The sequence below is a fragment of the Micromonospora sp. NPDC018662 genome (assembly GCF_044391475.1).
Lineage (GTDB): Bacteria > Actinomycetota > Actinomycetes > Mycobacteriales > Micromonosporaceae > Micromonospora.
On record NZ_JBISAC010000015.1, the window covers coordinates 1 to 115,343 of the forward strand.

General features: G+C 72.2%; 90 protein-coding genes, 1 tRNA gene and 2 pseudogenes (1 of these 93 running past the window's edge). 49 read left to right on the top strand and 44 right to left on the bottom strand.

Going from position 1 to position 115,343, the window contains the following annotated elements; genetic code table 11:
* Window positions 1–173 precede the first annotated feature (173 nt).
* Together ACH495_RS29175 and ACH495_RS29180 are read left to right on the top strand one after the other, a co-directional pair.
* Entirely contained in the window at window positions 174–1,850 is a 1,677-nt protein-coding gene (locus ACH495_RS29175; RefSeq protein WP_396860919.1) for a bifunctional 3'-5' exonuclease/DNA polymerase, read from the top strand.
* A 143-nt stretch (window positions 1,851–1,993) separates the two neighbouring features.
* On the top strand, window positions 1,994–2,587 hold the full coding sequence (locus ACH495_RS29180; RefSeq protein WP_396860920.1) for an NTP transferase domain-containing protein: 594 nt from the start codon (window positions 1,994–1,996) through the stop codon (window positions 2,585–2,587).
* On the opposite strand, the gene drmC is transcribed toward ACH495_RS29180, so the two are convergent.
* The 3 genes from drmC to drmA are packed head-to-tail and all read right to left on the bottom strand — an operon-like array spanning window position 2,548 to window position 8,743.
* Window positions 2,548–3,387, bottom strand: coding sequence for a DISARM system phospholipase D-like protein DrmC (gene drmC, locus ACH495_RS29185; protein ID WP_396860921.1), 840 nt, complete (start codon window positions 3,385–3,387; stop codon window positions 2,548–2,550). The genes ACH495_RS29180 and drmC overlap by 40 nt on opposite strands.
* Complete coding sequence (gene drmB, locus ACH495_RS29190; protein ID WP_396860922.1) at window positions 3,384–5,225, bottom strand: DrmB family protein; 1,842 nt, start codon at window positions 5,223–5,225, stop codon at window positions 3,384–3,386. The genes drmC and drmB overlap by 4 nt, the downstream gene beginning before the upstream one ends.
* Window positions 5,222–8,743 carry a DISARM system helicase DrmA gene (drmA, locus tag ACH495_RS29195; protein ID WP_396860923.1) on the bottom strand — a complete coding sequence of 1,174 codons (3,522 nt, stop codon included), beginning with the start codon at window positions 8,741–8,743 and terminating at the stop codon, window positions 5,222–5,224. The genes drmB and drmA overlap by 4 nt, the downstream gene beginning before the upstream one ends.
* Window positions 8,744–8,900: 157 nt before the next feature.
* Between drmA and ACH495_RS29200 the strand changes: the two genes are divergently transcribed.
* The 3 genes from ACH495_RS29200 (at window position 8,901) to ACH495_RS29210 (ending at window position 12,152) form a co-directional block, all read left to right on the top strand.
* The gene (locus ACH495_RS29200; protein WP_396860924.1) at window positions 8,901–10,073 is read left to right on the top strand and encodes a DUF262 domain-containing protein; all 1,173 of its coding nucleotides are present in this window, start codon (window positions 8,901–8,903) and stop codon (window positions 10,071–10,073) included.
* Window positions 10,070–11,218 carry a DUF3696 domain-containing protein gene (locus tag ACH495_RS29205; protein ID WP_396860925.1) on the top strand — a complete coding sequence of 383 codons (1,149 nt, stop codon included), beginning with the start codon at window positions 10,070–10,072 and terminating at the stop codon, window positions 11,216–11,218. The genes ACH495_RS29200 and ACH495_RS29205 overlap by 4 nt, the downstream gene beginning before the upstream one ends.
* 100 nt (window positions 11,219–11,318) lie before the next feature.
* The gene (locus tag ACH495_RS29210; RefSeq protein ID WP_396860926.1) at window positions 11,319–12,152 is read left to right on the top strand and encodes a hypothetical protein; all 834 of its coding nucleotides are present in this window, start codon (window positions 11,319–11,321) and stop codon (window positions 12,150–12,152) included.
* Here the strand turns inward: ACH495_RS29210 and ACH495_RS29215 are convergent.
* The gene (locus tag ACH495_RS29215; protein ID WP_396860927.1) at window positions 12,149–12,481 is read right to left on the bottom strand and encodes a hypothetical protein; all 333 of its coding nucleotides are present in this window, start codon (window positions 12,479–12,481) and stop codon (window positions 12,149–12,151) included. The genes ACH495_RS29210 and ACH495_RS29215 overlap by 4 nt on opposite strands.
* A 120-nt stretch (window positions 12,482–12,601) precedes the next feature.
* Between ACH495_RS29215 and ACH495_RS29220 the strand changes: the two genes are divergently transcribed.
* Window positions 12,602–13,510, top strand: coding sequence for a helix-turn-helix domain-containing protein (locus tag ACH495_RS29220; protein WP_396860928.1), 909 nt, complete (start codon window positions 12,602–12,604; stop codon window positions 13,508–13,510).
* Window positions 13,507–13,710: a DUF397 domain-containing protein gene (locus tag ACH495_RS29225; RefSeq protein ID WP_396860929.1), complete on the top strand. Its 204-nt coding sequence runs from the start codon at window positions 13,507–13,509 to the stop codon at window positions 13,708–13,710. Before ACH495_RS29220 ends, ACH495_RS29225 begins: the two co-directional genes overlap by 4 nt.
* A 91-nt stretch (window positions 13,711–13,801) precedes the next feature.
* Here ACH495_RS29225 and ACH495_RS29230 read toward each other — a convergent pair whose 3' ends face one another.
* Window positions 13,802–14,176 (bottom strand): hypothetical protein, encoded by a 375-nt coding sequence (locus ACH495_RS29230; RefSeq protein ID WP_396860930.1) that lies wholly within the window; start codon window positions 14,174–14,176, stop codon window positions 13,802–13,804.
* A gap of 253 nt (window positions 14,177–14,429) precedes the next feature.
* On the opposite strand from ACH495_RS29230, the gene ACH495_RS29235 reads away from it, so the two are divergent.
* The 3 genes from ACH495_RS29235 to ACH495_RS29245 are packed head-to-tail and all read left to right on the top strand — an operon-like array spanning window position 14,430 to window position 17,391.
* Window positions 14,430–14,651 (top strand): hypothetical protein, encoded by a 222-nt coding sequence (locus tag ACH495_RS29235; protein WP_396860931.1) that lies wholly within the window; start codon window positions 14,430–14,432, stop codon window positions 14,649–14,651.
* Between the two features lie 6 nt (window positions 14,652–14,657).
* Window positions 14,658–15,215, top strand: a complete 558-nt coding sequence (locus tag ACH495_RS29240; protein WP_396860932.1) for a DUF6879 family protein — start codon at window positions 14,658–14,660, stop codon at window positions 15,213–15,215.
* A 28-nt stretch (window positions 15,216–15,243) separates the two neighbouring features.
* Window positions 15,244–17,391: an ATP-binding protein gene (locus tag ACH495_RS29245; protein WP_396860933.1), complete on the top strand. Its 2,148-nt coding sequence runs from the start codon at window positions 15,244–15,246 to the stop codon at window positions 17,389–17,391.
* Between the two features lie 38 nt (window positions 17,392–17,429).
* On the opposite strand, the gene ACH495_RS29250 is transcribed toward ACH495_RS29245, so the two are convergent.
* Genes ACH495_RS29250 through drmD form a run of 3 tightly spaced genes read right to left on the bottom strand, consistent with a single transcriptional unit; the run spans window position 17,430 to window position 25,510 of the window.
* Window positions 17,430–18,158 (bottom strand): EcsC family protein, encoded by a 729-nt coding sequence (locus ACH495_RS29250; RefSeq protein WP_396860934.1) that lies wholly within the window; start codon window positions 18,156–18,158, stop codon window positions 17,430–17,432.
* Between the two features lie 51 nt (window positions 18,159–18,209).
* A complete protein-coding gene (locus tag ACH495_RS29255) occupies window positions 18,210–22,328 on the bottom strand; it encodes an Eco57I restriction-modification methylase domain-containing protein (protein ID WP_396860935.1) in 4,119 nt (1,372 codons plus the stop codon).
* Window positions 22,328–25,510, bottom strand: coding sequence for a DISARM system SNF2-like helicase DrmD (drmD, locus tag ACH495_RS29260; RefSeq protein WP_396860936.1), 3,183 nt, complete (start codon window positions 25,508–25,510; stop codon window positions 22,328–22,330). Before drmD ends, ACH495_RS29255 begins: the two co-directional genes overlap by 1 nt.
* A gap of 288 nt (window positions 25,511–25,798) precedes the next feature.
* Here drmD and ACH495_RS29265 point away from each other — a divergent pair, with 288 nt between their 5' ends.
* Window positions 25,799–26,731, top strand: coding sequence for a hypothetical protein (locus ACH495_RS29265; protein WP_396860937.1), 933 nt, complete (start codon window positions 25,799–25,801; stop codon window positions 26,729–26,731).
* A gap of 80 nt (window positions 26,732–26,811) precedes the next feature.
* On the opposite strand, the gene ACH495_RS29270 is transcribed toward ACH495_RS29265, so the two are convergent.
* The gene (locus ACH495_RS29270) at window positions 26,812–27,255 is read right to left on the bottom strand and encodes a hypothetical protein (RefSeq protein WP_396860938.1); all 444 of its coding nucleotides are present in this window, start codon (window positions 27,253–27,255) and stop codon (window positions 26,812–26,814) included.
* Between the two features lie 293 nt (window positions 27,256–27,548).
* On the opposite strand from ACH495_RS29270, the gene ACH495_RS29275 reads away from it, so the two are divergent.
* A complete protein-coding gene (locus ACH495_RS29275; RefSeq protein WP_396861027.1) occupies window positions 27,549–28,271 on the top strand; it encodes a VOC family protein in 723 nt (240 codons plus the stop codon).
* A 171-nt stretch (window positions 28,272–28,442) separates the two neighbouring features.
* On the opposite strand, the gene ACH495_RS29280 is transcribed toward ACH495_RS29275, so the two are convergent.
* From ACH495_RS29280 to ACH495_RS29295, 4 genes are all read right to left on the bottom strand, one after another.
* Window positions 28,443–29,252: a metal-dependent hydrolase gene (locus ACH495_RS29280; RefSeq protein ID WP_281938795.1), complete on the bottom strand. Its 810-nt coding sequence runs from the start codon at window positions 29,250–29,252 to the stop codon at window positions 28,443–28,445.
* 82 nt (window positions 29,253–29,334) lie between these two features.
* Window positions 29,335–31,911: a protein kinase gene (locus ACH495_RS29285; protein ID WP_396860939.1), complete on the bottom strand. Its 2,577-nt coding sequence runs from the start codon at window positions 31,909–31,911 to the stop codon at window positions 29,335–29,337.
* 76 nt (window positions 31,912–31,987) lie between these two features.
* The gene (locus ACH495_RS29290) at window positions 31,988–33,313 is read right to left on the bottom strand and encodes a glycosyltransferase family 4 protein (protein WP_396860940.1); all 1,326 of its coding nucleotides are present in this window, start codon (window positions 33,311–33,313) and stop codon (window positions 31,988–31,990) included.
* 129 nt (window positions 33,314–33,442) lie between these two features.
* Window positions 33,443–35,386 carry an amylo-alpha-1,6-glucosidase gene (locus ACH495_RS29295; protein WP_396860941.1) on the bottom strand — a complete coding sequence of 648 codons (1,944 nt, stop codon included), beginning with the start codon at window positions 35,384–35,386 and terminating at the stop codon, window positions 33,443–33,445.
* A 42-nt stretch (window positions 35,387–35,428) separates the two neighbouring features.
* Here ACH495_RS29295 and ACH495_RS29300 point away from each other — a divergent pair, with 42 nt between their 5' ends.
* Window positions 35,429–38,131, top strand: a complete 2,703-nt coding sequence (locus tag ACH495_RS29300; RefSeq protein WP_396860942.1) for an MGH1-like glycoside hydrolase domain-containing protein — start codon at window positions 35,429–35,431, stop codon at window positions 38,129–38,131.
* 37 nt (window positions 38,132–38,168) lie between these two features.
* On the opposite strand, the gene ACH495_RS29305 is transcribed toward ACH495_RS29300, so the two are convergent.
* Window positions 38,169–39,434 (bottom strand): hypothetical protein, encoded by a 1,266-nt coding sequence (locus ACH495_RS29305; RefSeq protein ID WP_396860943.1) that lies wholly within the window; start codon window positions 39,432–39,434, stop codon window positions 38,169–38,171.
* A gap of 252 nt (window positions 39,435–39,686) precedes the next feature.
* Here ACH495_RS29305 and ACH495_RS29310 point away from each other — a divergent pair, with 252 nt between their 5' ends.
* From ACH495_RS29310 to ACH495_RS29325, 4 genes are all read left to right on the top strand, one after another.
* On the top strand, window positions 39,687–40,397 hold the full coding sequence (locus tag ACH495_RS29310; RefSeq protein WP_396860944.1) for an HAD family hydrolase: 711 nt from the start codon (window positions 39,687–39,689) through the stop codon (window positions 40,395–40,397).
* A 22-nt stretch (window positions 40,398–40,419) separates the two neighbouring features.
* The gene (locus ACH495_RS29315) at window positions 40,420–41,205 is read left to right on the top strand and encodes a DUF4184 family protein (protein WP_396860945.1); all 786 of its coding nucleotides are present in this window, start codon (window positions 40,420–40,422) and stop codon (window positions 41,203–41,205) included.
* 371 nt (window positions 41,206–41,576) lie between these two features.
* Complete coding sequence (locus ACH495_RS29320) at window positions 41,577–41,801, top strand: hypothetical protein (RefSeq protein WP_396860946.1); 225 nt, start codon at window positions 41,577–41,579, stop codon at window positions 41,799–41,801.
* A 3-nt stretch (window positions 41,802–41,804) separates the two neighbouring features.
* Window positions 41,805–42,284, top strand: a complete 480-nt coding sequence (locus ACH495_RS29325; RefSeq protein WP_396860947.1) for a hypothetical protein — start codon at window positions 41,805–41,807, stop codon at window positions 42,282–42,284.
* A 24-nt stretch (window positions 42,285–42,308) separates the two neighbouring features.
* Here the strand turns inward: ACH495_RS29325 and ACH495_RS29330 are convergent, their stop codons facing one another.
* From ACH495_RS29330 to ACH495_RS29345, 4 genes are all read right to left on the bottom strand, one after another.
* Entirely contained in the window at window positions 42,309–42,584 is a 276-nt protein-coding gene (locus ACH495_RS29330) for a hypothetical protein (protein WP_396860948.1), read from the bottom strand.
* 47 nt (window positions 42,585–42,631) lie between these two features.
* Window positions 42,632–43,063 carry a hypothetical protein gene (locus ACH495_RS29335; protein ID WP_396860949.1) on the bottom strand — a complete coding sequence of 144 codons (432 nt, stop codon included), beginning with the start codon at window positions 43,061–43,063 and terminating at the stop codon, window positions 42,632–42,634.
* Between the two features lie 205 nt (window positions 43,064–43,268).
* Entirely contained in the window at window positions 43,269–43,715 is a 447-nt protein-coding gene (locus tag ACH495_RS29340; RefSeq protein ID WP_396861028.1) for a ribbon-helix-helix domain-containing protein, read from the bottom strand.
* A gap of 32 nt (window positions 43,716–43,747) precedes the next feature.
* On the bottom strand, window positions 43,748–44,326 hold the full coding sequence (locus tag ACH495_RS29345; protein ID WP_396860950.1) for a DsbA family protein: 579 nt from the start codon (window positions 44,324–44,326) through the stop codon (window positions 43,748–43,750).
* A gap of 206 nt (window positions 44,327–44,532) precedes the next feature.
* On the opposite strand from ACH495_RS29345, the gene ACH495_RS29350 reads away from it, so the two are divergent.
* Genes ACH495_RS29350 through ACH495_RS29365 form a run of 4 tightly spaced genes read left to right on the top strand, consistent with a single transcriptional unit; the run spans window position 44,533 to window position 48,864 of the window.
* Complete coding sequence (locus ACH495_RS29350) at window positions 44,533–45,816, top strand: ABC transporter substrate-binding protein (protein ID WP_396860951.1); 1,284 nt, start codon at window positions 44,533–44,535, stop codon at window positions 45,814–45,816.
* Window positions 45,813–46,808 (top strand): carbohydrate ABC transporter permease, encoded by a 996-nt coding sequence (locus ACH495_RS29355; RefSeq protein ID WP_396860952.1) that lies wholly within the window; start codon window positions 45,813–45,815, stop codon window positions 46,806–46,808. Before ACH495_RS29350 ends, ACH495_RS29355 begins: the two co-directional genes overlap by 4 nt.
* Window position 46,809: 1 nt before the next feature.
* Window positions 46,810–47,646 (top strand): carbohydrate ABC transporter permease, encoded by an 837-nt coding sequence (locus tag ACH495_RS29360; protein ID WP_396860953.1) that lies wholly within the window; start codon window positions 46,810–46,812, stop codon window positions 47,644–47,646.
* Window positions 47,647–47,655: 9 nt separating this feature from the next.
* Window positions 47,656–48,864, top strand: coding sequence for an ABC transporter ATP-binding protein (locus tag ACH495_RS29365; RefSeq protein WP_396860954.1), 1,209 nt, complete (start codon window positions 47,656–47,658; stop codon window positions 48,862–48,864).
* Between the two features lie 107 nt (window positions 48,865–48,971).
* Here ACH495_RS29365 and ACH495_RS29370 read toward each other — a convergent pair whose 3' ends face one another.
* Window positions 48,972–50,075, bottom strand: a complete 1,104-nt coding sequence (locus ACH495_RS29370) for a winged helix DNA-binding domain-containing protein (RefSeq protein WP_396860955.1) — start codon at window positions 50,073–50,075, stop codon at window positions 48,972–48,974.
* Window positions 50,076–50,197: 122 nt separating this feature from the next.
* On the opposite strand from ACH495_RS29370, the gene ACH495_RS29375 reads away from it, so the two are divergent.
* Window positions 50,198–50,752, top strand: a complete 555-nt coding sequence (locus ACH495_RS29375; protein WP_396860956.1) for a hypothetical protein — start codon at window positions 50,198–50,200, stop codon at window positions 50,750–50,752.
* A gap of 192 nt (window positions 50,753–50,944) precedes the next feature.
* Here ACH495_RS29375 and ACH495_RS29380 read toward each other — a convergent pair whose 3' ends face one another.
* Window positions 50,945–51,436, bottom strand: a complete 492-nt coding sequence (locus ACH495_RS29380; protein ID WP_396860957.1) for a GNAT family N-acetyltransferase — start codon at window positions 51,434–51,436, stop codon at window positions 50,945–50,947.
* An 89-nt stretch (window positions 51,437–51,525) separates the two neighbouring features.
* Here ACH495_RS29380 and wrbA point away from each other — a divergent pair, with 89 nt between their 5' ends.
* A complete protein-coding gene (gene wrbA, locus ACH495_RS29385) occupies window positions 51,526–52,143 on the top strand; it encodes an NAD(P)H:quinone oxidoreductase (RefSeq protein WP_396860958.1) in 618 nt (205 codons plus the stop codon).
* Between the two features lie 73 nt (window positions 52,144–52,216).
* Here wrbA and ACH495_RS29390 read toward each other — a convergent pair whose 3' ends face one another.
* Window positions 52,217–54,136 carry a chorismate-binding protein gene (locus tag ACH495_RS29390; RefSeq protein WP_396860959.1) on the bottom strand — a complete coding sequence of 640 codons (1,920 nt, stop codon included), beginning with the start codon at window positions 54,134–54,136 and terminating at the stop codon, window positions 52,217–52,219.
* A gap of 232 nt (window positions 54,137–54,368) precedes the next feature.
* Between ACH495_RS29390 and ACH495_RS29395 the strand changes: the two genes are divergently transcribed.
* From ACH495_RS29395 to ACH495_RS29405, 3 genes are all read left to right on the top strand, one after another.
* Entirely contained in the window at window positions 54,369–55,769 is a 1,401-nt protein-coding gene (locus ACH495_RS29395; RefSeq protein WP_396860960.1) for an FGGY family carbohydrate kinase, read from the top strand.
* Window positions 55,770–55,870: 101 nt separating this feature from the next.
* Complete coding sequence (locus ACH495_RS29400; RefSeq protein ID WP_396860961.1) at window positions 55,871–58,465, top strand: nitrate- and nitrite sensing domain-containing protein; 2,595 nt, start codon at window positions 55,871–55,873, stop codon at window positions 58,463–58,465.
* Between the two features lie 5 nt (window positions 58,466–58,470).
* Window positions 58,471–58,884, top strand: coding sequence for a roadblock/LC7 domain-containing protein (locus ACH495_RS29405; RefSeq protein WP_199199713.1), 414 nt, complete (start codon window positions 58,471–58,473; stop codon window positions 58,882–58,884).
* A 66-nt stretch (window positions 58,885–58,950) separates the two neighbouring features.
* Here the strand turns inward: ACH495_RS29405 and ACH495_RS29410 are convergent, their stop codons facing one another.
* Window positions 58,951–60,444, bottom strand: a complete 1,494-nt coding sequence (locus ACH495_RS29410; RefSeq protein ID WP_396860962.1) for a GH1 family beta-glucosidase — start codon at window positions 60,442–60,444, stop codon at window positions 58,951–58,953.
* Window positions 60,445–61,283: 839 nt separating this feature from the next.
* On the opposite strand from ACH495_RS29410, the gene ACH495_RS29415 reads away from it, so the two are divergent.
* From ACH495_RS29415 to ACH495_RS29425, 3 genes are all read left to right on the top strand, one after another.
* The gene (locus ACH495_RS29415; RefSeq protein WP_396860963.1) at window positions 61,284–64,181 is read left to right on the top strand and encodes a glycoside hydrolase family 48 protein; all 2,898 of its coding nucleotides are present in this window, start codon (window positions 61,284–61,286) and stop codon (window positions 64,179–64,181) included.
* Between the two features lie 366 nt (window positions 64,182–64,547).
* Window positions 64,548–65,429 (top strand): phosphatase PAP2 family protein, encoded by an 882-nt coding sequence (locus ACH495_RS29420; RefSeq protein ID WP_396860964.1) that lies wholly within the window; start codon window positions 64,548–64,550, stop codon window positions 65,427–65,429.
* A 9-nt stretch (window positions 65,430–65,438) separates the two neighbouring features.
* A complete protein-coding gene (locus ACH495_RS29425; RefSeq protein WP_396860965.1) occupies window positions 65,439–66,110 on the top strand; it encodes a maleylpyruvate isomerase N-terminal domain-containing protein in 672 nt (223 codons plus the stop codon).
* Window positions 66,111–66,171: 61 nt separating this feature from the next.
* Here ACH495_RS29425 and ACH495_RS29430 read toward each other — a convergent pair whose 3' ends face one another.
* Together ACH495_RS29430 and ACH495_RS29435 are read right to left on the bottom strand one after the other, a co-directional pair.
* Window positions 66,172–67,056, bottom strand: coding sequence for a DUF1028 domain-containing protein (locus tag ACH495_RS29430; protein ID WP_396860966.1), 885 nt, complete (start codon window positions 67,054–67,056; stop codon window positions 66,172–66,174).
* A gap of 130 nt (window positions 67,057–67,186) precedes the next feature.
* The gene (locus ACH495_RS29435) at window positions 67,187–68,398 is read right to left on the bottom strand and encodes a low temperature requirement protein A (protein ID WP_396860967.1); all 1,212 of its coding nucleotides are present in this window, start codon (window positions 68,396–68,398) and stop codon (window positions 67,187–67,189) included.
* Window positions 68,399–68,543: 145 nt separating this feature from the next.
* Here ACH495_RS29435 and ACH495_RS29440 point away from each other — a divergent pair, with 145 nt between their 5' ends.
* Both ACH495_RS29440 and ACH495_RS29445 read left to right on the top strand, forming a co-directional pair.
* Entirely contained in the window at window positions 68,544–69,524 is a 981-nt protein-coding gene (locus ACH495_RS29440; RefSeq protein ID WP_396861029.1) for an LLM class F420-dependent oxidoreductase, read from the top strand.
* 1 nt (window position 69,525) lies between these two features.
* Window positions 69,526–70,326 (top strand): SDR family oxidoreductase, encoded by an 801-nt coding sequence (locus ACH495_RS29445; protein ID WP_396860968.1) that lies wholly within the window; start codon window positions 69,526–69,528, stop codon window positions 70,324–70,326.
* Between the two features lie 399 nt (window positions 70,327–70,725).
* Here ACH495_RS29445 and ACH495_RS29450 read toward each other — a convergent pair whose 3' ends face one another.
* The 6 genes and pseudogenes from ACH495_RS29450 to ACH495_RS29475 all read right to left on the bottom strand — a co-directional run.
* The gene (locus ACH495_RS29450; RefSeq protein ID WP_396861030.1) at window positions 70,726–73,014 is read right to left on the bottom strand and encodes a DUF3488 and transglutaminase-like domain-containing protein; all 2,289 of its coding nucleotides are present in this window, start codon (window positions 73,012–73,014) and stop codon (window positions 70,726–70,728) included.
* Window positions 73,011–74,165 carry a DUF58 domain-containing protein gene (locus ACH495_RS29455; RefSeq protein WP_396860969.1) on the bottom strand — a complete coding sequence of 385 codons (1,155 nt, stop codon included), beginning with the start codon at window positions 74,163–74,165 and terminating at the stop codon, window positions 73,011–73,013. Before ACH495_RS29455 ends, ACH495_RS29450 begins: the two co-directional genes overlap by 4 nt.
* A 2-nt stretch (window positions 74,166–74,167) precedes the next feature.
* Window positions 74,168–75,163 (bottom strand): AAA family ATPase, encoded by a 996-nt coding sequence (locus ACH495_RS29460; protein WP_396860970.1) that lies wholly within the window; start codon window positions 75,161–75,163, stop codon window positions 74,168–74,170.
* Window positions 75,164–75,190: 27 nt separating this feature from the next.
* On the bottom strand, window positions 75,191–77,818 hold the full coding sequence (locus ACH495_RS29465; protein ID WP_396860971.1) for a fibronectin type III domain-containing protein: 2,628 nt from the start codon (window positions 77,816–77,818) through the stop codon (window positions 75,191–75,193).
* A 145-nt stretch (window positions 77,819–77,963) separates the two neighbouring features.
* The gene (locus ACH495_RS29470) at window positions 77,964–78,854 is read right to left on the bottom strand and encodes a hypothetical protein (protein ID WP_396861031.1); all 891 of its coding nucleotides are present in this window, start codon (window positions 78,852–78,854) and stop codon (window positions 77,964–77,966) included.
* Window positions 78,855–80,561: 1,707 nt separating this feature from the next.
* Window positions 80,562–80,735, bottom strand: a pseudogene (locus tag ACH495_RS29475) (hypothetical protein); the annotation flags it as partial.
* Between the two features lie 199 nt (window positions 80,736–80,934).
* On the opposite strand from ACH495_RS29475, the gene ACH495_RS29480 reads away from it, so the two are divergent.
* The 3 genes from ACH495_RS29480 to ACH495_RS29490 all read left to right on the top strand — a co-directional run bounded on the left by ACH495_RS29480 (window position 80,935) and on the right by ACH495_RS29490 (window position 82,633).
* Window positions 80,935–81,021 (top strand) — tRNA-Leu (locus ACH495_RS29480).
* A gap of 278 nt (window positions 81,022–81,299) precedes the next feature.
* Window positions 81,300–81,635, top strand: coding sequence for a hypothetical protein (locus ACH495_RS29485; protein WP_396860972.1), 336 nt, complete (start codon window positions 81,300–81,302; stop codon window positions 81,633–81,635).
* Entirely contained in the window at window positions 81,632–82,633 is a 1,002-nt protein-coding gene (locus tag ACH495_RS29490; protein WP_396860973.1) for a tyrosine-type recombinase/integrase, read from the top strand. The genes ACH495_RS29485 and ACH495_RS29490 overlap by 4 nt, the downstream gene beginning before the upstream one ends.
* A gap of 41 nt (window positions 82,634–82,674) precedes the next feature.
* Here ACH495_RS29490 and ACH495_RS29495 read toward each other — a convergent pair whose 3' ends face one another.
* Both ACH495_RS29495 and ACH495_RS29500 read right to left on the bottom strand, forming a co-directional pair.
* The gene (locus ACH495_RS29495) at window positions 82,675–83,376 is read right to left on the bottom strand and encodes a cation transporter (RefSeq protein ID WP_396860974.1); all 702 of its coding nucleotides are present in this window, start codon (window positions 83,374–83,376) and stop codon (window positions 82,675–82,677) included.
* On the bottom strand, window positions 83,367–83,711 hold the full coding sequence (locus tag ACH495_RS29500) for an ArsR/SmtB family transcription factor (protein WP_396860975.1): 345 nt from the start codon (window positions 83,709–83,711) through the stop codon (window positions 83,367–83,369). Before ACH495_RS29500 ends, ACH495_RS29495 begins: the two co-directional genes overlap by 10 nt.
* A gap of 99 nt (window positions 83,712–83,810) precedes the next feature.
* On the opposite strand from ACH495_RS29500, the gene ACH495_RS29505 reads away from it, so the two are divergent.
* The gene (locus ACH495_RS29505; protein ID WP_396860976.1) at window positions 83,811–84,251 is read left to right on the top strand and encodes a hypothetical protein; all 441 of its coding nucleotides are present in this window, start codon (window positions 83,811–83,813) and stop codon (window positions 84,249–84,251) included.
* Between the two features lie 277 nt (window positions 84,252–84,528).
* On the opposite strand, the gene ACH495_RS29510 is transcribed toward ACH495_RS29505, so the two are convergent.
* A complete protein-coding gene (locus tag ACH495_RS29510) occupies window positions 84,529–84,864 on the bottom strand; it encodes a hypothetical protein (RefSeq protein WP_396860977.1) in 336 nt (111 codons plus the stop codon).
* Window positions 84,865–85,071: 207 nt separating this feature from the next.
* Between ACH495_RS29510 and ACH495_RS29515 the strand changes: the two genes are divergently transcribed.
* The 3 genes and pseudogenes from ACH495_RS29515 to ACH495_RS29525 all read left to right on the top strand — a co-directional run.
* On the top strand, window positions 85,072–85,374 hold the full coding sequence (locus ACH495_RS29515; protein ID WP_396860978.1) for a hypothetical protein: 303 nt from the start codon (window positions 85,072–85,074) through the stop codon (window positions 85,372–85,374).
* A complete protein-coding gene (locus ACH495_RS29520; protein ID WP_396860979.1) occupies window positions 85,364–86,434 on the top strand; it encodes a tyrosine-type recombinase/integrase in 1,071 nt (356 codons plus the stop codon). Before ACH495_RS29515 ends, ACH495_RS29520 begins: the two co-directional genes overlap by 11 nt.
* Window positions 86,435–86,757: 323 nt before the next feature.
* Window positions 86,758–86,902, top strand: a pseudogene (locus ACH495_RS29525) (IS5/IS1182 family transposase); the annotation flags it as partial.
* A 106-nt stretch (window positions 86,903–87,008) separates the two neighbouring features.
* Here the strand turns inward: ACH495_RS29525 and ACH495_RS29530 are convergent.
* On the bottom strand, window positions 87,009–91,415 hold the full coding sequence (locus ACH495_RS29530) for an FG-GAP-like repeat-containing protein (protein ID WP_396860980.1): 4,407 nt from the start codon (window positions 91,413–91,415) through the stop codon (window positions 87,009–87,011).
* A gap of 289 nt (window positions 91,416–91,704) precedes the next feature.
* Between ACH495_RS29530 and ACH495_RS29535 the strand changes: the two genes are divergently transcribed.
* Window positions 91,705–98,685: an RHS repeat-associated core domain-containing protein gene (locus ACH495_RS29535; protein ID WP_396860981.1), complete on the top strand. Its 6,981-nt coding sequence runs from the start codon at window positions 91,705–91,707 to the stop codon at window positions 98,683–98,685.
* Window positions 98,686–98,739: 54 nt separating this feature from the next.
* A complete protein-coding gene (locus tag ACH495_RS29540; protein WP_396861032.1) occupies window positions 98,740–99,207 on the top strand; it encodes a hypothetical protein in 468 nt (155 codons plus the stop codon).
* Here the strand turns inward: ACH495_RS29540 and ACH495_RS29545 are convergent.
* Entirely contained in the window at window positions 99,143–99,589 is a 447-nt protein-coding gene (locus tag ACH495_RS29545) for a nuclear transport factor 2 family protein (protein ID WP_396860982.1), read from the bottom strand. The genes ACH495_RS29540 and ACH495_RS29545 overlap by 65 nt on opposite strands.
* Before the next feature lie 442 nt (window positions 99,590–100,031).
* On the opposite strand from ACH495_RS29545, the gene ACH495_RS29550 reads away from it, so the two are divergent.
* Window positions 100,032–100,283 carry a hypothetical protein gene (locus tag ACH495_RS29550; protein WP_396860983.1) on the top strand — a complete coding sequence of 84 codons (252 nt, stop codon included), beginning with the start codon at window positions 100,032–100,034 and terminating at the stop codon, window positions 100,281–100,283.
* Window positions 100,284–100,350: 67 nt separating this feature from the next.
* On the opposite strand, the gene ACH495_RS29555 is transcribed toward ACH495_RS29550, so the two are convergent.
* On the bottom strand, window positions 100,351–100,779 hold the full coding sequence (locus ACH495_RS29555) for a hypothetical protein (RefSeq protein WP_396860984.1): 429 nt from the start codon (window positions 100,777–100,779) through the stop codon (window positions 100,351–100,353).
* 599 nt (window positions 100,780–101,378) lie between these two features.
* On the opposite strand from ACH495_RS29555, the gene ACH495_RS29560 reads away from it, so the two are divergent.
* The 5 genes from ACH495_RS29560 (at window position 101,379) to add (ending at window position 105,624) form a co-directional block, all read left to right on the top strand.
* Complete coding sequence (locus ACH495_RS29560; protein ID WP_396860985.1) at window positions 101,379–101,837, top strand: hypothetical protein; 459 nt, start codon at window positions 101,379–101,381, stop codon at window positions 101,835–101,837.
* A 27-nt stretch (window positions 101,838–101,864) separates the two neighbouring features.
* Window positions 101,865–102,773: a hypothetical protein gene (locus tag ACH495_RS29565; protein ID WP_396860986.1), complete on the top strand. Its 909-nt coding sequence runs from the start codon at window positions 101,865–101,867 to the stop codon at window positions 102,771–102,773.
* 306 nt (window positions 102,774–103,079) lie between these two features.
* Window positions 103,080–103,466, top strand: a complete 387-nt coding sequence (locus tag ACH495_RS29570) for a hypothetical protein (protein WP_396860987.1) — start codon at window positions 103,080–103,082, stop codon at window positions 103,464–103,466.
* A complete protein-coding gene (locus tag ACH495_RS29575; protein ID WP_396860988.1) occupies window positions 103,463–103,990 on the top strand; it encodes a DUF6036 family nucleotidyltransferase in 528 nt (175 codons plus the stop codon). Before ACH495_RS29570 ends, ACH495_RS29575 begins: the two co-directional genes overlap by 4 nt.
* Window positions 103,991–104,676: 686 nt before the next feature.
* Entirely contained in the window at window positions 104,677–105,624 is a 948-nt protein-coding gene (add, locus tag ACH495_RS29580; RefSeq protein WP_396860989.1) for an adenosine deaminase, read from the top strand.
* Window positions 105,625–105,907: 283 nt separating this feature from the next.
* Here add and ACH495_RS29585 read toward each other — a convergent pair whose 3' ends face one another.
* A complete protein-coding gene (locus tag ACH495_RS29585) occupies window positions 105,908–106,123 on the bottom strand; it encodes an MFS transporter (RefSeq protein WP_396860990.1) in 216 nt (71 codons plus the stop codon).
* On the opposite strand from ACH495_RS29585, the gene ACH495_RS29590 reads away from it, so the two are divergent.
* Complete coding sequence (locus ACH495_RS29590) at window positions 106,122–106,259, top strand: hypothetical protein (RefSeq protein ID WP_396860991.1); 138 nt, start codon at window positions 106,122–106,124, stop codon at window positions 106,257–106,259. The genes ACH495_RS29585 and ACH495_RS29590 overlap by 2 nt on opposite strands.
* Before the next feature lie 255 nt (window positions 106,260–106,514).
* Here ACH495_RS29590 and ACH495_RS29595 read toward each other — a convergent pair whose 3' ends face one another.
* From ACH495_RS29595 to ACH495_RS29610, 4 genes are all read right to left on the bottom strand, one after another.
* Complete coding sequence (locus ACH495_RS29595) at window positions 106,515–107,240, bottom strand: dienelactone hydrolase family protein (RefSeq protein WP_396860992.1); 726 nt, start codon at window positions 107,238–107,240, stop codon at window positions 106,515–106,517.
* Between the two features lie 279 nt (window positions 107,241–107,519).
* Entirely contained in the window at window positions 107,520–107,759 is a 240-nt protein-coding gene (locus ACH495_RS29600) for a GNAT family N-acetyltransferase (RefSeq protein WP_396861033.1), read from the bottom strand.
* 3 nt (window positions 107,760–107,762) lie between these two features.
* Complete coding sequence (locus ACH495_RS29605; protein ID WP_396860993.1) at window positions 107,763–108,005, bottom strand: hypothetical protein; 243 nt, start codon at window positions 108,003–108,005, stop codon at window positions 107,763–107,765.
* A gap of 188 nt (window positions 108,006–108,193) precedes the next feature.
* Window positions 108,194–109,579, bottom strand: a complete 1,386-nt coding sequence (locus tag ACH495_RS29610; RefSeq protein ID WP_396860994.1) for a glycoside hydrolase family 10 protein — start codon at window positions 109,577–109,579, stop codon at window positions 108,194–108,196.
* 138 nt (window positions 109,580–109,717) lie between these two features.
* On the opposite strand from ACH495_RS29610, the gene ACH495_RS29615 reads away from it, so the two are divergent.
* Entirely contained in the window at window positions 109,718–110,299 is a 582-nt protein-coding gene (locus ACH495_RS29615; protein ID WP_396860995.1) for a hypothetical protein, read from the top strand.
* 18 nt (window positions 110,300–110,317) lie between these two features.
* Here the strand turns inward: ACH495_RS29615 and ACH495_RS29620 are convergent, their stop codons facing one another.
* Complete coding sequence (locus tag ACH495_RS29620) at window positions 110,318–111,736, bottom strand: PepSY-associated TM helix domain-containing protein (protein WP_396860996.1); 1,419 nt, start codon at window positions 111,734–111,736, stop codon at window positions 110,318–110,320.
* A 221-nt stretch (window positions 111,737–111,957) separates the two neighbouring features.
* Between ACH495_RS29620 and ACH495_RS29625 the strand changes: the two genes are divergently transcribed.
* Window positions 111,958–112,635, top strand: a complete 678-nt coding sequence (locus ACH495_RS29625; protein ID WP_396860997.1) for a YcnI family protein — start codon at window positions 111,958–111,960, stop codon at window positions 112,633–112,635.
* A 71-nt stretch (window positions 112,636–112,706) separates the two neighbouring features.
* On the opposite strand, the gene ACH495_RS29630 is transcribed toward ACH495_RS29625, so the two are convergent.
* Both ACH495_RS29630 and ACH495_RS29635 read right to left on the bottom strand, forming a co-directional pair.
* Window positions 112,707–114,683 (bottom strand): cytochrome c oxidase assembly protein, encoded by a 1,977-nt coding sequence (locus tag ACH495_RS29630; RefSeq protein ID WP_396860998.1) that lies wholly within the window; start codon window positions 114,681–114,683, stop codon window positions 112,707–112,709.
* 306 nt (window positions 114,684–114,989) lie between these two features.
* A protein-coding gene (locus ACH495_RS29635) for a copper resistance protein CopC (RefSeq protein WP_396861034.1) crosses the window boundary here: on the bottom strand, window positions 114,990–115,343 show its 3' portion. Its footprint extends 201 nt past the window's final position; only the last 354 of its 555 coding nucleotides appear in the window; the start codon falls outside the window, past its right edge; the stop codon is at window positions 114,990–114,992.

Here is a 115,343-nt window from a genome sequence, read left to right on the forward strand (position 1 = left end):
CACCCCACCGACCAGCCAGAAAACACCTCACACCACCACGTCAAGACCCCCCGACCAGCACAAACAGGATGAGACAAGCTCACGGAAAGAGTGGCCATTCCGCGTCGGATGGCCACTCTTTCCGTGAAAGAGCGCCGTCGTGGGTGTCGGTGGGGCGAGGGAGAATCGCGTCCATGGGGGTCGTGGCGGTGGTGGCAGGGGAGCGGGGCGGCGGCGTGCTGCAACCGCTGGACGGTGACGGGCGCTCCGCCGGGCCGGTGGAGGAGGTTGCCGACCTGGCTGCCGCCGTCGCCGCCCGGGAGGCGGCCGAGCGACCCCGCTGGGTGTGGGCGGCCGGGGCGGCGGTCTACCCGGCGCTGCTGCGCGCCGGCGTCCGGTTGGAGCGCTGCCACGACGTCGAGCTGACCGAGACGTTGCTGCTCGGGCACGCCGGCCGCTGGGGCGAGCCGCGCGCGCTGCCCGCCGCCTGGGCCCGGCTGACCGGGGCGCCGGTCCCGCCGGACCCGACGCCCCGCCCGCCCGAGCCGCCCGGCCACGGCCAGGCCGCGCTCTTCGACCCGCCGTCCGGCCCGTCCGGTCCGGGCATCACGGCGTTGACCCGGGTGTACGCCGACCAGCTCGCCCGGATCGCCGCGACGGCCCACCCCGGCCGGTTCCGGCTCCTGGTGGCCGCCGAGTCGGCCGGCGCGCTGGTCGCCGCCGAGATGGGCGCGGCCGGCCTGCCCTGGCGTGCCGACGTGCACGACGCGATCCTGGCCGAGCTGCTCGGCGAGGCGTCAGCGGTCGGCGGGCCGCCCCGTCGGCTGGCCGACCTCCAGGCCCGGATCGCCGCCGCGTTCGGCGTACGCCATCTGCACGCCGACTCGCCCGCGGAGCTGTTGCGGGCGTTCGCCCGCGCGGGGGTGGAGCTGCCGAACACCCGGGCCTGGGTGCTGCGCGGGGTGGAGCATCCGGCGGTGCCGCTGGTGCTGGAATACAAGGAGCTCTACCGCATCTGGACGGCGCACGGCTGGGCCTGGCGCGACGCCTGGGTCTCCGGCGGCCGGTTCCACCCGGAGTACGTGCCGGGTGGCGTGGTCTCCGGCCGGTGGGCGACCCGGGGCGGCGGCGCGTTGCAGATCCCGAAGGTGATCCGTCGGGCGGTGGTGGCGGACCCGGGCTGGACGTTCGTGGTGGCCGACGCCGGCCAGCTCGAACCGCGGGTGCTCGCCGCGGTCTCCGGCGACGGGCGGCTGGCCGCCGCGGGTGGCGCCGGTGACCTGTACGCGGCGCTGGCCCGGGACGCGTTCGCCGGTGACCGGGCCCGGGCCAAGGTGGCGCTGCTGGGTGCCATGTACGGGCAGACCGGCGGCGCGGCGGTGCCGGCGCTGGCGGTGCTGCGGAAGAACTACCCGACCGCGTTCGGGTACGTCGAGGCCGCCGCCCGCACCGGTGAGGCGGGTGGGCTGGTCCGGTCGTGGCTGGGGCGCACCTGCCCGCCGGGCGCGGTCGGGTTCGCCGACGGGGACGAGGCGGCGCCGGACGGCGAGGTGGATCCGCACGGCCCGTCCGCCCGCGCGGCCCGCTCGCGGGGGCGGTTCACCCGTAACTTCGTCATCCAGGCCACCGCCGCCGAGTGGGCGTCGACGCTGCTGGCCACGCTCCGCACCGAGCTGGCCGGCACGGCGGCCGAGCTGGTCTTCTTCCAGCACGACGAGGTGGTGGTGCACTGCCCGGTCGACGAGGCGGACGCGGTCACCGAGGCGGTCTTCGCCGCCGGGGCGCGGGCCACCCGGCTGTTGTTCGGCGACACCCCGGTCCGGTTCCCGCTCGACCTGTCCACGGTGGACTGCTACGCCGATGCGGCATAGTCACACAATTTTCCGTTTTGCCCCGCTACCCGCTCCAGGCCGCGCTCGTTGGGCCCCATGTGCGTACGACGGGACGGACCGGGCGCTGCTGTGCCCGGTCCGTCCCCCTGGTCGAGGGGGCACCGCTGAACCGGATCGCTGCAATGATCATCGCCGCAGGCGGGGGACGCCGCATCGGCGGCCCCGAGGCGCTGCTGCACCAGGGCGAGAAGCCGCTGGTCAGCCGGATGATCGACACGATGACCGACGCGGGCTGCGGGCAGGTCGTGGTCGTGCTGGGCGCGGCGGCCGAGCAGGTCCGGCGGACCACCGACCTGACCGGCGCCACCGTCGTGGTCAACCGCGCCTGGGGCACCGGCGTGGGTTCCTCGATCCGGGCCGGGCTCGCCGCGCTGACCGACGACGGCATCGAGGCGGTCGTCGTGGTGCCGGTGGACATGCCCGGGCTCACCGAGGTGGCGGTCCGCCGGGTGACCGCGCTGCCGTACCCGGACGTGCTGGTCTGCGCGACCTACGACGGCCTGCGCGGCTACCCGATGCTCTTCGGCCGCCGGCACTGGCCCGGCATCGCCACGCTGGCCAGCGCCGACGTCGGCGCCCGGCCCTACCTGCTGGCGCACAAGGACCAGATCGTCGACATCGCCTGCGACGCGGTGGCCGACGGCAGCCGGATCGACAGCCCGGAGTTGATGGCGCTCTACGGCCTGTCCATCCCCGAGCAGCGCATCGGCGCCTGACTCGGAAGCTGCGCCAACGGCCCGACCCGAGGATCGCAGAGGGCTCGGAAATGCGCGACGAGCCGTCGCACCACGTCCGGGTCGCGGAGCACCACGCCCACCTCCACGTTGTGGGTCAGCGCCCGGTCGGTGAGGTTGGCACTGCTGATCAGTGCGACTGTGCTGTCGGCGGCGATGAACTTGGCGTGCAGAGCGGCACGGGAGCGTCCCGTGGCAGGCCGTCGCGCGGCTGGCCAGTGCCAGAAAGCCGCCTGGTGGCGGAGAGCGGCGAAGGTGGCCGCCGCCCCGGGTGACCCACGCAACGCGCCACCGTCCTCGGCCGAGCTCTCCAGAATCAGATCGATTCGGACGCCCCGTTCGGCTGCCGAGCGCAGTTCCGCGATCACCTCCGCCACCCCGTAGGCGGCGAAGCTCGCCACCAGCAGGCTGGCCCGGGCGGCACGGATGACTTCCACGACCACCGAGCTCGTGAGCCGTACGGGCACTGATGCGCTGGTCGGGCCGCTGACGGCCAGTTCGGTCCGCTGCGCGTCGGCGCGCTGGTGCAGGATCGCGGCGCTGCGGAGGGCGAGCGCGACGGCGGAACCAGGAAGGTCGGGTGCCTCGTGCCGCCAGGCACTGGCCAGCCGCTCCGCGGTTGCGGCGATCGAGAACCCCACACGCGCGTCGATGAGAGCGGCCACCACTGTGCTGTCGCCGGCCGCCGCCCGCCTCAACACGCCTGCCCAGGCGGTGATGTGGTCGGCGGGAAGGCCGGCGGCGATGTCCGCGATCACCTCGGCGAACCGCTCGTGACTCATCGGGCGAAGAACCCGGAGCCGGGGTCGGTGAGGGTGTCGACAAGCAACGTGCGGTCGAGGTAGTGGTTGCCGCGCTCGCAGGAGGTCTCGGCCGCGAAGAGGCAGGCGTGGCAGGCCGCGCCGGACAGGCGCGCGTGCACTGTCGGGTCGTGTTCCGCGCAGAGCGGGTCCGAGCTGCACAGCCGAGCGGCTTCCAGAGCCCGCTCGATGAGCGATCCCAGCCGGTCCTGTCGCCCGAGGGAGACCAGACCGCCGAGGGTGCCCTCGCTGTCCGGCGCGGAGGTGTAGAGCAGCACACCGGCGGCCGGTTCCTTGCCGGAGCCGGGGTAGATGCGCTCACCGATGCCGGCGGCGTTGTATCCGCATTCCAGGGCGAGTTCACGGATCAGCACATGGGCGAAGGTGTGCAGCAGGACGTAGCGGGAGCCGGGGTGCGGCAACGGGTCCAACCCGCGCCGCCGTCGCCAGTCGTCGTGGGCGCGGGCCAGGAGCTGTTCGCGTTGCTTGACCTGCGGACGGTGCTCCCACTCGGCGACCCGTTCCTCCGTCAGCCGCAGGAAGATCCCCTCTCCGCGCATCTCGGCGCAGGGCAGCCAGGTCGGCCGACCGACGGTCAGCGGGGCCCGTCGCCGGTCGGGGGTGTCCAGCACCTCCCACTCGGGGGCGTCGATCCGGGTGAAGCCGTACAACGCGGCGACTTCCCGGAGCCGGGGTGCGAGAACCACTTCCTGGAGCCAGTCCTGGTGCGGCAACGGCACCGGCTCCGGCCGGATGGTGAAGTCGGGCAGCTCGACGGGAGTGCCCGAGGTGAAGGCCCGCCACTCGGGCCTGCGCAGGTCGGTGTCGTCGTCGCCGGTGTCGTCGGCGGGCCCGGCAGTGGCAAGGCGTTGGATCGCTTCCCAGACCCGGTCGACGCCGTAGGGCTTTAGCTTCGGCCAGCAACTCTGCGTCGGCATGATCGCTTTTGCGGTGGCGGCATCCAGCCCGGCGAGCAGGTGCAGCGTCGACCATTCGTCGGCGACCACCTGATCGACCGGATGTGCCGCCCGGGGGACGCTGATCACCGGCAGGTACATGGCGAACCAACTGTTGGTGGCACCGAGCGCGAGCGTTCGCGCGGCTGCGGCGCAGGGTTCGTAGGTGCCGAGGTGGGGATGGCGTCCCCGGCAGGCGGGGAGGGTCCGCTCGGCCGGCAGGCCGATCGCCGCGGACATGGGTCGGGACGCGCCGCACTCGCAGGTGATGAAGATGTTCGACGCTTCACCGGTGCTGCCGCGTTCGGCGAGGGTGAGTGAGTGACCGGGCCCCGGGTCGGCGCCCCCGTGCGCGACGTATGACCATGGGAAGTCGTCCAGGTGGCCGTTGTCGCAGGCGAGCACGAAGCGGGCCGGCACGGCGGTGGGACGGGAGGCGCCGTTGCCCCGGCAGCCGTGCACGTAGCGGTTCTTGTCCGGTTGGACGGGCGACTGCTGAAGGTCGAACAGCCCGGAGTCCACCGAGGCCAGCCGGTTGCAACGGGTGTCGGAGCAGCGTAGCCAGGTGGGGAAGAGCGTCACCGGCACGCCCACGCGCGCCCAGTCGGCGAACGGGTCGGCGGTCTCCGGCAGATGTGGCGGCAGGCGGAGACTCTCCACCTGCTCGCCGAGCCGGCGCCGGATCTGGGTCAGCAGCCGGTCCTCGACCACAGGTGCCGAGTGGGTGAGGTCCCAGTGCGCCAACCCGAGGGTCAGCACCGACAGGCTGGGCAGGTCGGCGACCGCGCCGACACCGTAGGTGTGCAGGAGCTGGTTGGGGCGGAGCGCACCCACCCGCAGGTTGCTCGGCCGGGCTCGGCTCACGACGGCACCCCCGGCCCGGTCCCGACGGGCGGCACGAACGGTGGCGGTTCGTCGCCGACGGCGCCGAGTTGCAGTTGGAGCTGGATCGCCGGTTCCACGTCCCGCAGCGAGGTGGGGCAGGTCATCTGCTCCCAGAGGCCCTCTTCCGGGCGGTGCAACAGCCCGGCGACGTCGTCGCTGTGGCGGGGCCGGTCGTAGGCCAGCCGCCGGGCGGGTCGGCTCCGCTCCCGCGCCCAGACGTCGAGACGGGCCTCCAACTCGTCCTCCACCCGCTGGCGGACCGTGTTGTCGGCGGCCACCTCGCTGCGGCGCTTGAGGAACCGTACGACGTGGTCGGCGAGTTTGCCGTGTCGGTCGAACTCGGCGGCCCGGAGGTTGCCGTTGTAGCCCTGTTCCAGGCCGCGGACCAGCGCCATCAGCACTCCGGTCAGCCCTCGATCGATGGCCCGCTCGGCGAACGGGGTCACCGACAGCGCTTCGACCTGCCGGTAGACGGTGGCGTGGAAGTGGTCGAACCGCTCGTAGTGCGACAGGTCGCGGGGACGGGCCCAGTTGTAGACGGTGAAGACCAGCCCCGGCGCGCGTCGACCGACCCGGCTCGTCGCCTGGATGTATTCCGCGGCGGACTTCGGCTGGTTGGCCACCACCATCACGCCGAGCCGGTCGATGTCGACGCCGACGGAGATCATGCTGGTGGCCAGGAGCACGTCGATCGGTCGAGGTGCGTTCTTGCCCCGGGTGCCGCCGAAGCGCACCGCGAGCCGGTCCAGCAGCGGCCGGATCGCGTCCGAGGGCATCCGGGAGGTCAACTCCTCCAGGTAGGGGTCGTAGCGGCGAGCGAGCCCGCGCTCGTCCGCGCGGATGAGGCGGCTCGACACGTCGTCCTCGATCACGCGCCGCATGCCGCCCAGGTCCCGCAGGCTGTTGAAGTAGCCGACCAGGGTCATGTAGGGATCGGTCACCGGGTTGCGGCCGTATTTCTCGTGGAGTTTCTGTGCCGCGCCGAGGACCGAGACATACACCCGGATCAGGGTGGACCGCAGTCGGTTGCCGTGCGCGCAGATGCCGACGTACCGCCGGCCCGGATGCTCTTCGGCCGTGCGCTGTCGGGCGAAGAAGCTGTCCGCGGCGTCCAACCCCGGCGGCGGAAAGACCCGGGTGCGCCGGTTGAAGAGCGCCCCGATCTGCTGCTGCGCGCGCCGCACGGTGGCGGTCGAGGCGATGACCTTCGGCCGGGACAGGTGGCCGCGTTGCGGCTCCCAGCTTGCCAGCCGGTCCACCGCCGTCTCGTAGAGCCCGACGAGCGAGCCGAGCGGCCCGGAGATCAGGTGCAGCTCGTCCTGGATGATGAGGTCCGGTGGGCGCAGGCGGGCGCAGGCGACGACCCGGTTACCGGGCTTGTGCGGCTTGCGCTCCCAGTCGGTGGATTGCAGATCCTCGGTGAGGTAGCCGTGCTGGGTGCACCGCTTGCCGACCTGGCCGAAGAGGGCGGCGGTCTCGCCCTTCCACGGCAACTGCGCGAACTTGTCGACGGTGGCGATCAGCAGCGCCGGCGGGTGGCGGTAGATCTCCTCGTCGACCAGGAGCACCGGCAGGCCGCGTTCGTCCTCGGGTGACAGCGCACCGTTGGGGGACAGGCAGCCACCCACGGTGCTGAACGGGCACTCCACGTCGGGGCAGAGCACCAGGGTGCGCCAGGAGACCCGATCCACGTCGATGTCCTTGCCCGGGTCGATCCTGGTGCCGCACCACGGGCAACTGGTGAGCTGGTGCGGTGAGCCGACCCCCCGGGTCGGGCGGCGCTGCCGCCGGTCGGTCAGCCAGTCCTTCGCGTCCTGCGTGCGGTTGGGCGTGACCCGGCCGCCGACCCACAGCCCGATCCGGATCGGCGTCTCACCCCAGGACTCCGGCTCGGCGCGACGCAGCGTTTCCGCCGCGCAGATCAGGGTGGCGGCCCGCTCGAACTGCTGGATGGTGAGCAGGCGCAGGGTGTATCGCATCAGCACGGCGAGACCGGCGCCGCCGGTGAAGCCGCTATAGTCCGGTTGCCGGCGGCGTACCGCGATCGTAAAGGCGGTGAGGCCGAGGTAGGCCTCGGTCTTGCCGCCACCGGTGGGGAACCACAGCAGGTCGGTGACGGCACGGTCGACGTCGTCGCCGCGCTCCGGGTGTCGGGGGTCGGCGAGTGCCGGCAGGTTGATCAGCAGGAAGGCCAACTGGAACGGACGCCAGCGGTGGTTGGCCGGCTGGTCGGCGGCCTCGACGGCCTGGGCCAGCGACAGTTGCGGCTCGTCCCGGCGGCGGGCGGCGGCCACGGTGTGCACACGTTGCAGGTACATCGCCCGGTTGGCGAAGCCGAACGCCGCGCGAGCCGTCGGGTTCGCCGTGAGCAGGGCGATGCCCGCGGTGATCCGGTCGGCCGCTTCGCGAGCGTCGCGGAGCGCCTCTCGCACCTGGTCCGGGTATGCGTCGAGCCGGCGCTGCGGATCACCGGCGCTCGCCTCGTTCCGGTCGATCCAGGCCCGGTAACCGGTGACGAGGGGCCGCAACGCCGCGGTCAACGCCCCGGCCGGGCCTGCCTCGGCCAGCTCGGCGAGCCGCTTCATGTCCAGCTCCAGGTCGGCCAACTCGGGTAGGTCCGCGTCCTGCGAGCTGTCGGGCACGTCGGTGAAGGGCAGTTCGTGTGTGGGGACCGTCGCGGTGCTGATCTCGACGGCCCGCAGGGAATCGGACGGTGCCGGCTCGGCCCGCACGGCCGTGCCGTGCCCCACCGCGAACTCCGGGTGGAACCGGTAGGCCATCGCCGACCGGCGCCGCTCCGCCTGGTCGGCGGCGTCGCCACCGACGACCTGCTCGGACCGGGGTACGAAGACGGGTGTGCCCTCCTCGGGGCCGGTCGCGCTCAGCTCCACCTGGAAGATCCAGCGCGCCGCATCCCGCGGCGACTTGCCGTCCTCCGCGTTGACCAGGAACAGGGAGACCAGCCAGACCTCGTCGAGACGCCGCGCCCGGCCCCGGACGACCACCCTTGGCTGCGCCGGGTCGACGGGCAACGGCTCGATCAGCCCCTCGCGCAGGGTCACCGTGACCGTGCCGCGCCGCTGGAGCCGTCGCCACACCCGACTGCCGGCGTGTTCCTCCCGGTCGGAGGTGGCGTTCTCGTAGCAGCCCCACGCGGCGGTCACCCGCAGTTCGGTGACCGGAACCGGCACCGTGGCGGTGAAGCCGAGCGCGGACGGAGCCAGACTCGGCACGCTCGGCGCGCTCGGCTCGGCGCCGCCCTCCACCAGGTCGGACGCTGTCGCGTCGGCGACCGCGTCCTGAGTGGCCGGATCGATCACCTCGCCGTTGGGGGCCAGCCGGCCGAGCACGTAGCGGTCGAGCGGGCTCTCCTTCCGGGTGGGGAACTCCTCGGCGGATCCGCCGAGTGGCCCGAGCAGGTCGCGGAGGACCAGCCGCTGCAACTTGTCGCGGATCACCCGTTCATCCGGTATGGCGAGCACGCTCTGCCCAGTCATGACGGTGACCGTAGCCGTTGGATGCGACAGCGGAGGAGGCCCGCCGGCGCACCGCTTCGAGGCCCGCCGGATCCGTTAGGCTACTGCGGGCCGTGAATGCGACGTTCCCGCAGGACACGGCAGCGAGACGAATCGAGGTGGCGAGATTTCCGAGCAGGTGACCGAGATTCTCGAGGAGCTGGATTCGCTCGGCCGGGCGACCGGCATCGAGGTCGACGACGCGCAGGACGCCCGGGCGGATCAGTCGATCGACGCCATTCACACGCCGTTCGACCCCGAACGGATCGACGTGGTTACCCGGAACACCACCGTCGACCTGCTGTTGTCCCGCATCCGCACCGGGCGGGTCGACCTGCAACCCGACTTCCAGCGTCAGGCCGGCATCTGGAAACCGATGGCCAAGAGCCGGCTGATCGAGTCGCTGCTGCTGCGGATTCCGCTGCCGACCTTCTACGCGGCGGAGGGCGACGACGAGGCATGGGCGATGGTCGACGGCATCCAGCGGCTGACGACCATCGCCGAGTTCATCGAGCCGAAGGCGCTCGGCCGCGACCCGTTGCGCCTGGTCAATCTCGAATACCTGGGCGAGGAGTACGACGGCAGGACGTTCGACGAGCTGCCCGGGCGGTTGCAGACCCGACTGCGGGAGACCGAACTCATCGTCCACCTCATCCGGCGGGGCACGCCGGATGAGGTCAAGTTCAACATCTTCGCCCGGATCAACACCGGAGGGCTGCCACTGTCCCGGCAGGAGCTGCGGCACGCCCTGATCCCGGGCAGGGGTCGGGAGATCCTGCGCGAGTGGGCCGAGTCGGACCTCTTCCGCTCCGCGACCGGCGACAGCGTGCGCAGCGAGCGGATGGTCGACCGGGAGATGATCCTGCGGTTCATCGCCTTCCGGCTGATCAGCCCGTACGACTACGACCACGACGACCTCGACCGTTTCCTGCGAGAGTCGATGCGCACGTTGAACACGCTTCCCGCCGACCGGGTCGACCAGCTCTGGGACGAGTTCGGTCTGGCCATGATCGCGGCGCGGAACATCTTCGGCCCGTACGCCTTCCGCAAGCGTGACCGTGACGGAGGTAGCCGTCGCATGCCGATCAACAAGGCGTTGTTCGAGGCGATCTCGGTCAACCTCGCGGAAATCGGTGGTCCGGGGATGGCGACTCTCATGGAGCGGCAGCGCAAGGTGGAGAAGGAGTTCATCGGCCTGATGTCCGACGTCGACTTCCAGGGGGCCATCTCGCAGGGCACCGGCGATCCGGGCAAGGTGCGCCTGCGTTTCGCCATCATCCGGGAGATCTTCGAGTCGGTGATCGGCCGATGATCGACCGCGTGCGGCTGGAGAACTTCAAGGCGTTCCGCCACCTGGATCTTCCGCTCGCGCCGCTGACGCTGCTCAGCGGTGTGAACGCGGCCGGCAAGAGCACCACCATGCAGGCGTTGGCGTTGCTGCGTCAGTCGTACGACGCTGGTGTGCTCGACCACCGGGGTGGCCTCCTTCTCAACGGCGAGCTCGTGGAGCTGGGCGTCGGGCAGGACGTGCTGCACGAGAACTACGCCGACGGCACCCATGGAGGCCGCATCTTCATCTCGGTCGCCGCGACGATCGACGGCGTCGAGAGCATCTGGCGGGTCGAGTACCGGACGGCCGAGGACCGCGAGGCCGATCTGCTCACCGTGCCGCAGGAGTGGAACGCCTCCGACATGCCGTGGCCACCGGAACGGGCCGGTCTGTTCGGGCCGGGCTTCCAATACCTGCGAGCCGACCGGATCGTGCCCGCGGTGACCTATCCGAAGTCGTACGAGATGGCGGTACGTCGGGGCTTCCTCGGCGTCCGGGGCGAGCACACGGTGAACTTCCTGCGGGCCCGCCATGAGGACCGGGTCGCATCGGAACTACGTCATCCAGCCGGGAAGTCGAACGGCCTGCTGGACCAGACCGAGGCGTGGCTACGGGAGATCTGCCCCGGCGTCGACCTGAGGGCGGAAGACCTGCGTGGCACCGACATGGTGCGGTTGAGCTTTGGGTTCGGTGGCACGGCGGGCATCTCCTCGTCGAACATCCGCTACCGCCCCACCAATGTGGGCTTCGGGCTCACGTACGCCCTACCGATCATCGTGGCCTGCCTGTCGGCGGGCCCGGGTCGAATGGTCATGTTGGAGAACCCGGAAGCGCACCTGCATCCCCGGGGACAGACGATGGCGGCCCGGCTCGCGTGTCGCGCCGTCGCTGCCGGCGCGCAGTTGATAATCGAAAGCCACAGTGACCATGTACTCAATGGACTGCGACTCGCCGTCAAGGAGCGGGTGTTGACGCCGGATCGCGTGGCGCTGCATTATTTCGACCGGAACGACGACGGCGAGATCGAGGTCAGCTCTCCCGAGATTGATCCCGACGGCATGCTGTCGCAGTGGCCCAGGGGTTTCTTCGACGAATGGGACAGGGCGCTCGATCGTCTGCTCGACTGACGAGGAGTGAATCTTGCCCTTGCTGTTGGTGCTGAACGAGCTTTCCTATCGGGAAACCAAGGCGCGACGCGAGGAGATCTCAGATTCACTGCGGGGTCTGGTGCGGCTGCTGCGAAAGGTTCGGGAGCACCGCACCGACGTGGCGTTGGTGACCGAACGCGCGTTCTTCGACCTCAACCTCGGCGACGACTACTCGGTCCGCGAGTGGGCGGGTGACGGGCGCAACCGCGATTGGCTGCGCTACCTGCTTGGCATGCGCCAGCGCGCCCCGTTCCGGGACGTGGCGCCGGCCGATCTGCGCGACGGGACGGAATACTTCCACGACGGGTGGGCGGCGGAGGGCCTGGGCACCGCGTATCAGGTGGGTGGGCTGGCGGTCAGCCTGTCCCTGGCGGAACCGTGGGAGGAGACGCGGCTCAAGCTGAGTCAACACGGCCTCGCCGAGGATGATGCGGGCACCGTCGTGGTCACTCGCACCGAGGTGGACGTGCGGCACGCCGCTCGGCCCGAACACGTCGAGGAGCATCGACAGTGGCTCTGCGACTCGGAGTTGACCCGCATCCACACCGGAGTCGAGCTGTGGGATGCACGCGACGACATCTTCCCGCACCTCCGGTTCCTGCCCCGCGTCGCTCACGACCTGCGCCGGCTGACACCTGCCTGGCTGCACCCGGTCAAGGAGCGGCTCGCCGAACTCGAACTCGCCACCGCCGCCTGGACGCCGACCCTGGACGCCGCTCCGCAGTGGCGGAGCAAGGTGACGCCGGAGAGTGACACGCGCAAGGCGCTCTGCCACTTCGAGGACACCGACGGCACCAGCCAGCTCTTCGACTGGCACGCGCGGTTCACGCCGGGCGCGGGGCGGCTGCACTTCCGGATGGACCGGTCGCGACAGCAGCTCGTCGTGGCGTACATCGGGGCCAAACTGGTCTAGCTCGACAGCTCGGCCGGGACCAGGACGCCGGTGCCGGACCAGTTGATGTGCTCGTGCGAGATGGCCTTGTCGGGCTCGTCCTCCTCGTCCAACGTGGAGTAGTCCGCGACGTAGCGGCCGAAGCCGTATCCGCCGGCCCTCAGCGTGGCCAGCGCCCACGGTCGCAACCGGTCGCGCAGCTTGTCCGGCGCACGTCGGTCGACCGCCACCCGGATGACCCCGAGCAGGTCGTACCACTCGTCGACCGTGCCGGCCTCGACCACCCGACAGAGCGAGAACGCGTGCCGCACCGGCGGCTCCGGGTCGACCCACGTGACCTGTCTGCGCATGTTGCCTCCAAGCTCATCACCGATACGGCTCACTCCTGAGAGAATGCATCAGGTAATCCTTGATATCAAGGGTGCTGGCGTGGATACTCACGGTTGTCGTAATGAGTCGAAGGAGAGCCCATGCCTGTGCCAGCCGTCAGCCCGACCGGGTCGCGTCGATCTCCGTCACCGCAGGAGGGCTCGCCGATCGTGCAGGCGTGGGAACTCGGACTGCGGCTGCGCCAGCGCCGTGAGGAGATCGGTTTCACCGCGGCTGCGGCTGGCCGCGCGATCGGCATCATCCAGGCGTACGTCACCGGAGTCGAGACGGGCAAAGTGAAGCTTCCCGCCGCCCGGCTGGCGCAGATCGTCAAGGTCTACGAGTTGGAACCCGATGAGGCGGCCGAGCTGGAGGAGTTGCGCGTCGGCGCCAGCCAGCGCGGCTGGTGGCACGAGTACGTCCAGCTCTTCCCGGCCGAGTTCATCCGGTTCCTCGGCTACGAGGCCGGTGCCGGGCACATCCGCTTCTACGACAACGAGCTGGTGCCCGGTCTGTTGCAGACCGAGGACTACGCCCGAGCGGTCATCGCCGGCGGCACCACGACGATCCGGCTCACCGAGGTCGAGCGGCGGGTCGCCGCCCGGATGGCCCGGCAGCGGCGACTCGACGCCGCGAACCCGATCCGGTTGACCGCGCTGCTCGGCGAGGGCGCACTGCGCCAGCAGGTCGGTGGGTCGGCGGTGATGCGCGCTCAACTCGACCACCTGGTCCGGTTGGCGACCGAGCGGCCGGAGCAGATCGAGATCCGGGTGTTGCCGTTCACCGCCGGGGCGCATCCGGCGCTGGGCGGAGCCTTTCAGATCCTGTCGTTCCCGTCGCCCCGGCTGCCCGACCTGGTCTGGCAGGAGGTGCTGACGTCGATCGACATCATCGACCAGTCCATCCGGGTCACCGACTATCAGGTGACGCTCGCCGAGGCGCGGGAGCGCGCGTTAGGCTCGGACGACTCGCTCGAGCTGATCCGCCGGATCGCCAAGGAGATGACGTGACCCCGTCGCACCCCACCGCCGGGCAGGGCTGGTTCAAGTCCTCCCGCAGTTCCAACAACGCCAACTGCATCGAGGTGCGGTGCGTCGGCGGCACTGTCGACGTCCGTGACACCAAGGACCGCACCGGCCCGGTGCTCGCCTTCGACGGCCGCTCGTGGGCCAGCTTCGTGGCCGCGCTAAAGGCGGAACCGGCCCAGTGACCTGATCCCAACGGAATGCGGTAGGTGTCGGTGTTCGAAGTGGGTGAGGTCTAGCGCGGCTCGGACGATGTCGCCGGTGGTTCAGCCAGGATCACTTGTCGCCTCCGAACGAGATGCCCCCGTGGACGTCACGCGCCTGCACCACCGGGCCGCTGACATCGCCCGAGATGGAGTTCGCTACGCCGTCCGGACCGGCTGCGACGGCTGCGTTGGCCCGCACCCATCGGGCTTGGAACTCTGCGCCGAACGCCGGGTCACGTCGTGCTTCGCGGTCCAGCAATACCGCAAGGAGATGAGCGGCATCCTGTGACGGATGGTGGAGCAGACCCTCGATGACCTGGCGTGCCTCGGGTTCGCGCCGAAATCGGTCTCGCAGGAAATCAACTAGCGCCGCTACCGCCTGCCGGCCGCCCTGGGCGAGCTCGGTGGTCGTCCAGGCGACGAGCGTGGTTGCTGCGGTAGCCATGAGTGGATCCACCGTCAGGCACCTCCAGGCATCCGGCTCCGGTGGGCGCGAGGGCCAACCAGAACGGCAACGGCATCTGGCTCCTCGATGTTAATGTCGGCCGCCAACGCGCCATTCAGCGGCGCGCACGGCGATGCGCGTGCCCCGCTGCATCAAGATCGGATAGACGATATTGACTTGTTCGGCCGCTACGCTGAGCACTACTGTCCTCACCAAGGGCGCTTGCTGGCCGTCTGACCCGAAGGAGGTCGCGGTGAAGTTGACCAAGCTATACAAGGACCCCGGGTCGGGTGGCAACGGCTGCCCGACGGTCTACCTCGCGGACAGCGGAGAGCTGGTCGTCCAGGGGCACCTCGTCGACGGCGACACCTTCGGTGAACTGGAGAACGTGCTTCCCGGGGAGAGTGCGGTGCGGATCTCTGCCGAGGTGGTGCTCGGCGCTATCGAGCGCTACCGCGAGTCCGGGCAACGGTGATCAAGGTTGACCCGATCGTTCACCTCGCTGGATGACGCCGAGTTCAACCAGCTGTTCCGCGACTTCCGCTACACGGCCTACCGGTTGGAGACGCTTCAGCGGTACGACGTGTCGTACGAGCAGGACGAGTTCGCCCGGTTCCTGGCCGGCGAGACCCGTGGGGAGTTTCCCGGGATCGCGACCTGGTGCGACACCGTGCGGGCAGCGGCGTCGGCTGGCAAGCGCATGCACCGGGTCCATGTCGTCGCCGAGCCGCTGTCGGACTACGTCCGGTTCGAATGCGGCTGGGCCTACGAGCACACGGTCGAGGCGGGCGAGGACGTCCGCCTCATCGTGGTCTCCGGCGACGACTGGCCGGCCGCGCTGCCGCACTACGACTACTGGCTGTTCGACTCCTCGCAGCTCGTGGCGATGTACTACGACGAGGAGGGACGGTTCGTCTCCGGCGAGTTGATCAGCGAGCCGGAGAAGATCGTGCAGGCCAACCTCTGGCGTGACGCCGCCGTCTCCGCGTCGATCCCCTACCGGACGTACGCAGGCCAGCTCCACCCCAGCTCCCCATAGATCCGCCGCTCGCCGGGGAGGAGGCAACGTGCCCACCGCGCACAACGAGTCGTCCGGCGACGCCGAAGCTGTGGTTCAAGCCGGGACGGTGCACGGGGGCATCAACCTGTTCGGGCGTGCGGGACCGCCTTCTCTCCCGCCTCGCCAACTGCCCCTCGACGCGACCCACTTCGTCAACCGCGAGCAGACCCTCAACCGACTGGACGCGGCACTGCCCGCCGACGATGACGCGACGGTTGGGGGCGGGCCGCCAATGGCCGTCGCGGCCATCGCGGGTGCCCCCGGTGTGGGCAAGACCGCGTTGGCCGTGCACTGGGCGCACCGGGTCCGGCGATGGTTCGCCGATGGTGATCTCTACGTCGACATGCGCGGCTACGGGCCGGGACCGGCCTTGGACGTCGGACAGGCGCTGGACACGTTCCTGCGCGCCCTGCACGTGCCGGCCGAGCAGATCCCGACCGACACCGAGGGACGCGCCGCTCTCTACCGGTCCGTCCTGACCGGCAAGCGTGTGCTGGTCGTGGTGGACAATGTGTCCACGGTCAGCCAGGTCCGGCCGCTGCTGCCCGCCACACCGACCTGCATGGCGATCATCACCAGCCGCAGCCGCCTCTCCGGCCTCGTCGCGCGGGAAGGAGCGTCACGCATGACCCTGGACGTACTGTCCCCCGACGAAGCGATCACGCTGCTGCGCGACAGCATCGGCGGAGACCGCGTCAGCGCCGAACCACAGGCCGCCGCCGAACTCGCCCGCCGCTGCGCCTACCTCCCGCTCGCGCTGCGGATCATCGGGGAACGCATCGCCAACGCCCCGTATGCCACCCTCGCGGAGTTCGTCGCCGACCTCGCGCTCGTCGAGCATCAGCTTGACGCCCTCACCGTCGACGATGACGAACTCTCCGACGTGCGAGCCGTGTTCTCCTGGTCCTACCAGGCGTTACCCGAGGACACGGCGCAGTTCTTCCGCCGCCTCGGGCTGCACGCCGGCTCCGACATCTCCGTCGCCGCCGCGGCAGCCATCGCCGGCGTGAGCATCCCCCGCGCCCGCAACCTCCTCGACCAGCTCACCGCGGCACACCTCGTGCAGAACCCCGCCCGCGACCGATACCTGTTCCACGACCTCCTGCGGGCCTACGCCCTCGAACGCGCGCGAGCTGAAGAGACACCCGAACAACAACACCAGTCACGCCGCCGCGTCTACACCTGGTACCTGTGGATGGCCGAGGAAGGCCGCAAGATCATCCTTCCCTACTCCCACGCCATCGGCCTTGCCCCGGCCGGACCTGACGTACCGCTCACCCCACCCAGCACGGTGACCGAGGCAATGGCATGGTTCGAGCGGGAACGACTCAACCTCCTCGACACCATCCGCCAAGCAGACGAGCTCGGCGACCACGACATCGCCTGGCAGCTACCCGTCGTCAGCGACGGCTTCTTCGAACTCAAGTCGTACTGGGCCGACTGGCGCGACATCCACCTCACCGGCCTACGCGCCGCACGATCCGCCGCATCACGCCTCGGCGAAGCAGCCAACCTCCGCTGCCTCGCTGACGCCTACTGGCGAATGGAACAACGCGAAACCGCCCTCGACTGCTACCGCCAAGGCGCCGACGCCAGCCGCGAGGTCCACGACCACTGGGTCGAAGGCTTCAGCCTCCGGGGCCAAGGCCTCATCCATGAGGAACTCGGAGACATAGAAGAAGCCCTCAACCTGTACGGGCAGGCGCGGGAAGTGTTCCGCCGCCACGGCATCACCCGAGGCGAAGGCATGTCCCTGCTCAGCCTCGGCAACTGCCACCGCGCCCTCGGACAACTCGACACCGCCATCGCCCACTACCAGCAAGCAGTCGCCATCCTCGACGGCATCAACGACCAATGGAGCGTCGCCTGGGCCTCCTACCCCCTCGGCCTGGCCTACCAACAGACCGGCCAACACGACGAAGCCCTCAACCAGCATCAGCTGGCCTTGGACCTCTTCCGCCGATTCGACGACCGACGCTGCGAAGGACTCACCCTCGCCGCCCTCGGCGACACCTACCACGCCACCGGCCAACACGACGACGCGCAGCGCAGCTGGCAGCAAGCACTCCAGATCCTCGATCTACTCGGAGATCCCCATGCGGACGCCGTACGCAGCCTCATCGCACAAGCCGAGGCGGGAGAACTGCGGGATTAAGCGGCGGGCTGGGGACGGTTCACGCCTTGCGGCCGGCGTCAGATGGATGCCGGGAAGTTCGCCTTGGCCGCGCGCCCGACCAGAGCGGTGAGGGCTGCGTCGACCCCGGCACCGACGAGGCCCCCCGCGATCGGGATGCCCTTGGCCAGGGTGATGGCCGACCGCTGCGTCCCGTACTTGGCGAGCAGCATGAAGCCGACACGCTCGTTGATCTTTCGGATGACGGCGATCGGAACCGCCTTGATCATTTGTGCGGTCACCTTCGTGCCGACCTTGACGCCCACCCCGTGCAGGGTGCTCGCCAGCGTCCCGCCTGCCGTGGTGAGCGTGATGAAGGTCTGGACGTGCGGGTCCGAGATGTCATAGCCCCGCAGGTAGGCGATCGAGCCGACCAGTCGCGCGTTGATCACCAGTGCCCCGGCGATGTTAGCGGGAAGCGTCAGGGGCATGGTCATGAAACCGCCCAGACCGGTGACGAACCCGTTCGTCGAGGCCGTCGCCACCGACTCCATGATGAGTCGATCGATCACCCGCTCGATTGCTGCTTCACTCGCCTGGTCACGCAGAGGCCCGTCGCCGCCGGCGATTGCCGGGCTACCTTCCTCCGGGCTGGTCTTGCTGAGTCGGGCCTCCGCATAGGGAATCGAACCGGTGATCGGGCCGACCCCATCTCGGATGACCTTCACGGTCGTGTCCTGGAAGAAGCGAACCACCGCGTTGGAGACACCCTCACCCTGTTCGCCCGCGTCGGGCTCGTTCGCGTCCATCAGTTGTCCTTCCGACATCGAATACCGGTTGTCGCGGATCGCTTGCAGCGGTCAGAAGAGCGCGTCCGGGGGAGCGAAGAGGCCGTCGAGCAGCAGCGGTTCGGCCGAGGCGGCGTCTTCCGCCGCGCGCGGTCGCGGGATGGGCTTGGCCCGCTTGGGCGACTTGCGTGCCGTGCCGGGGCGCAGCCCGTTGCGCTCTTCCTCCCGGTGACGCGCGTGGTTGAGTTCGAGCAGCAGGTCCAGCACGTCGATCTGGACGGTCGGGTCGATGGTGAACCGGGTGCCCTGGCGGGTCTGGTGAAACCCGTGCCCGAGCGCGAGGTCGAACCGGTACGCCACGGCCACGGCCTCGTCGACCTCGACGTGGATCTCCCGCAGGCGGCGGATGTCCGCGCTGGTCTCCTGCTCGTCGTGGACCAGGTTGTAGAGCTTCGTCAGCCCCAACTCGCGCCCCAACATCACCGACCGCCGATACGAGTCCAACTCCGCCCCGATCCGCGTCATACGCTCGGTCGGCTCCGGCTGCGGGAAGGTTTCATAGACATCCGAGGGCGAGTAGTTGAGGTCGGCCTTCATCGTCGAGGAGTTCTTCCAGGCCCACGAGCTGTGAAAGCCGCTGGACAGGAGGGTGAGGCTCGCCGGCAGCGCCGAGACGAAAATGCCGAGCTTGTGGGACAACACCTGCCCGGTCGGAACGAACACGGGCAGTCCCGTTCTGCTGACCAGCGCGATCACCAGCACGCGATCGAGCCCTTCGATCGCTGAGTACAGCTCGGGCCGGCGCCGCTCATACTGCCACCAGCGCTCCCGAGCGTTGACGCTGTACTTGTTGCGTAGCCGCTCCGGCTTGACCTTGAGTTCGACGATGGCGAAACAGTCGGGATACTCCTGGGCCCGTTCGAGTGACCAGTTGTGGAAGTTGATGACCCAGCGGCGGGCCGAGCAGTCGGGCCGCCCGTTTAGGTCCTCCCCGTTGAGATAGGGGAACAGCACGTCCGCGTTGCGCGGGTCCCTGGCGATCAGCTCCTGCGCCTGCTCCGGTTCGAGCAGGAAGCCGGTGCCCAGGACATACGAGCCGATGTAGGACTCGTCGGCGTTGGCCGCCAGGCGGTGCGGCTTGCCGGTGACCCGGGAGCGGGCGTCCAGCGACGGCGTGATGCCCGGCACCGGGCGGCCGTCGAGGATCGGCTGCTCGCCCTCGGCGGCGTGGCCGACCCAGAGCAGCGACACCTCCAGCGCCGCGGTGCCGGGCCAGGGCTGCGACTTGTTCGCCCGGTACACCGTCCAGCCCATGTCCACCAGTTGGTCGAGGCCGACCTCCCGGGTGTCACCCTGGGCGATGGTGTTGGTGGCGATGATGCCGACCCGGCCCCGGCCGGTGACGCTGAGATTGCGCAGCAGGAAGTACGAGCACAGGTCGGCGCTGCCCCGCCGGCCCCGGCCGACGCGCTCGACCAGGTATTCGCGGACGTCCGGCCCGATCGCTCCGGTGAGGCGCTGGCCGCCGACGAACGGCGGGTTGCCGATGACGGCGTCGAAGCCGGCCCGGTTCACCACCTCGGGAAACTCCAGCGGCCAGTGCAGTGGGCGGATCGGCTCCGGTCGGGAGCCGCGCAACCATCCGTCGACGGTGATGACGAGGCGCTGCGCCAACTCCGGGTCGTCCGCCCCGTCGAGCAGGCGGTGCACGTCGTCGCTGATCCGGAGCAGGCGGTCGTCGTACTTCCGTTCCGGGTCGTCCTCGTCGTCTTCCTGCTCCCACGGGCGGCGCTGGGGCCGGACGGCGGTGGAGAGCGCGGCGCCGACCACCGCGTCGGCGGCCAGTCGCAGGCCCCGGCCGAGGTGTTCGACTTCGGTGAGCGTGGCTTCCTTGTCGGCGGCGTCGCGGACGTCCTCGACCACTGTCACGCTGATCGACTCACGCAGCCCGGTCATCTCACCGACCGTGTGGTGTAGCCGGTCGACGAGGTCACCGAAGAAACGGCTGTGCTGGAAGCGGCCCGCCTCCGGGTCCAGGTGGAAGGCGGTGAGCTGGTCCAGCGAGGTGATCCCGACCAGCGAGTCCCCGCACCGCAACGCGTGGTCGAGGAAACCGAACGGCTTCCCCTTGGCCAGGGTCACCAGCCACAACGACAGTTTCGCCAGCTCCACCGCCATGTCGTCGCGGTCCACCCCGTAGAGGCAGCGGGCGGCGACCGACCGGCGGGCCGCGAGCAGCAGATCCTCCTGGTCCGGGTTGCCGTTGGCCAGGTCGGACAACTCGGCGGGAAGCCCGTCGCGCCGCCAGGCCCGCACCACCACCTCGGCCAGGTAGCGGCAGGCCGCCACCAGGAAGGCGCCGGAGCCCATCGCCGGGTCGAGCACCTTCAGTCGCAGCAGCTCCTCGGCGGGTCTCGGCTCCCACCGCCCCTCGTCGGTGACGCCCTGCGCCGGGCCGGGGGAGAAGCAGAGCGGGGCGAGCGTGTGCGTCACGACCTCCTCGGCCAGTTCCCGAGGCGTGTAGTGGGTGCCGGTCGCCCGCCGGTCGCCGAACTGGGTGAACAGCACTGAGCCGGCGGGGAAGACGGTGGGCAGGTCCCGCAGGTCGGCGCGGAGCAGGCCCCACCAGGGGCGTACCCGCTCGGCCAGGTCGGCGTCGTTGTCGCAGGCCGCGTGCAGCGCGGCGAGCTGGTGCGGCGCGGGCGTCGCGGCCAGGGCCTTTTCCACCTGCCGGGCGGTGAGGCCGCAGTGGGTGACCAGCCAGACGCGCAGCTCCAGCTCACCTCGGGCGGCGGCGGCCTCAAGCTCGGCCAGCGGTAGCTCCGGCTCACGCTTGCCGAGCAGACCGATGTACGGTTCCCGCACCCGGGCGCAGGAGAACTCCAACAGGCCCTCGTAGACGTGGCCGAGCTGCTCGACGCCGAGACTGGAGTAGCTGAGCTGCTCGGCGGCCTTGCCCCGGTGCCGGAGCACCAGCAGGGCGTCCAACATCTCGTGCACCACCCGGTCGGTGACCGCCGCGTCCGCCAACCAGCCGAACCGGCGCGGATCGAACAGTGATCCCCCGTGCGCGGGAATGCGCAGGTCCGGGTGCTCGCAGCCGCCGTGCACGGCGGCGAAGAGGGCGAGCAGCCGGGGCCAGGCCGCGGTCCGCCGGTCGCCGACCTCGTCGCCGTGCAGATCCCGCAGGGCGCCGAGCTGGCCGTGCAGCGTGGAAGCAGCGTACGCCTGCGCGTAGAGCGGGTCGGCCACCGGCAGCAGTCGCTGTTCCTCGGCATAGAGCAGAAAGACCAGGCGCATGAGTACGGTCAGCGAGCCCTGGTAGATCTCCCGGTCGCTGACCTTGCCGAGCAGCAGCCCGTCGGACTCCCGGTCCAGCCGGGCCAACTCGCCGACGAACAGCTCCACCGCCCGACGGACCTGGTCGCCCAGCGTGGTGGTGATCTGGGTCAGCGCCTCGGCGCTGCGCGCGAACAACCCGGCCAGACTGGTCGACGGTCGACCATCGGCGTCGGTCGGCGGGGTCAGCACCCGGGACGCGGCGAGCAGGGTGGCGAAGGCACGCAGCAGCGTGGGCTCCTCCAGCCACAGGTCGGCGTCGAAGACGCCCACCCCGGTGGCCTCGCCCCGCCGGGCGTGCACCAGCGCCCAGTGCTGCCCGTTCGTCACCAACGCCAGCGGCACGGCGGTGTCCCGGCAGACCTGCGCAGCGTGCTCGACAGGAGCAGTTCGGTCCCCACGGGCGACGGTGAGGGAGGCGCCGAACGGCAGACGGTGCACGTGTAGCCGGCCGGCCCGGCCACCACCGGCCTGCGGACCGGACAGCACCACGCCCGGTCGGGCGCCGTCGGTGGCCTCCACCGCGCCGTCCGCACGCGCGGAGTCCGGATAGCGGAGCAGCTCACCGAGGACCAGCTCGATCCACGCCGGGCCGAGCAGGTCCGGTGCGTCCTGGACCTCCGCCCAACCCCGGCGGATCCGGTCCCGTACGTCGTCCGGCACCGTGTCCAGCCCGTGCGGCAGCGCCTCGACGAGCACCGGCACCGTCAGGAACGGCCCCTCCGGGCGCAGCAGCCCCAACCACTCGGCGTGCTGTTCGTCGACGCGCTGCGCGGGCGGCCGGAATGGACGGCCGATCGCGACACCGGCGCGGCGGGACGAGCCCCGGGACTGGCGGGGGATGGCGGGCATCAGCGGGCACCTCGGGCCAGGGACGCGGGGACCAGGAACGTCACGGCGGCCGGGAACCACCGGGCGGTCGGATCGGCGTAGCGGCGGCGCAGGGCATCGCCCTCTCGCTCGCGCTGCGCCGGAATGGCGCGCAGCCGCGCCCGCAGCGCCTCCCGATCGGTGTGCAACTGGTCCCGCTCGATGCTGAACAGCGTCGGCTGCTCCCAGTGCGGCTCGTCGGCGAGCTTGGCGCGGATCGAGGTCTCCAGCTCGGTCAGGACCGCGTCGATGGCGGTGACCTCCTCCGCGCAGCGCCGGGCGAGCAGCCCGTGCAGGCTGCGGGCCCGCTGGTCGGCGCGGGTGGCGAGCGCCCGGCCGAGTGCCTTGGTCAGGGTCGGCCACAGCTCGATCAGGCTCTGCCGGACCGACTCGGCGGGGACCTCTTCGGTCGCGGCGGCGAGCAGCGCCTCCAGCTCCTCCTGCCGGACCCGGGTCAGTTTCCCGCCCTCGATCGGACCGCCGGCGATGACGATCTCCTCGTGCAGTCGGGTGCCTTCCGCCCCGGTGATCACCACCCGACCGTGGGCGACCAGTGCGGGGGTGCGAAGCAGGTCCCCGGTCACCACCCGGGCCGTGACTCGGCTGAGTCTCGCGCCGCCGGTGCCGGCACCGGCCCGGGCCTGCGCCCACAGCTCGGCCCGGAGCAGCCGCAGGCACATCTGCACCAGCCGGTGCCCGAGGTGCAACAGCACGACGTCGGTGCGTCCCACCACCGCGTCCGGATCGAAGGTCACCGGTCGCTCCCGGCCGGTGACCGGGTGCAGGAGCCCGTCGTTGCGGGCGGCGGACCAGGCGCCGGGCAGCTCGGGCAACCGGAACCACGGGCCCACCGCACCGGTCGGGGTCGGCGCGTCGATCAGGTCACGACGGTGGGCCAGCCGCAGGCCGGTGCGGACCACCCGTTCCACGGTGGCGGGGGTGAGGTTCAGCTCCGCCCGGCTGCCCTTCAGCGTCTCGACGAGTCGTTGCAGGTCCCGGGCCAGGTCACGTTCGACCCGCAGCCGCGCGCGGCTGGCCCGCCGGTCGATCTCGACGTCGGTGACCTGCCAGTCCGCCCGCTTACCAGTCATCTTCTGCTCGATCTGGGCGGCGATCACCTCACCGGCGCTGCCCAGATCCGTCCGGATCGCCTCGACCTTCTCCACCGCCAACCGGAGGAACGCCAGCTCATCCTCCAGCGAGCCGTTGGTGTAGTCGACCTGCTGCCAACCGGTCGGCACGAAGTGCAGCACCTCGACCCGACCGGCGCGTTGACCGTGCCGGTCGATTCGGCCGTTGCGCTGCTCCAGGCGGTTGGGATTCCACGGGATCTCCCAGTGCAGGAGGCGGTGGCAGTGTCGTTGCAGGTTGATGCCCTCGCTGGCCGCGTCGGTCGCGAGCAGGATCCGGACCGGGTCGAGGTCGGGATGCTCGGTGAAGACGTTCTTGACGTGTTCGCGCTCGTCCGGGTCCTGGCCGCCGTGCAGCAGCGCGATCCGCTCCGGCGGGTAGCCGGCGCTGAGCAGCCGTTCGTGCAGCCAGCGCTGGGTGTCGCGGTATTCGGTGAAGATGATGACCCGGTCGGGACGCCACTCGCCGTCGGGCCGCACGATCGGGTCCAGCCACCGGCGCAACGCGGCGAGCTTGGCATCCGGCCGGTCCTGCGCCGCGCGGGCCCAGGTGCGCAGCTCGCCGAGGAACGCCCGCTCCTCGGCCGAGAGCGGCGCGGCGTAGTGCCGGACCGTGGTCAGGGCATCGGCCTCGGCGGTGCCGTAGGCGTCGTCGTCCTCGGCCGTCTCGGCCAGCCGATCGATCACCGGTTGCAGGACCTTCTCGCCGGCCACCCGATTCGTGCCGCCGGTGGCGTCGTCGGCCCTGGCGGTCATCGTCGCCAGGTGGGTGTCGACCGTCTCGGCGAACGCCTTCGGCGACGAGAAGAGCCGCCGCTTGAGCAGGGTGGTGACGAAGTCGGCGGCGATCTCGCCGGCCCGGCCGTCGGCGTTCGCCCGGCGGCTCGCCGCGTAGCGGTTGAGCAGCTCGTGGGCGCGTCGCTCCGGGGTGGAGTAGTCGACCTCCAGGTAGTCGAGATGACGCTCCGGGAAACGGGCGGTGCCGTCCCACCTCGGCGGCAGCTCGCTCTTGAGTCGACGCACCATCACCCGCGCCAACTGCTCGTCGGTCGGCTTGACCCCGCGGGCGAACCGACGGTCGTCGAGCAGCTCCAGCAGTGCGGTGAACGACTCGGTGAAGCCGTTGTGCGGGGTGGCGGACAGGAAGAGTCGGTGCTCGCAGTGCGGGGCGAGGGCACGGATGGCCGTCGTCCGTTGTGAATCCACCGCGTACCGGCCGCGGCCGGACGGCGCGCAGGTGTGCACCTCGTCGACCACCAGCAGGTCGAACGCGCGTGGGTAGCGCGGCGTGGCCGGCAGCACCTCGCGGAGCAGGCGCATCGGCCGATCCCGCTTGAGCCAGTCGACGCTGACGATCAACCGGGGGTAGTGCGTCCACGGATTGGTGTAGAGGCCGCGGGTGCGGCGCAGATCCCGCAGCAGCGTCGCATCGACGATGCGGAAGTCGAGCCCGAACTTGTCGCGCATCTCGTCCCGCCACTGGCGGGTCAGACCGGCCGGGCAGACGATCATCATGGTACGAGCGCGGTGGCGCAGTAGCAGCTCCTGCATGACCAACCCGGCCTCGATGGTCTTACCGAGGCCGACGTCATCGGCGATCAGCAGGTTGGTCCGCGGCATCGACAGGGCCCGGACCACGGGGTCGAGCTGGTAGTCCTCGATCTCGATGCCGGCTCGGAACGGCGCCTGGAGCGCGGTCCGGTCGGCCGAGGCGATGGCACCCCAACGCACCGCGTCGAGGAACGCGTCCAACTGCCCGGGTGGGTCGAACCCGTTCCGGGGATCCGGCAGGGTGGCGCTGTCGTGCACCAACCGCCCCGGCTCCAGCTCCCAGACAACCCGTAACTCCTCGTCGCGGGCATCGTCCTCGACGCTTACCAGGGTGGCCAGATGTGCGGCTCGGCCGGTGAAGACGTGCGGGTCGCCGCTGGTCACTCCGCTGTGCACCACATCGGCGACGACCCAGCGTCGGTTGCGGACGGTGACGAGCTGGCCGGCTGCCGGTGGGCTCCCGATGTCGGTGGCCATGGTCATCCGGCTCGTACCATCGGTGTGCTCCTTCAACCTGCGGACCGCTGCGCCGGGTCGATCGGGTGGTCCGTGTAGCGCCTGCCCGGATCGCAGACGTGAAGATTAGACGACATTCCACATCGGAGGGAGTGGTATGACGCGTCCAAACCCTCAAAACAGGCGTTAGCGGACGCCAAGTCGATAACCCGACAGGCGTCGCCCGGGCACCCATTCGGTTGAGCCCGGCGATCATTTCGGGCATCATGGGTGTCGATGATGGCGGAGCGTTTTGACCCGGATACCTGCCGTGACGTGACCGAGTTCGTGCACCTCATGCGGCAGGCCAAGGACCGGTGCGGATACACGTTCCGGCAGTTGGAGGAGAAGGCGGCGGCCTCCGGCGACGTGTTGGCCCGCAGCACGATCGCCGACGTCCTGCGCCGGCAGAGTCTGCCGAAACCCGAGGTGCTGGCCGCGTTCGTGCGCGCGTGTCTTGGCCCGGAGCACGTCGACTCCTGGCTGGCCGCCCGGGACCGGCTCGCCGAGGCGGTGCCGGCGACCGGGCCGGCGGACCGGCCACCGCCGGCCTCGCCGCCTCCCGTGCCGGGACGTCAGTGGTGGCGGCCACCGCGTCCGGTACGCGTCGCGTTGGTGGTGCTGGCCGTCCTCGCCCTGCTCGGCGTGACCGTCCGGGCCGTCCTGTCGAACGATGGGGAGGCCGGGTCGCCCGGTCCTACCGGCTCCGCGGGCCCCGCCACGGCCGGGCCGCGTCATCTCACGACCGAGGCGCAGGGGAGCGCGGTCCGTGTCCGGCCGGCGCAGGCACCAGACCTGTGCATCGGCGAGGGACGCGACAGCGCCGGCCGCCTCTCCGACCCCGTGGCGGCCCAGCGGCCCTGCGGCGGAGCCGTACCGCCCACGACCGTCCTCCAACTGGTGGGCGGCGATCTCTACCACCTCAAGTGGGACCATCCGCAGGAGGGGATCGGCTGCCTCACGGTCATCGACGACGGGCCGGCGGCCACCATGCTGATGCCCTGGAACGACTGCGCCGCCGACCGCCCGGCCCAGGTCTTCCGGATGGAACCGGTGGACACCCCGGTACCCGAGGGGTTCCGGATACGGTCGGCGTCCGGAACGTTCTGCCTCGGGATCCGGGACAATGCCCTGACGCCGTACGCGGAGCTGGTCCAGGAGACCTGCACCGGCGAGGGGAACCAGGAGTTCCTGATCGACGTGCTGTAGCGCGAGCCGCGGGGCCAGAGGCCCGCCCACGCGGGGCGCAGGCGGACCTCTGGCCATCCGGCGTCAGCGCGAACGGCCGCTCAGCAGGGCGTGTCGAACGTGCTGACGTTCTTGACGTTGCCCGAGTAGATCCACCCGAGCGGGTCCGTGCCCCCGACGCTGACGTAGTACCACTTGTTGCCCGCGTCGTTGTACGCGAAGCACCGGCCACCGAGTCGCGACCCCACGGGGATCGAGTAGCCGCTCGCGTTCCCGCAGCCCGCACCGGGCCCGGTTCGGAGCCAGATGGACTTCGCCACGGTCGCGCCCCCGCTGCCGTTGGCACTCGGCCGCCAGTTGCAGCTCGTCATGGTGCCGAAGCCCGCCGGCGTCCAGTTCGGCGGCTCGTTCACCGCGTCCGCGGACACCTCCGCCGACCCGACCGGGGCGGCGGTCGCCATCGACGGCGCGACCAGGGACAGGCCGGCGCCGATGGCCGTGGCCAGCACGGCGGCGTTTCTGATGGAGCGTCCCTTGCGGTGCATCGTTGCTCCCTTCCGGAGGCGCGGGATGCGCGCCCCCTGTCGCCGACGGCAACTCGGTCGAGTTCCTGTTCGGTTGCCTCCGATCGTGTTTTCGGGCGACGCGGTGCGGCAAGGAGCGGGAGCTGTCCCGGACAGGCGCCGGGCTGTCCGGGCTGGTCAGGGGCATCCGAGGCGGTCGTCCCGGACAGGGGGAGGGCGGCGGCCCGATAATCGGCTGCGGGCCCGATCGCCGCGTCCTAAGCTCGGTCGCCGGTCGGACCGGGCCGGCCAGCGGAGCGGAGATGAGCGCGGCGATGACGAGTCACCTGATCGCGATCAGTGTCGACGCGCGGGAGCCGCTGCGGCTCGCGCGTTTCTGGGCGGGGTTGCTCGGTCGGGAGGTGGTCGACGACCCGTACGAGGGCGTCGCGCTCCAGCCTGACGACGACGCCGGCCTGCGCATCCGGTTCCTGCCGACCGAGGCGCCGAAGATCGGGCAGAACCGCATCCACTTCGACCTGACCAGCGTGTCGCCGGAGGCGCAGCGGGAGACGGTGGCCCGCGCGATCGAGCTGGGCGGGCGGCACGTCGACATCGGCCAGCGGGGCGACGAGGGGCACGTGGTGCTCGCCGACGGTGAGGGCAACGAGTTCTGCGTCATCGAGGCGGGCAACAGGTTCCTCGCCGGCTGCGGGTCCGTCGGAGCGGTGAACTGCGACGGTACGCAGGCGGTCGGCTATTTCTGGAGCCGGGCGCTGGGCTGGCCACTGGTCTGGGACCAGGACGAGGAGACTGCGATCCAGTCGCCGCGCGGCGGGGCGAAGATCACCTGGAGCGGTCCACCGTTGATGCCGAGGCACGGCCGGGACCGCGTACACCTGGATCTCGCGCCGCCGGCCGACGGCGACCGGGAGGCGGAGATCGACCGGCTGCTCTCGCTCGGGGCGACGCGGGTCGGCGCCGGCCGGCACACCGCCGACGACGTGGTGCTGGCCGACCCCGACGGCAACGAGTTCTGCCTGCTGACGCCCCGGTGACGCGAGCCGCGTCGGGCGGCGGACCGGACCTGGCGCACCCGGGCCGGCAGACGCTTTCGAGCTGATGGCGGGAACGACTCGGCTGTCCGTCGGCGCTGAGTCGTTCGTGCTCTCAGCTCGAAAGGGGACCGAGGGGGATGCCCCCGGGTGTCGTCGCGCCGCCGCCCCGCGTCACACCTGGATGTCGAAGCGTTGCAGCACCGAGGGCGCGACCAGGCCCAGCGCGGCGAGTACGGCCAGCACGGTCAGCGCACCCCGTAGCACGACCGTCTCGGCCTTGCTGCCGGTGCGCAGCGCGATCTTGTTGGGCAGCCCGATCATCGTCCACATCCGCCGTCGGATCGGGATGGGCCAGAGGATCGGCACCCCGGCCCGGGTGATCATGTCGCCGAGGATGTGCACGAAACACCCCACGCCGACGGCGAGACCGATCATCGGATAGCCCCGGTCGCCGGGCAGGTTGGCGAAGGTGAACCAGGCCGCGGCGGCGGACACCAGCGTGACCACCACCCAGCCGGCCCGCTCGGCCCACTCGTCGAAGAGCCCGCGCAACGCCAGACCGATCATGAAGAACAGGATGCTGACCACCGCCCACTTGCCGTAGTGGGCGCAGAGCGCGGTGGTGCCCCACCCGACCAGCACGGTGAACGGCACGGTGTGGGTCAGCGTGCGGTGCCCGTTGTTGCGGCGCGGATCCTTGCTGAGCTTGGTGGCGTAGTAGACGCCGAGCGAGATCTTCTCCATCACCTCGGCGACGAAGAGACTGAACACGCCGAACGTCCGGGCCACGGTGGCGCCACCCTGGTTGCGGGTCACCTTGCCGGAGAGGTCGAGGTCGGGAAAGAGCGCCCCGCCCGCGCAGACCGCGGTGCCCACCGCCAGCGCCAGCGGCGTCTGGTGATAGTCGGCGAACTGGTCCAGCGCCCAGGAGCCGGTCAACCACACCGCCGCGCCGGACAGCGCGTGGGACGGTCCCATCATCTCGGCTCGCCCTCCCCAAAGATCTTGATCGACGAAACTACGCCACTGTAGTCAGTCGGTGCGACCGGGGGACGCCCGCCGGTCATCCCGCGGTGCGGGTGGGTCGGATCGGCCGGATGCTGTCCCGGATCAGCGCGAACTGGTCCTCGGCGGCGGCCCAGTCGGCGTCCGAGGTGGTCAGGCCCAGCGTCCACCCGGCCTCCTCGCCGGGCAGCACGCGCAACGCGTGCAGGCGTTCTCCGCTCGGCGCGATCCAGCGGCACTCCCACTCGGCGCCGTCGCCGTCGGCGTCGAGCCGCACCTTCTCGTATCCGGGGAGCCGGCCGGCGGAGGTGAGGTCCCGTTCGGCCGAGAGCAGCCGGCCGACCGGGTCGCCGCCCGGGTACGGCTCCACACCCAGGATGCGCCGGGTGGTCGGGTCCTGGAAACACGTGGTGTCGCCGGAGCGGAGCTGGAGCCACCCGGCGGGCAGCGCGATGTGGAAGCCGCCGGTGTCGGCGGGCCAGACCCAGCCGGCGGGGATGGTCACCGCCGGGTCGGCCGGCGGCGGGCCCTTCTGCACCGGCGTGCCGGCCACGTCGGGGCGGATGCAGGGAAACGGCGGGGGCGGCGGCCCGCCCGGCCCGCCGGGTGGGGGCGGTCGCTCCCACGGCTGGCCGGCCGGTGCGGCGTGGTCGTCGCCGTCCGGCGAATGCCCGTGGTCACCGTCGACGGCGAGGGCGGTGCCGACACCGGCCAGCACCGCCAGTGCCGCGGCCCCCGCGGCGAGGAGCCAGCGCCGCGTGGTCGTCCGGTGCCGGTCGCCGCCGGCCGGGCCGTCGGGCGAGCCGGCGCGACCGGTCCCGCTCCGACCGGGTACGTCATACGACAGCCCGCCGGAGGCGGTCCCGCTTCCGCCCGGCGTACGGGACGGCGCGGCCCCGCGCACGCGATCGTCGTGGAGCGCGCCGCTGCCCGTCAGGCCGCTGGAGGTGACCGGGGGCGGGATCGTCGTGGGGGCGCCGCCGAGCCCCGGCGTGTGCACCGGGCTGGCCGCGTCGGCGCGGGCGGCGGGCCCCTCCGGGCCGGTGGGGCTGCCCGGGTCCACGAAGCTGGTCAGGACCGTGGGCCCCAACCCGCCCACCGGCCGGTCGGGGGTGTCCCGGGCCCAACCGTCGCTCTCCGGCCGGTCCAGGTCGCCCGAGCGGTGCTCCCGGTCGGGCGAGGGCTCCGGCTCATCGTCGGTCGGCCGCGCCCACTCGCTGCCCAGCGCCGCCCGGCTCCACGCCCGGGCCGCCGCGGCCGGCGGCATCAGGTCCGGGTAGCCCACCGTCGGCCGGTCGGCGGCGTCCGCGCCGTCCGGATCGGTCGGGTCCGGGCGTCCCGGCCCGGCGGCGGGCGCGGCCCGCACCTCACCGGACGTCGAGGGCGGCATGGCCCGTCCGGTCGCGCTCGTCGGCGGCGGAACGGCCCGGCCGGCCCCGCCCCCGGGTGGGGGCGAGGGCCGGGTGCCGCTTCCCGGCGCGACGGCCCGTGCGGTGCCACTCGCCGGCCGGGTGCCGCCCACGGTCCCAGTTTCCGGCGGGGCGCCGCCGACGGCCACGCTCGCCGGTGGTTCGGCGGGGTCGGACCGGGGCACCGGCGGGACGCCGATGCTGGAGCCGCTCAGCGGCGGGACCGGAGGGGCGGGTCGGGCGACCGGCGGGACGCCGATGCCGGACCCGCTCGGCGGCGGGACGGCGGACCCGACCCCGGCCGGGCGCCCCGCCCCCGCCCCGCCCCCGACGCCGGCGGTGCGCGGGCCGGAGCGGACCGGCTGGTTGGGCACGGTCGGAGCATCGACGGCCGGCCGGGCCGGAGCGGCGGCCGGCCCGGCGGCGTCGGCGAGCAACCCGGCGACGTCGTCGTGGCCGAGTCGGTGGCGCGGGTCGCGGCGCAGCAGCCCGACCAGCACCGGCATCAGCGGACCGGCGTGCGGTGCCGGGTCCGGGGGCTGGCTGGCCAGCGCCGCCAGCGTCGCCATCGCGGTGCTGCGGGCGTACGGGGAGCGGCCCTCCACGGCGGCGTGCAGGGTGGCGCCGAGCGACCACAGGTCCGCCTCGACGCTGGACACGCCGTCGGCGGCGCGTTCCGGTGCGACATACTGCGGGGAGCCGAGGACCAGCCCGGGACGGGTCATGGCGCCGTCGCCGCCCTCGAACACGGCCAGCCCGAAGTCGGTGAGCAGCACCCGGCCGTCCCGGGCCAGCAGCACGTTGGCGGGTTTCACGTCGCGGTGCAGCACGCCGGCCTCGTGCGCGGCGCGCAGCGCGGCGTGCACCGCCACCCCGATCCCGGCGGCCCGCCCGGGCGGCAGCGGGCCGTCGGCCTCGATCAGCTCCTGCAACGACCGGGACGGGACGTACTCCATGATCAGCCAGGGGTCGCCCTGGACCCGGACCACGTCGTAGACCCGGACCACGTTGGGGTGGTTGAGCCGCGCCGCCGTGCGCGCCTCGCGCAGCGTACGGGCGCGCAGCTCGTCCCGCTCGTGCTCGGCCAGCCAGTTCGGCGGGACCACCTGCTTCACCGCGACCTCGCGTTGGAGCTCCTCGTCCCGCGCGCGCCAGACCTGGCCCATCCCACCGCGACCGACCAGCTCGATCAGGCGGTATCGTCCGGCGATCACCACGTTCCGCACCGCACTCCTCACCGCTGGCCGTGGTCCACAATAGCCAACGGATCGGACCGCACCTATCCCATCAGGGCGGGTCGCCTCAGCTCGCGGCTCCGGCCAGCAGATTTCCGTCCGGAATGGCGATGGCGGACCGGCCGCCGGCCAGCCGGGCGGCGGCCCGCCGGGTCTGGAACGTGTGGTGCTCCCGTCGGGCGGCGGCGTAGCTGCCGGCGGTCCGGGCCGCGATGGCCGACCAGGCGTACCGCCGGGACACCATGGCGCGTGCCTTGCGCGCCACCCGGCGCGCGAAGACCTCGTCGCCGAGCAGCCGGTCCACGGCGCCGGCCAGCGCGTCCGGGTCGCCGTGCGGGAACGTCACCCCGGTCACCCCGGGCTCGACGATCTCGGCCAGCCCGCCGGTACGCGCCACCGCGAGCGGCGCGCCGGCCGCCGCCGCCTCCAGGGCGATCATGCCGAACGGCTCGTAGAGGCTGGGGATCACGGTGGCGTCGGTGGCGGCGAGCACCGCGGGAAGCTCGGTGGCGTCCAGGAAGCCGGCGAACCGCACCGTGTCGCCGAGGCGCAGCCGGTGCGCCTGGTCGACCAGCTCGTCCCGGTACGGCCCGTCCCCGGCGATCACCACCCGCAGGCCGGGGTGCCGGTCGGCCAGGTGCGGCACGGCGTGCACCAGGTGCTGCACGCCCTTCTCGTAGACCAGCCGGCCGGCGTACCCGATCAGTGGCCCGTCGCCGGCGAAGCGGGCCCGGGCGGAGGCGACCGCGTGCGGGCGGGCCCGCCAGGCCCGGTCGTCCACGCCGTTGGCCACCACGTCGATCCGGCCGGTCGGCAGGTCGAACAGCCGGGCCACCTGGTCGCGCATGTAGCCGGAGCAGGCGATCACCCGGGCGGAGGCATTGCTCAGCCAGTGCTCGACGCCGTGGATGGTGCGGTTCATCTCCTCGGGCAGCCAGCCCTGGTGCCGGCCGGCCTCGGTGGCGTGGATGGTGGTCACCAGCGGCACGTCCAAGTGCTCGGCCAGGGTGATCGCGGTGTGCGCGACCAGCCAGTCGTGGGCGTGGATCACGTCGTACGCGCCGGACTCGGTGGCGCGCAGGGCGGCCCGGGTGAGCGTGTGGTTGAACGCCATGGTCCAGGCCAGCAGCGACCCGGTGGCGAGCGGGAAACGGACCGGGTCCTCGGCGGCGCGCAGCACGCGCACGCCGTCGGCGTACTCCTCCAGCGGCGCGCCCTCGGCGTGCCGGGTGACCACGGTGACCTCGTGCCCGGCGGCGGCCAGGGCGACGGAGAGCGCGTGCACGTGGCGGCCGAGCCCGCCGACGAGCACGGGCGGGTACTCCCAGGAGAGCAGCAGCACCCGCAGGCGCCGGGCGGGCTGGATGTCGATCACTTCGGCGTCAGCTGACACGCGGCCCCCTTTGAGTTGTGGACGTCCCCGACCCGTCGGCGTCGCTGCGGGTGCCCGGTGGGATCGGGACCCATCCTGCCCAGGCGTCGATAACCGGCGGAGACGCGCCGGTTGCCGGTCTGTAACGGGTTACCGGCGCATCCGCCGCGCGCGCAGCAGCTCCGCCACCGACCAGGCCTGGAACGGGCAGCCGGTGGCGGCGTGCGGGGCCGCGCCCTCGGCGGTCTCGCTGACCGAGCCCAGGCCGTCCTCGACCAGGTGGCCCTCCAGCCCGACCAGCAGGTCCGCGGTGGGCAGGCCCGCCTTCCGGTACGCGTCGAGCAGCGGCCCGGTCAGCCAGGGCCAGACCGTGCCCTGGTGGTAGGCGGCGTCCCGCTCGGCCGGGCCGCCCCGGTGCCGGCCGGTGAAGCCGGGGGAGTCGGGGGCGAGGCTGCGCGGCCCGAGCGGCGTGAACAACGCCTCGGTGAGCCGGCGCAGCGTGGCCTCGTCCGGCTCCAGCGGCGCGTACGGCAGCGACCAGGCGAGCAGTTGGTTGGGGCGCAGCAGGTCGTCGTCGTGGTACGGGGCGCCGCCGAGCGGGTACGCGGGCGCCGGCGCGTCCACCACGTCGTGCAGCCAGCCGGCGGGCGCGGGGAACCGGTCGCGGAACGACGTGGTGGCCCGGGAGTGCAGCGTCCACAGCGCGCCGGCGTCCCGGCCGGCCAGCTCGGTCAGCTCGGCGAGCCCGGCCAACCCGTTGATCCACAGCGCGTTGACCTCGACCGGCTTGCCGGTACGCGGAGTCACCGGCACCCCGTACACCCGGGCGTCCATCCAGGTCAGCGCCACGTCCGGCGGGCCGCCCTGGGTGAGCAGCCCGTCCGCGGGGTCGACGCCGATGCCGTAGCGGGTGCCGGCGACGTGCGCCTCGACCACGCCGTGCAGCGCGGGCAGCAGTTCGTCGCCGAGGTCGGTGTCGCCGGTGACAGTGACGTGCCGGCTCACCGCGTGCAGGAACCACAGCGTGGCGTCGACCGTGTTGTGCTCGACCCGGCCGGTGTCGGCGGTGTTCGCCAGCATGCCCTCGCTCAGCGTGCCCGCGTACGCGCGCAGCAGTTCCCGGCCCTCGTCGGCCCGGTTGGCGCAGAGGAACAGCCCCTCGTAGGAGATCATCGTGTCCCGCGACCAGGCGCCGAACCAGGGGTAGCCGGCCACCACGTCCGGGCCGCTGGCGGTGCGGACCACGAACGCGTCGGCGGCCAGCGCGAGCGTCGCCTCGACCGCGTCGTCGGGCTTCGCCGCGGCGACCACCGCCCGGTTGCGCCGCCGGGCCGCCTCGAGGACGGCGGTCGCCGGTGGCGGTTCCTCGGCCAGGTCGTCCGCCCAGGCCAGCACCGTCACCGTCGCGCCGGGCTCGTCGAGCGCGCCGGAGAAGCGGCCCGCGTACCAGAGGTCCTCGTCGGGGTTCAGGCCGCGGGCCGCCTCGGCCCGGTGCCGGACCCCGAGCCACCACTGGCCCTCCGGCGTCCAGTCCGGCCCGGCGAGCCGGAACGCGCCGTCGACCACCGCGCCGCCGGCCACCGGCTCCAGCCGGGGCATGGGCCCGTCGGCCCGCCGCTCGCCGTGCGCGTCGCGCCAGGTGCAGGCCGCCGCCAGGTCCAGCCGGACCGGGCCGCCGGAGACCAGCCGGTGGACCACGGCGACGCAGGACCGGCCGTACGTCATGGCGATCTCCCGCTCGATCACCACGTCGCCGACCCGCCACCGCCAGCGCGGCACCCCGTCGGTGAGGTCGAAGCGTTCCAGCGACTCGAAGCCGCGCGGGTCGACCACCCCGGAGGACCACTCGTGCGCGCCGAGCCGGACCTGCCGCCCGGACGGCAGCGTCACGGCCGGGTCGAGGCTCGCGAGTCCCACCTTGCGGGACGCCGGCGTCTCGCCGGGCACCACCAGCAGACCGTGGTAGCGGCGGGTGCGCAGCCCGGCCACGGTGCCCGTGGCGTAGCCGCCGCGCCCGTCCGTGACCAGCCATTCCCGCCCGGCGGCGGCGGACAGCGTCCCGCAGACCTGCGGGCCGAAACGGATGTCGATCAACTTTCCTCCACCGGCAGCGAGGTGTGACAGACCACGACGACAATGGCCGCTGTGGAGAAGTACCCCTGGGACGTCGAAGATGTGCGGGTGATCACCGACCGCCCGACCTCCGCGACCCCCGACCCCGAGCGGCACCGGCTCGCCCAGGCCGATGCCGGGGAGCAGGACTGGCGCGCATGGGGCCCCTATCTGTCCGAGCGGGCGTGGGGGACGGTACGGGAGGACTACAGCGAGCACGGCACGGCCTGGGACTACTTCCCCCACGATCATGCGCGGTCCCGAGCCTACCGGTGGAACGAGGACGGCATGGCGGGCGTCTGCGACGACCGGCAGACGTTCTGCTTCGCGCTGGCGCTGTGGAACGGACGCGACCCGATCCTCAAGGAACGGATGTTCGGCCTCGGCGGCGACGGCGGCAACCACGGCGAGGACGCCAAGGAATACTGGTGGTACCTCGACAGCACGCCGACGCACTCCTGGATGCGCTGGCGCTACCACTATCCGCAGGCCGCCTTCCCGTACGACGAGCTGGTCGCGGTGAACGCGCTGCGCGGCCGGGACGACACCGAGTACGAGCTGGTGGACACCGGCATCTTCGACGACGACCGGTACTGGGCGGTGACCGTCGACTACGCCAAGGCGTCGCCGACCGACATGTGCATCCTGGTCACCGTGGCCAACCGGGGCGAGGAGGACGCCACCCTGCACGTGCTGCCCACGCTCTGGTTCCGCAACACCTGGGCGTGGGGCCTGCCCGGCGCCGACCGGGTCCCCGAGCTGGTCGGCAGCGGTTCCCGGCTGGTCGGCGAGCACTGGGTGCTGGGCCAGTTGCTGCTGGAGGGCGACGGCGACCCGACGCCGCTGCTGTGCGACAACGAGAGCAACGCCGAGCGGCTGTGGGGGCTGCGCGGGCGCTCGGCGTACCCGAAGGACGGGATCAACGACCACGTCGTGGCCGGCGCCGCCACCGTCAACTCGGACCGGGTCGGCACCAAGGGCGCGCTGCACTACGTGCTGGACGTGCCGGCCGGCGAGCAGCGGCGGATCCGGCTGCGGCTGACCCGCACCGCGCCGCCCCCGGCGGGCGACCCGCCCGCCCCGGCCGACCTCGGCGACGGGTTCGACACCGTGCTCTGGGCCCGGCGTGCCGAGGCGAACCGGTTCTTCGACAGCGTCATCCCGGCCGCGGCGACCGCCGACGAGGCGCTGGTCGCCCGCCAGGCCATCGCCGGGCTGATGTGGGGCAAGCAGTTCTACCACTTCGACGTCAAGCGGTGGCTGGAGGGCGACCCGGGCTCGGCGCCGCCGCCGGCCGGCCGGCGGCACGGGCGCAACAGCGCCTGGTGGCACATGACCAGCTTCGACGTGTTCTCCATGCCGGACCCGTGGGAATATCCCTGGTACGCCGCCTGGGACCTGGCGTTCCACTGCGTGACCATCGCCCGGGTCGATCCCGGGTTCGCCAAGGAGCAGCTCCTGCTCCTGCTCCGCGAGTGGTACCTGCACCCGAACGGGCAGATCCCGGCGTACGAGTGGGCGTTCGGCGACGTGAACCCGCCGGTGCACGCCTGGGCCGCGCTGAAGGTCTTCGAGATCGACGGCGCCCGCGACCACGACTTCCTCGCCCGGGTGATGCAGAAACTGCTGCTCAACTTCACCTGGTGGGTCAACCGCAAGGACACCGGCGGCAACAACGTGTTCGAGGGCGGCTTCCTCGGGCTGGACAACGTCGGCCCGTTCGACCGGTCGGCCGCGCTGCCGGTGGCCGGCACGCTGGAGCAGTCCGACGGCACCGGCTGGATGGCCATGTACGCGCTCAACCTGCTCGACATGGCGATCGTGCTGGCCGAGCACGACCGCGCGTACGTGGACACCGCGACGAAGTTCTTCGAGCACTTCGCGTACATCGCCGCGGCGGCGTACTCCCAGGGGCTGTGGGACGCCGAGGACGCGTTCTTCTACGACGTGCTGCGGCTGGCCGACGGCACGCAGGTGCCGCTGAAGGTCCGCTCGGTGGTCGGCCTGCTGCCGCTGGCCGCGGTCACCCGGCTCACCACGCGCACCATGCGCCGCCTGCCCGAGCTGGGCGCCCGGCTGCGCTGGTTCCTCACCAACCGTCCCGAGTACGCCGACGTGATCGGCGCCCGTCGGCTCGGCCCGGACGGCACCCAGCAGCGGCTCCTGTCCATGGTCGGCCCGGAGCAGGTGGTGCGGCTGCTGGCCCGGATGCTCGACCCCGACGAGTTCCTCTCCGATTACGGTCTGCGCACGCTGTCCCGCGCCCACCTGGACAAGCCGTTCACGGTCACGCTGGGCGGGCAGGAGTTCAGCGTCGGCTACGAGCCGGCGGAGTCGACGAGCGGCCTGTTCGGCGGCAACTCGAACTGGCGCGGCCCGATCTGGATGCCGACGAACTTCCTGCTGATCACCGCGCTACGGGACCACGCCGCGTTCTTCGGCGACAACCTCCAGGTCGAGTACCCGACCCGTTCCGGGGTGAAGCGGACGCTCGACGAGATCGCCGACGACCTGTCGGCGCGGCTGATCTCGCTGTTCACCCGGGACGGGTGGGGGCGGCGGCCGATCTACGGCGCGGCGCAACTGTTCCAGACCCACCCGGACTGGCGGGACCTGATCTGCTTCCCCGAGTATTTCCACGGCGACAACGGCGCGGGGCTCGGCGCGTGGCACCAGACCGGGTGGACGGCGCTGGTCGCCGACCTGATCCTCACCCTGCGCCGCTGAGCGCGGGGCACGGCGGTCCCGTCGTGCCCCGCGTCGCTCACGCCAACGGCAGGAACGCCACCCGGGCGTGGTACTCGCCGGCCACCGTCACCGTGTCACTGCCGACCCACAGGCCACGCTCGGTGGCGTACAGCTCGGCGGTGCCGACCCCGCGGTCCTTGGTCGGGTTCCACGCCAGCGCCCGGCCGGTGGTCGGGTGGATCGCCCCGATGCCGGGCCGGGACACCGCGCCGGGGCCGGCCGAGTTGCGTCCCGACGGGTTGTCCAGCCAGCGCTGGTGGCCCCCGACGTAGACCGCCGCGCCGGTCACCGCCACCGACAGCAGCGTGTCGCCGCCGGTGTAGTTGGCCCAGGTCGGCTGCTTGCTCCCGGTCGCGGCGCCGAACTCGAAGCGCGCCGCGGAGTCGCAGAGCGTGCCGGGGAACGGGCCGCCGGTGGTGACCACCGCGAACCAGGTTCCGTCCGGCGAGATGTCCACCCCGCGCAGGTAGGCCGGCATCGTCTTGGCGCACTGCGGTTGGTAGCGGGTGGTGGCCCAGCCGGAGAGCGTGGCGCCGCTGGCGCCCAGGTCGGCCACCGCGAGCTGGTGCCGCGCCGCGCCGGACACGGTGCTGAAGTTGCCGGCGAAGACCAGCCGCCGGCCGTCGGCGGAGACGTCCAGCGCCTCCACCTTGACCGGCGAGGTGGCCCCGGAGGAGGTGACCCGCGCGCCGTCCAGCCGCAGGTTCACCGAGGCGTCGGCGGCGCCGGTGGTCGCGTTCAGGGCGGCCAGGCCGCGCCGGGTCACCCCGCCCACGGTCTGGAACGCGCCGCCCACGAGCAGCCGGTCGCCGACCAGCCGCATGTCGTTGACCTGGTTGTTGAGCGTGGCCGGGGCGAACCCGGCGACGCGCGCGCCGGTGGCCGCGTCGATCCGGGCCACCCGGGGCGCGGCGACACCGTTCACTGTGGTGAACGCGCCGCCGAGATAGAGCGAGCGGCCGTCCGCGGCGGCGGCGAGCGCCCGGACCGTGCCGTTGACCACCGGCCTGAACGTGGTGTCGATCCGGCCGGTGGTGGCGTCGATCGCCACCAGCCGGGGCATCGCCAGCTGCGCGGTGCTGTTCGCGTTGCGTACCTTGGTGAACGAGCCGGCCAGGTAGACCCGGTCACCGAGCTGGAGGATCCGGTACACGGTGCCGTCGAGCGCGTGCGGCGTCCAAGCCGCCGGCGCGGCGCTGACCACTGTGGTGTGAGCGGCGTTGACCGCGAGCGCCGGGGTCGCCGGCAGCGTGCCGCCGACGACGGCGAGCGTGGCCGCCACGGCGACGGCCGTGCGTCGCCGGTGCCGGACCCGCGTCGGAGGGGATGGGGCGGGTGCGGGAGTCATCGCCGAAGCATCGCGCCGGACCCGGGATTCCGCAGTCGGCCACCCGCACCGCAGCGCCCGCCGACCGGCCGGTCCGCCCGGTCCGTCCGGCGGTAAGGCGGGGGCCCCGCTTAACACTCCGGCGTTAAGCGGGGGCCCCGCCTCTACCAAAAACGTTAAGCGGGGCCCCCGCCTTTCAGTAGTACGGTGTGCGGGGCCGGACGGGGAGGTTCGATGCGATCAGTGTTGGTCTTCGACGCCGACGACACGCTCTGGGAGAACAACGTCCTGTTCGAGCGCGTCATCGAGGACTTCCTCACCTGGTTGGACCACCCGACGCTGGACCGGGCGCAGATCCGGGCCGTGCTCGACGACGTGGAACGGGCCAACGCGGTGGCGCACGGCTACGGCAGCAAGATCTTCCTGCGCAGCCTCGGTGAGTGCCTGGAGAAGCTGCGCGAGCGTCCCGCCACGGAACGGGAACGCGTCGAGATCGACCAGCTCGCGGCCGCGTTGGTCGGGCACCAGGTCGAGCTGATGCCGGGCGTGGCGGAGACGCTGGACGATCTCGCCACCCGCCACGAGCTGCTGTTGCTCACCAAGGGCGAGCGCGAGGAGCAGCAGCGCAAACTCGACGCCTGTGGGCTGCTGCACCACTTCCGCGCGGCGCACATCGTGCCGGAGAAGAACGTCGACACCTACCGGTGGCTGGCCCGCGAGCACGCGTTCGACCCGGCGGTCGCCTGGATGATCGGTAACTCCCCGCGCTCGGACATCCTGCCCGCCCGGGCCGCCGGCATGAACGCGGTCTTCATCCCGAACGAGAACACCTGGGTGCTGGAGCACGAGGAGCTGGACCCGTCCGACCCCGGGGTGATTCGACTCGCCGCGTTTCCCGACCTGACCCGGCACTTCTGAGCCGGCCGGTAACGTCCGGAACGTGCCGCTCACGTTCCCGTCGCACCTGGCGCCGGTGCTGCCGCTGAAGCTGTGGCGACCGCGCTGGTTCGACGGGGTGGCACTGTGCACCGGCGCGGTCGCGCCGGACGTCGGCTACCTGTTCAGCGGCACCCGCCTCGACCTCGGGATGCGCACCCACACGCTCGGCGGGCTGCTCTGGTGGTGCCTGCCGGTCGCCCTCGGGTACGCCTGGATCGTCCGCCGGGTGGTCGCCGGCATCGCCGTGCACCTGCCCGCGCCCAGGCTGTTCGGCTGGCCCCGGTACGCCGGGCTGGCCGGCGTACGCCACCCCTGGCAGGTCACCGTCTGTTCGGCGCTGATCGGCGCGTTCAGCCACGTCGGGTGGGACCGGGTGAGCCACAGCGCGCGCCTGCCCCGGCTGGTCGGCATCACCGACTTCCACGCCCTGACCGGGCTGTACTGGTTCCAGTTCGCGGACGTGTTCGCCAGCGGCGGCGGCGGGCTGCTGGTGGTCGTCCTGGCGGCGCGGGCGGCCCGCCACGGGGAGATCTTCGACGGCGTGGTCCCGCCCGCCCCGGCGGCGAACCCACAGGTGTTCTGGCGGGTCGCCCTGGCGGTCACCGGCCTGGGCGCGCTCCTGCTGCCCGGGTTGCCGGCCGCCACCGTGCCCGCACCGGCCGGCGTACGCGTGCTGCACGTCGGCGCGCTGGCGCTCATCGCCGGTGCGGCGGCGGCGCGGTCCGCGCCGGCCCGCGAGGCCGATCGCGGCCAGCGCCTCGAAGACGAACAGCGCCGCCCCGGCTGACCCCGTTACGTCGACATGCCGCATTTCGGCATTGACATCAATCACAGCCGTCCGCCCCGGCCGAAGCTTGTCCGACCTGCGCGGACGCGCCTAACCTGAGCCGGCGTCCACGCCTCGTCGGGGTGAGTCGGGGGCGCACCGGAGTCCGGTGGTAAGAGCACCGTGGAGCTGAGTGCGGGCAGAACGGCTCGCCGTCTGGAGCCCGGCGTGGGCGACGTGCCATGCCCGCCGTGTTCCCGCGGCGTGGACCGTTACCACTTTCGGACGACCGGGGTCAGGGCCGGGGAGTTGCGGACCCGGTCCTGACCCGTCCGGACCATCCCTGGGGAACGCCTCTGGTGTGCCGGCCGGTGACGGAGCGACACTGAACCATGACTCTCCAGCGCGTACCGCTGCTCGCCGGCCTGGTCGTGCTGCTCGCGGCGGCCTGCACGACGACCGGCCACGACGGCGCGTCCCCGACGCCCTCGACCACCACACCGCCGGCCGCGCCGGCCACGACCGCCACGACGGTCGCCGCGCCGCTCCCGCCGGCCACCCGGCCGGCACCGACCGACGCGACGGCCGCCGGATCCTGGCGGGTCACCTGGGGCTAGGCGGTGCCCGGCACGCCGGCCCACGTCGCCCACCCGGTGCGGGTGCCGGTCACCACGGCGCCCCGCGCGGCGCTGCCCGTGCTGGTGGCGGTGCAGGTCGGCGACCACCCGGCGGAGGGGTTCAGCCGGATCACGTTCGCGTTCCGCGGGCCCACCCCGTCCTACCGGGTCGGATACGTGCCGCAGGTGGTGACCGAGGGACGCGGCGACCCCGTCGAGCTGCCCGGCACGGCCTACCTGTCGGTGCGGTTCTCCCCGGCGCAGGCGCACGACGCGCGGGGCGGCCGGACCGCCGACGTGCCGCCGGCGGCGGTGGGCTACCCGACGCTGCTCGGCTGGGCCGCGGCCGGCGACTTCGAGGGGCACCTGAGCTTCGGGCTCGGCCTGCGCTCCCCGGACGGCGGACGGGTGCCGGTGCGGTTGGGCGAGTTCACCCGCCCGGACGGCGCCCACGTCGTCGCCGTCAACGTCCGGCGCGGCTGAACACCACCCGCGTCGGGGCCGGGCTCAGCCGACCTCCCCCCGGACGATCGCCACCGCCACCCGACAGAACTCGTCCATGTCCGGCTGGAAGCCGGCCGCGATGTCGGGGTGCAGGCCGGCCCGGGTCTCGTCGAGCAGCCGACGGCAGACGTCCTCCACCGGCTCGCCGGCGTAACCGGCGCGAATCCGTTCGGCGGCCGCCTGCAGGGCCGAGGTCAGCTGATCCTCCAGCGGGCCGCGCAGCTTCTGCTGCACCGGATCGAGCCCGCTCGGGTCGAGCGTGACATGTGGCTCCGACATCGGGGCTCCCTTCGTCGGCGTCCGCGGTACCCCACCGCGTGCGTCGGTCAAACCATCGTCGGTACGGCCGCCACCCGGACCAGGTACGAGAAGTCGTCCGCCGGCTCCTCGGCGTACGACAGCCGGCGGATCTGCCGGTCGTCGGACCAGAGCGCGACGTCGACCAGCACCCCGAGGTGGGCGAGGCCGATGGTGGAGACCCGCTTCTTGTCCTGCAGCACCGCGCACACGCCGCCCAGCAGGGTGCTGGCGTCGGAGGTGCGGTGCCCGGGCGGGCAACGCAGGGTCAGGTCCACCTCGACCGGCCCGGCGAGCGGGGTCCACCCGGTGCGCTGGGCCGCCGTGCAGGCGGCCTGGAGCAGCGTGCGGACCCTGGTCGCCTGCCGGTGCCCGGCGGCGAAGATGGACAGGGCCTCGGTCTTGACCGGGGGCAGGCCGCTCACCTCGAACGACAGGGCGAGAGCGCGGGTGTCCTGCACGACGGCACCTCCTCGGGAAAATCCTGCCCAACCGGTGCGCACGCGGGCGACGGTTCCCGGGAGAACCCACCGATCGAGCAGGCTGTGGGGGACAGCCGGCGGCGGGTCGACAGCGGCGGCGACGCGCGGGGCCACGGAGCTAGGGAAACGCTAGTCCAGTCCGTTCCCGCCCGGTAGTCTCGCCGTTCACCTGGTGGGACGCCGGTCAGGCCGCCTCACCGGCGTGCCGGGCCAGGTATTCGTCGATCGCCCGGCGGATGAGACCCGACCGGCCACCCTTGTCGTTGCCGGCGAGTTCGTCGAGCTGCCTGACGATCGTGGAGGGGAGCCGGACGCCGGTCACCACCATGGGCACGCTCTCCGCAGTGGGCGCCGGCCCGAGGTCGGGCCCGCGGGTCGCGTCCCGCAGCAACTCGGAGATGTCGCCGCCCCGGTCGAAGTACGCCACCAACTCCTCGCGGCTCATCGTGCGCGGATCACGGTCAGCGCTCATCGAGTTCCCTCCATCCACTGCCTGACCGAGCAGCAAGCTCCCGATGTGGTTCTCGATCCGTTGCGGTGAGTAGAGCGCCTCGATCGCCTCCTGCTCCGAGACGTCGTGGCGGCTGGCGCTCGCCTTGCCGACCTCGGTCCAGGCGTACTCACGCTCCATCACGAAAGCAGCGTACAACGCGTAAAACGCGATCAGCGGCGGGCGCGCTTGAGTTCGTGGAACGTCTCCAGGCGCAGCAGCGGCAGCATCGAGTCCCAGATGACCAGCGCGTCCTCGGTGCCCGGAACCTCGGTGATGATCGGCCCGTGGATGCCGCGGGCGGCGTCCGGCACCATCAGCACCGGGGAGCCGATGTCCGGGCCGGCCGTGGCGTACGCCAGCGCGTGCGACTCGTGCACCGCCGCGTCCCAGCGCTCCTCGTCCAGCGCGGGCGCGGCGTCCGTCACACCGGCCGCCTCCACCGCCGCCGCCACGGTCCGGTCGCCGAGCGGGTCCCCGACGTCGTGGCTGCGCGTGCCCAACTCGGTGTAGAGGCGGCCCGCGTCCTCGTGCCGGTCCTGCGCGCGCAGCGCCTCCACCAGCCGCAGCACCCGGCCGGAGGCGGCCATCGCCTCGGCGTACTCCGGGGCGACCTGCCCGTCGTTGAGGATGGCCAGGCTGAACGCCCGCCACTCGACACGCAGCCCGCGGGCCTGGGCGACGGCGACGAGCCAGCGGGAGGTGCGCCAGGTCCACGGGCAGACCGGGTCGAAGAAGAAGGTGGCGTCCATCCCCCCAACCTAGGCGCGGTCGCCCGGACGCGCAGCGCGGCGGTCACCGTCACGTGACCGTGATGTTTCGCTTCGTCGCAGGTCGGGCACGTTCTGCCGCACGAAACGCCCGGGGCGTCGGGCGCACGGGCCGGTGCCTCGCCGTCTCGCCGTGCGCCGGGGCACGGGTGACCTCCCCGGCTCTCGCCGAAGAGAGGGGGAGGGTGATGACGACAGTCCCCGACACGGCCGCACGGCGGCCGGCCGGACGGGCGGCGGCGGCAGCCGCCGCGCTCGCGTTGGTGGCCCCGCTGGCCGCCTGCGGGTCCGGCGGCGACGGTGGCACGCCGACGATCAACCTGTACTACCCGCCGGAGCAGAACCTCCAGAAGGTGGTCGACGACTGCAACGCGCAGGCCCAGGGGCGCTACAAGATCAGCTACCGGGTGCTGCCCCGCGAGGCCGACGAGCAGCGGGTGCAGATGGTACGGCGGCTCGCGGCGCAGGACACCGGCATGGACGTGCTCGGCCTGGACGTCACGTGGACCCAGGAGTTCGCCAGCGCGGACTGGATCCGGGAGTGGACCGGCCAGGACAAGGCCGAGGTGGAGCAGGGCACGCTCGCCGGCCCGCTGGACACCGCCCGGTACGAGGACAAGCTCTACGGAGCGCCGAAGAACACCAACGTCCAGCTGCTCTGGTACCGCGCCGACCTGGTGTCGCAGCCGCCGAAGACCTGGGACGAGATGATCTCGGCGGCCCAGCAGCTCAAGGAGCAGAACAAGCCCTACCGGGTGCTCACCATGGGCGCCCAGTACGAGGGCCTGGTGGTGCTCTACAACACGCTGGCCGAGAGCGCCGGCGGGAAGATCCTCAGCGACGACGGCAAGAAGGCGGTGATGGACGCCGGCACCGTGCGCGCGCTGGAGCAGCTCAAGACGTTCGCCACGTCGGGCGTGACCTCGCCGTCGTTCAGCAACGCGGTCGAGGACCCGGTGCGGCTGGAGTTCCAGTCCGGCGGCGGCGCGTTCCAGGTGAACTGGCCGTTCGTCTATCCGGCGATGCAGGAGGCCAACCCCGAGCTGGCCAAGGACGTGAAGTGGGCGCGGGTGCCCGGCATCGACGCGAACACCCCGAGCAAGGTCACCATCGGCGGGGTCAACCTGGCGGTCAGCAAGTACTCGAAGCACCCGACCGAGTCGTTCGAGGCGGCCCGGTGCATCCGCAACGCGGAGCACCAGAAGTTCTCCGCGGTCAACGACGGCGTGCCGCCGACCATCGAGGCGGTCTACGACGACCCGGAGATGACCGAGGCGTACCCGATGAAGGAGACCATCCTGGAGGAGCTGAAGGAGCCGGCGGTGCGACCGCTGACCCCGGCGTACCAGAGCATCTCCACGGTGATGTCGGCGATCCTGTCGCCGCCCTCGGGGATCGACCCCGAGCGGACCGCTGACGAGCTGCGCAAGGCCATCGCCGACGCGCTGGAGTCGAAGGGTGTGCTGCCATGAGCGTGAACGCCACTCCGGCCGGCGCGGAGGCCGCCGCCGAGACGGAGCAGCCGAGCGGCAAGCACGCCGCGGTGCCCGCCCAGCGGGCCCGCCGCGGCGTCCGCGCCCCGCTGAGCGACAACAAGCGGGCCGAGCGGCGCCTGGGCTGGCTGCTGTGCGCGCCGGCCGCGCTGGTCATGGTGCTGGTCACCGCCTACCCGATCCTGTACTCGATCTGGCTGTCGTTGCAGCGCTACGACCTGCGGTTCCCCGACGAGCGGCAGTTCGTCGGGCTGGAGAACTACGTCACCGTGCTGACGAACGATTTCTGGTGGACCGCGTTCGGGGTGACCGCGCTGATCACGGTGGTCACGGTCGCGGTCGAGCTGGTGCTCGGCATGGGCCTGGCGATGATCATGCACCGGACCCTGGTCGGCCGGGGCATCGTCCGCACCGCGGCGCTGATCCCGTACGGCATCGTCACGGTGGTCGCGGCGTTCTCCTGGCGGTACGCCTGGACGCCGGGCACCGGCTACCTGGCGAACCTGTTCGACGGCAGCGCGCCGCTCACCGAACGGGCCAGCTCGCTGGCGATCATCATGCTGGCGGAGATCTGGAAGACCACCCCGTTCATGGCGCTGCTGCTGATGGCCGGGCTGGCGCTGGTGCCGGAGGACCTGCTCAAGGCGGCCTCCACCGACGGCGCGACGGCGTGGCAGCGGTTCACCAAGGTGATGCTGCCGGTGATGAAGCCGGCGATCCTGGTCGCGCTGCTGTTCCGCACGCTCGACGCGTTCCGGGTCTTCGACAACATCTTCGTGCTCACCAACGGCGGCAACGAGACCTCGTCGGTGTCGATGCTGGCCTACAACAACCTGATCCGGGGCCTGAACCTCGGCATCGGCTCCACGATGTCGGTGCTGATCTTCATCACCGTGGCGATCATCGCCTTCGTGTTCGTGAAGCTGTTCGGCACCGCTGCCCCCGGCAGCGACGATGGGGAGAGGCGCTGACATGGCCGTGGAAACCACCACGCGGGCGAAGCTGCGCTGGGGCGTGCTGGACGTCGTGGTCGTCGTCTTCGCGCTGGTCCCGGTGCTCTGGATCGCCTCGCTGTCGTTCAAGACCCCGGCCACGCTCACCGACGGCAAGTTCTGGCCTCGGGAGTGGACGCTGGACAACTACCGGACGATCTTCGACACCGACCAGTTCGTCCGGGCCCTGGTCAACTCGATCGGCATCGCGCTGATCGCCACCGCGGTCGCGGTGGTGCTCGGCACGATGGCCGCGTACGCGATCTCCCGGCTGGACTTCCCGGGCAAGAAGCTGCTGGTCGGGGTCTCCCTGCTGATCGCGATGTTCCCGCAGGTGTCGCTGGTGTCGCCGCTGTTCGAGATCGAGCGGCAGCTCGGCCTCTTCGACACCTGGCCCGGCCTGATCCTGCCGTACATCACGTTCGCGCTGCCGCTGGCGATCTACACGCTGTCGGCGTTCTTCAAGCAGATCCCGTGGGACCTGGAGAAGGCGGCGAAGATGGACGGCGCCACCCAGGGGCAGGCGTTCCGGCGGGTGATCGCCCCGCTGGCCGCGCCGGGCGTCTTCACCACGGCCATCCTGGTCTTCATCTTCTGCTGGAACGACTTCCTGTTCGCGATCACGCTCACCTCGACCGAGCGGTCCCGCACGGTCCCGGTGGCCCTGCAGTTCTTCACCGGCGAGTCGCAGTTCGAGGACCCCACCGGGGCGATCTGCGCCGCCGCCGTGGTGATCACCGTGCCGATCATCCTGTTCGTGCTCTTCTTCCAGCGCCGCATCGTCTCCGGCCTGACCTCCGGCGCAGTCAAGGGATAGGTGGTAACAATGGCTGACATCGTGCTGGACAAGGTGAGCAAGCGGTTCCCGGACGGGACCACCGCGGTGCGGGACGTCGACCTGGAGATCGCCGACGGCGAGTTCGTCATCCTGGTCGGCCCGTCGGGCTGCGGGAAGTCCACCACGCTCAACATGATCGCCGGGCTGGAGGACATCAGCGACGGCGAACTGCGCATCGCCGGGGAGCGGGTCAACGACAAGGCGCCCCGGGACCGGGACATCGCCATGGTCTTCCAGTCGTACGCGCTCTACCCGAACATGACGGTCCGGGAGAACATGGCCTTCCCGCTGCGCCTGGCGAAGATGGACAAGGAGACCATCAACCAGAAGGTGGACGAGGCCGCCAAGGTGCTGGAGCTGACCGCCCTGCTGGACCGCAAGCCGGCCAACCTCTCCGGCGGCCAGCGGCAGCGGGTCGCGATGGGGCGGGCGATCGTCCGCCAGCCGAAGGCGTTCCTGATGGACGAGCCGCTGTCCAACCTGGACGCCAAGCTGCGGGTGCAGATGCGCACGGTGGTGTCCCGGTTGCAGAAGCAGCTCGGCACCACCACGGTCTACGTCACCCACGACCAGACCGAGGCGATGACGCTGGGCGACCGGGTGGTCATCATGCGGGGCGGCGCGGTGCAGCAGGTCGGCCCGCCGCAGGAGCTCTACGACCACCCGCGCAACCTCTTCGTCGCCGGGTTCATCGGCTCGCCGTCGATGAACTTCGTGCACGCCGCGGTGGAGGACGGGAAGCTGCGGACCGCGCTGGGCGACGTGCCGATCGGTGAGCGGGTCCGCCGCGAGCTGGAGGCCGGTGACGCGCCGCGGGAGCTGATCCTCGGCATCCGGCCGGAGCACTTCGAGGACGCCGCGTTGATCGACGACGAGACCCGCCGCCGGGGCCTGGAGTTCGAGGCGCCGGTGGACATCGTCGAGTCGATGGGCTCGGACAAGTACGTCTACTTCACCGTCGAGGGGGAGCGCGCCACCGCCGCCGAACTGGAGGAGCTGGCCGCCGACGCCGGCGCCGCCGACTTCGCCGGCGCCGGGTCCAGCCTGGTCACCCGCCTGTCGGCGGAGTCGGCGGCGCGAGAGGGCGAGTCGCGCCGGGTGTGGTTCAACCTGGAGAAGATCCACCTGTTCGACCCGGGCAGCGGTCGCAACCTGACCCTGCACGAGGGCCGGGCGGCCGGCGCGCTCGCCGACTGAGCACGCCGCGCGGACGGGGCCGACGGCTGGTGCCGCCGGCCCCGTCGCACGTTCCGGGGCTGACCTGCCGGATGACCGACCGATGGGCATCACGGCGAGCCGGCGGGTCACCAGGAGTGACGCAGCGCCAGCCCGAGGAAGCGGGCGTAGCCGGCCAGCGCCGCGTCGACCCGGGCGCGCAGCTCGGCGTCGAACGGCGTCAGCTGCCGCACCGTCACGGTCACCGCCGTCGCCGACGACGTCCGCTTCCAGGTGCCGACCACCCGGCCGCCGCGCACCACGGTGGGCTGGAACATGCCGTTGTTGCCGGGCACCACGGCGGCGGCGTGCGCCGGGTCGAGCATCAGCGAACGGTCCCGGTAGCCCAGCAGGTACTCGTCGAAGCCGGGCAGCGTGTGCAGGTCGTCGACCGGGGCGCGGGGGGCGTCGAGCAGCGCCGCGTCGACCACGGCGGGTTCGCCGTCGACCTCGACCGGGGCGAGGAGGTCGCCGGCCAGCGCCAGGGCGCGGGTCGCGTCGGCGACCGTCAGGCCGCTCCAGCGGGCCAGCTCGTGCCGGGTCACCGGGCCGTGGCCGCGCACGTAACGGTGGGCCAGCAACGCCAGCGCCTCGTCCCGCTCCGGTCGGTGCGGGTCGGGCGCCCACTCGTCGAGCAGCGCGAACGTCTGCTCGGTGCCGACGTGCGGGGCGATGCAGGTGATGCCGCGCTGGCTCGCGTACCAGAGCAGGTGGTAGCCGCGCTGGCCGGTGGTGTCCAACCCGGCGGCGCGCAACGCGGCCAGGCACTCGGCGCGGGTGAGCCGGCCGCCCCCGCTCAGCGCCGCGCCCAGCACGTCGCCGGCCCGGTCCCCGTCGGCGAGCGTCAGCCCGAGCTGCCGCCACCGGGCCGCCGATCCGGCCAGGGCGCGGACCCCGGTCACCGCCAGCATCCAGTGCGCGTCCCGCGTCGGCACCAGGTGCACCGTGCCGCGCATCGGCCAGGTGCGCACCGCCTCGCGCCGCTCCAGCGCCGCGTGGACGTCGTCCCGGGTGCGACCGGGCAGGCGTACGCCGAGCGACCACAGCCCGCTGGCCGCGTCCTGCGCCTGCATGGCGCCGAACCACTCGACCACGTCGGCCACCCGCTCCGGCCGGGCGACCGGGTGCGGGCGCAGCAGCAGGCTGGTCATTCGCAGCGCGAGGGCCTCGGCGCGGTCGAGGCGTACGGTCACGGCGGCCTCCCGTCGACAGGTGGACGGCCAGCCTAAGGTGCCGGGCCGCGCGAGCCGTGCCCCGGCAGGGCATCGGGAGAGGGAGGCCCGCGTCACCGGGTTCTCTGGCTAGGGTTTCCGGCATGGCGATCGAGTGGCACCTACGGGTCAACCGTCGGTTCACCCTCCACGAAGCCGTCGACCTCACCCGCGTCCGGCTGGCCGACCTGCTCGGACAGCCGGATGCCCCGCCGCCCGTCCGCGTCGTCGAGGCGTCGGTGGAGCGGCGCCGCGGCGGGCCGGGCGTGCCGCTGCCGGCGGACGCGCTGGACCGTGTCGCCGAACCCGCCGGGCTCGCCGCCGACATCGACTTCTTTCTCGAGATTCCCGAGTGGAACGCCGGGGTCCTGCTGAGCCTCAGCGAGTTCCGTCCGGACGTCGACGACCCGGAGTCCGGGGTGTTCGTCTGGGTGACGTCGCAGCGCGATCCCGCCTCGCACGTGTTGAGCATCGCCGCCTGCGTCGCGTTCGCCGAGTGCGCCGACAGCGAGGTGGTGGACGAGTACGGCTACCTCGCCAGGACCCGGACGAACTCGCCCGAGGCGCTTCTCTACCAGCTCCGGGTGACGTCACCGGTCGACTCGTTCACGGCCGCGACGGACCTGGTCCTCAGCCGCACGCGGCTGCGCCGGCGCTGACCGCTGGTCTCGCGACGCCGGCACCCCTGATCGCGCTACGCCGGCACCGTTGCCGACGGAGCGCGATCCCCCGTTCAGGTTCCCGGCGCGGGGGCGGCGGTCGGCCGGCGCCGGTCCGACCAGGATCCCCGGCGCGGTCGGCCGGGAGAGCGGTTGCCCGCCGAACTTGCGCAAATCTTGAGCCGCCGTCCGTCAGTCCAGGCGTCGGTGCATCACCAGCAGGTCGACGTACCCCTGGGTGGGGTGCCGGAAGCCCTCCGGCACCCGGCCGACCACGTCGAAGCCCAGCGACCGCCACAGCCGCACCGCCCGGGTGTTGCTGGCCACCACGGCGTTGAACTGCATGGCCCGGTAGCCGTCCGCGCGGGCCACGTCCAGCACGTGCGCGGCGAGCGCCCGTCCGACGCCTCGGCCCGCGGCGGCCGGGGCGACCATGAAGCCGGCGTTGGCGACGTGGTCGCCCGGGCCGGCCTGGTTCGGCGCCAGCTTGGCGGAGCCGAGCACCGTGCCGTCCGGGTCGACCGCGACCAGGGTCCGCCCGGGTGGCGCCGCCATCCACAGCCGGCGGGCCTGCTCCTCGGTGACGTCGCGGGGCCAGGTGTACGTCTCGCCGGCGGCCACGATCTCGTGCAGGAACGGCCAGATCAGCGGCCAGTCGGCCGCCGTCGCGGTACGGATCTCCACCGGACGAGCATGGCACGCACGGCGTTTGACGCGGCAAGTAACGGGTAGTCGCCGGAGCTCACCGGCGAAAACGAGAAGGAGAACGTCTGATGGATGGCCAGGTCAAGGTCGCGGTGATCTACTACAGCGCGACCGGCATCACCTACCAGATGGCGCAGGCGGCGGTCGAGGCCGCGGGGGAGGCCGGTGCCGAGGTGCGCCTGCGCAAGGTGCGTGAGCTGGCGCCGGACGAGGCGATCCGCTCCAACTCGGGTTGGCAGGCGCACCGGCTGGAGACCCAGGACGTGATGGAGGCCGAGCCGGACGACCTGTCCTGGGCCGACGTCGTGATCATGGGCTCGCCGACCCGGTACGGCATGATCGCCGCCCAGCTCAAGCAGTTCATCGACACCACCGGCCCGCTGTGGGCCAACGGCCTGCTGGCCGACAAGGTCTACACCGGCTTCACGTCGACCGCGACCTCGCACGGCGGTCAGGAGGCGACGCTGCTGTCGCTGTACACCGTCTTCTACCACTGGGGCGGCGTCGTGGTGACGCCCGGCTACACCGACCAGAGCCAGTTCGTCGCCGGCAACCCGTACGGCGCGTCGCACACCAGCAACAACGGCGAGGTCGCCCCGGACCACGTCGCGCTGGCCGCCACCGCGCTCACCGCCAAGCGGGCCGTGCTGATGGGGGCCGCGCTCAAGCGGGGCATGGCCGGCTGACCCGCCGCCACCCGGGTGACCGGTGGCCGGACGGGGGCTCTCGAACCCGTCCGGACCACCGGTCACCGTTGACCTACCCCCGATCGGCCGCGCCATGCGCGCTCAGCGCCGGCCGGTCCAGCAGATGCCCGAGCAGGTCGGCCAGGACCACGGTGCCGTCGCGGCTGAGCACCGACTCGGGGTGGAACTGCACCCCGGCGAAGCCGGCGCCGCGCAGCGCGTGCACCGCGCCGTCCACCGGGTCCCGGGAGACCTCGACCGGCCCGTACCGGCTGCTGACCCGGTCGGCGTCGGCGCGGGCGGTGAAGCTGGCGTAGAAGCCCACCCGGCGGGTCACCCCGAACACCGGCACGTCCCGGGGCAGCCCCTGGTAGGGCGCGTCCCGGCGGTGCAGCGGCAGGCCCAGCAGCCCGGCGAGCAACTGGTGGCCGAGGCACACCGCCAGGGTCGGCCGGCCCGTCGCCAGCAGCTCCACCAGCAGCGCCCGCAACGCCGCCATCTTCGGCGCGTCCGGATCGCGCGGGTCACCCGGGCCGGGGCCGACCACCACCAGGTCGTACCCGTCGACCGGGCCGGGGTGCGGCCAGTCCCGGCGGGTGACCGCCAGGCCCAGCGCGCCGAGCTGGTGGGCCAGCATCCCGGTGAAGGTGTCCTCGCCGTCGACGATGAGCGCCCGACGGCCGGCGGACCCCGGCAGCGCGATCGCCCCCGGTTCCCGCTGCCGCAGCCAGAACGGGGCCAGCGGCGCGTTGCGGGCGGCCAGCGCGGCGCGGACCTCGGGGTCGTCGGCGTACCGGCGGGCCGGCCCGACGCCCGGGTGCGGGGCGTCCGGGCCGAGGCCGAGCGCGGCCAGCACACCGGCCGCCTTGGCGTGCGTCTCGGCCACCTCGCCGGCGGCGGTGGAGTGCCGGACCAGGGTGGCGCCGACCGGCACCCGTAGCCCACCGTCCGGGGACAGCTCGGCGGTGCGGATCAGGATCGGCGCGTCCAGCGTCTGCCGGCCCCGGTCGTCCCGACCCAGCAGGGCCAGCACGCCGGCGTAGTAGCGCCGGCCGGCGGGCTCGTGCCGGGCGATCACCCGGGCGGCGTTCTCCATCGGGCTGCCGGTCACGGTCGGCGCGAACATGGTCTCCCGCAGCACCTCCCGCACGTCCCGGGAGCAGCGCCCGGCCAGCAGGTACTCGGTGTGGGCCAGGTGCGCCATCTCCTTCAGGTACGGCCCGACCACCTGACCACCGTGCTCGGCGACCACGGCCATCATCTTCAGCTCCTCGTCGAGCACCATGTACAGCTCCTCCACCTCCTTCTCGTCGTGCAGGAAGCGCAGCAGCGCGGCCCGGTCGGCGGTCTCGCCGCGGTGCCGGAACGTGCCGCTGATCGGGTTCATCTCGACCAGCCCGTCGGCCACGCTGACGTGCCGCTCCGGGCTGGCGCCGACCAGGATCCGGGTGCCGGTGTGCACCAGGAAGGTCCAGTACGCGCCGCGCTCGCCGACCAGCAGCCGGCGCAGCGCGGCCAGGGCCGCGGCCAGCGGGTCGCCCAGCACGGTGGCCCGCAGCGTGCGGTGGATGACGAAGTTCGCCCCCTCGCCGTGGCCGATCTCGTCGGCCAGCACCCGTTCGACGACTGCCGCGTACTCGTCGTCGGCGATGTCGAAACCGGCGTCGCGGGTCCGCACCGGCGCGTCGGGCAGCGCGTCGAGCACCTCCGCCAGCGGGATCCGCCGGTGCCGCTCGACGGTCAGGTACTCCAGCGGCATGCCGTCGTCCACGCAGGCGAAGCCGCGCTCGGTGAGCTGGCGGTACGGCACCAGCGCCAGCGTGCGCGGGCCGGCCGGACCCTCGGGCAGCGGCAGGTCGGCGAGCCGGTCGGCGCGGCGTACCGGGCCGGTGTACAGGTCGACCTGGTCGGCGCCCTCGCGGCGCACGAGCGCGAACGGGCCGGGGTCGTGGCCGGCGGCGACGGCGGCGAGCGGGTCGGACGGGACGGTCATCGGGTCTCCTCGGTGGGCCGGGGCCGCCGGCGAGGGCGACCCGGGGTGCCGGGGAAGACCGGCGGCCGCCTCGTGGGGCGGCCGCGTGGGAAAGCTACGCGCGGGGGTGGGCCGCCGGGTCGGCGGGCCACCAGCAGGACAGGTGCGCGAGCATGACGATCACTCTACGCGACCGGCCGGCGCCGGGGAACCCGATCGGTGTCGTCGTCCGCGCCGGGTAGGTTGACCGGCGATGGACATTCTCGCTCTGGACCTGGGCACCTCGTCGGTACGCGGGCTGGTGCTGGACGCGGACGCCGTGCCGCGTCCGGGCGCGCTGGCCCGCCGCAAGGTGCACCTGGCCACCGGCGACGACGGCGCCGGGACGCTGGACGGCGCCGGCTACCTGGCGTGCCTGGTCGAGTGCCTGGACGAGTTGGCCGCCGGCGGGCACCTGCGGGCGGTGGGGTTGGTGGCGACGTCCGCGCAGTGGCACTCGGTGCTGCCGCTGGCCGCCGACGGCAGCCCGTCGGGTCCGGTGCTGACCTGGCTGGACACCCGGCCGACGCCGCCGGCCGGGGTCGCCGGGCCGGCCGATCCGGACGACTACCACCGGCGCACCGGCACCTGGTGGCACCGCTGCTACTGGTCGGTGCGACTGCCGTGGCTGCGGGAGCGCGCGGGCGGGGCGACCCCGCGGTTCGCCGGCCTGGCCGAGTACGTGCTCGGCGCGCTGCTCGACGACGCACCCATGTCGATGTCGCTGGCCTCCGGCACCGGCCTGCTCGACCTGCGCCGCCTGGACTGGGACGCGGAGGCGTGCGCGCTGGCCGGCGTACGCCCGGAGCGGCTGCCGCCGCTGGCCCCGGAGGGTTGGCACGGCCGGTTGAACCCGGCGCACGCGCGGCGGTGGCCGCAGCTGGCCGACGCGCGCTGGGCGGCGCCGGTCGGCGACGGCGCGGCGTCCAACGTGGGCTCCGGCTGCGTCGACGAGTCCCGCGCCGCGGTCACCGTCGGCACGTCCGCCGCGGTCCGGGTGATCCAGGCCGTGCCGGCCGGTGCGGAGCTGCCGCCGCTGTCGGACCAGCTCTGGCGATACCGGGTCGACCACGACCACGTGGTGACCGGGGCGGCGTACTCCAGCGGTGGGAACCTGTTCGCCTGGGCCGACCGCGAGCTGCGGCTGCCGGCGGGCGCCGAGCTGGAGGCCGCGCTGCACCGTGCCACCGACGCCCGGACGCTTCGGGTCAATCCCCGCTTCGGCGGCGACCGGCCACCGGGCACCGCGCCGGCCGGGTCGGGCGAGCTGGGCGGGTTGAGCTTCGGCACCACCGCTGTCGAACTGCTCGCCGGGCTGATGGGTGGGCTGTGCCGGCTCGTCGCCGACGACCTGGCGCTGCTGGAGGCCGGTGTCGCCGACCCGGTGGAGGTGGTGCTCGGCGGCGGCGCGCTGACCGCCTCGCCGTGGTGGCGGGCGGCCTTCGCGGAGGCGCTCGTCCCGCGTACGGTGCGGTGGCAGCGCAACCCGGAGATCGGGGCGACCGGTGCCGCGTTGGTGGCCCTGGGCCGGGTCCCGGAGGCGGCCGGAATCGGCGGCGTCGGCGGTATCGGCCGGACCGACACCGACGAGCCGAGCGCCGGCTCGCCGCGCTGACCGTCCTGCTCATGCCGTCCGGGCGGGCGTTGACACCGCCCGTCGGCCTGGTTGGATGGATCCCGCTCCCCGGCGTGGTGGAGTCGGACGAGGAGGCAAGTGTGGGCGCAGGTCCCGACCCGGTTCGCGGCGCGGCCCCACCGCCGCACCGGCGGCGCTCCGGGTTCCGGCTGCGGGACTGGCGGCTGGGCACCAAGCTCGCCACGGTGCTGGTGATCCCCTCGGTGGCGTTCCTGGTCCTGGCCGGCGTGCAGACCCGGGGGCTGGTGGGGCAGACCACGGCCCTGAGCGACTTCGCCGAGCAGGTCGGCATCGGCCGGCAGATCACCGCCGTGGTCGACCGGCTCCAGCAGGAGCGGGACCGCTCCGCCGGTGAGCTGGCCGCGTTGCGCCGGTCCGGCACCGGCGCCGACCGGGATGCCGCGGTCGCCGCGCTGCGGCCGTTGCAGGAGGCCACCGACCGGGCGGTGGACGAGCTGCGGACCGCGGCCGCGCCGTTGGCCGACGCGGACGCCGCCTGGCGGGTCTCCTACTCGGAGGCGCTGGAGGCGTACGACCAGGTGGTGAACATCCGGGCCGCGGTGCCGCCCGCGGTGCTCTCCGCCGACACCGTCCTCGGCAACTACCACCGGGCCGTCGCGGCGCTGCTCAACCTGCTGGCCGAACCGTCGCCCGGGGAGGGGCAGCGGGCGCTGACCGAGGCGGTGCTGCGGTACGTGCAGCTGTCCCGGGTCAAGGAGCTGTCCTCGCGGATCCGCGCCGAGCTGTACGCCGCGGCCCGCGCCGGCCGGTACGAGCCGGACGCCCAGGTGACGCTGAGCGACCTGCGGGCCCAGCAGCTCACCGCGCTGGGCGCGTTCCGGGTGGCGGCGACCGCCGACCAGGTTCGTCGCTACGACCGGACCTCGGTCGACCCGGCCTTCGTCTCGGCCACCCGGCTGGAGGAGCGGACCCTGCCCACCGGCGAGGCGAAGCCGGCGCTGCTGTCCGCGCCGCAGTGGTGGGCGGCCACCGGGCAGCGGCAGGAGCTGTTCCGCCAGCTCGAGGGCGAGATCCTCGACGACGCGGTGAGCCGGGCCGACGACGCGAGCGCCCGGCAGCTGCGCGAGACGCTGCTGGTGGCCGGCGGGATCGTCGCGGTGCTCCTGGTCGCCGTGCTCATCTCGCTGCTGGTGGGCCGGTCGGTGGCCCGGGCCATGCGCCAGTTGCGCGGCCAGGCGTTGCGCATCGCGCAGGTGGAGCTGCCGATGACGCTGGAGCGGCTGCGCATGGTGGACCGTCCGGTGGACCGGATCGACGTGCCGCCGGCGGTGATCGACTCGCAGGACGAGCTCGGCGAGCTCGCCGAGGCGTTCGTGGCGGTGCACCGCAGCGCGGTGGACGTCGCGGTCGAGCAGGCGATGATGCGCCGCAACGTCAACGCGATGTTCGTCAACCTGGCCCGGCGCAGCCAGGTGCTGGTCGAGCGGCAGTTGGAGCTGCTCGACGACCTGGAACGCGAGGAGAGCGACCCGGATCAGCTGGAGAACCTGTTCAAGCTGGACCACCTCGCCGCCCGCATGCGCCGCAACGACGAGAGCCTGCTGGTGCTCGCCGGCACCGAGTCGACCCGGCGGTGGAACCGCCCGGTGGGGCTGGGCGCGGTGCTGCTGGCGGCGAGCGCGGAGATCGAGCAGTATCAGCGGGTACGCCATGAGAACCGGGCCGGCCTGCACGTGGTCGGGCACGCCGTGGGGGACCTGGTGCACCTGTTCGCCGAGCTGTTGGAGAACGCCACCGCGTTCTCCCGGCCGGAGACGCCGGTGCGGGTCGTGGTCGAGGCGGAAGGGCCGGGCGCGCTGGTGGAGATCGTGGACCGGGGGCTCGGCATGAGCCAGGCGGCGTTGGCCGAGGCGAACGCGGTGCTGGCCGAGCCGCCGGCGGCCGACGTGGCCGCCTCCGAGCGGATGGGCCTGTTCGTGGTGAGCCACCTGGGTGCCCGGCACGGGGTGCGGGTGCAGTTGCACGCCGCCCGGGAGGGCCTGGTCGCCCGCGTCCGGGTCCCGGCCCACCTGCTGGCCGAGGCGCCCGCGCCGGGGCTGGACCCGCCGGTGCCGGCGCGGATGCTGGCCGGCCAGGTCGCCGCGGCGTCCCGCGCGCTCGGCGCGGCCACCGCCGAGCTGCCGGTGGCCGGCCGGCACCCGATGTCGCCGCTGGTCCCGCCGCAGCCGGGCCGGTCGCCGCAGCCGGGCCAGTCGGCACCGCCGGCGCTGCCGGTGTCGCCGCTGACCGGCCGGCCGCTCGGCGACGTGCCGGAGCCCGCACCGCCCGGCCCGCCGGCGTCCGCCGTTCCGCGTCCCCGGCCGGTGCCCGGCCGGGCCGAGGACGTGCTCGCCCCGGCCGCCGCTCCGGCGGCCGGTGGCTGGTTCACCCGGCAGGGTCCGACGTCGTCGGTGCTCGGTGTGACGCCGGCGCCGGCCCGGACGCCGGTCACCGGGGGGACCAACGAGCGGGGCCTGCCGGTACGCGTGCCGATGGCCCAGCTCGCCGCGGTCTCCACGCCCGCCGGGCCGGGCCGCGCGGCGCTACGGCACGAGCCGGACCCGGATGCGGTCGGCGGTATGCTGTCCCGCTTCTACGGCGGGGTGCGGCGGGCCGAGGCCGAGGAGACGACCGAGATGTACCTGCCGCGCGACGAAGGGGGACGACGACAGTGACGACGTTGAGCCAGGAGGCACGGGACCTGAGCTGGCTGGTGAACGCGTTCGCCGAGCGGGTTCCCGGCGTGGCGCACGCCGTGGTGGTGTCCTCCGACGGGCTGCTGGTGGCGATCTCCGCGCACCTGCCCCGGGACCACGCGGACAAGCTCGCCGCGGTGACGTCGGGCCTGATGAGCATCACCGCGGGCGCGGCCCAGATGTTCGACGGCGACATCGTCAAGCAGACAGTGGTCGAGATGGGCCGCGGCTACTTCCTGGTGATGCAGATCCGGGACGGGTCGATCCTGGCCACGCTGGCCGGCGGTGACGCCGACATCGGCGTGGTCGGTTACGAGATGGCGCGGCTGGCCAAGCAGGCCGGCGAGATGCTCACCCCGGCGCTGCGGGCCGAGCTGCAACAGGCGCTGCCGCGCTGAGCCGAACCAGGCGCTCCCGCGCTGACCGGGCACCCGGCCGGCGACGCCGCCGGCCGGGTACGCCGGTCAGAGCCCGTTGCGGCGGATCACGTCGCGGTACCAGTGGGCGCTGCGCTTGAACACCCGCCGCTGGGTCGGGTAGTCCACGTAGATCAGGCCCCAGCGCTCCTCGTACCCCTCGTTCCACTCGAAGTTGTCCAGCAGCGACCAGACGTGGTAGCTCTCCAGCGGCACCCCGTCCCGGATGGCCCGGTGGGCGACGGCGAAGTGGTCGCGCAGGAAGGCGACCCGGCCGGCGTCGTCGACGGTGCCGTCCGGGCCGGGGGCGTCCGGGCAGGGCAGGCCGTTCTCGGTGATGGTGATCGGCACCCGGCCGTAGTCGCGGGTGACCCGGGTCAGGGTGTCGTACAGGCCCTCGGGGTAGATCTGCTGCCAGCCCGCCTGCGAGGTGGGCCACTTCCGGACCGTGTCGCCGCTGCCGGTGACGTAGATCGGCGTGTAGTACTGCACCGCGAGCAGGTCCACCGGGCTGGAGATGATCTTCAGGTCGCCGTCCCGGACGCCCCGGGCCATCCGGCTGTCCGGGCCCAGGTCGGCGAGCACGTCCTGCGGGTACGCGCCCTTGAAGACCGAGTCGAGGTAGAGGCGGTTCTCGTAGCCGTCGTAGAGCCTGGTCGCGGCGGCGGCCTCGGCGCTGTCGTCGGCCGGGTAGCAGGGGTGCAGGTTGAGCGCCGGGCCGATCCGGCCGGGCACGCCGGAGGCGCGCAGCGCCTGCACGGCGAGGCCGTGGGCGAGCTGGAGGTGGTGGGCGACCAGGTACGCGGCCGCCGGGTCCTGGTGGCCGGGGGCGTGGTGGCCGGTGAGGTAGCCGTTCTGCACCACGGTCTTCGGCTCGTTGATGGTCAGCCACACCGGCACCCGCTCCCCGAGGGCGCGGAACACGACGTCGGCGTAGTCGGCGAAGCGCTCGGCGGTGTCGCGGTTCTCCCAGCCGCCGTCGTCCTGGAGGGCCTGGGGGAGGTCCCAGTGGAACAGCGTGGCCATCGGCGCGATGCCCCGCTCGTGCAGGCCGTCCACGATGCGGCGGTAGAAGTCGAGGCCGCGCTGGTTCGGGCGGCCGGCGCCGTCGGCCTGGATGCGCGGCCAGGAGATGGAGAACCGGTAGCTGCGCAGCCCCAGCTCGCGCATCAGGTCGAGGTCCTCGGCGTACCGGTGGTAGTGGTCGGCGGCGACGTCGCCGGTGTCGCCGTTGCGGGTGCGCCCCGGGGTGCGGCTGAAGGTGTCCCAGACGGACTCACCCCGACCGTCCTCCTTGGCGGCCCCCTCGATCTGGTACGCCGAGGTCGCCGCACCCCAGCCGAAGTCGGGCGGGAAGCGCAGCCCGCCGTCCGGCTCCGAGTCGGTGCGGCGCTCGGGCGGGCTGTCGCAGCCGCCGAGGGCGGTGGTGGAGGCGGCGACCCCGGCCGCGGTGGCGCCGGCGAGCCCGGTCCGGGCCGCGCCGGCGGCGCTCGCGGACAGGGCGGCGCGGCGGAGCAGGCGCCGTCGGGTGAGTAACGACATGAGGCTTCTCCTCGAAGACGGGCCGCCCGGGGCCGGGAGCGCTCCCAGCATAGGCCGGAGGCGGCCGGCCTCGAATCCGGCGGTCGCGGCGCGGACGGCGGCGCGGCCGGCGGGCGGCCGGAATGGGGTGGGCGGGTGTCGCTCGGGGGCTGGGGGCGAGCGGCGAGGGTGGGGCGGATAGCGAGAAAGGCCGTCCGGGTGGCGTGTCACGCCTGTCCCGTCGGCCTCTTTTGCCGTCGACAACGGGGGTTTAGTGTGGGGACGGGGGAGGGCAACCCCCGTCCCCACCGAGATGCACACACGCACGATTGGGAATTGGCGTCCGTCGTGCGTGTCGCGCGGGAGCCGGGCCACGCGAGTGGCTCTGGTTCCACCTCCCTCCATCTGGCGGGTGACGGCCGGCGGCGGCGTCCGGGCTGGTTCGCCGCCGGCCACTGGGCCGGTACGCCGGGCACGGGTGTCCCCGGCGATTCAGTACTTACATCTCCGTCGATGGAAGCGCTCCCATCGGCGATGCTGCGACTGTAACGCCCGTCACGGCTTTGTGAAAGCCCCTAAACGAGATCGAAACATGGATGTGGGTATCTGCCCTGGCCATTGTGGTGGGAGCGCTTCCATGGCACACTCTCGTCACGCGACGTGGAGCCAGCTTCCCGCGAGCGCGGGCCGCCGAGGGCACCCGGTGACATCCGGTGCGGCGCCCCGATTCCCGGCACGACCGGGACGACCACCTTTCCGGACGCCTCCGTCCCCCCGCGTACGCCCGTCGACGCGTGGAGGCGCCCTGCCGGGGCCCCGGCCCCGGCCCGGTCCGAGGAGACACCGCCCAGATGAGACTCATGGCCAGACGTCGCCGCACGGCGATGCTCGCCGCCACCGCCCTCGCCATCGGCGGGGTGACCCTGCCCGCGAGCGCCGCCCAGGCCGCTCCCGCCTGCGACGTGACCTACGCGACCAGCGAGTGGAGCACCGGGTTCACCGGCACCGTCACCATCAAGAACCTGGGTGACGCGCTGAACAACTGGTCGCTGAAGTTCGCGTTCCCGAACAGCAGCCAGCGCGTGACGCAGGGCTGGTCGGCCAAGTGGACCCAGTCCGGCAGCGACGTGACCGCGACCAACGAGTCGTGGAACGGCAACCTGCCCACCGGCGCGTCCACCAGCATCGGCTTCAACGGCAGTTTCAGCGGCAGCAACCCGAAGCCCACCGCGTTCACGCTCAACGGTGTCGCCTGCAACGGCGCCTCCAGCAACCAGCCGCCGTCGGTCTCCCTCGGCGTGCCGGCCGGCCCGTTCACCGCGCCGGCGGACGTCCCGCTGACCGCGACCGCCAGCGACGCCGACGGCACCATCAGCAAGGTCGAGTTCTACCGCAACGGCCTGCTGGTCAACACCGACACCACCGCCCCGTACGGCTACGACCTGCTGAGCCTGCCGGCCGGCAGCTACACCGTGCAGGCCAAGGCGTACGACAACGCCGGCGGCACCGCGATCGCGGAGAAGTCGTTCACGGTCGGCGCGGCCACCGGGCCGAGGCTGGTCGCCACCCCGTCGGCGGTCAGCGTCGACGAGGGCGGCAGCACCAGCGTCCGGTACACGCTCAGCTCGGCGCCCACCGCCAACGTCCCGGTCACCCTCGCGGTCACCGGGGACAGCGACATCACCGTGTCGCCGAGCACGTTGACGCTCACCCCGAGCAACTGGAGCACCGGCGTCACCGCCACCGTCTCCGCCGCGGAGGACGCCGACACGGTCGGCGGCACCGCCACCATCGCCGCGTCGGCCACCGGCGTCGCGCCGGTCTCGGTGGTCGCCACCGAGATCGACAACGACTCCCCGGGTGGCGACAACGCCTACATCAAGAAGTTCCTCGACCAGTACGGCAAGATCAAGAACTCGGGCTACTTCAGCCCCGAGGGCGTGCCGTACCACTCGGTCGAGACGCTGATCGTCGAGGCGCCCGACCACGGGCACGAGACCACCTCGGAGGCGTTCAGCTTCTGGATCTGGCTGGAGGCCCAGTACGGCCGGGTCACCCAGAACTGGAGCCCGTTCAACAACTCGTGGACCGTGATGGAGAAGTACATCATCCCGAGCCACGCGGACCAGCCCACGGCGGGCTCGCCGGGCACCCCGCAGTACGCGGCCGAGCACAACCTGCCCAGCCAGTACCCCTCCGTGCTGGAGGCCAGCGTCCCGGTCGGCCAGGACCCGCTGCGCTCGGAGCTGCAGTCCACCTACGGCACCGGCGACATCTACGGCATGCACTGGCTGCTCGACGTCGACAACACCTACGGCTACGGCCGCTGCGGCGACGGCACCACCAAGCCGGCCTACATCAACACGTTCCAGCGGGGCACCCAGGAGTCGGTGTGGGAGACCGTGCCGCAGCCGTCCTGCGACACGTTCAAGCACGGCGGCCAGTACGGCTACCTCGACCTGTTCGTCAAGGAGTCCAACGCCCCGGCCAAGCAGTGGAAGTACACCAACGCGCCGGACGCCGACGCGCGTGCCGTGCAGGCCGCGTACTGGGCGCTGACCTGGGCCAAGGCGCAGGGCAAGGAGGCCGACGTGGCGGCCACCGTGGCCAAGGCCGCCAAGATGGGCGACTACCTGCGCTACGCCCTGTTCGACAAGTACTTCAAGAAGATCGGCAACTGCGTCGGCGCGTCCGCGTGCCCCGCCGGCAGCGGCCGTGACTCGGCGCACTACCTGCTCTCCTGGTACTACGCCTGGGGTGGCGCGTACGACGCCGGGCAGAACTGGTCGTGGCGCATCGGCTCCAGCACCAGCCACTTCGGCTACCAGAACCCGTTCGCGGCCTGGGCGATGACCAACGTCCCCGAGCTGAAGCCGAAGTCGCCCACCGCGGTCTCCGACTGGCAGAAGAGCATGGACCGGCAGCTGGAGTTCTACACCTGGCTCCAGTCCGCCGAGGGCGGCATCGCCGGTGGCGCCACCAACAGCTGGGAGGGCAACTACGGCACCCCGCCGGCCGGCACCGCCACCTTCTACGGCATGTTCTACGACGTCGACCCGGTCTACAACGACCCGCCGTCGAACCAGTGGTTCGGCATGCAGGCCTGGTCGATGCAGCGCATCGCCGAGCTGTACCTCCAGACCGGCAACGCCAAGGCCAAGGCGCTGCTCGACAAGTGGGTCCCGTGGGCGATCGCCAACACCACCACGGGCGCCAACTGGTCGATCCCGTCGGACATGAAGTGGACCGGCCAGCCGGCCAACTGGAACCCGAGCAGCCCGCAGCCGAACACCAACCTGCACGTCGAGGTGACGGTCAAGGGCCAGGACGTCGGCGTCGCCGCCGCCTACGCCCGCACGCTCATCGCGTACGCGGCCAAGTCCGGCAACGTCGCGGCGAAGAACACCGCCAAGGGCCTGCTGGACGCGCTCTCGGCGGCCGCCGACAGCAAGGGCGTCTCGATGCCCGAGAAGCGCGGCGACTACAAGCGCTTCGACGACGTCTACAACGCCGCCGACGGTCAGGGTCTCTACATCCCGCCGGGCTGGACCGGGAAGATGCCGAACGGCGACGCGATCGCCGCCGGCAAGAGCTTCCTGGACATCCGGTCCTTCTACAAGAACGACCCGGACTGGCCGAAGGTGCAGGCGTACCTGAACGGCGGCGCCGAGCCCGTCTTCAACTACCACCGGTTCTGGGCGCAGGCGGACGTCGCCATGGCGTACGCCGACTACGGGACCTACTTCCCGCAGGGATGAGATGACGACTCCTCCGTGGGCGGGTGAGGCCCCGCCCGCGGAGGAGGTCGACCCGGCCGATGGGGGAACGGAGCGGCCGGGTCGGCGGACGGCCTGACGCCCACGGTCAGGCCGGGTGGGCCGGCCGTCCGGCCGACGCAGCGGACGGGCCGGCCCACCACTCCGCCCGGGGACGACCCATGGCGCGAAAAGGCACCGAAAAATCAGCGCTCCACGGGATCACATCAGTGGCGCGGACGGAGTAACGTAATTCACGGAGAGGCCGCTCCCCCCGTGGCGGCCTCTCCACTATTTTTTTGCCGAGCCGGCGCCAGATCCGGGGTCCTCCGCCGCGCGCCGCACCGGCCCGACCGCTAAGTTGTCCGGGTGCGGGAGACGGCGAGGGGTTGGACGGCGGTCTGGTTGGTCGTACTGGCCTTGGTCCAGACGGCCGCGTTTCTGGTGGTGTGGCGCTTCGCCGTGCACACCGAGCTGGGGCAGTGGCTGGACACGGTCGCCCTGACCGGCAACCAGATCGGCCAGGACCGGGTCGACGGGCCGGTGAACACCATCCTCAACGCCATGTCGGTGGTGTCGCTGCTGGCCGCGACCGCGGTCATCGGCTTCATCGCGCTGATCCGGGGCCGCAAGGCGCTCGCCGTCACCGCCACGCTGCTGATCGCCGGCGCGAACGTCAGCACCCAGGTGCTCAAGTACGTCCTCACCCGACCCGAGTTCGGCGTCGACCCGGAACGGGCCGCCGCCGGCAACAGCCTGCCCAGCGGGCACACCACGATCGCGGCCTCGGTGGCGGTCGCGCTGATCCTGGTGCTGCCCCGGCAGTTGCGGGTGGCCGGCGCGTTCCTCGGCGCCGGCTACGCCGCCGCCGCCGGCGTGGCCACGCTCTCCGCCGGCTGGCACCGACCCAGCGACGCGGTCGCCGCGTACCTGCTGGTCGGCGCCTGGGCCGCGGTCGCCGGGCTGGTGCTGCTGGTCTTCCAGCGGGAGCGGGCCGTGGTGGAGCCCGGCGACGCGCACCGGCTCGCCGCCGCCGTGCTCGGCGTCGGCGGCGCGGTGGCGCTGCTGGTCTCCGCGCTGGCGTTGTCCTGGCTGGTGGACCGCTCCACCGTCGCCGTCGAGGAGCTCGGCCGCCGTCCGCTCCTCATCGGGTACGCGGGCAGCGCGGCCGGCATCGTCGGCACGATCGCCGTGGTGACCGCGTTGGTGCTCGCCCTGGTGCACCGGCTGGTGCCCCGCTGGAAGGGCTGAGGCGGCCCGATGGAGCCGGTCCGGGCCGCGTTCTCCGACGAGTGCGGGCGGCTGGAACGGGTGCTGCACGGGCTCGACGAGGCGGCGCTGGACCGTCCCACCCCGTGCCCGCCGTGGCGGGTCCGGGACCTGCTGGCCCACGTGCGCACCGGCGCCGGCCGGCTGGCCGGGATGCTCGCCGAGCCCGCGCCGCCCCGGGCCGAGGTGACCGCCCCCGACTACTTCGGCGCGGCCAAGTTCGCGCCCGCGGTCGACCGGGAGCGGATCGACGGCGCCCGGGCGGCGGCCCGGGAACTGCCCGGCGCGAGCGACGTGGCACGGGAGTTCGGGCGGGCCTGGCGGGCCACGGACGCGGCGGTGGCCGCCGAGCCGCCGGGCCGGGTGGTACGCACCCGGCACGGTGACGCGATGGCGCTGACCGAGTTCCTGCGTACCCGCGTGGTGGAGGTCGCGGTGCACGGCCTCGACCTGGCCGACGCGCTGGACCGGCCGCCGTGGACCGCCCCGACCGCGGCGGCCGTGGCGCTCGACGTGCTCACCGCCGGGCGGCCCTTGCCGGACCGGCTCGGCGGGGACGCGCGCACGGTGCTGCGCAAGGCCACCGGCCGGCTGCCGTGGACCGACGCGGAGCGGGTCGCGCTGGCGGCGGCCGGCATCCCCCGGCTCGCCTTCGGCGGCTGAGCCGGGTCGACCGGCCGCCGGCGCCGGTCGGGCGGTTCCGTCGGCATCCGGCCGGGCCGGGTCAGCCGGCCGCCGACGCCGCTCCGGCGGGTCCGCCGCCGGCCGGCCGGTCGGCCGCGCCGCGGCGCAGGTGGTCCAGCACGATCGGGTCGATCCGGCCGGGCACGAAGCGTTCCTCCAGGTTCTCCAGGCCGGACCAGGCGGCGAGCGCGTCGTCCAGGCCGGCCGGGCCGACCGGGTGCCCGGCGGCGGCGAGCAGCTCCGCCACCTCGACGGCGAGCGGGCCGGTGAGGTCACGCAGGGTGGCCGGGTCGGGACGGCCGAAGATCATGGTGTGCAGGCCGAGCAGGCGGCGCAGCTCGGCGACCGGGTCCGGATGGTCGTCCACCCGCAGGTCCACCAGCTCGTCACCGGTGCCGGCGTAGCCGCCGTGGCGCTGCACCACGAGCAGCGCGGCGCTCTGCCGGCCGCGCCGGTCGCCGCCGGCCCGATCGCCGGCGGCCAGCGCGGCGAGCAGCCGCTGCGGGAACGGCAGGTCGGTGCCGGTGAGCCAGGCGTCGCGCAGCGCGTCGATCACCTGCGGGCCGGTCAGGATGTTGCCCTGCGCGGCCCACCCGTCGCCGGCCTGGCCGCCCGCCCAGGGGTGGCAGCGGGGCCCCGTCCAGGTGGCCCCGGCACCGGCGGCCCCGACCACGGCGAGCTGTCGGTCGTCGCGCCCCGGGTCGGCGGCGACCAGGCCGGCCACCGCGTCGGCGGCGGTGACGCCGGTACGCAGCAGCGCGAGCGCCTGCGCCCGGTAGGCGAGGTTGGCGTGCGCCTGGGTGGCGACCGCCCCGACCCGCGCCTCGGCGGCCGGCACCAGTGCCCCGGCGGCGAGGAACCGGCTGGCCACGGCCACCCCGTGCAGGTGCCCGTCGGCGGAGCGGGCGACGAGCGAGAACGTCACGCGCGGATCCTAGCCCGGGAGCGGGCACGGCGTCCCCGCACCGGCGGGAGGCGTCGGGGCCGGCCAGCGCGGCGGCGTGGGCGGTCGGAACCGCGGCGCGGGACCGGTCAGAACCGCGGCGCGGGACCGGTCAGAACGGCGGCGCGGGCGCCTCCGGCGGGCGGCCCCAGGCGCGTCGGACGTCGGCCACCGCCACCGTCGCCAGCACCACCACCGCCCAGCCCGCCGCGGGCAGCGGCGCGACGTGCACCAGCAGCGGTACCGGCAGCAGCAGCGCGGCGACGGCCACCAGCCGGGACGGGGAGACGCGGCCGAACACCTCGTACTCGAAGCGGGCCCGGCCGGCCAGGAACAGCGACGGCCCGCCCAGGACCATGGCGAGCCAGGCCAGCTCGTTGTGCCCGGTGGGATGCTCGATGGCCAGCTCGTAGCCGATCGCGGTGGCCACCACGCCGACCACCATGACCAGGTGGGTGTCGGCGGCGGAACGGCCGATGGTGGCCGGGTGCGCGGCCCCGGTCACCGCCTCGCCGAGGATCTGCCCGGCCCGCTGCACGTAGATCCGCCACAGCAGCACGGACGTCGCCAGGGCGGCGGAGAACGCGACGATGCTCGGCCAGCCGCCCGGCGAGCGGGTGAACGTCAGGCCGGCCACCAGGATCGTCTCGCCGATCGCCACGAGATAGATCTGCTGGTAGCGCTCCGCCAGGTGCTTGCCGTGGATGTCCCACCGGGAGATCGTCGAGCGGCCCAGCCCGGGCACCGGCCAGCCGAACCGGTTGCCGAGATACTCCACCAGCAGCGCGGCGCTCCAGAGCATCACCCGGGCGTTGGTGGGCAGCACCGCGCCGGCCAGCCAGAGCACCCCGGCCACGACGTACGTGATCAGCATCCGCAGCTTGAGCCGGCGGTACTGGATCCGGCGCAGCACCAGCAGCAGGATCACCGACCGGGCCACGTGCGCCACCACGTACGCGACCGCGAACGCCAACCCGGTCGCGGTGAACGCGCGCGGGATCGCCACCCCCATCACCATCGCCGACACCAACGCGGTGATCACGATGACCTGCAACCAGAGGTGGTACGGGTCGTAGCGGCTGGTGGTCCACGCGGTGCCCTGCCAGAGCATCCAGAGCGCGATCAGCAGCAGCAGGGTCTTCCCGCCGCCGGTCACCGCCGACCAGGTGGTCTTGTTGCCCTCCAGCGCCAGGTCCTCGAAGGCGCGCGCGGAGATCCGGGTCAGCGCGAAGACGTAGACCAGATCGAAGAAGAGCTCCAGGAACGTGGCCCGGTCGCTGCCGGCGTCGTCCGAGCGCAGCGCGGCGGGCTCGGCGGTCCTCACCGCCGTCTCCCGCCCTCGATCGCGTCCACCCGGCAGTCGTAACACTCTTCCCGGCCGTCGCGGTGCGGATCGTGCGGATCGCCCCCTGATCTTGCTCCGGGTGGCGCCGGGCGGGCACGATCGACAGGTGACGAACCGATGGGGCATGACGGTGCCGCTGGGCGGCATCCCGCTCGCCGAGCACGCCGAGGTCTACGCGACCCTGGACCGGGCCGGCTTCACCGACGTCTGGTCGTCGGAGGTGGCCGGCACGGACGCGTTCACCCCGCTCGCGCTCGCCGCCGCCTGGGCGCCCCGGCTGCGCCTCGGCACCGCGATCACCCCGGTCTTCACCCGAGGGCCGGCGCTGCTGGCGATGAGCGCCGCCGCGCTGGCCGAGGCCGCGCCGGGCCGCTTCGCGCTGGGCGTCGGCGCGTCCTCACCGGTGCTGGTGCAGGACTGGAACGCGGTGCCGTTCGACGAGCCGTACCGGCGCACCCGCGACGTGCTGCGCTTCCTGCGGGCGGCGCTGCGCGGCGAGACCGTCGACGGGGCGTACGACACGTTCGCGATCCGGCGGTTCACGCTGGAACGCCCGCCGGCCGTGCCGCCGCCGGTGCTGCTGGCCGCGCTGCGCCCCGGCATGCTGCGGCTCGCCGCCGCCGAGGCCGACGGGGTGATCCTCAACTGGCTCGCCGCCGACGACGTGCCGACCGCGCTCGCCGAGCTGGGGGAGCGTCGCCCCGGCTTCGAGGTCGCCGCCCGGATCTTCGTCTGTCCCACCGAGGACGCCGACTACGCCCGCGCGCTGGGCCGCCGCATGATCACCGGCTATCTGACCGTGCCCGCGTACGCCGCCTTCCACCGCTGGCTGGGCCGGCAGGAGAGCCTGGGGGAGATGTGGCGGGCGTGGGCGGCGGGGGACCGGCGCGGCGCCGCCGCCGCCGTGCCGGACGACGTGGTCGACGCGCTGGTGCTGCACGGCTCGCCCGAGCGGTGCGCCTCCGCGGCCCGCCGGTACGCCGCACACGGCGTCGACGTGCCGGTGCTGGCGGTGCTGCCCACGCCGGAGACGACCGGGGGCGGCGCGGCCGCCTGGGCCGACCTGCTGCCCCGGCTCGGGGCCGGCGCCGAGGACGGGAGCTGAGATGAACCTGACCGACCGGGTGGTGGTGATCACCGGCGGGGCCGGTGGCATCGGCGCGGCGCTGGGCCGGCGGTTCGCCGCCGAGGGCGCCGCCGCAGTGGTGCTCGCCGACCTGGCCGCCGACGCGGCCCGCGCGGCGGCCGACGCGATCGGCCCGGTGGCCTCCGGCGTCGGGCTGGACGTCACCGACGAGACGGCGGTCCGCGCGCTGGTGGACGAGACCGAGCGCCGCCACGGCCGGATCGACCTGTTCTGCGCCAACGCCGGCGTCGCCACCGGCGGCGGCCTCGACGCGCCAGAGGCCGACTGGGACCGCGCCTGGCGGGTCAACGTGCTCGGCCACCTGCACAGCGCCCGGGCGGTGCTGCCGGGGATGCTGCGCCGGGGGCAGGGCCACCTGCTGCTCACCTGCTCGGCGGCGGGGCTGCTGACCGCGGTCGGCGACGCGCCCTACACCGCCACCAAGCATGCGGCGGTCGGCCTCGCCGACTGGCTGGCGATCACCTACCGGGACGCCGGCATCCGGGTCAGCGCGCTCTGTCCGCAGGGCGTCGACACCCCGATGCTCGCCGACGGGCTCGCCGAGGGACACCTCGGCGCCCGGGTGATCGCCGCCTCCGGCGCGATCCTCACCCCGGATCAGGTCGCCGACGCGGTCGTCGCCGGGCTGGCGGAGGAGCGGTTCCTCATCCTGCCCCACCCGGAGGTCGCCGACTACGCACGCCGCCGCGCCGAGGACCCGGACGGCTGGCAGGCGGGCCTGCGCAAGCTCGTCCGCAAGCTGCGCGCCGCCGCCCCGTAGCTGTGGCGCCCGGCCCGCCGGGCCGGACCGCTCCCACCTGGCGGGGTCGGTTCCCGCCTGGCGGGGCCGGTTCCCGCCCGGTGGGGCCGATTCCTGCCTGGCGGAGCCGGATTCCTGCCTGGCGGAGCCGGTTCCTGCCTGGTGGGGTCGTTGCCGTCTGGCGTGGTCGCCACCGTCCGGTGGACCCCTTCCGCCTGACTAGGAACTTGATGACGTGGACGAGTCAGTGCACGACGCCCGGCGCGGAGAAGCGCTTTCCACCGGCCGGCTTGCTTCGCGGGCACCGGGCGGCCCCGATGCGACGGTCTGACCGATCCATCCGCGTCGTCAAGTTTCTAGTCAGGCGGAAGGGGCCTGCGCACCCCGGGTGGAGGACCGTGTCGTCCGGCGTGTCCGCCGTCAGCGACGCCAGCGCAGCGGACCGGGGTGCACCGTCCACCGCAACCGCGCCCACCGGGAGCGGGCCGCCCGCAGTGCCGTGACGTAATCGGTGGACACCGCCACCGCACGCGCAGCCTGCGCCGCGTCAACGCTGCCCGGCGCGAAGGCGGCTCGGTTGACCAGGTCGGCCAACTCGCCCACGCCACCGTCAGACTCCGCCGGGACGCTCACCGGGGCGCCGGCAGTCGACCCACCCGAAGCTCGGGCTGTCGCGAGCGTGGCGCCGGCCCGCTCGGCCACCTCCGCCGCCGCCAGATCGGCGCCCACGGGTCGGCCGGCCAGCCGCAACCCGTCGGTCAGCTCCCGCCAGGCGCCGGCGATCCGCTCGCCGGGGCCACCCTGCTCCAACCGGGTACGGGTCAACCGGCGGCGCATCACCGCCAGCGCCGCCAACACCGCCCCGACCAGCAGCAGCAGGCCGCCGACGCCGCCGCCCACCAGCACCGGCGTACCCGGACCGCCCCGGGCCCGGTCCGGCGCCGACGCGGCGGCCGGGGGAGAGGCGGAAGGTTCCTCGGTCGGCGCCGGCACCTCCGACGGCGGCGGCTCCTCCGGCTGCGGCCGGAAGTCCTCCTCCACCGGGCGGGGCTCGGAGTCCGGGCGCGGCATCGGATCGAACGGCACCCAGCCGACGCCCTCGAACAGCACCTCCGGCCAGGCGTACGCGTCGGCCGCCCGCACCGGCCCGTCCGCCTTCGGCTCGAACCCGACCACCACCCGGGTGGGCAGCCCGGCGAGCCGGCCGAGCACCGCGAACGCGGCGGCGAACTGCTCCGACGTGCCCCGCTGCCCGCCGCCGTTGCGCGGCCCGAACAGGAAGAACGTCAGATTCGGGTACGCGTGCCCGCTCGGCGCGTCGGCGGTCACCCGGTAGTGCTCGGCGAGGAACGTGGCGACCGCGTCCGCCCGCGCGTACGGGGCGCCGTTGGCCTCGGCGAGCTGGGCGGCCAGCCGGCGCAACTGCTCCGGCGCCCCGTCCGGCACCCGCAACACCCGCGCCACCGCGTCGCCGGCCGGCACGTTCGCGGTGCTCACCAGGTTCAGGTCCGGGCGCTCCCGCACCGAGGACACCTCGTACCGCAGCCCCGGGACGAGCCCCTCCGGGCGGATCAGCGTCCCGCTCGCCGGGTCGTACGCCACCCGCGCGCCACCCACCTCGCGCGGCGTCGGCACCGCCGGCAGCAGCCGCCCGGTCAGGTCGCCCACCGTGATCTCCTGGCGCACCGCCTCGGTGGTGGTGCCCGGCGCGGGCTCGACCGCCGGCAGGATCCGCCCCGCGTTGCGGTACGTGGCCCCGACCCGCCAGGTCACCCCGTCGTAGTCGCTGAGCACCGCCAACCGGATCCGCGGCGGCCCACCCTCGGCCGGGCCGGCGACCGTCCGCACGTCGAGCAGCCGCTGGTCCGGGTTCAACGCCCAGCCCGAGATCCGGATCAGCGGGTTCTCGTCCAGCGACTCCACCCGCGGCGGCTCCACGTAGCGGCGCGGATCGACCGGACGCGCGTCGACCTGACCGGCGACCACCGGCGCGAGCAGTGCGGCCAGCGCCACCACCACGGCCAGGCCGGCCGCGCTCGCGGCGGCCAGCCGCAGCCGCACCGCCGCGCGGACCGCCGGGGTGAGACCGGCGGCCGGGTCGGCGGCGGCCGGGTCGGACCGCCGTCCGGGCGCCGCCAGGCCGGCCGCGGCGACGGCCGCGAACAACACCGTCGGGCCGACCGCCGGTGCCGCGTTCGGCCCGACCACGTAGAGCACGCCGGCGTAGAGCAGCGCCGGCGGCAGGTAACCGGCCAGCACCCGGCCGGCCCGCAACGCCACCTCGGCGGCGGTCAGCCCGGCCAGCCAGGCGGCCACCACCGGGACCAGCACGGTGTCCGGGGTCGGCTGCACCGGGATCATCGCGGTCAGCAGCCGGGGGATCGCGTTGCGGGCGGCGTCGGCGGCCACCTCGCCGAGCCCGCCGGGCAGCGCCGCGTGGCTCGCCGCCAACCGCAGCGACAGCAGCGTCCAGCCGGCCAGGGCGGCCACCGACAGCGGCGCCACCAGCCACGACGCCAGCCGCCGGGCGGCCACGCTCACCACCACCGAACCGACCGCCGCGCCGACCATCAGCCGGGTCAGCAGCGGATCCGCGTACACCCGGCCCAGCACCACGCCGGACAGCGACACCAGCACGACCAGCGCCACCGGCACCACCGCCGCCCGCAGCACCCGGACCGCCCACTCCCGTGCCGGCGTCCCGGTCACCACCGGCGGATCCCGTCCCACTCGGCGGCGAACGCCGCGCCGTCGGCCGCGTCCAGCACCACCAGGCCCGCCGCGCCGGCCGCCGTCGGCGCCACCGCGCCGAACATCCCCACCACCACCGACGGGTACGCGCCGCGCAACGCGCCGACGTGCCCCAACTCGTCGGCGGCGCCCGGCCCGGTGAGGAAGACCAGCGTGTCGCCGAGCCGGTCCTGGCGCAGCCGGCCCGCCGCCGCCGACAGCACCTCCGGCCCGCCGCCGGCCAGCTCCACCGCGGCCAGCCGATCCAGCGGCCCGGCCACCCCCGCCGGCTCGGCCTCGGCCGGCGCGACCAGCAGCAGGTGCACCGGGAGGTCCTCCCGCACCGCCGCGGCCACCACCGACGCCGCCGCCTCGCACGCCGACTCGAACGACTCCGCCACCCCGGCCACCCGGCCCGGATGGGCGGCCGCCCGGTTGTCCAGCACCACCACGAGACGCGGCAGGCTGGTGTCCACGTTCTCCCGCACCATCAGCTCGCCCACCCGGGCGCTGGTCCGCCAGTGCACCCGGCGCAGCTCGTCGCCGACCACGTACTCGCGCAGCGAGTCGAACGTGATCGACCCGTGCGGCACGCTGTCGGTGCGCCCGTCCAGGCTGCGCCCGGCCCCGGTGGGCACCGCGGACATCGGGTGGATGCGCGGATGCACCCACACCGGCACCGTGCCGCCGTAGCCACGGGCCAGCGCCACCAGCCCGAGCGGGTCCCGGCGCACCACCCGCAGCGGCCCGACCGGCACCACCCCCCGGCGGTACGTCGGCACCGGGTAGCGCACCACCGTGTCCCGCCCCGGGCGCAGCCGCAGCAGCGGCACCGGCACCAGCGCGCCGGCGCAGCGGTCCTCGGCGACCAGGTTCGCCGCCCGCAGCCGGCCGGTGTTGCGCACGGTCAGCTCCATCGCCGCCGGCTCGCCCCGGGCCACCCGGTCCGGGTCGGCCCGACGCGCCACGGTCAACCGGGGCCGCCAGGCGGCGGTCACCACGGCGTAGCCGACCGCGACGCCGGCCGCCGCGCCGAGCACGGTCAGCTCCGGGTACGCGTACCGGAAACCGACGCCGAGCAGCACCAGGGCGGCGACGAGCAGCCCGATCCCCCGGGCGGTGATCCCCACGCTCAGCCGTGCACCGGGGCGGGCTGGCCCGACGGCAGCGGCACCGGCACCGAGGCGACCGCCTGACGCAGCACCTCCGCCGGCGTGACGCCCCGCACCTGCGCGTCCGGGGTGAGCAGCAGCCGGTGCGCGAAGACCGGCTCGACAAGCGCCTTCAGGTCCTCCGGCATGATCCAGCCCCGCCCGTCGATCAGCGCGTACGCGCACGCCGCCCGCGTCAACGCGATCACCCCGCGCGGACTCACCCCGACCCGCACCTGCGGATGGGTACGGGTCGCCGCGGCCAGCCGCACCGCGTACGCGTACAGCGGCTCGGCGATGTGCACCCGCCGGGCCATCTGCACCATCTCGCCGACCGTGGCGGTGTCGGTGACCGCGGTCAGCGAGTCGGGGGAGCGGACCGTGGCGCCGCGCAGCACCTCCACCTCGACCGCCTCGTCCGGGTAGCCGACGGAGAGCTTCACCAGGAACCGGTCGAGCTGCGCCTCGGGCAGCCGGTAGGTGCCGTCCATCTCGACCGGGTTCTGCGTGGCCACCACCAGGAACGGCTGCGGCACCGGGTGGCGTACGCCGTCCACCGTGACGGTGCGCTCCTCCATCACCTCCAGCAGCGCCGACTGGGTCTTCGGCGAGGCCCGGTTGATCTCGTCGGCGATCACGATGTTCGCGAACACCGGCCCCGGGTGGAACTCGAAACCGCGGCTGGCCTGGTTGAAGATGGTCACCCCGGACACGTCCGAGGGCAGCAGGTCCGGGGTGAACTGGATCCGACGCCACTCACCCTTCACGGTGGCCGCCACCGCCCGCGCGAGCGTGGTCTTGCCGACCCCGGGCACGTCCTCCAGCAGCACGTGCCCCTGCGCGAACAGCGCGGTCAGCGCCAGCCGGACCACCTGCGGCTTGCCCAGCACGACCGCGTTGACGTTGTCGGCCAGCCGGGCGGCCAGGGCGGCGAAGCCCTGCACCTCCGGGTGGCTGAGCGGTTCGTGCGTGTTCACGCCGGTGCCTTTCGAAGAAGATCGCGGTCAGCAGGTGGGCAGCAGGTTGAGGTTGTCGCCGCCCTCCAGGTTGAGCCAGGCCCACGGGATGTAGGTGCGGCCCTCGTAGGCGACCTGGATCCACCAGTTGCTCTGCTTGTTCTTGTTGTAGATCCAGGCGTCCACGTTCTCGCCCTTCGCCTTGCAGTAGGTGCGCAGCCGGTGTCCGTCCGGCACCCAGCCCGCCTGGCGGTCGTCGTCCTGCTGGGTGACCTTGAAGATCTCGTTCCCGTTGCGGCCCGAGACGTCCTTGTCGCAGTACGTCCGCTGGTCGCCGTCCGGGCCGTTCTTGCAGGTGGCGATGCCGTAGAGCGGGTCGGTGGTCTGGGCGCGGGTGGCCGTGCCCTTGCCGGCCGCGTTGCTCGCGGTCAGCGTCACCGTGTACGCCGTGCCCGGCGTCAGACCGGTCACCCGCAGGCTGGAGCAGCTCCCGGTGGCGGACTTGCCGCCGGTCGCGGCCGTACAGGCAGCCTTTCCGCCGCCGGCGTCCACGGTGAACGTCACCGTCACCGACGTGGCGTCCGCCGACGAGCCGGTCACCGTGACCCGGGGCGCGGCCACGGTGCGCGCCGTGGTGGTGGCCTCCCCGCCGGCACCGGCCTCGTTGACGGCCTTCACCGTCACCGTGACGTTCTGGCCGTTGCCGAGCCCGCCCACGGTGGCCCGCACATCGGTCACCTCGACCGTCTTCCCGCCGGCCTCCACCACGTACTTCGTCACCGGGCGGCCGTTCTCCACCGCCGGCGACCACTGCACCGCGATCGTGCCGGGCTGGTCGGCCACCGTGGACGCGCGCAGCTCGGTCGGCGCCTTCGGCACGGTGAACGGCACCACCGTGTTGCTCACCGGCGACGCCTTCGAACCGGCGCCCTTCTCACTGACCGCGGTCACCGTGAACGCGTACTGGGTGCCGAACTCGAGTTGGCCGGCCGGCACCACCAGCTCCGTCTTCGGCGACTCGCCGGCCGGAGCGCTCGCACCGGCCGAGGTCGCGGTCACCGCGTACCGGGCGACCTTGTTGCCCTGCCCGTTCGCCGCCGGCCAGGTGACCAGCACGGTGCCGTCCGGTCGGGCCTCCGCGGTCACCGCGGTCGGCGGGTCCGGCACCTCGGCGGTGGGCACGACCGGGTTGCTGCGGCGCGCCGGCCCGTCGCCCTTGGCGTTCACCGCGTGCACCGAGAACGTGTACGTCTCGCCGTTGGTCAGGCCGGTGATCTCCAGTGCGCGCTGGTTGGCGCCCACCTGGTGGGTCTGACCGGCGCCCTCCACCACGTACCGGATGATCTCGGCGCCGTTGGACGCGGCGGCCTGCCAGCTCACCTGCGCCGACGCGTTGCCGGCAGCGGCCCGGACCGACTTCGGCGCGCCCGGCTTGCTCACCTTCGGCTTCTTCGGCGGGGGCGGAGGCGGGGGAACCGGCGGCGGGTCGCCGCCGAGCACGTCGTTGGCGTACTTGTCGACCTCGCGCACCCGGTTGTGGTCGTCGACCACCTGCGCCCTGGACGAGTCGGGCGGGTTGATGAACAGGTGGTTCTCGCGGACCTCCAGCTCCACCGGGCCCGGCCGGCCGGCGCCCTTGATCGTCTCCACCAGCTGCCCGCCGGCGTCGAACGAGTAGACCGTTCCGGTGCCCTCGTCGGCGACGTAGAACCGGCCCGCCCAGGCCACCGCCGGGCTGAGCCGGGCGCCCGCGCCGGGCACCGTGAACCGCTTCACCTCGGCGCCGTCGCGCACCACGTGCACCGACCGGTCACCCGGGACGGTGACCGGCACCTGCGGGCCGCTGGTCCGCGTCGGCAGGCTGCCCGGCGCGGTCATGGTCAGGCCGGCCCGTTGCGTCCGCCCACCGCTGACCGTCACCAGCGACGCGGAGGTGCGGTCCAGCACCGCCACCCCCTCGTCCAGCGTGGACACCACCAGCTCGTGCGCCGGCTCCGCCACCTCGTACGTCTCGACCCGCTTCGGGCTGAGCCCGGCGGCGGGCGCGTCACCCGGCGTGGCCGGCAGGTCGGCGGCGGTGACCGCCGAGACGGTGCCCTCGCTCGGCACCGCGATCCACAGCTTGCCCTCGCCGTCGAACGTCCCGCCGGTGATGCCCGGCGGGTAGCGGACCGGCTCGCCCACCGGCGTCAACGCCCGCGGGTCGAGCTGCCGGACGATGCCCTGCACCGCGTCCACCACGAACGCCTGGTCGTCGTGCAGCGCGACGCTCACCCCGAGCCCCGGCGCGGTCGGCGTGGTGGCGGTGATCTGCAGGGTGGCCAGATCCAGCGAGCTGACCTGACCGGTGTTGAGGTCACGCAGGATCAGCAGCCGGTCGGTCTGGGCGACCTGCATCTGGTGGCGCCGCCCGCCGGGCACCTCCATCCGGGTGTCCACCCGGGCGGTGATGCCGTTGACCCGGGCCAGCTCGCTGCGCGTGGTGCTCCACAGCCAGGACGACGAGTCGAAGTTGGCCACCGCGTTGTCGGCGGCGCCCAGCCCGAGCACCGTCAACCCCATCGCGGCCAGCAGCGCGGCCACGGTGCCGATGGTCACCAGCCCGCCGCGCATCCGCTTCCGAGGGCGGGCCGTCTCCGGCCCGGCGGTGCTCGTGACGTCCTCGATGGTGGTCACAGCCGGCTGCCTTCCCGCGTCGGTGGAGGAGGGCGGCGCCCGTGGTCGACCCTCCCCAGAGCCGGGAGCCATCATAGGGGCCGGCCGGGGCAGGTGAAACCCGTACCGTCCCGCTGTGGACACCGAGCGTGTCCCCGGTGGCCGGTCAGTTCGGCGTGGCGGCGCCCTCCCGGTCGGTGCACACCTGACCCGAGGTGGCGTAGGAGTCGGTCGAGTAGACCGCCAGCACGGTGAAGCAGTAGTCCAGCCGCGCGCTCAACCCGTTCACGGTGTACCGGGTCTGCCCGGCGTCCACGGTGGCCATCACCCCGAGCTTCTGGCCGGCCCGGCCCCCCGCCACCACGAACGGCACCCCGCCGTTCGTCGGGTCGGTCCAGGTCACCGTGATCGTGGTGGTGTCGTCCCGCAGCCGAAGGTCACCGGGGGGCGGGCCGGTGACCTTCGGTCTCACCGCGCTGGGCACGGGAGCGGGCGGCGCCGCGTCCCGGTTCAGCCACACCGCGCCACCGGCGACCGCCGCCACCACCGCGAGCACCGCGCCGCCGACCACCAGGGCCAGCACCGTCCGGTTGCGGCCGCGCGACTCCGGCTCCGCCATGCCCGGGTACGCGGCCGGCTGGTGGAACGCCGGCGGCACCGCCGGCCAGGAACCCTGCTCCGGGTACGCCGCCGGTTCCGACCGGGCCGGCTCCGGGAAGCCCAGCAGCCCGTCGTGGACCGGCAGCGACCGGCCCTCGTCCGGCACCTCGCCGTCGGCGTCCCGGTGCAGCTCCCCGGCGTGTTGGTGCAGCTCCCCGGCACCCCGGTGCTCCTCGGCCGGGCTCCGCTGCTCCCCGGTGACGCTCCGGTGCTCCTCGGCGGCGCTCCGGTGCACGTCGGTGGCGTCGAAGCTGTCCGGCGTCGGCTCGGGGTCGGTCGCGGCGGGCCCGGCGACCGGTTGCGACGGCGCCACACTGCTCCACGGCGGCGCGGTCATCCCCCACGGCGGCACCGGCGTGCCGCTGACGGGGGTGGCGCTGACGGGCATGCCGCTCATCGGCGCACCACTCACCGGGTACGCGCTCGAGGGCCCGCTCCCCGGGTGTGTGTGCGGCGGGTGCGCCCGGGACGGAGCGCCCGACGGATGTCCGCCCGGCAGGTGTTCGCCCGGCACTCCGCTCGTCGGTCGGGTGCTCATCGGCGGGCCGCTGACGGGCGTCCCACCACCGGGAGGCGTGGCCGCCGACGCTCCGCTCGCCGGGGTGACGGCGTCGGTCGAGCGTGCGGACGCGGCGGCCTGCCGCTCCGCCTCCTCGCGTAGCAACGGGCCGATCTGCTGCACCTGAATGGTCGGCTTGTCCCAGCCCGGGCCGGGCACCACCGGGCCGGATCCGGGCCCGCCCACCGCTGTCCCGGCCGACTCGTCCGGCCGGTGTGCCGGCGCGGCAGCGGGCGTCCCCGCCGAGGCGGGCGCCGGCGCCGGCGGCTCGGCCCCGGACGCCGCCGCCACGGGCGTTGCCGTTCTTGGTACGGGGTCGCCCTCGGAGGGGCGGGACCGTACCAAGATCTCGGGGGCGGCCGGTGCCTCCGGCATCGGTGCCGGGACGCGTGGCGCGGGCGGTACGGGTGCCACGGTGGACGCGGGTGGCGGTATCGCGGCTGCTTCCGTCCCGGGCGGCGGTGGCGGGGCGGCGGCCCCGGGGCCCGCCCACGGCGACGGCCGGCGAGGAGGGGGAATGACCGGCGGCGGCGGTAGCGGAGCGACGCCGGCGGTCGGCGCCGCCGGTTCGGGAGACGGGAGTACCGCGAACGGCGCTCGGGGCGGTACCGGCGTCACGCCGGGAGCGGGCGCTACCGGCGTCACCCGATGGCTCGGCGGGGCCGGTGGAGTTCCGTCGCTCCGCGGGACCGGTGGAGTTCCGTGGGTCGGCGGAGTGGGTGGAGTTCCCTGGCTCGGGGGGACCGGTGGAGTTCCGCGGCTCGGCAGGGTGGATGGAGCCCCCTGGCCCAGCGGGATCGGTGGAGTTCCGTGGCTCAGCGGGACCGGTGGAACGCCGGCGTGGGACGGAACGGGTGCAGGCACCGGGCCGGGTGGGGTCGGCGTCGCCGACGGGCCCGGCCGGGGCGGCGGGGGTGCCCAAGGGCTTGCCGGACGGTCCGCCCCGGCGGGCGGGAACGAGGCCGGGACCACCGGCGGTGGCGGCAGCAGGGCCGGCCCCGGCGCGGACCGGGGCGGCGGTGGCGGTGGTGGACCGCCGTGCGGCCCGGGGCCGGACCCCGGTCCGGATGCCCGGGCGGTCGGGGCCGGCGGCGGTGCCCATTCGGCACCGGGCACCGGTGTCACGCCGGGTGGTGCGGCGACGGCGGGTGGCGGCGGGGCGGGCCGGGAAGGGTACGACGGCGCGACCTCCGGCAGCGACACGGTGGGCCCGGACCGCGCCGGATCGGGGTGCCGGCCGGCAGCGGCGGCGGAGCCGCCGAGGGGTGGGCCCTGACCGGCGGGAGCGGCGGCGGAGCCGCCGAGGTAGTGGCGGGCCGCGCGTACCGCCGGGTGGTCCGGACCGAGCACGGCGGGCCCGGCGGTGGCCACGCGGCCGTAGTTGCGGCGGGCCTCGTGCCGGTTGCCCAGCTCCTCCGCCACGCCGGCGAGGTCGAAGCTGAGCGCGAGCATCAGCGGGTCGGCGTCGCCGCGGCGACGCTCACCGGCCGCGTACGCCTCCTCGAGCACCCGGCGGGCGGCGGCCGGGTCGTCGGCCTCCCGGTGCAGCCGAGCCAGCAGATGACCGGTGGCCAGCACATCCTGGTGGTCCTCGCCGTACGCCGGACGGGCCGCGGAGATCGCGTCGGCGAGCAGGCGGCGGGCGCCGGTCAGGTCGCCGGCGGCGCGAAGCGCCAGGGCCTGGTGTTGCGCGGCGGTCAGCGGGGAGGGGTGGGACACGTGAGCAATGCTGCCCGGAATCGCCGGTTGCGCGCTACCCGCTCGGCGTTCGGTGGCGCTGACCTGCGAAGACGTGCGGCACCGGAGGTGATGTGCATGATCGTTTCGAGCCGTGTACAGTAATGCCCCGTGCGGCCCTCGGGGCCGGCCGAACCGGTGCGAAGGTCACCGCGGCCGACCAGGTAGGCTGGACGTGCAGGTCCGGGTGGCGGAATGGCAGACGCGCTAGCTTGAGGTGCTAGTGCCCGTATAGGGCGTGGGGGTTCAAGTCCCCCCTCGGACACCACTACGTGTGGAGATCCACGCGAGATCAACTCTCCTCGCGTGGGAATGCGAACCGCTGCGTTTCATTTGTGCCCCCGGACGTCGGGAGTGGCGTCCCCCTGCGCTGACACCGTTGCGACCGCCCTGGCGGGGGCCTCGGTGAGATCTGGCCGCCCGCGTCCCCGCCGGCCCAACGAGCAGCTCGTCGAAGCGCTCATTCCCACCCCACTGCCGGTCGCAGCGCCGGAGCCGGCGCCGCTGCCGACATTGCCCGCGCCCACCGCTCGTGACGGCGACGGCGTGCTGTTCGACGTAGCTCGCCCCGACGCCGCCGGCCGGGTCACCGCTCGCGCACTGCTGCGGGCCTTGGGTTGGACACCGGGCCTCGCGCTGCACGTCGACGTCGTGACCGGCGCCATCCTCATCACCCCGGCCGCGCACGGTGCGCATGTCGTGGGCACCCGCGAGGAACTGCCGCTGTCGGCCGCCGCCCGCCACCTGTGCGGCATCGCCCCCGGCGAACCCGTGCTCCTGGCTGCCCTGCCCCGCCGCAACCGCATTGTCGTGCACCCCTCACACACCATCACCGCGGTCTTGGCCGATTTGCATGCCCGCATCCTCGGAGAGCCCTCATGACCACGGATCCCGATCGTGTCGCCACCGCCCGAGCGCTGCTGGAGCACCTCGGCCTCACCGCCGCCGACCTCACCGGCACCGACGCGCCGGCCGTGCCGACGGTCGCCGAGTACCTTCCTGCTGTCGTCGCCGCGGCGAGCCCGAGCACCCGACGCACCTACGGCAGCTCCTGGCGACGCATGGCAGCCGCCCTCGGCGATCGGCGCATCGACGCGGTGCGCGCCAGCGACCTCGAAGCCCTCATCCGACAGGCCGTGGTTGGCGCCCGCCCTCGCCGCAACTCCCGAAACGGCCGGCACGCCGGCGAGCACCTCATCGCCGCAGCCCGCGCCTTCTACAACCGCGCCATCGCCGACGGGTACCTGACCGCAGTGGACAGCCCCGCCCACCGGGTCCGCAAACCCCGCCGGCTGCCCAACACCCGCCGCGCCCTCACCCCCGACGAAGTGTCCGACATCAACGCCGCCGCCCGCAGCGGCGGCAACGACACCGTGCTCGACGCACTGCTGCTGCGCCTGCACACCGAAACGGCATGCCGACGCGGCGGCGCTCTCGCGCTACGCCGGATCGACCTGGACACCGACCACGCGCTGATCCGCCTGTGCGAGAAGGGCGGCACGCAACGCTGGCAGCCCATCACCCCGATGCTCGCCGAGCGCCTCGCCGACCACGCCCGGGCCCGAGGAGCCGCCGCACCAGCCGATGCACTCCTGCGCTACCGCAACGGCCAACCCGCCACCTACCGCCGCTACGACCTGCTCTGGGCCCGCATCGGCCGACAGCTACCGTGGGTCGCCGCCCAGGGCATCACCACCCACTGGCTGCGCCACACCACCCTCACCTGGGTCGAGCGCCACTTCGGCTACGGTGTGGCCCGCGCCTACGCCGGACACACCGACCGCCGCGGACCCGCCACCACCACCTACATCAAAGCCGACCTGCAGGCCGTCTCCGCCGCCCTGGCCGCCCTCACCGGCCAACCTCATCCGCTGGCGTAGCACCCACCAGGGCGGGTCGCGAGAGTGGGGAAAGGCTGACGTTAGCCGCTGCAGCAGCCATCGGCGCAGCCGCCGGTGGTCGGGGTCGCGCTCCGCGCGGTGGTCGGGGCGCAGCAGGCGTCGCCGCGCCAGGCGTCCCGGCCTTCCTTGACGGCGACGGCGGCGATGACGAGGGCGGCGGCGGGATCGGCCCACCACCAGCCGAACAGTGAGTTGACGGCGAGACCGGCCAGCAGGACGGCGGACAGGTAGGTGCAGAGCAGGGTCTGCTTGGAGTCGGCGACGGCGGAGGCGGAGCCGAGTTCACGGCCGGCGCGTCGTTGGGCGGCCGAGAGCAGGGGCATGATCGCCAGGGAGACCGCAGCGAGAACGAGGCCGACGCTGGAGTGCTCGGCGCGGTCGCCGCCGATGAGGGCGCGCGCGGATTCGACGGTGACGTAGGCGGCGAGGGCGCAGAACGAGGCCGCGATGAGGCGCAGGGAGGTGCGTTCGCGGCGTTCGGGATCGGCGCCGGAGAACTGCCAGGCCACCGCGGCGGCGGAGGACACCTCGATGACCGAGTCGAGGCCGAAGCCGATCAGGGCGGTCGAGGACGCGCGGGTGCCGGCGGTGATCGCGATGATCGCCTCGATCACGTTGTAGGTGATGGTGGCGGCCACGAACAGGCGGATCCGGCGGGTGAGCACGGCGCGCCGGGCGGTCGTCGGCGCGAGGGACAGGGGTGTCGTGGTCATCAGCAGCATCCGTCGCGGTCGGCGGTGGGGCAGGCGGCGGGGTCGACGGCGACGACGAGGCCGAGCAGGTCACCCAGGGCGTGTGCGAGGCGGGAGTCGGCGAGTTCGTAGCGGTTGCGTCGGCCCTCGGGCACGGCGACGACGAGGCCGCAGCCGCGCAGGCAGGCCAGATGGTTGGAGAGGTTCTGCCGGCTGGTGCCGAGGGTGTCGGCGAGCTCGGCCGGGTAGCCGGGACCGTCGCGCAGGGCGAGCAGGAGCCGGGCGCGGACCGGGTCGGACAGGGCATGGCCGAAGCGGGCGAGGATCTGCCCGTGGGTCAACGTCTGCACCCCGAGACGATACATCAGGTCCTGAATTCATCTGTAGCTGTACTGTCTGGGTGGTGCCGTACCGCCGGTGACACCGGCGATGTCAGCCAAGAGCAGGTGTCGTAGTCTGCGCTGGTGACGTGGGTTCGACCGGCTGGTGCGATGCGCGGCTACCGCGGTGTCGCGGTGGCGGTCGTCGTCGCGGCGGTGGTGTTCCTGCACGCGCTGCAGTGCGCCACCGGAGCCGACGCGTCGGCGCCCGGCGTGGCGACGGCCCCGGCCGCTGTCGCCGTATCCTCCGGCGACGTCTCCGCCGCCGCGGTCGCGGCGGCTGTCATCGACGGGGTCGACTCGGTGCGGACGGCTCTCGCCGACGGGCATCACCCGCCCCTCGATGGCGGGGGTGTGGCGGTGACCGCGTGCCTGTTGCTGCTCGTGCTCGCCGTCGCGGCGCTGGTGTGGACGTTGCGGCGCTGGCTCGGGTGCGTGCGCGCCGGTCGCGGGTCGCCTCGTGCTCCGGCCACGCCGCTGACGGCGGTGCGGCTGTTGTCTCTGCTGTGCGTGTCGAGGGTGTAGGGCGGGTCGCTGTCGCGAGCCCGTGGCGTGCGCAGCCGTTCTGTGTCACTGCCGGCTGAACAGCCGCTGCGGGCGTCCGTCCCCGTCGAGTCCTGACCGGCCTGATCCTGACCGCGGCCGTCGTGCGGCGGCTCGGCTGTTTCTTCGTCAGGCTTCGAGGCTGCCATGGGCAACACCGTCATCGTCGTCCGCGCCGCGTGCGGACCCGTCGGCGACGTGCCGCCGGCGCGATGTGCCGGGTCGCGCGGGGACTGTCGGGGCGTGTCGCGCCGAGGCGTCACGCGGTGGTGTCGGCTCCGCCGGCGACGGTGGCTGCGGCAGGCGGTGCGGCCGTGTCGCGGGGCGGGGCGGCCGGGGACAGCAGCCGGGCGAACAGTTGGGCAGTGCGGGCGCCGGCCATCCCGGTGCCGCTGAAACGGTGGGTCGACCCGGCGACGTGGGTCACGGTGACGGTGATCCGCCCGCCGGCCTGCTCGCTGCGGGCCGCGGCGATGTCGGCGACGCCGATGGCGTCGGCCGGGTGGCGTTCGGCCCGGCGCAGGCCGGTCGCGATTCCATGCCCGCAGAGGTCGGGGGACCGGAGGAGGTCCCCGGACGAGCGGTTCCTCGTCACGTGCTATGCGAACGCAGTTGTTCGGCCATGACACGTTCGCTCCAGCCGAAAGAACACCTCGTCGGTCCACTCGTACCTGCTGTCCTACCCGTGCGTTCGGTTCCAAGTCCGCTGCCGATGCCGGCTCTTCCTGCCCGAGTCTGTCCGTCGGCGATCACCGGCGCGGCCCCGTTGCTGTGGATGGCTCGTCCGGCACGCTGTGGCCGGGTGAGCGCGCAGCACCTTCTGCGCGCACTGGGCTGGCCCCCGTCCCACCGCCTCGACATTCAGCCGGGTCACGGCATGCTCGTCATGCGATCGGCCAGCGACGGCCGCCACCAGGTGGGCAGCCGAGGAGACCTGCCCTTGCCGGCGAATGCCCGGCAACTGTGCCGCATCGAGCCCGGTCAGCCCGTGCTGCTCGCGGCCATCGTCACGCATGAGCTGCTCGTGGTGCATCCCGTCAGCACCGTCGTACGCCTGCTTGCCGACCTGCACACCCACCTGCCGGCAGCCGGCGATGACTGCTGACCCCGCCGCCGTCGCTGCCGCTCGCCAGGTTCTGGCTCACCTGGGCGTCACGGTGACCGATCTGCAAGCGCACCCCGTGACGCCGGCCGTTTTGCCGACGGTCGCCGAGTACCTGCCCCGTGTTATCGCCGCTGCCGGGCCCGGAGCACGCCGCACCTACGGCACCTACTGGAACCGGATGGCCGCCGCGTGGCCCGAGCGGCCCTTGGACACCATCACCGCAAGCGACGTCGAGGCCCTGAAACAGGCGATGATCGCCAGCGCCCTGACGCGGCGCAACAGCCGCAACGGCCGGCACGCCGGTGAGCACGCCATCGCCGCCGCCCGCGCCTACTACCGATGCGCCATCGCCGACGGACTGATCGACGCCTCTGCCAGCCCCGCGCACCGCGTCGCGAAACCCCGACGCCTACCCGGCACCCGCCGCGCGCTGACCGCACACGAGTTGAAGGAGATCAACGTGGTAGCGCGCACCAGCGGGCACGACGTCATCCTGGACGCGCTGCTCCTGCGCCTGCACACCGAGACCGCGTGCCGCCGCGGCGGTGCCCTGGCCCTACGGCTGGTCGACCTTGATACCACCAACGGACTCGTCCGCCTCACCGAGAAAGGATCCACTGTCCGCTGGCAGCCCATCACCCTCGACCTCGCCGGACACCTGCGGGAGCATGCCGACGCCCGCGGCGCGGTCCTGCCGGCCGATCCGCTCCTGCGCGCACGCAACGGCCAACCGATCACCAGCCGCCGCTACGACCACCTGTGGCAACGCTTGGGCGCGCGCCTGCCCTGGGTGGCCGTGCACGGCATCTCGACCCACTGGCTGCGCCACACCACGCTGACCTGGGTGGAACGGCACTTCGGCTACGGCATTGCTCGCGCCTACGCCGGACACACCGACAGCCCCGGTTCCTCTACCACCACCTACATCAAGGCCGATCTGCACGACGTCGCCAACGCGCTGTCCGCCATGACCAACCAGCCCCATCCACTGGCCAGGGTGGCAGATCACGGCGGTGCGGGGTCGCCGGTGAACCACGTCGCGTGGCCCACGTCCGAGTAGGGGCCAGTAGCCGCGTGCGGTGCCGGGCGAACCAGCTCCGACCGCACCGCACCGCACGCGGCGAGGCGGTCGGACCGGCCGTGCAACCGCAGCGCGACCTCCGCTCTGCTTCCCCTCGTTACCTCTGACCGCAGATACCTACTTACGTCGGACAACGATCGTGAGGTTGACGGTACCGCTCGAACTGCCAACCCCCGCCCTTGGCTATACCGCCTAGCGGATGACCGTCAGGAACGGTGTCGACGAAGTGTCGTTTTCTACTTGGAGTCGAACGGACCTAGCCGCGCCTTTGAACCACCTAGCCGACCTCATCCGTGCCGACGCAGACCGTCAACCGGCGCCACGCCAAGATCCGCGCCGTCGGCGAGCGCGCTGCCGTCACCCTCAAGGGCTGGAAAATCCTGGCCGAGCTCCGGCTGCCCCCGACGCGCCACCGCGATCATCAAGGCCATCCTCGCCCTATATCATGGCCCGACCCAGCCAAGACCCACCATGAAAGGCGCTCAATGGATTAGGCGGAAGATCCGGTGCCTCGATCTTTACCTCGAGACACCGGACCGATTTCCTGGTTGTCTTAGCCGATATTCTTGACCACGGTGGTATTCCAATCGCTGGCCACCTGGAATCGGGTGCCCCAGTTGATGGTGCTCATGCCTGGGTACACCCATGCTTGGCCGGTTGACGCTGCGGCGACGGCGTCGGGAAGCCCGTCGCTGTTGATGTCTGCTATGGCTACCCGGAGAGAGTCCCAGCCGATGCCGATCTGCTTCCGCGTCCCGAGCATGGCGTGTCCTGCTTGTCCGGTGTTCGGGTAGTACCACATGTATCCGGCTGGGTCGATGGCGATGAGGTCGTCGAGACCGTCGCGGTTGAAGTCGGCGGGGTAGATGCGGTAGTTCGACCAGCCGGTGTCGTCTACTTGTACCTTGCAGCAGCCGTTGGGGTAGTAGAACAGCTCGCCGGTCGAGTTTTTGATGCCGAAGTGGTCGGGTCGTGGTGAGGTGTTGGCGTTGGCTGAGGCGTGGGTGTAGTCGTTCCAGCCGACGCCGAGTTGTTTGCGGCGTCCGGAGCTGGGTGCGCCGTTGACGTTCGGGTACGCCCACAGGTTCCCGATGGTGTCGATCATCATGACGTCGGCGAGGCCGTCTTGGGTCCAGTCGTGGATGTCCCATCGTAGGCTGCCCCAGCCGTTGCCGATCTTGACGGGTGCGGCGAAAGTGGCCATGCCGGTGCCGCCGGTGTTGGCGCGGAGGTGGAGGTTGCCGGACGAGTCCGCGGTGACGAGGTCCGGTTTGCCGTCGCCGGTCAGGTCGTGGGGGGCGGGTGTCGGGTTGAGGGCGACCGAGGTCCAGGTCTGGATCGTGGAGAGTTGGCCGTTGAAGTAGCTGCCGATTGTGCTGGTTCCGGTTCGTGTGCTGCCGAATCGCATGCTCCGGTCGGCGTTCCAGGTGGTGGAGTGTGCCGCCGAGCCGACGTTGCGTCCGTTGATGTAGAGGTACATGCTGCTGAGGTTTCCGCTGGCGGGCTTGTAGGTGATCGTCAGCTCTGTCCAGACGCCTAGCCGGACGGTGTTGGCGCCGCTGCTGATTGTGTCCCAGGCTGGGTTGACGACGTCGCTGCGGGACATGGCGAATCGCCAGGAGTTGTCACTCGCCTCCGCCCAGAGCTTGAAGCCTGCGGTGTTGACGCCGTCCTGGGAGAGGACGGTGCCGCCTGCGGCGTCGGGCTTCGCCCAGACCGAGAGGGAGAACTCGCCGTTGGTGGGCACCGCTGAAGACGGCGTGGTCAGGGTGCTGTTGAGTCCGTCGAGGTCGATGCTGGGGTCGAAGAGGTCACCGGAGTGCCAGGTCGCAGCTCCGCTGCCTGTCGCGGCGAGTGTTCCGACTGCGTCCTCTGCGGGCAGGCTGCTGACCGGTCCTTCGGTTGCCTCGCCGAGGTGCCAGGCGTGGTTGGCGGTGAGGATCTGTCGGTCTGTGTCGGCGGTGATGGTTCCGGTGGTGCCGGCGAGGCTGGTCAGGCGCCACACCTTCGTTACGCCGCCGTCGCCGATTGTCCAGAGGTCGGGGAGTCCGTCGTTGGTGATGTCGGCGGCCCGGAGGCGTACGACGGCGGTCTTGTTCCAGTCGGCTGCGGCGATCGTGTAGGGGGTGTAGGTCATCTGGCCGTTGTCGATGTCGATGCTGAGGTCGGTCCAGAGGTGCAGGGCCCCTGTGCTGGGTTTCCAGAGGAACATGGCGGTGCTGGTGCCCGTGCTGGTGGTGGTTTGCGCGGTGGTGATGGTCCAGTTGTTCCAGTCGGTGTTGCCGTCGGGTGTGGTTGCGGAGGTGCGGGTGACCTGTTGGAAGGCGCCGGGTGCTACCGACGGGTAGTAGGTGAGGTAGTAGCCGAGGTTGTTGCCGCTGATGCCGATGAGATCGTGGCGCGACGATCCGGTGTGGCGGGCGTCGCCGGCGCTGGCCACCTGCAGGGGGGACTGTCCGGATTCGTCGGTGAGGTCTTCCCGCTGGATCGTGTACTGAGTGTCGTCGGCGGACGGTTGGATGACGGACCCGTCACCGTTGGTGCGAAGGACTGTGCCGCCGCCGGCGAAGGGTCCGGAGGGGTAGTAGACGAGAACGTCTTGCAGCGCGTAGTCGGAGAACTGGCCGGTGATGGCTTGAGCGCCGTTGTAATCCTTTGATGACCCGGGTTTTGTCAGCCCGTTGCCCTTGGCGCCGATATTGGTAGCGGGCGCGGCGGGACCGTCGGAGCCGCCTTCGGTGAGCCAGAGCCCTGGTGGCAGGCCGTTGACACTGCCGGTGGCCAGGAGGTCGGGAACGTCGTCACCGGTCATGTCGCCGTCAGCCGCGGTGATGGTGGGATCCGCGTTGAAGGTGACGCTCTCGGAGTCACCGATGTTGCCTCCGGGGGAGAGGCTGGTGACTGTCACGGTGTTGGTGTAGCGGGTAGGCAGGATCGACACGGTGGTCCCACCGGCGCCGGCGTTGGGCACCTGGACCGGCGCGCCGGCGTTGAGTTGGTAGAGGTAACCGCTCGGGGTGGTGCCGCCGGCTGCGGTGATGGTGAAGGTCGTCGGCTGGCCGAGGATGGCGCCCTGGGGCTTGCTCACCTCAGGATGGCCGGGGCGGGTGGGGTCGAAGTTGAAGGTGCAGGTGTCCGACCAGTCGCTGGGGGTGCGGAAGTCCGTTGCCTGGACCCGCCAGGTGAAGGCGGTGACCGTGCCCGTGCCCGGACCGGTGTAGCCGGCGTACTGGCGCAGCGTGGCCTGTGGGACGACGAGCACCGAGGTGGCGCCCGAGGCCGAAGTCAGCAGGTTCGGGTTGGACGTGGCCACGACCGCACCGTCGCTCTTGCGGGTGACCCGGAAGGAAACCCCGAGGACGCCACCGTTGCGGTCGGAAACCGGCGCGTAGAGCGACACCGACGCGTCACCGACGGTGGATCCTCCGGCGCAGGCGGTCCTTGGTGAGGTGGTCAAGCCGGCGGGCTTGTTCGGCTTGTGGTTGTACTCGATCTCGAGTATCGGGCTCGTCTCCGAGAATTCCTTCCAGCTCTCCGCATCGCTGGCCTCGTTCGCCGCCTTCATCCACAGGGTACGGGTCTTATGGCTGCTGCTGACGTCGCGTTGGATCTGCGTCTTGACGTCGAAGGAGACGCCGTTGGCTCCGCAGCCGGTGTATCCGTACGCGAAGCTCTTGGAGGCGGCCAATGGGCCGCCGCTTTGGCCTTCCCAGTAATTCCAGGTGGCATTGCTGCTGCTCAACACGGTGTCGGGTGCGTAGACGTTGACCTGCTTGTCGTCGCAGCTATAAGATCGTGTATTTGTGATCTTGAAGTAGGCCGAATTGATTTCGGCGTTCGTCAGGGTGCTGATCGGTACCGTGAAGTTGATCAAGGTGTTGGACCGCTGTACCCCCGAGTTGCCTACCTGCATTCGGTCGTACGGGTCCGGGGTGTTCATCCAGTAGTTCGTGGACTGGTGCTGATAGGAGATGCTGGCCCAGCCTCCTCGGCTGGATCCGGCCGGCGACCAGGTGAAGGTCGGATCAATATAGACCGGGTATTTGGTCTTCGCGCTGGTCAGCAGGTCTTGGTCGGGTGTCAGGCGCAGCTGCCGGTCCCGCAGCCGCACTTTGATCGGCGCGGTACGTGCCGCTCGTCCGGGCATGGCGGTGGTGCTGGACGACAGTCCGCTGCGCGCGGCGGACTTTGAGACGGGTCCCGAACTGGAGTCCCACATGAGGGGCGCAGGGGCGGAAAGAACGGTCGCTCCGGAGCGGTCCCGTCCGGCGATGTTGCCGGCGGCATCGATGTCGAGAGTGAAACCAGTCGCCTGGGTATCGAGCTCGAGGGTGGCCAAGGCGGGATCTGCTGCGGCTTCTGGAGTGCGGACGACGAATACGTGGGAGAAGCCGCCGTTGCGGCTCACCGTGGCGACCAGGTCGACGTCCGGAAGCACGTTGCGGTAGGTGGCCGTGTCACCGGACAGGGTTGGTGGGGGCAGCGGCATCGGCGCTGCGACGGTGAAGACGCGATCACCGGACACGAGCGTGGCCAGCGGGGCCTCTCCACCCGGGGACAGCTTCACCTCGTTGGTCGTCACACTTGAGGTGATAGTGCCGTTCGGCTGTTGGGCCAACGTCGCGTCCAGGGCCTTCCAGGCACCGTCGACCCTCTTGCGGGTGGCCAAAGCGTGCTGCGTCAGGCGAATCTGACCGTCGGGCAGGGCCGTGACTACCGAGGAGGAGGTGCCAGCGGCGGTTGCCTCCACCGACTGGCCGGTCCGACGCGCCTCTGTCAGCGCTTCCTCGACATCGAGGGAAGTGCCGGTGGCGGTTACCGGTCGGATGGCTCCGGCGTAGCCGTCCGCAGCAGCGACGGCGGTCGTGCCGGGCAGGACGGCGACGGCGGTGACGATCGTGGTGACCGCTGCTGCGAGCGGGACGGTCCTCGGTCGGTGTGGTGGCCGGGTTGCGGGCATGGTGAGGTGCTCCCCGTGTCGAGGGACGTGGCGGATGCGCGTCCGATAGCCGGCACAGTGAACCAGCGGTGGCCCTGAGCGGGGAATCCCTCCGTCACTCACCGCTGTCCCTTTCGCACGCACTGCGACAGTTTTATGGTAAAGAACATGATCGATTGTTATCCTCTCGTGACATCAACCAGGTTGGTTACGTGGCAGATTGATCGCGCCACGGAGGGTGTGCGAGGACAGCCGGCGTGGTCACCTCATCCATACTTAGGTTGGGATTCGCATGCTCAGGCACGGGGGAGTGCGGCTGTTCACGCGCCGCACGCGACTGACCGCATCCGCCATCGCGGCGACCGTCACCGCAGGACTGCTGATCGGCACTCCTGCCAACGCCGCCCCGACGACAGTCGAGCCGCCAGTCCCATCGCCTGGCAGGTCGGTCGACGGGGTGAAACCGCTACCCAGTAGATTCGCCTACCCGCGCAACGATGCTGAGAAGAAGTTCACGCCGACCAGGACGACGTGGCCGCAGGCCGCCGCCGCGCAGGTCGACCTGAACGCGCCCGCCAACAGCGCAGCCGGCCCCGTCAAAGCGCGCGCCGCGCAAGTGCCGATCTGGGTGAGCCCTCTGGCCAAGACCGACACGTCCTACGCAGGTCCCACCCGCTGGAACCTCCGGGTCCTCAACCGCTCCGCCGCGACCGCCGTCGGCGTCGACGGGCTGCTCGTCAACGTCAGCCCGCAGGCAACCTCTGCTGCCCCACACGCCCAGGCCCGCGCCACCGTGCGAGTCGGGGTGGACTACGGTTCTTTCGCCGAGGCGTACGGAGGCAACTACGGCCTGCGTCTCAAGCTGGTCAGGCTGCCGGCATGCGCGCTGAACACGCCGCACCTCGCTGAATGTCGCAGGCAGCAGCCGCTCACCTCCACCAACGACGCTGTCGCCAGGACGGTCTCCGCAGAAGTTCCCATCGACGACACCATGTCGAAGACCAGCGCGACGAGCGGGCAGATGGTGCTCGCCGCAGTGGCCGGCGTCGGTGACGAGGGCGGTAAACTCGGCACCTACGCCGCGACCGACCTCAAACCCGCCGGCTCCTGGTCCGCCGGCGGCAGCACCGGATCCTTCAGTTACTCCTACCCGCTGACGCTCCCGCCGGCCCGCTCAAAGCTGGCGCCGCAACTCTCGCTGTCCTACGACTCGAGCGCGGTCGACGGGCAGACGGCAGCAACGAACGCGCAGGCCTCCTGGGTAGGCGACGGTTGGTCGACGCCCCGCAATTACGTCGAGCAGACATTCGTTTCGTGCAAAGACGACCCGGGCGGCAGCCCGTCGCCGAAGAAGACATACGACCGCTGCTACGCCGGGCCGGTCCTCACCCTGTCGCTGAACGGCTCATCGACCTCGATGATCTGGGACACGGGCAAGCGGATCTGGAAGCTGCAGAACGACAACGGATCGGTTGTCACCCAGGTCACCGCTTCGAATAACGGCAGCGGCACCTACAACACCGACTACTGGCGCGTCACCGAGCCGGACGGGACGGCGTACGAGTTCGGCCGCAACCGGCTGCCGGGATGGACCACGGACAAGCCGGAAACCAAGTCCGTCGACTACGGGCCGGTCTACTCCCCGCACGCCGGGGATCCGTGCTACGACACCGCCGGCTTCAGCGCGTCGGTCTGCACCATGGCGCACCGGTGGAACCTCGACTATGTCAAGGACCCGCACGGCAACGCCATGGCCTACTACTACAACCAGGACGTCAACTACTACGGCCGCAACGAGGGCGCCACCGATGTGCCCTACATCCGGGACAGCAACCTGGCCCGCATCGACTATGGCTTCACCGACGGCGGCGCCTACGGCACCGTGCCCAACCGGGTCGTGTTCAACACCGACGCTCGCTGCGTGTCTGGAACATGCAAGCCGTTGAACGAGTCAACGAAGGCCAACTGGCCCGACGTGCCGTACGACCTCGTCTGCGCCAAAGACACCGACTGCAAGTCCTGGAGCCCGTCGTTCTTCTCCACGGTCCGGCTGACCTCCATCCAGACCCAGCAGTACGACCTTGTCGCCCGCGACCATCTCCCGGTCGACACCTACACGCTGGCGCAAAGCCTGCCGGACCCGCAAGACGTCACTTCGCCCACGCTGTGGCTGGATTCCATCACCCGCACCGGCCACGACCTCACCTCGGGCGGTTCGACGACACCGATCACCCTGCCGTCCGTGTCCTTCACCGCGAAGAAGCTCGCCAATCGGGTCGACACCGCGGGCGGCTTCCCGTCGTTCTATCGGCAGCGCATCGAGACGGTCACCACCGAAACCGGCTCCATGATCACCGCCAGCTACGAGCTGCCGCTTCCCTGCACGGCACCGGTCACCCTCGCCCCGAACACCAACACGAGATCCTGCTACCCGGTCTACTGGACCCCGGACGGGCTCACCACCCCGAAACAAGACTGGTTCCACAAGTACGCCGTCACCAGGGTCACCGCTACCGACCCCACCGGCGGTGCCCGGCAGACCTCAACTAGCTACAAGTACGTCGGCGGCGCGGCCTGGCGCTACGACGACAACGAGGTGGTCAAGGCCAAGTACCGCACCTACGGCCAGTTCCGCGGCTACGGCACCGTCGAGACCCGTAACGGCGACGGCGTCAACGACGCCCAGACGCTGTCCGTCTCGACCTACTACCGCGGCATGTCGAAGAACAACAACAGCACCGTGGTCAAGGTGACCGACTCCGCCGGCGGCCAGCACGAGGATCTCGACCAACTCGCCGGACGCGAACTCGAGACCACCTCCCACCGCGGCGACACCGGCCCGGTGGAGACCTCCTCGGTGACCTCCTACTGGGTGTCCGGCGCCACAGCCACTCGTACGCGTTCCGGCCTGCCCGCGCTGACCGCCCACAAGATGGGCCAGGTCCAGAAGTGGAACCGGCAAGCGATCACCTCATCCGGCACCACGACCTGGCGCTACAGCCAGACCGATACCACCTACGACACCGATGTGAACTCGCCGACTTTTGGTCTGATCCTGCACTCCTACGACCACACGGTCCCGGTGAACGTGGCCTACGACCGCTGCACCTCCACGAAATACGCGCCAGCGAACACCACCGCGAACATCACCGGCCTGATCAGCCAGATCGAGACCGTCTCCGTGGCCTGTGGCGGCTACACCCAGGGCACACCGACCACCGTCCCCGGCAGCGTCAACACGCTCACCGCCCCCGCAACCGTCGACCGTCCCCGTCAGGTCGTCTCGCACGTGCGGACCTACTACGACGACCCCGCGTTCGACGACACCTTCCCTCAGGTCAAGGCGCCGACCCGGGGCACGGTCACCATGGTGCGCCAGGCCGAGGACTACAAGGCCGGCGCCTACGTCTACCAGACCACCGGCCGAGCCGACTTCGACAGCTACGGGCGGGCCGTCGCCACCTACGACGCCAACGGCAACGTTAGTCGAACCGCCTACACCGACAACTCGGTCGGCCTGACCGTCGGGGTCAACACCACCAACGCCGAGGGGCATACCACCTCGACGACGCTCACGCCGATGCGCAACCTCACCACGGTGAGCAGCGACGCCAACAGCGTGGTGACCACCCGGCAGTACGACGCGCTCGGCCGGGTCAAGGCGGTCTGGGGCGCCTCCCGCGCGACAAGCACCTCGCCCAACGTCCGCTACACCTACCTGGTCCAGAAGACCGGCCCGACCGCGACCACCACCGAGACGCTGAACAACTCCGGCGGATGGGCCCCGGCCGTCCAAATCTACGACGCCCAGCTGCGGCCCCGCCAGACGCAGGCCACCACTCCGGCCGGCGGTCGGATGATCACCGACACGTTCTACGACAGCCGGGGCTGGGTGGCCGCCACCTACAACGGCTGGTGGGATGACGAGCGTGATCCCGGCACCACTCCGATGTACGCGACGGACCTGTCCAAGAAGGTGCTGAACCAGACGTTCAATACCTACGACGGTGCGGGCCGGGTGATCCTCGCCGAGAGCAAGCGCGACAACCTGGTCGTCTCGTCGACCCGGATGGTCCACAACGGTGACCGCACCACGGTGATCCCGCCGCCGGGCGGCACCGTCACCACCACCGTCACCGACCCGATGGGTCGTGCCACCACGCTGCTCCAGTATACCGCCGCACCCACCCTGGTCAGCCCGGCGAACGCGTTCACCGGCACCTTCCAGGTGACGGGCGGCACCACGACCACCACCAGCTACGGCTATGACGACCGCGGCAACCAGGCGCTCCTGACCGATGCGAGCGGCACCGACTGGAAGAGCCAGTACGACCTGCTGGGCCGGGTCACCAGCAAGACGGACCCGGTCGCCGGCACCAGCAACACCACGTACGACGGCGTCGGCAACGTCACCGAGACCACCGACGCGCGCGGGAAGACCGTCTCCTACACCTACGACAAGATCAACCGGAAGACCGGCAGCTTCACCGCCGCGAAGAAGGACCAGTCGTCGGCCAACCAGTTCGGCAAGTGGGAGTACGACAACACCAACAACGCGGTCGCCGGGATGACGAACCCGATCGGCAAGCTGACCACGGCCACCACCTACCGCAACGGCGCTGCCTACACCACCCAGTACGGCGGCTTCACCGCCTTCGGCGCCTCCACCGGCGAGACGATCACGATCCCGGCGACGGAAGGGCTGCTCGGCAACACCTACTCCTTCACCCATAAGTACCTGGGCGTCACCGGCAAGCCGTACAGCGACGCCTGGCAGGCCGCCGGCGGCCTGCCCACCGAGACCGTCACTTATTCCTACAAGAGCGCGCTGGAGATTCCCAACGGGGCGGGCAGTCTGCTGGCCACCTACGCCAACGTCACCAGCTACGACGCGTGGGGGCGGGTGACCGGCGGCGGCCTCAACGCCAGCACCAGCCAGGCCACCATGGTCAACATCTACGACGATCACACCGGCTGGCTCAGGCAACGCAAGATCACCAAGACGGCCACGTCGACCTCCGACGTCGGCCAGCGTGATTACGAGTACGACCGGTTCGGCAACATCGTCAAGCAGGTCGAGACCCGGAACCTGCCCGGCGTGGCGGCCGAGACCCAGTGCTACCGCCACGACGGCCTGCGGCGGCTCACCTCGGCCTGGACCGCCACCGACAACTGCGTCACCGAGCCCACCGTCGCCAACCGCTCCAAGGTGGGCAGTGGCATCGGCTCGACCAGCGCTTTCTGGACCGAGTGGACCTTCGACGCTGTCGGCAACCGCAAGACCCAGATCCAGCGCTCCCTCAGCGGCGGGGCCGACACCACCACCGACTACGTCTACAACGGCAACGGCGCCAGCCAGCCGCACACGCTGACCGGCACGACCACCGCCGGCGGCCTGACCGGCTCGACCTCGTACACCTACGACAAGACCGGCAACATGACCGCTCGGAACGCCGGTCAGGGCAATCAGACGCTCACCTGGGACGAGACCGGCGAGTTGACCGCGGTCACCGGCGGTCGGGACGGCAACAGCTCCTTCCTGTACGACGCCGACGGCAACCTCCTCGTCCAGCGGGACCCCGGCACCACAACGCTCTACCTGCCGACCCAGCAGATCACGCTGAACACCACCACCAACGCGGTCAGCGGTGTCCGCTACTACCCGTTGCCCAACGGCGCGACGGCCATCCGGACCGGCAGTGGCACCAACTACAGCTACCTGATCCCGGACCACCAGGGGAATCCCACCCTCTACCTCAACAACACCGCGCAGATCCCCACCTGGCGTCAGTTCACGCCCTACGGCGGCCAGCGCGGCGCCACCGTCACGGCGCCCGACAACCGGGGCTTCCTCAACCAGCCGCTGAACACCGCCACCGGGCTGACCCAGGTCGGCGCCCGCAACTACGACCCAACGACAGGTCGCTTCGTCTCCCTGGACCCGCTTCAGGACCTGTCGAGCCCGCAGCAGTGGAACGGCTACGCATACGCCAACAACTCGCCGGTCACCACGAGCGACCCGACCGGCCTCATCCCGGACGACTGCCGCCAGTTCGACTGCTACGGATACAGTCCGGCCAAGGGCTGCCCGGGCGGGTGCGGCACGGAGGCTAACAAGGCCTGGGGCACGAGTCGGAAGCAGTCGGGTAGCGCCCCCACGCGTCGCAACGACCCCCGCATCCTCGGTCACGTCATCCGAGTCCCCGAGACAGTGCCGCTGGAAGAGTTCACCCGCCGCTGGAATGAACAACGCGGCGCACATTTCGCGATGGACGCGCTCGTCCCGAGCGTGGAGCTCGCGCCCGTCAGCGAACGGGCCTTGGCGATGAACATCTGCGTCGAAATGGGGAATCCGGGTGGATGCCAGAAGTGGGTAGAGGAGTTGTACAACCCCAACATCGACAAGCTGGCGGAGGTGCTGCCTTCCGACGACTTAATCCCCGGGGGGGTCGGGGCGCTGGGTGCGGCTGCGGGTGCTGGACGCGGACTGGGGCCGAGGGGCCGCCCCAATGGACGGGGTGGCTGCAACTGCGGATGCATGAGCTTCAGTGGTGACACCGAAGTTCTCATGGCCGACGGCTCGGTCATGGCGCTGGAGGAGATTCGAGCGGGTGACGAGGTCCTCGCGACGGATCCGGAGACAGGTGAGCAGGGGCCTCGGAGAGTCGATCACGTTTGGAAGCACCTCGACGATCTCATCGAACTCGAGGTCGGGGATGCACTTGTCGTCGCGACCGAGGACCATCCGTTCTGGAACCAAACGGAACGCGAATGGCAGCGGGCCGACCAGCTCGACCGAGGCGATCTCGTTCTCGCTCCTAACGGAGGAGCAGCGATCGTCGGTGGCCTCCGCCCGGCTTCCCTACACACGGCGCTTGCCTTCAACCTGACCGTAAACGGGCTTCACACGTACTACGTGGTCGCTGGTGGCGTCCCGGTTCTGGTACACAATGACGGGCTCACCCCGCCCCGGATCGTGCAAGACGGAATTGACGCGTACAATCGGGGCGACCTGTCGCAGCGCATGACGACCCGCATGGAGAACGGTCGCCCTGTTCGAGTGAACGGCCGGACCGTGCAGGTTCCTGACACCTTCGACGGTCGATCCGGACCCATCGGTGCCAGAACCTACTGGAGGGGTGCGGAGATCTACGACATTCCCGGCGGCGGTAACGACTACCGTCTCCTAGTGAAGGCCGATGGCACCATTGGTTGGGTAGGCCCGAAGGGTGGGCGTCCGGGAGCTGGTCACAACTACGACCGGATCACCACCTATCGGCCGTGTGGGTGAGTGAAGAGAATGCCAAATCCGGAGATGATCGCTGCTTCGCTGGGTACCGCAGGTGTGGACTTGGTCGACTTCACCTGGCCTACAGTCGAGCTGCCAGCTGCGGCGGCCTGGATGCTCTCGGCCTGCTCCGTCGAGGACGGCAGGGAGGACGTCGAATTCATGTTCGATGATCCTGCCCTGATTGAGGGTGCGAATGCGGCCTGGTGGAACTTTGCCGACACGGGCGGGCTGTTCGACGAGGATGATTGCTTCCTCGTCTCGGTCGGCCCGGTAGATGGGGACCCATCGGCGGGGCCGCATTGGGCTCGAGTGCGGCTGCGTAACGAATGGGATGTCATCGGCAGAGGAGTGGACTGGGGTGTGCTGGGAGGGCCTTCGGGGCGACCCGGCTTCGTCATGATGGCGTTGGACGAGCGGGTCCTCGTTGGAGCGACGACCTGGAGCGGATTCATCAGCGTCATGAGGCTGAAGAATCCGGCGCTGGCGGGACCGATCCGTCGGGCGATGGGCTTGCGGGAATAAGTTCGTGGAGTCGGCCGGCCGCTCCTCGACCACCTGCGGGATTGAGGAGCAGCCGGTGCCTCGACACCGCGATTCCACCCTCGCGACTCCCTCCGGGGCAGCGGCATGAAGTGGGGGAGTCGACACGCGCGATCAGCCCGTCGCGTAACGTGAACAGGTCGTTGAAAGCGAAGCGGAACGGCCCGTGTGCGACGCTGACTCCGCGTCCCTCGCCGGTGCCCACCACCACCGGCCCGTCCTTGATCACCCGCTCGACGTCGAGCTGTGGGCTGCCCGTGGAAGGCCGATTCTCGATCTCGCCGTCGAACTCGGCGCGGCCCCGTATGTTGCGGTGCCCGTGGACGGCCCAGTCGATGTCGTCGGTCAGGATGCCGGGATGCATGCGTGGTCCCCAGCACGAAAATCGGCGAAGTATATGGGCGACCAGGTCACGCTGACTCGGCTGCGACACGGCGGGCTCCGCCCTCGGTGAGGTGGTTGGTGAGGGCCTCCAGGATCGAGGCGAACCCGTCGGCAGCCCGGCTGGTCCGCTGCTCCACCGGCAGTCGGCGTTGGTGCACGGTGGGTCGGTGTCTCCATCGGTGAGCCGAAGGTCACGCTGGTGCGCAGGCCGGTGACCGGCTCGTCGAGCATGAGTTCGCGGGTCGGGTCAAGGCGCACGTAGACGAAGCAGAGCCGCCGCGTCATGCCATCCGACGCCCGGGTGTCGAGCACGAACTCGCCGCCGGGGCGGGTGGCATGGTGACGTGCGAGCCGCCCCAGAACGCGGCGACGTCGGTCGGTTAGGTGAACGCCGTCCAGACCCGGGCGGACTCGGTGTTGAGGTGGCGGTGGTCGATCGGTTCGTCGCCGCGCAGCTCGGCGCTGGCGGGTCATCGTACAGCCTCCTGGTCGTTGAGTTGGTGCGCGAGCGCGTCGAGGAGGTTGCTCCAGGTTCGGCGTTGCTCGTCGATTCAAGTGCCGAGCAGGGCGAGCTGGTCGGGCGGAGCCAACAGCGCCGTCGGATGCCGTCGCGTCGCTGCCCGACCAGGCCGCCGGGCACGCCGACCGGTCCGCCAGTCGGCGAACTCGCGTGACTCGTCGAGGACCGTTCTGCCAATGTCGAAGAAGATCGCCCTGATCACCCGAGTTCCTTCATCCGGTTCAGCTCGTGGCGCGGGGCGACGGCTGGTTGTCGAACGGCCACGGCTGCGGTCCGAAAAGGTCGGTGCACGCCGACAGCAACTTCTGCTGCGCCTCGACCAGGCGCGCGGTGGCCGGCACGCGATCGGCCTCCGGGGCGTTCTTGACGAGGAGTTCCTCGACCGCCGTGCCCGCCGTCATCAGCTCCCGGCCGGCCTCCTGGATGCCCGGATCGGTCGACTGCGCGGCGCGTGCCGCCGGTCGCGTGCCCGAGCCGAAGAGCACGTCCTTCCGCTCGATCGTCCGGGCCACCAGCAGACAGGCGCCGACGGCTTCTCGGTCCGCCGGCACGCTGGGGTTGGCCCTGGCGGGTGTCGGGGCGTCGGTGGACGCACACCCCGAGAGGAGCAGCAGCGGAGCCAGGGACACGGCGGCGAGAGTGCGGATCACGGCAAGAGGATAGCGGTCACGCGAGATCGCGTCGCGCCAGCTCGGCCCGGCAACGGCCCTGCCGCGGCCACGACCGTGCGGGCGCACGGCCACCTGCCCGAGGTAGACCAGCCGGTCGACACGTGAGAAGCCCCGCCACCGTGGGCGGTGACAGGGCTTGCGGGTCGTCCACCGGCCGGGGGCGCGGTCCCAGTCGTCCTCGGTGTCGGTGGCGCCCACCCGGGTACCGTCACTGTCCCGTGTGGCCCCGGACAGGTTCGCGTCGGCGCCGGCCCGGGAGGCGTCGGCCGCCGTCCGCTGGCGTTCATCACGGCAGTCGGGCACCTCGGAGGCGTCGGTCAGCATCCACCCTGCGGCGTCGACGACGACTCCGCACTGCGACGGTCTTGGTGGGGGTGATGACACAGAGGCCTCCTGATCGTCTGAAATCGATACGCGAGTTGGATTTGGGGGTACGCTGCTGGCTCGGTGGATTCATCCATGCCTCGCGCGGCCGGTGAGGGGCGTGGCATTGTTCATCAATAAGGGAAGCTGTTGTCTGGTCATCCCATGCGCCGCCGACTCGCCACGGCGGCGGCTATCGTGCTCGGCCGGGCGGCTTGTCTGTCGCGAGTCCCGCGCAGGCCTCATCCGCATACCTGTACGTCGGTCCATCGCCGTCCTACGGGTTCTACAACCAGAACGACTCGTCCGACCTGCTGCGCGTGCTGGCCGCTCCGACAGGCGCCGTGCCCAGCGGCAAGTGCCTGGACATGTGGTACGACTGGAGCCGCGAGAGCGGTCACTTCGATGCGCGTATGGCACGGTCCTGCCGATCGGCCTTTTCACGCGACAGTGGTAACACGTACGAGTCGACGAACGTGTTCGGCTTCAACAAGCTGTTCAGCTGCTATGGCAACAATAACGCGACCGCCAGCGGCACTTGCGAGATAGCGATCGGCGTACCATCTGAGGTCATCGTGAGCATTCCGAACAAGTGCACCCGCTCGTGGTGGCTCACCTCCACCGGCTCGTACCTGTACGACGGGGGCGGCTCGGTCACTTCTTGCTCGTCCTGATTTCGTATGAAGGGAGCCCACCGACCAATGGTTAAGCGCCGCCGGAACGTTGCCGTTGCAACCGCCGTCATCATCGCCGCGCTGGCCGGCTGTGCCCAGCCGGGCATGCCGGCCGCCGCGCCCGTCGGCGTCGATGCCCCGGCCGTGTTGTCCGCTGTGATCGACCAGGTATATGGAACGCCGCAACAGCGTCTGGCCGGCGAGGAGCGGATGTGGCTCACGAGCCAGTCCGCGATCGCCGCCTGCGCCCGGACCAAGGGCGTCGTTTACGGCGTCACTCCCTATCAGCCGATGAGGCCGCCTACCGACCCTGCCCCCGGTGATCTGCTCGGGTTTGCGCCCCAGCGCGCCGATTTCGGGGTCGCCGCCCGTATCGAGATGCTGGCCAAGCGAGGTGAGACCCCCAACCCGGGTTTGCCTGCCGCCTCGGATGACCAAGCTCGCTGGTTCACTGCTGTCGAGTCCTGCCAGAACGCCGCCACCGCGGGTGAGAAGCTCAGGGTTCCGGACGGGCAGCAGGAGCTGGAAGTCGAGCTGGTAGACCTGCTCGGTAGCGTCCAGCAGCAGGTCGCACCGGACCTGACTCGCCAATACGCCAGCTGCATGAAGTCGGCCGGAATCGACGCCGGTGGCCTGTCCGAGGCGTACCTGAAGGTCGAGCAGAAGTTCCCACCTGTGTCATTTGAGCGTCCGTCGGACCCGACCGCCCTCCCTGAATGGGCCGCCGCTGTCGCATTCGAGAAGAAGGTAGCCGCTGCCGACTGGGCCTGCCGTGAATCACGGCTCGATGGAGTCGTCAACGCTGCCGCTAACGACCTGCAGAAGTTCACCACCACCAACACCGCCCGAATCGCACGAGTCGCCGACGGCTGGAAGGCGATGCCCAGCCTCGCACAAACGCTACGCGCCACCGTCAAGACCACACCCGCGAAGTGATGCCGTCCGCCGGGCTTGGCGGGCAACGGATCTGCCAACCGCGGCCGGAGTCGCCTTCTCGATCGCAATCTGACTGATAGTCACGCTAGCATGCACCCCTGTGAGTTCGCGGCAACGTCGTAGACGGCGCCGCCTTCCACCAAGATCATAAGAGCGGCGCCGTGCGGGCTGCGTGAGTGAACGGTCCAAGCAGAGGTGCGGCACGAAAATCGGACCCGCCGCCACCTCACCTCTGCGGTGTTCGCGGTCCGCGCCGCGATAGTCTGCAACGGATGAAGCTGTCGGCTCGAAGGTGAGGCTTGCCCGATGGGTACCAGCTACGAACCGATGAGTCTGGCCAGGTTGGCCACCCATCTGGTATCCGCGGACACCGACCGGACTCGCTGGAAGCTCGTATGGGAGTTTCTGGAGGAGTACCGCTGGGAACCCGCCGAAACCAGGGTCGCCCTGTTGAGCGACGAGCCCGGGCTGACGGGGGATCCGCGGTGGGATGCGCTGCTCGCCGCTGTTGCGGAGCATCTGCTGGCTCAGGCGGATCTTGCTCCGCCCGCGTGGGTCGACGCACGTGTGCTGCGCCGGGCGTGGTTCCCGGCCGAACTGGCCATCCACCGGGCCGACGCCCTGGCATGGGCGCCGGCTGCATTTCGAAAGCATGGCGTATACCTGTCCGTGCACGATCTGGCGGCGGCGTGAGCGGGTCAGACGGCGTGCTGATGGGGCGCGCGGAACTCGAACGCGCGTTCACTCACCTGGGCGAGCGGCTTGTCCGTCGCGGGGTCGTCGCCGACATCTTCGTGGTGGGTGGTGCCGCGATGGCGCTCGCCTACGATGCGAAACGGGTCACCAGGGACGTCGACGCGATGTTCGTCCCGCACGGTGTCGTCCTTGACGAGGCGCGTGCGGTGGCCGATGAATTAGGTCTGCCGCCGTGGTGGCTCAACGAGCAGGCCAGCGTGTATGTCTCCGGAAAGGACGACCCAGGCAGGCGCCGGGTCTTCGACCACCCAGGCCTGCGCGTGATGGCGGCCTCGCCGGAGCACATCTTCGCGATGAAGGCCCTCGCGGCGCGGACCCGCGACGTGGACGACCTTCGCACCCTGGCGGCGCTGGCCAAGGTGGCGACAGTCGATGACGCCCTACGTCTGTGCAGCGACTTCTACCCTGACGAAGTCGTTTCGCCGCGGGCCATGGGAGTCATCCGCGAACTGTTCGAGTAGGTCGAGCACTCCCGTCGAGTATGTAAAGGCACCGACAAGCCGCTCTGCAAGTGGTTAGCCTGCGCATCTCGACCGCAAGAGCGAGTTGGCCGAATCTTTGAGGTTAGAGGCCAGCCACCGAGAGGCAGGATCCGTTCGCGGTCTCACCTGAACGAGTGTTCGCGACGACGTGGCGGTCTGTCGATATCGAGTCCAAGGGCCGCGCTGCTGGAACGGTGGATACTTGCGTGGCCGCGCCGCGAACACCAGTCGAACCGCAAGCACTTGAGTCAGCCCTGGCCGTACGTAATCTATGAGCATGCGCACCCAAGATGGTGCACATATGATACGTACAGGTGTTCGTTTCCCCCCTCGGACACAGATTTGAAGCATCCCTGCTGTACCTGACGTACCGGTGGTCAAGGCTGCTTGAGCACCAGAGTATCGGCCTACAGCGGCCTTGAGTGTGGCGATGCGTGGTCAGGCTGACCGCCATGGCTGATGCGACGGTTCCCGCACTCGTACTCCCACGACACTTCCGAACCGGATCCGCGGACGTGCTCCAGGCTCAGACAGGTCGCTACGAGGCACGTGGACAACTCATCGTCGACCGCCGCCGCGCCGAACGTCACGCTCGTGCGGCGCGTCGACACCGTCGGCTTCGAGCGGATGTTGTTCGAGTCCTGTCAGAGGGAGGATACCGACGCGTGACCACCGCCGACCGGCCTGCGCGCTACGAGCTGCACTGCCATCTCGACGCCTCCGTACGACCCGACACGATCGCGGCCCTCGCCGCCGAACACCACCTTCATCTGCCTGCACCCGTACGACACCTTGCCGTCGCCCCCGCCGACACCGGAAGCCTGCACGCGTTCCTGCCCTACATCGACATCGCCCTGGACGTCCTGCAGACCCCGCAGGCACTGCGCCGCGCCGCCGCCGAACTCGTCACCGACTGGCGGCGTGACAACGTCGCCTACGGCGAGGTCCGCTTCGCTCCGCAACTGCACACCCGCTGCGGCATGACCATCGACGACGCCATCACCGCCGTCTCCGCCGGCCTGACCGACGGCACCACGGCCACCGGGATCCGCACCGGCCTACTACTGTGCTGCCTGCGCCACCAGCACCCTGAAATGAGCATGGCCGTCGCCGACGCCGCCGTGCGCCGCCGCGACGTCGTGGCCGGGCTCGACCTCGCCGGCGACGAACGCCTCCCCGGCGCCCGGCACCGCGAAGCCTTCGACCTCGCACACGCGGCCGGTGTTCCGGTCACCGTCCACGCCGGGGAAGCCGCCGGCCCCGACAGCGTGTGGGAAGCACTTGACGTCCTCGGCGCGCGACGCATCGGCCACGGCGTACGCAGCGTGGCCGACAACGCCCTCCTCGACCGCCTGCGCCGTGACCAGATCGCCCTCGAAACCTGCCCCCGCTGCAACGTGCTGACGCGAGCAGTGTCGTCCCTGGCCGACCATCCGGCCGACCGGCTGCTCCGCGCCGGCATACGCGTCACCGTCAGCACCGACGCCCGCACCACCGCCGACACCACCCTCGACGACGAGTTCCAGGCAATGGCCACCACCTTCGGCTGGACCTCAGCCCAGGAACAGCTGTGCCAGGACAACGCCGCCCGCGCCGCATTCGCCAGAATCTAAGAGCCCTGGTCGTCGTCACGTCGGTACTTCGCCGACGACTGGGGTGCGCCATCCGCGCCGGTTCATCTTGGCCGCCCTGCGACCCCAAGCCACATTGGATCGGGCGATGCCCCACGGTACTTCCCGGCCAACCTGGCGCTACGGCTGGGACGCCGATTGTTGTTCGGCAGGCTCACCAGGAGCTTTGTAGGGGGTAGCGATGGTGGAGATGTTGCAGCAGTTCCCGCCGGTCATCGTTTATCTGATCTCGGCGCTCATCGTTGTGGCGAAGACGGCGTCGGATTCACCGAAGCGCTGCGCTGCGAGTTGCTGCACGAGCGGAGGGCAGGACGACCGCCAGCAGGACGGTGGCGAGCAGGGCGAGCACGGTCAACGCGAGGAGCGGGGCCCGCCAGCCGGCCGCCTGGCCGAGCATCGCCCCGAGCGGCACGCCCAGCAGGGTGGCCACGGTGAATCCGGACGCGACGGCCGCGATCGCCGTGCCGACCTTCTCGGTCATGCTGGCCGACCTCACCCAGGAGCGCCGGCGGATCATCCAGGCCATCAACGACCTGCAGGGCTCGCGGGACGCCCTCGACACCGTCATCGCCGCCGCACCCGCCGACATCCGGTCGACGGTCAGCCCCGCCTCCTGATCCGTGTCGCACGCAACGCGGCGGCCGCCGCGGGTCGGACGTCCTGAGGCGCTGGCGCACGTCGGGCGTCCCTCGGTGGCAGGCGATGGCGCCGTTTGACGCGGAGCTGGGAGTGGAAGCGTCGTTCCCCGCCCGGCTGTAGCGAGCGCCAGCGGCGGGTCCCCTCGAACTGGCACGGCAGGGCGGCGCCGGCGGGGGAGAATGCCACCTGGTAGGCCAGGGTCAGCGGGTTGGCGTGGTGTCACACCCGGGCGATCACCCCGTCGTGGGCAGGCACTCGGCGAGCAGGTCGACGACGTCACGCCAGGCTCGCCGCGCGTGCCGTGGGTGGTAGCCGACGCCGGGGAGCACGGTGTGGTCGACCGGTGGGTGGTGGAAGGCGTGCAAGGCGCCGCCGTAGACCACGAGGCGCCAGTCGACGCCTGCGGCCTGCATCTCGGCGGTGAATGCGTCCCGTTGCGCGGGCGGCATGATCGGGTCTTCCGACCCGACCCCGGCCCAGACTGGGCAGCGGATGCGCGCCGTCTCGCCCGGTCGGCCGGTGGTCAGTGCGTTGACGGTCCCGATCGCGCGCAGGTTGACGCCGTCGCGCCCGAGTTCCAGCGCGATCGCGCCCCCGGTGCCGTAGCCGACGGCGGCGATCTGGTCGGGGTCGGTCCGCGGTTCGGCGCGGAGCACGTCGAGCGCCGCGTGGCCGATGCCCCGCATCCGGTCGGGGTCGGCGAGCAGTGGCATGCAACGGGCCAGCATCTCCTCGGGGTCGCCCAGATAGCGTCCGCCGTGGAGGTCGAAGGCCAGCGCCACGTATCCCAGTTCGGCGAGCGTGTCGGCTCGGCGGCGCTCGACGTCGCTGAGCCCCACCCCCTCGGGGCCGATCAGGACCGCGGGCCGGCGGTCGGCGCCGGCCGGAAGCGCGAGGTGCCCGATCATCGTCAGGCCGTCGGCCGCGTATCTGACCTCGCGCGTGGTCGCCGTCGTCATGAGCCTGGACTGTAGTGCGCGCCGAGCCCGGTGGGGCCGGCGTTCTGCCGCTGGGAGAAGGCCGGTCTCCGGCGTGCTCCGGAACCATCCGTCAGCGCCTCGGCTGAACGCGCCGCCGGGGGCGGACCTTCGGGTACGGGCGACGAGCGTGCCCGTCACTCCTTACCCGATCCGTCTCGATCACCCGGTCGACTGCGGATCGGCAGCTTCGAACACGCTGCGCGGCCCGACCGCCTCAGCCCGTGGAGCCAGGCCGCTCCCCGGACTGTGGTCGCGGCCTCAGGTTGTGTCGCCTGGATCTTGCGAGGTGGGGTGGAGGTTGAGGTTGAGTAGTTCCAGGCCGGTGACGGGCTGGAAGCCGGCATCGGTGTAGAGCGTCAAAGCCGGAACGTTGTCGGTCTCGGTTTGCAGTGACACGCGTCGCGCGCCCGCAGCGCGCGCGTGGTGGATGATGTGCTGCAGGAGGGCGTTCGCGATACCGCTACGGCGATGGTGCGGGGCCACGTAGAGGTCGCGGATCGATCATGCGGTGCCCAGCGCCAGCGAGGCGGGCATGATCGTGGCCGTGACGAAGCCGCACACGTCATCGGCTCGGAGGGCAGCAGCAGCGAAGATCCGCTGCTGCGCGAGCTGGTCGTGCAGCCAGGAGCGGGTCGTCTCGGGAGATGACGGCTGGCCGTAGTGCACCCGGTAGTCGTCGAAGAGGGCAGTTACCTGATCGAACGCCGGGTGGGCAGAGGCTATGGGCACGATCGTCGTCGTCACCCGACAAGTGTGGCCGACGGGCGTCTTCCTCATCGGCCACCGCGACACGTCCGGCCAGTTCGGCGGCCTCGGTCGCCACCAGGATGCTTCGGGTGGCGCCCGGTGGATGAGCGTCGCGGCTACGACGTGGACCACGGGTGGCAGGGCGCGTCCGGTACCGGCGCGCCCCGCCACCGTCGGCCCCACAGTTAGGCCAGGTTGGCCCATCGGCTGTACATCCGCAGGTCGCGGGTGGTGCGGCGGATCAGCTCGGGGTGCACGGTGTCGCCCCAGCGGGCTGCCGCGGCGGCCGCCTTCGCCAGCTGCTTCGCTGCCGCGTCGGCCGCCGGGGCGGGCATCCCGTCGGCCAGCAGCCGTTCGGCCACCGCGAGCCGGGCCCGGACGTCGGCGGTGGTCCTCGTCGGCGCACAGGCCGTGGCCCGCTTCAACGTCGCGCGCAGGGCGGCGACGCCGGCGCGGGCGGCGTGCCGGTAGTCGGCGTGCGGGACCACCGAGCGGGTCCGGAACGTACCTTCGCGCAGCGCCTCCTGCTGGCGGGCGTTGAGCTGGTTGTAGGCGAACAGCGCCGCACCGTCGGAGTCGGCGTCGTCCACCGCCTGCACCTGGTCCAGCATCAGGTCCGGTGACGTGCCCCGCAGCGGCCCGTAGGTCGCGGTGTAGAGCGGCACGTCACCGACCCGCTCGCGCATGACGGCGGTGTCGTGGCCGACGGACTCGGCTGAGGTGCCGAACGACATGCCGGTGAGGAAGTTCAGGGTGCCGGCGTCGACCCAGGCGCCCCAGTTCTGGAACTTCTTGGCCAGGCCGTCGGTCGGGTCGGCGAAGACGGCAGCGGAGAGCTGCCGGTCGGCGGCGACCCGCCGCTGCATGGTGCGGACCTGGTCGACGAAGGTGGTGATCTGCTTCTCCCGCCAGGCGTTCCAGGTGGGCCACTGCGGCGAGTCGGGCGTCAGGGTGTACGGGTCGACGCCGTGCTCCGCGGCGAACGTCCCGCGGCTGTACGCGGAGTAGGAGAAGTCCGCCCCGTAGGGCAGGGAGACCGGATAGCGGATGTAGTCCAGGTGCAACCCGTCGACGGCGTAGCCGCGCAGGATCTCCTCGAAGGTGGCCAGCACGTGGGCGCGCACGGCGGGCATCGCCGCGTCCATCCAGTAGTAGCCCGGCTCCATCCGGGAGGGCTGGGGGCCGGCCTTGCCGACGTCCTCACGTTCCACCGCAGCCCACTCGGGGTGGGCCGTCAGCACCGGGCCGCCACCGCTCTCCACGCCCACGAAGAAGGTGTGGGTCCAGGCGTGCAGCTCGATGCCCCGGGCGTGCGCCTCGTCGACCCAGACCTTCAGCGGGTCGAAGCCCCGCATCTCGGGTCGCTGCGCCGGCATGCCGGCCCGCTCGGCCACCGCGCTCGGGTAGATCGTGTATCCGCCCCAGACCGTCTCCAGGAACACCATGTTGAAGCCGGCGGCGGAGATCCGGTCCAGCGAGGCGCGGATCTGCTCCGGGCTGGTCTCGATGGGGCGTACCCACAGGCCACGGCCCTCGACGGGCCGGGACTCCCGGGTGCGGTAACCGGCCACGTCGGCGCGGACCGCACGCAGGCGACCGGGACGACGGTCAGCGTCGGCGGCTACACCCTGCGGCCCGAGCGGCGCTCCCAGCCCGCCGGCCGGACCGAGGACTACCGCTTCCGCGTCTAGGGAAGCGACGGGCGGCCGGTGACGCGCTTCGCCGTCGTCCACGACAAGCCCCTGCATCTGGTGGTGGTGGGCCGCGACCTCACCGGCTACCAGCACCTGCACCCCGGCATGGCACCCGACGGCACCTGGAGCGTGCCGCTGAGACTCCTGCGCGCCGGCACCTACCGCGTGTACGCGGACTTCGCCGTCCTCGGCCCGGGCGGCGCTGCCACACCCCTGGTGCTCGGCGTCGACCACCACGTCCCGGGCGCGTACGCCCCGGCCACCCCGCCGCCACCGCGACCGCAGGCGACGGCCGGGCCGTTCACGGTGACCATGGCCGGCACCCCCAGGGCCGGCACCACCGTGCCGATGGCGTTCACCGTCGACGGCGGCGCCGGCGAGGCGGCGGTGCAGCGCTACCTCGGCGCGTACGGGCATCTGGTCGTCATCCGGGAGGGCGACCTGGGCTACGTGCACGTCCACCCCGAACCGGAACTGGTCGACGGCGCGATCTCGTTCTGGCTCACCGCACCCGGCGCGGACCGCTACCGGGTGTTCCTCGACTTCCAGGTCGACGGCACGGTACACACCGCCGAGTACACGATCGACGTGCAGTGAACACGCAGGTTCACCGGATCATCGGAGCGAGGTCAGTGGCGGTGGTGATGTCCGCCGGCGGGCGCCGAGCACCAGGTCGACCACGAGGAAGGCCAGCAGGCTCACGCCCAGCAGCGGCAACGCCCACCCGACGGCGAAGACCAGGGGTACGCCGACCGCGATGCCCCAGCCGGGCAGCCGCTGCCAGGCACCGCGGTCCGGAGGTGCGCCGAGCGGGGCGCGCCGGTCGGCGCGGGTGGGGCGGCGCTGCCACCACATCCGGTAGCCCCAGACGGTGACGCAGAGCAGGCCGAGGGCCAGGGCGGCGAGCAGGACCTGGTTGACCGGGCCGAACAGCACCCCCATGTGCGCCTGGATGCCGAGACCGCTCACCTGCGCCAGCAGCGGCCAGGAGGTGAAGTCGCTGCGGGCGGTGATCGCGCCGGTGGCCGGGTCGACGGCGACGGCGTCCTTGCGGACCGGCCAGGAGTTGTCGACCTGCACGACGCTCCACGCGGTGCCCGCCTCGGCCGGTGGGGTGACCTCGACCGGGCCGTCGAGGCCGGCGCCGCGGGCGAGCGCGAGGACCCGGTCGGTGTCGGCCGGGTCGACCGGCGTCGCGCCTCCTCCTTCTCCGCCCCCGTGGTGGCCGGTGTCGGCGACCGGGGTGACCGTGCCGGGCAGCGTGGTGGACAGCTCGGGGGCGTGCGCGTCGAGCGCGTCGAGGGCAGAGCTGAAGTTCCCGCCGGCGTAGCGGGACCAGGTCAGTCCGGTGGCGGACAGGAACAGCAGCCCGACGGCGAGCCACACCCCGGTCGCGGCGTGCCAGCCCCGGGTGCGCCGCACCCCCCGCTTCGCGGCCAGGTCAGGGGCGACCAGTCGCCGCAGCCGCCCGGTGGCGGTGCGGTGGCGCCGCCACCACAGGATGAGCCCGCCGAGGACGAGGATCCACAACCAGCTCGCGGCGAGCTCGGAGTAGTAGCGCCCGACCACACCGAGGTGCAGGTTGCGGTGCAGGTCGTCCAGCCAGGTGGTGGCCGGCGTCGAGCCGAACCAGGTGGTGAGGGTGCCCTTGACCTGGGCGGTGTACGGGTCGACGTAGACGGTGTGCTGCTTCTCGCCGAGCGCGGGCACGTCGAACACCACCCGGGTGGTGGCGTCCTTCTCGCCGGGGGCGACGCTGGCCACGGTGCCGTCGGGGTGCGCCGCCCGTGCCGCGGCGATCTGCTCGGCCAGGGGCCGCGACTGGTCCCCGACGCGGTCTACGGTGAGCTGGTCGCCGTAGAGCACCCGGTCCAACTGCGGGGTGACCGTGTACGCCAGCCCGGTCAGGGCGGCGACCATCAGGAACGGTGCCACCAGGATCCCGGCGTAGAAGTGCAGGCGTAGCAGCAGTCCACCCCATCCGCTGCCGGAGGGCCGGGCCGGCGGTTGTGGGGTGTCGACATGAACCGTCATGCGTCAATCCGATCTCGCGCAGAGGAGCGTCGGCTGTCCTAGTCGGTGTGGGATCCGTTCCGGTTCCCGCGTCCGCTCGCCGAGGCGCGAGATTCCACCGTTCGGTGGAGTCGGGGAACTTTTCCCGCTCCGCCGCCGACCATCAGCCGGTGCCGGAGGACCGGCCCTCGAGATCGGACGCAAAGGATGCGCTGCTCATGAACCGGATAGCGTTCGCCCGAGTGGCGACGATCGCCGCGGGCGCCGCCGCGCTCACCGTCGGGCTGGCCGGGCCGGCCGCAGCCCACGTGACCGTCAACCCGTCCACCGCCGCGCAGGGCGGCTGGACGAAGGTGTCGTTCCGGGTGCCGAACGAGACCGACACCGCCGACACCACCAAGGTCGAGGTCAACCTACCCACGGCCACCCCGATCGCGTCGGTCTCCCTGCGACCGCTCACCGGCTGGACCGCCACCACCGAGTCCACCAAGCTGGCCACGCCGATCAAGACCGACGACGGGGAGATCACCGACGCCGTCACGAAGATCACCTGGACGGCCGGACCTGGCGCGGCGATCAAGCCGCACCAGTTCCAGGAGTTCGACGTCTCCCTCGGCCCGCTGCCCCAGACCGACCAGGTCGTCTTCAAGGCCCTGCAGACCTACTCCAACGGCGACATCGTCCGGTGGATCGACGAGCCCGCCGCCGGCCAGGAACCCGAGCACCCCGCCCCCGTGCTCACCCTCACCGCCGGCAAGGACGACACGTCCTCCGCCCAGCCCGTAGCCGCCGCCGCGCAGACCAGCGGCGACGCCGACTCCGACAGCGGCACCGTCTACGGCATCGCCGGCGTCCTGCTCGGCCTCGCCGGTCTGGTGGCCGGACTCCTCGCCTACCGCCGCGCGAACCACGCGAACTGACCGCGTCGATCCATTCCGCCTTCTGCGTACCCGAGAGGCGGCGCGGAACCCGTGACGGCAGCGCCGCCGGGTCAGCTGTCGGCCGGCCGGTCGGTGCCGCGCGCGTCGGTGTCGGCGCGCGCGGCGGCGGCCAGGAACCTGTTGTAGCGGGCCAGGTCGTCGTCCTCGCCGGTGGCCTCGGCCCGGTCCGCGGCCCGGTCGACCCGGCGCTGCTCGCGCTGGTCGGCCTGGATCCACTGCCGAACGAGCAGGACCATGACGACGGCGGCGGGGATCTCGCCGAAGGCCCAGGCGATACCGGCGCCCAGCTTCTGGTCGTCCAGGAGCGTGGACGCCCAGGCGGGGTGGACGCCCAGGTACCAGTCGGGGGCGATGACGGTGGTGGTCTGCATGAGCGCGAGGCCGAAGAAGCCGTGGGCCATCATCGAGGCGAGGTGGACGAGCACCAGGATCGGGTGGGGCAGCCTGGGCCGGCCCGGGTCGATGCCGATGAGCACCCAGAACAGCAGGTAGCCGGAGAGCACGAAGTGCCCCAGCATGGCCAGGTGCCCGAGGTGGGAGCGCATCAACGTGCCGAGCAGGTCACTGAAGTAGAGGCCGAACAGGCTGGCGGTGTAGATGCCGAGCGCCACCAGCGGATGGGTGAGCAGCCGGGTGGGGCGGCTGTGCAGGGCGAGCAGCAGCCACTCCCGGGGCCCGCGTACCTCCGGTTCGGTCGGGCGGCGCAGGGCCCGTAGCGCCAGGGTGACCGGGGCGCCGCCGACCAGCAGGATCGGCACCACCATGGACAGCACCATGTGCTGCGCCATGTGCGCGCTGAACAGCACGTAGGCGTAGCGGGCGAAGCCCAGGCCGGTGGCGGCGGCGAGCACCAGCAGGCCGGCCACCCAGCTCGCGGTGCGGGCCACCGGCCAGCGGTGCCCGGCCCGGCGCAGCCGGCGTACCCCGGTCAGGTAGCCGGCGATGCCGACCGCGGTGACGGTGAGGAAGAACAGATCGGGCAGCGGCTGGCCGAGCAGGTGCCCCGGGGTGGGCGCGGCGGGCATCGGAAAGCCGAGCACCTCGGTCACCGGGTCGGCGTCGACCGGCTCGGTGACCGGCGTCGGACTGCGGGACAGGGCCACCGCCAGGCCGACCGTGGCGGCGAAGACCACCAGTTCGCCGGCCGCCAGCCGCGCGAACGCGCGGCGCCGCCCGGCGGCCAGGGCCGGCAGGGTACGCGTGCGGTGTGCCGCGCCGAGCAGGCCGAGCACCGCGAGCGCGGCCAGCTTGCCCAGCACCAGCCACCCGTAGCGGGACTGCCACAGCTGGTCGACGGCGCCGAGGCGCACCGCGGCGTTGGCCAGGCCGCTGACCCCGACGGTGACGAAGCAGGCCAGCGCGAGCCGACTGTAGCGGGCGGCGGCCCCGGGCAGGTTCCGGCTGCGGCGGATGGTCAGCAGCGCGGCCAGCCCGCCGGCCCACAGCGCGGCGGCGAGCACGTGCAGCGCCAGGCTGGACACGGCGATCTGGTGGTTGCCGGCCCCGGCGGCGTGCCCGGTCAACGCCGGCGGCAACAGCCCGGCCAGCGCCGCCGCCGAGGCGAGCGCGGCCGTCCGGCGGGACAGCGCGAGCCGGGCCGTCACCGCCACCGCTGCCGCCAGGCCGGCCTGCGCCACCAGGGCACGCCCCTGCGTGATGTTCACGCCGAAGCTGACCACGGGCGCCACGCCGAGCCGGCCGAGGGGAACCCCGAGCAGGTCGGAGACCGTGAGCACCAGCAGTGTCAGGGAGGCTGCCGCCCAGCCGGCCGCCGCGAGGCCGGCGCGGCGCAGCAGCAGCCACCCGTGCGCGGAGACGCTCGCCCCGTCACCGGGCAGCAGGAATGCCGCCGTCACCGCGAAGCCGACGGTGAGCGTCGCCAACCCGTCGGCGAGCAGCCGCACCGCCGGCAGCGCCCACGTGGTGACCGGTCCCGGGTCGGGCAGGCCCGGGATCGCGGCGGCGACCGCGCCGCCGAGGCGCAGCGCCAGCAGTAGCACCGCCACCGCCGAACCGGTCGCCACCACCCAGGCCAACCAACCGCTCGCCACCGGCCGGCCCGGGGAAGGGCGAGCCTGACCGGCGGTGGTCGGGTTTCCACCCACCCGTCCGGCGCTGCCCGGTCCCGCGCCGACGGCTGCGGGTTGCCGGCTGCCCGGCCCGTCGTCGGCAGGCTCCGCGGCGACCGATCCGAGGCCGGCCGCTTCGGCCGCTCCCGGGCCGGAGACGTCGGACGGGCGGGGGGAGCGGGGGGTCGGGGACGGCGACGCGGGCTGACGCACGGTGTGGACCTGTTTCCGGATCGGGCGCGCCGGACGGGCCGGCGTCGTGGTTCAGGAGGTGCGGCGGCGCCGGAGCAGCAGCAGGGCCGCGCCGGCGACGGCCACGACGGCGACCGCGCCGACGGCCAGCAGGACCGACGGTGGGCCGCCGTCGCCGCCCCCGGCGGCGACCGGGCTGGCCGGTCCGCCGCTGCGGGTCGCCGTCGTCGGCGGTGGGGGCGACACCGCGGACGTGGCCGGGTCGGCGACGGTGAACCGGTACGAGCCCTGCACCGGGTGACCGTCGGCGGAGACCACCCGGTAGGCGACGGTGTAGGTGCCGTTGGCCAGTGGCTCGTCGACGCTCACGCGGCCCGCCGTGCCGTCCACGGCCGGTGCGCCGGTCGGCACCTTCCGCCGGGCGGC

Excerpts from the sequence above, each read along its gene's own strand:
- ACH495_RS29250 (WP_396860934.1), bottom strand. The coding sequence starts at position 18,158 with ATGGACGCGAACGAGCCCGACGCGGGCGAACAGGGTGAGGGTGTCTCC.
- ACH495_RS29365 (WP_396860954.1), top strand. The coding sequence starts at position 47,656 with ATGGCTGACATCGTGCTGGACAAGGTGAGCAAGCGGTTCCCGGACGGG.
- drmA (WP_396860923.1), bottom strand. The coding sequence starts at position 8,743 with ATGACTGGGCAGAGCGTGCTCGCCATACCGGATGAACGGGTGATCCGC.
- ACH495_RS29520 (WP_396860979.1), top strand. The coding sequence starts at position 85,364 with ATGACTGCTGACCCCGCCGCCGTCGCTGCCGCTCGCCAGGTTCTGGCT.
- ACH495_RS29390 (WP_396860959.1), bottom strand. The coding sequence starts at position 54,136 with ATGACCGTCCCGTCCGACCCGCTCGCCGCCGTCGCCGCCGGCCACGAC.
- ACH495_RS29255 (WP_396860935.1), bottom strand. The coding sequence starts at position 22,328 with ATGCCCGCCATCCCCCGCCAGTCCCGGGGCTCGTCCCGCCGCGCCGGT.
- ACH495_RS29440 (WP_396861029.1), top strand. The coding sequence starts at position 68,544 with ATGACGGTGCCGCTGGGCGGCATCCCGCTCGCCGAGCACGCCGAGGTC.
- ACH495_RS29275 (WP_396861027.1), top strand. The coding sequence starts at position 27,549 with ATGACGAGTCACCTGATCGCGATCAGTGTCGACGCGCGGGAGCCGCTG.
- ACH495_RS29565 (WP_396860986.1), top strand. The coding sequence starts at position 101,865 with ATGGTTAAGCGCCGCCGGAACGTTGCCGTTGCAACCGCCGTCATCATC.
- ACH495_RS29355 (WP_396860952.1), top strand. The coding sequence starts at position 45,813 with ATGAGCGTGAACGCCACTCCGGCCGGCGCGGAGGCCGCCGCCGAGACG.
- ACH495_RS29205 (WP_396860925.1), top strand. The coding sequence starts at position 10,070 with ATGATCGACCGCGTGCGGCTGGAGAACTTCAAGGCGTTCCGCCACCTG.
- ACH495_RS29270 (WP_396860938.1), bottom strand. The coding sequence starts at position 27,255 with ATGCACCGCAAGGGACGCTCCATCAGAAACGCCGCCGTGCTGGCCACG.
- ACH495_RS29490 (WP_396860973.1), top strand. The coding sequence starts at position 81,632 with ATGACCACGGATCCCGATCGTGTCGCCACCGCCCGAGCGCTGCTGGAG.
- ACH495_RS29280 (WP_281938795.1), bottom strand. The coding sequence starts at position 29,252 with ATGATGGGACCGTCCCACGCGCTGTCCGGCGCGGCGGTGTGGTTGACC.
- ACH495_RS29570 (WP_396860987.1), top strand. The coding sequence starts at position 103,080 with ATGGGTACCAGCTACGAACCGATGAGTCTGGCCAGGTTGGCCACCCAT.
- drmC (WP_396860921.1), bottom strand. The coding sequence starts at position 3,387 with ATGAGTCACGAGCGGTTCGCCGAGGTGATCGCGGACATCGCCGCCGGC.
- ACH495_RS29345 (WP_396860950.1), bottom strand. The coding sequence starts at position 44,326 with ATGGACGCCACCTTCTTCTTCGACCCGGTCTGCCCGTGGACCTGGCGC.
- ACH495_RS29590 (WP_396860991.1), top strand. The coding sequence starts at position 106,122 with ATGCTGGCCGACCTCACCCAGGAGCGCCGGCGGATCATCCAGGCCATC.
- ACH495_RS29445 (WP_396860968.1), top strand. The coding sequence starts at position 69,526 with ATGAACCTGACCGACCGGGTGGTGGTGATCACCGGCGGGGCCGGTGGC.
- drmD (WP_396860936.1), bottom strand. The coding sequence starts at position 25,510 with ATGACCATGGCCACCGACATCGGGAGCCCACCGGCAGCCGGCCAGCTC.
- wrbA (WP_396860958.1), top strand. The coding sequence starts at position 51,526 with ATGGATGGCCAGGTCAAGGTCGCGGTGATCTACTACAGCGCGACCGGC.
- ACH495_RS29410 (WP_396860962.1), bottom strand. The coding sequence starts at position 60,444 with ATGTCGTTACTCACCCGACGGCGCCTGCTCCGCCGCGCCGCCCTGTCC.
- ACH495_RS29175 (WP_396860919.1), top strand. The coding sequence starts at position 174 with ATGGGGGTCGTGGCGGTGGTGGCAGGGGAGCGGGGCGGCGGCGTGCTG.
- ACH495_RS29375 (WP_396860956.1), top strand. The coding sequence starts at position 50,198 with ATGGCGATCGAGTGGCACCTACGGGTCAACCGTCGGTTCACCCTCCAC.
- ACH495_RS29300 (WP_396860942.1), top strand. The coding sequence starts at position 35,429 with ATGGCCGCTGTGGAGAAGTACCCCTGGGACGTCGAAGATGTGCGGGTG.
- ACH495_RS29395 (WP_396860960.1), top strand. The coding sequence starts at position 54,369 with ATGGACATTCTCGCTCTGGACCTGGGCACCTCGTCGGTACGCGGGCTG.
- ACH495_RS29340 (WP_396861028.1), bottom strand. The coding sequence starts at position 43,715 with ATGGAGCGTGAGTACGCCTGGACCGAGGTCGGCAAGGCGAGCGCCAGC.
- ACH495_RS29220 (WP_396860928.1), top strand. The coding sequence starts at position 12,602 with ATGCCTGTGCCAGCCGTCAGCCCGACCGGGTCGCGTCGATCTCCGTCA.
- ACH495_RS29215 (WP_396860927.1), bottom strand. The coding sequence starts at position 12,481 with ATGCGCAGACAGGTCACGTGGGTCGACCCGGAGCCGCCGGTGCGGCAC.
- ACH495_RS29350 (WP_396860951.1), top strand. The coding sequence starts at position 44,533 with ATGACGACAGTCCCCGACACGGCCGCACGGCGGCCGGCCGGACGGGCG.
- ACH495_RS29500 (WP_396860975.1), bottom strand. The coding sequence starts at position 83,711 with ATGTATCGTCTCGGGGTGCAGACGTTGACCCACGGGCAGATCCTCGCC.
- ACH495_RS29585 (WP_396860990.1), bottom strand. The coding sequence starts at position 106,123 with ATGACCGAGAAGGTCGGCACGGCGATCGCGGCCGTCGCGTCCGGATTC.
- ACH495_RS29470 (WP_396861031.1), bottom strand. The coding sequence starts at position 78,854 with ATGAGCGGCATGCCCGTCAGCGCCACCCCCGTCAGCGGCACGCCGGTG.
- ACH495_RS29415 (WP_396860963.1), top strand. The coding sequence starts at position 61,284 with ATGGCCAGACGTCGCCGCACGGCGATGCTCGCCGCCACCGCCCTCGCC.
- ACH495_RS29595 (WP_396860992.1), bottom strand. The coding sequence starts at position 107,240 with ATGACGACGGCGACCACGCGCGAGGTCAGATACGCGGCCGACGGCCTG.
- ACH495_RS29425 (WP_396860965.1), top strand. The coding sequence starts at position 65,439 with ATGGAGCCGGTCCGGGCCGCGTTCTCCGACGAGTGCGGGCGGCTGGAA.
- ACH495_RS29180 (WP_396860920.1), top strand. The coding sequence starts at position 1,994 with ATGATCATCGCCGCAGGCGGGGGACGCCGCATCGGCGGCCCCGAGGCG.
- ACH495_RS29360 (WP_396860953.1), top strand. The coding sequence starts at position 46,810 with ATGGCCGTGGAAACCACCACGCGGGCGAAGCTGCGCTGGGGCGTGCTG.
- ACH495_RS29230 (WP_396860930.1), bottom strand. The coding sequence starts at position 14,176 with ATGGCTACCGCAGCAACCACGCTCGTCGCCTGGACGACCACCGAGCTC.
- ACH495_RS29330 (WP_396860948.1), bottom strand. The coding sequence starts at position 42,584 with ATGTCGGAGCCACATGTCACGCTCGACCCGAGCGGGCTCGATCCGGTG.
- ACH495_RS29495 (WP_396860974.1), bottom strand. The coding sequence starts at position 83,376 with ATGCTGCTGATGACCACGACACCCCTGTCCCTCGCGCCGACGACCGCC.
- ACH495_RS29620 (WP_396860996.1), bottom strand. The coding sequence starts at position 111,736 with ATGACGGTTCATGTCGACACCCCACAACCGCCGGCCCGGCCCTCCGGC.
- ACH495_RS29545 (WP_396860982.1), bottom strand. The coding sequence starts at position 99,589 with ATGCATCCCGGCATCCTGACCGACGACATCGACTGGGCCGTCCACGGG.
- ACH495_RS29320 (WP_396860946.1), top strand. The coding sequence starts at position 41,577 with ATGACTCTCCAGCGCGTACCGCTGCTCGCCGGCCTGGTCGTGCTGCTC.
- ACH495_RS29530 (WP_396860980.1), bottom strand. The coding sequence starts at position 91,415 with ATGCCCGCAACCCGGCCACCACACCGACCGAGGACCGTCCCGCTCGCA.